Origin of the sequence: Rhizobium sp. CF142, from assembly GCF_000281145.1 — a bacterium.
Taxonomy (GTDB): domain Bacteria; phylum Pseudomonadota; class Alphaproteobacteria; order Rhizobiales; family Rhizobiaceae; genus Rhizobium.
Map to the genome: position 1 here is coordinate 1 of NZ_AJWE01000097.1, position 85,172 is coordinate 85,172.

Here is an 85,172-nt window from a genome sequence, read left to right on the forward strand (position 1 = left end):
GATGACGGCAGCCGCCATCGCCGCCGAAGCCGGCGTGGACGATTTTCTCGCCCAGGCAACACCGGAGAACAAGCTGCAGCTTATCCGCGAGGAACAGGCAAAAGGCAAGCTGGTTGCCATGTGCGGCGACGGCACGAACGATGCTCCCGCCCTCGCACAGGCTGACGTTGGTGTCGCCATGAACACCGGCACGGTCGCTGCCCGCGAAGCCGGCAACATGGTCGACCTCGACAGCGATCCGACGAAGCTCATCGAGATCGTCGAAATCGGCAAGCAGTTGCTGATGACGCGCGGTGCGCTGACAACCTTCTCGATCGCCAACGACATCGCCAAATACTTTGCCATCATCCCGGCGATGTTCCTGACCTTCTATCCGCAGCTCGGCGTGCTCAATGTCATGGGCCTCGCCACGCCGCAGAGCGCCATCCTGTCGGCGATCATCTTCAATGCGCTGATCATCATCGCGCTGATCCCGCTGTCACTGAAGGGTGTGCGCTATCGTCCGATCGGCGCCGGCGCGCTGCTCTCCCGCAACCTGCTGATCTACGGTCTCGGCGGCATCATCGTCCCCTTCATCGGCATCAAGGCGATCGACATCGTCATCACGGCCGTCGGCCTCGCCTAAGGAGTTACAACAATGTTTAGAGAATTTCGTCCGGCAATCGTCATGATCGTTGCCACCACAGCTATCACCGGCCTTCTCTATCCGCTTGCCATGACGGGTGCCGCTCAGGCCATCTTCCCCTTCCAGGCAAATGGCAGCCTTATTGAAAAGGATGGAAAGGTCATCGGCTCCACGCTGATCGGCCAGGCCTTTACCAGCGACAAATATTTCCACGGCCGCCCGTCCGCCGCGGGCGACGGCTACAATGCCGCTGCATCCTCTGGCTCCAACCTCGGCCCAACCAGCCAGAAGCTGATCGACCGCGTGAAAGGCGACTATGAGGCTGCCAAGGCGACCAACCCGAATGCCGAGGTTCCCGCCGACCTCGTCACCGCTTCGGGCAGCGGCCTCGATCCGCACATCTCGCCGGATGCCGCCTATTTCCAGGTGCCGCGTGTCGCCAAGGCCCGCGGTGTCGATGAAGCCAAGGTCAAGGCGCTGGTCGATGCAGCCGTCACGGGCCGCGAACTCGGCCTGCTCGGCGAACCGACCGTCAATGTTCTGGCGTTGAACCAGAGCCTTGATGCTTCTATGACTCAGTAAAGGTTGAGAGCCCCGGAGCGCGGCAAGCGGGCCGGGGCTTGCTCGTGAAGAAAGACCGAACCGCATGCCAGACGACAACCGCGACCAGGCCGGCAGGCCCTCTCCCGATGCGCTTCTCGAAAAAGCCCGGGCGGAGTCGCGCGGGCGCCTGAAAATCTTCCTGGGTGCTGCACCCGGCGTCGGCAAGACCTATGAAATGCTGGTCTCCGGCCACGCCAAGATGGCCGATGGCCTCGACGTGGTGATCGGCGTCGTCGAAACCCATGGCCGCAAAGAGACCGAGGCGCTGCTTGCCGGTTTCGAAATTGTTCCGCGTGTGGAGATTGCCTATCGCGGCCAGTCGCTCGAAGAGATGGATCTCGATGCCATTCTCGCCCGCAAGCCCGATCTCGTTCTCGTCGACGAGCTCGCCCATACCAATGCCGAGGGCAGCCGCCATCCGAAGCGCTATCTCGATGTCAAGGAACTGCTCGACCGCGGTATCGATGTCTATTCGACGCTGAACATCCAGCATGTGGAGAGCCTGAACGACGTCGTTTCGCAGATCACCCGCATCCGGGTGCGCGAAACCGTGCCGGACTCTGTGATCGACATGGCTGATGACATCGAGATCATCGACCTGACACCCGACGACCTCATCAAGCGTCTTCACGATGGCAAGGTCTATGTGGCAAAGACCGCCGAGCGCGCGCTGACCAATTATTTCACGCCTGGCAACCTGACGGCGCTGCGCGAACTCGCCCTGCGCAAGACCGCCCAGCGCGTTGACGACCAGTTGCTGACCCATATGCAGGCGCATGCGATTTCCGGCCCGTGGGCCGCTGGCGAACGCGTGCTGGTGTCGATCGACGAGCATCCCCGCTCTGCCTCGCTGGTGCGCTATGCCTCGCGCATGGCCTCCCGCCTGCGTGGCCCCTGGGCCGCCGTCTATATCGAGACCAATCGCTCCATCAATCTGTCGGAAACGCAGCGAGACACGATCGCAGCCACCTTGCGGCTTGCCGAACAGCTCGGCGGTGAAGCAATCACCATTCCCGGCCGCGAAGTGACGGAAGAGCTGGTGCGCCACGCCACCGCCAACAACGTCACCCACATCGTTATCGGCGCCCCGAAGAAGCCGACCTGGCGCGAGGGGTGGTGGAACCGTTCGACGACCGACGAGCTGATCCGGCGGGCCGGCGATATCAGCGTTCATGTCATTTCCGGGAACGAGAAAGACACGGCTTCGCAGCGCGGCGTCAAGGCGGCTCCGAGCGCGCCGACGCTGAATTTCAGGGCCTATATCCTCTCGACGGCCTATGTCGCCGTTGCGCTGGCCGTTGGGGTGGTGCTCGACCAGGTTCTCGACGTGCGTAATCTGGCGCTCGTCTTTCTGATGGCTGTGCTGACGTCAGCAGTCATCCATGGGCTCAGGCCGGCGCTCTATACCTGTATCGTCAGCGCCCTCTCCTTCAACTTCTTCTTCCTGCCCCCGCGCTATACGCTGACGATCAGCGATCCTGAAAGCGTGCTGGCGCTCTTTTTCTTCCTCGGCGTTGCCGTCATCGCCTCCAACCTGACGGCCACGGTGCAGCGACAGGCAGTCGCCGCCCGGCAGAGGGCGCGAACGACGGAAGATCTCTATCTCTTTTCCAAGAAGCTCGCCGGCACCGGCACGCTCGATGACGTTCTCTGGGCAACCGCCTTCCAGATCGCTTCGATGCTCAAAGTGCGCGTCGTTCTGCTTCTGCCGGAGGATAATTCCATCGCGGTCAAAGCCGGTTATCCGCCCGACGATACGCTCGACGACGCCGATATTGCCGCCGCCCGCTGGGCCTGGGAGCACAATCATGCCGCCGGTCGCGGTGCCGATACTCTGCCCGGTGCCAAGCGCCTCTATGTACCGCTGCGCACCGGCCGCACCGCCGTCGGCGTCATCGGTCTCGACAGCGACCGCCGCGACGGCCCGCTGCTGACACCCGAGCAGCAGCGTCTTCTGGACGCTCTTGCGGACCAGGCCGCGCTCGCCATCGAGCGTGTCCAGCTCGTCGCCGATGTCGATCGCGCCAAGCTTGCGGCAGAAGCCGATCGCCTGCGGTCTGCCTTGTTGACCTCGATCTCACACGATCTGAAGACGCCGCTTGCGGCGATCCTCGGCGCATCCGGCACGCTTCGCGACTATTTCGATTCCATGCCGGCGGAGGATCGCACCGAACTTCTCTCGACCGTGGTCGATGAATCCGAGCGCCTCAACCGCTTCATCGCCAACCTGCTTGACATGACGAAGATCGAATCCGGTGCCATGGAACCGAATTATGCGCTGCACTACGCTGGCGACATCGCCGGCACCGCCTTGCGAAGGGCCGCCAAGATCCTCGACCACCACAGGACAGAGATGACGATCGCCGCCGACCTGCCCATGGTCCGCGTCGATCCCGTTCTCTTCGAACAGGTCCTTTTCAATCTGCTCGACAATGCCGCCAAATACGCGCCCGAGGGCTCTGTCATCCGCATCGAGGGTTGGGCGGATGCCGATAATGTCGTCGTACAGGTCTCCGACGAAGGCCCGGGCATTCCTCCTGCGGACCTCACCCGTGTCTTCGACACCTTCTACCGTGTGCGCAAGGGCGATCAGGTGCGCGCCGGCACCGGCCTCGGCCTCTCCATATGCCGGGGCTTCATCGAGGCAATGGGCGGGACGATCACCGCCGGCAATCGGACGGACCGGTCCGGGGCCGTCTTCACCATCCGCCTTCCCAAACCGAATGACATTCCCAAACTGGATGAACTCAAATGACCGGTTCAGCCGTCAAAATCCTCGTCGTCGACGACGAGCCCCCGATCCGCAAGCTTTTACGTGTCGGCCTCACCGCGCAAGGCTATGAAGTGCACGAAGCGCCGAATGCCGGTGCGGCCCGTCAGTCCGTCAAGGACGATCAGCCCGATCTCATCGTGCTCGATCTCGGCCTTCCCGACATGCCGGGCCATGACCTTTTGCAGGAATGGCGCGAGGACGGGCTCACTATGCCTGTCGTCATCCTCTCGAGCCGCACCGACGAGGCCGGCATCGTCAAGGCGCTGGAGAGCGGTGCCGACGACTATGTAACGAAGCCCTTCGGCGTCAACGAACTCGGTGCCCGTATCCGCGTGGCGCTCCGCCACCGGCTGCAGCAGCAGGGCGAAAAGGCGATCTTTCAGACGGGCGGGCTGTCAATCGATCTCGTCAAGCGCATCGTCAAGGTCGACGGCAGGGAGATCAAGCTGTCGCCGAAGGAATACGACATCCTGCGCGTACTCGCTCAGCATGCCGGCAAGGTGCTGACACATCAATTTCTTCTGAAGCAGGTATGGGGGCCGGCGGCGGACGTGCAGTATCTGCGCGTCTATGTGCGCCAGCTGCGGCAAAAGGTCGAGCAGATTCCCGACCAGCCACACTATATCACCACCGAGACCGGCGTCGGCTACCGTCTCCGTGAGCCTGACTGATACCTGCCGAAAACAGCATCGAGAATGAAATGAACCTCTCTAATATCATCCGGCCGGAGTACACCTTCATCGGCCTGTCGGTGACGACCAAATGGCGCGCGCTGCAGACGATTTCCGAAAAGGCCGGCAAGGCCTTCGGCATTGACGGCCAGACCGTGCTGAAAGCGCTTGAATCCCGGGAGAAGCTCGGCTCCACCGGCATCGGCAACGGCATTGCCGTTCCCCATGCGGCCATCAACGGTATGACGAGCCCACGCGGCCTGCTGATCCGTTTCGCGCAGCCGCTGGATTTCGATGCGATCGACGATATCCCGACGGACATCGCCTTCGTACTGCTCTTCGGGGAAAACAATCGCGGGGAATATCTGAACGTGCTTGCCGCTATCGCCCGCAGGCTTCAATCGGAAGGCGTCCTGGCGGCCATGCGCAAGGCCAGGAGTGTCGATGAATTCTACTCGGATTTCATCGCGGATTCGCGCGTGTAAGGAAAAATTCGCTTCCGACCTTCTCCCCGCCGAAGCGGGGGGAAGGCAAATCGAGAACAAGGGGCCGCTTCGGCCCCTTTTTATTAGAAGTCGCGCTGGAGACGCAGGAAACCGAAGGTTTCGTCGTCGCCGTCTTCTTCGTCGTGATACTGAAGGCTGAGCTTGCTGCGCAGATTTTCAACGATCTGGTAGTCGACGGTCACGCCGGTCGTGTAGGCGCTGCCGCCGCTGAAGCCCTTGCCGTCAGCATCGAGATCGATCTTGTCGAAGTACTGGAAGGCCGGGGTAACGGCCCACTTGTCGGTGAGCTTGACCTTGTACTCAGCAGCGATCGTCCATTCGGACTCTTCGTAGTAGTAGTTGGCGCCGCTAGCCCAGATGCCAGCGAGGCCGAGGGTGCCGGGGCCGATGTCGGCATACAGGATTGCGCGGATGGCGCCTTCTTCGTTGTCGGTATCGTAGCTACCAAGCAGGTAGCCGCTGAATGCACCGCTCTTGAAGGAAACCTGGGTTGCAACGCCGAAGTTGTTCGGGCCTTCGCCCGGCTTCTCGGCATAGGCTTCTTCAAGTTCGTCGAGCGAGATACCGGCCGTGAAGTTGTCGGTCTCGTACTGATAGCGGATCGAGTTGTGGGTCGTCTCGTTGCTCGAGAGCGTGTCCGTCTCGCCGCTCAGATCGTCATCCCACCAGCTGTACTGCTTACCAACGCGGAAGCCGGCGATATCGATGTAACCTTCATCGAGCGTGGTGGTCTGGTTGGTGGCGTTGTCAGCGTTGGTACGCAGCGTGATCACGCCCGTGAGCGTGCCGAACTCGGTGTCGTTCTTGGTCTGGAAGGTGACCTGACCACGGGTAACGGCATCCCAGTCGGAGTCGTTGGTGTCCCGATTGCCGCCGGCGTTCTGGCCGACGTTAACCTGGAAACGGATATAACCGCTGATCTGAAGGCAGGTTTCGGTGCCCGGGATGTAGAAGTAGCCAGTCCCGTAGGCGTCGCAAACGCGAACATATTCTACGGGTTCCGGCTCGGCTGCGACGATAGCGTCGGCTGCATGTGCTCCGGAAACCGCTGCAAGGGCGGCAACAGAGCCAAGAAGGATAGTTTTAATAGACATCAGAAAGACCTTTTACGGTTTGAAAGAGGCAAGCGGTGCTTCAAGGACACCCCCACCATCGGTCGCCGAATCCCAACGACCGGAAGTCCATGTAGGCACTCGAAAACGTCAGCGCTGCAAAAGATGACTAAAAATCGACACACCAATGTCACTTTCGGGATCGAACTGTGGCAGAAAAATCACGACTGTGGCGTTGCGCCTTAATTGGCCGCGGCCAACTGACAGCACGTCCCATTCGCAATCACCCGCTGAAAATGGGATGGCTTTCTAAGGTTGGTCCCCGGAACCGGAACAATCTTCGTTTCATTATACGACCTAGTTGATAGAGTTTAGCGCATAACCACGGAGGGTTCCCATGCAGACTTTAAGGCTCACCCGGCTCATCGCGGCCGCGGTCATGGCAGGCAGCTTTGCGATCGGCAGCGTCGCGCCGGCCTTCGCCGACCAGACGCTTCTGAACGTGTCCTATGATCCGACACGCGAATTGTATAAGGATTTCAACGTTGCCTTTGCCGCCAAGTGGCAGAAGGACACCGGTGAAACCGTGACGATCCAGTCATCGCACGGCGGCTCCGGCGCCCAGGCCCGCTCCGTCATCGACGGCCTCGACGCCGATGTCGTCACCCTCGCGCTCGAAGGCGATATCGACGCCATCGCCAAGAAGACCGGCAAGATCCCGGCCGACTGGAAGACCAAGTTCCCCAATAATTCGACGCCTTATACCTCGACGATCGTCTTCCTCGTCCGCAAGGGCAACCCGAAGGGTATCAAGGATTGGGGCGACCTGGTCAAGGAAGGCGTCCAGGTCATCACGCCTAACCCGAAGACCTCCGGCGGTGCCCGCTGGAACTTCCTGGCTGCCTGGGCATGGGCCAAACAGGCCAATGGCGGCGACGACGGCAAGGCGCAGGAATACGTGACGAAACTGCTGCAGCACGTTCCGGTTCTCGATACCGGCGCACGCGGCGCCACGACCACCTTCGTCCAGCGCGGCCTCGGCGATGTCCTGCTCGCCTGGGAAAATGAAGCCTATCTCTCGCTCGAAGAACTCGGCCCCGATCAGTTCGAGATCGTGACCCCCACCTTCTCGATCCGCGCCGATCCGCCTGTCGCAATCGTCGATGGCAACGTCGACAAGAAGGGCACCCGCAAGGTCGCGGAAGCTTATCTGAACTACCTTTATTCGGATGAAGGCCAGAAGATCGCGGCAAAGCATTATTACCGCCCGATCAAGCCGGAAGCAGCCGATCCGGCTGATATTGCCCGCTTCCCGAAGCTGACGCTCGCCACGATCGACGACTTCGGCGGCTGGAAGGATGCACAGCCGAAATTCTTCGGCGACGGCGGCGTATTTGACCAGATCTACAAGCCTGCCCAATAATAGGTCTTATGAGCGCACATAACCCCACACGGTGGCGGTTCAAGCGGCCGAGCGTCATTCCGGGTTTCGGACTGGCGCTCGGCCTTACCTTGATCTGGCTTACCCTCATCGTCCTTATCCCGCTGTCCGGCCTTGCCTGGCGGTCGAGCGCACTCGGCTGGGAGAAGTTCTTCGGCATTGCATTCGACCAGCGAACACTGAGCGCGCTGCGCATCAGCTTCGGCTGCGCCTTCATCGCCGCCTGTCTGAATGTCGTCTTTGGCGTCATCCTTGCCTGGGTCCTGGTACGTTACCGGTTCCCCGGCAAACGCATTATCGACGCCATGGTGGACTTGCCCTTCGCCCTGCCGACGGCCGTCGCCGGCATCGCACTGACAACCCTCTACGCTCCGAACGGCTGGGTCGGGCAGTTCCTGACGCCACTCGGCATCAAGATCGCCTTCACGCCGGCCGGTATCGTCGTCGCCCTCATCTTCGTCGGCCTGCCCTTCATCGTGCGAACGGTCCAGCCGGTTATGGAAGAGATCGACAAGGAAGTGGAGGAGGCTGCCGCCACACTCGGCGCCAATCGCTTCCAGACAATCGCACGCGTGCTGCTGCCGGGCCTTGCACCCGCAGTACTAACGGGTTTCGCCCTTGCCTTCGCCCGCGCCGTCGGTGAATACGGCTCGGTCATCTTCATTGCCGGCAACCTGCCGTTCAAATCGGAAATCGCCCCGCTGCTGATCATCATCAAGCTCGAAGAATACAACTACGCGGCGGCAACCGGCATTGCGGCGATCATGCTGGTCATCTCCTTCACGATGTTGCTCGTCATCAATCTCATCCAGAGCTGGAGCAGACGGAGGTACGGTTATGGCGTCTAGTGCTATCCCAAACGCCGCATCGGCTGAACAGCACAAGCTCCATTCGGCGGTCACCGAAAGCAAGGCCGCCCGCATCGTGCTGGTCGTGGTCTCGCTGCTCTTCCTGCTATTAATCCTGCTTCTGCCGCTGGCGGCAGTCTTCGTCGAGGCCTTCCGCAAGGGGATCGGTTCATTTTTCACGGCCCTTCAAGATGCCGAAACCTTCTCGGCCATCCGCCTGACACTGATCGTCGCCGGCATCAGCGTGCCTTTGAACCTTACCTTCGGCTTAGCCGCCGCCTGGGCCATCGCCAAGTTCGAATTCAAGGGCAAGGCGTTCCTGACCACACTGATCGATCTGCCCTTCTCGGTTTCACCCGTTATCTCGGGCCTTGTCTTCGTGTTGCTCTTCGGCGCCAACACCTGGCTCGGCCAGTGGCTGAGCGCAAACGACGTCAAGATCCTGTTTGCGGCGCCGGGGCTGATCCTCGCCACCATGTTCGTCACTTTCCCCTTCGTTGCGCGCGAGCTCATTCCGCTCATGCAGGAACAGGGAACGCAGGATGAGGAGGCGGCCCTTTCGCTTGGCGCGAGCGGCTGGCAAGCCTTCTGGCACGTCACGCTGCCGAACATCAAATGGGGCTTGCTCTACGGCGTGCTGCTCTGCAATGCCCGCGCCATGGGTGAGTTCGGCGCCGTGTCGGTCGTATCGGGCCATATTCGCGGGCAGACCAACACGATGCCGTTGCAGGTGGAAATCCTCTACAACGAGTATAATTTCACCGGGGCCTTTGCGGTCGCTTCGCTTCTGGCCTTGCTTGCCCTCGTAACACTTGTTTTGAAGACGCTGCTGGAAATGCGCTATAGCGCCGAAATCGCCGCCAGCCGGCGGCACTGAAGGAATTAGAATGGAAGTACGCGTCCAAAACATACGCAAGGAATTCGACCGCTTTCCGGCGCTGCACGATGTCTCGCTCGATATCCGCTCAGGTGAATTGATCGCATTGCTCGGCCCCTCCGGCTCCGGCAAGACCACGCTTCTGCGCCTTATCGCCGGCCTTGAAAGCCCGACCGAGGGCCAGATCTTCTTCGGCGAAGAGGATGCGTCGAGGAAAACAGTCCAGCAGCGCAATATCGGCTTCGTGTTCCAGCACTATGCGCTTTTCCGCCATATGACAGTGCTCGACAACGTCTCCTTCGGCCTGAAGGTGCGCAATGCGTCGCGCCGTCCGCCGAAGGCGGAAATCCGCAAGCGAGCGCTGGAACTGCTCGACCTCGTACAGCTTTCGGGTCTTGAAAAGCGCTATCCGGCGCAGCTTTCCGGCGGCCAGCGCCAGCGCGTGGCCCTTGCCCGCGCCATGGCGGTCGAGCCGAACGTCCTGCTGCTCGACGAGCCCTTCGGCGCGCTCGATGCGCAAGTGCGCAAGGACCTACGCAAATGGCTACGCGAAATCCATGACCGCACCGGCCACACCACCGTCTTCGTCACCCACGATCAGGACGAGGCGATGGAGCTTGCCGACCGCGTCGTCGTCATGAGCCAGGGTGCAATCGAGCAGGTCGGCACGCCGGACCAGGTCTATGACAGCCCCAACTCGCCCTTCGTCTTCGGCTTCGTCGGCCAGTCGAACTGCCTGCAGGTGGAGGTCGCCGGCGGCGATATCCACTTCGAGGGCCGCTCGCTCGGCCTCAATGCCGAGAGCGAGGCCGATGGCGCTGCACAGCTCTATTTCCGCCCGCACGATGTCCGGCTCTGCGAATCCGCCGAGAACTGCATCGCCGGCCAACCGGTCGCCAGCCGGCGCGTCGCGGGCACCCGCCATATCGAACTCGACATCGGCAAGGACCGCCCGCATATCGAAATCGAGCTTCCGCCGAGCGAGGCCGACAGGCTCGACCGGTCGCGCGTCGCCTTCAAGCCAACACGCTGGAAGCTTTTCCGGAATTGACATCCCCCAACACCGGTTCCCGCCAGAATCGCATTTCGGCGGGAACCCTTTGTTATTTTTGTGATCTCCGGTTGTTTGTATTTTTGTCACATGCCGGGTAAAACGTTTTCGCTTAGATCGAAAAGGGCTGGACTAATTCCAATAGGAGGCACCTGGCGTTGAGGGCGGAGATTTCCTTTGGAAAATCCCTGGTCGGGATTTTATTCGTAGGACTGGCAGCCGCGAGCTGCACGACGACACCGAAACCGGCGACAGCGCCGGTTAAAGCCAAATCGAAACAGGTTCAACCGGCAAAAGTCACTTTCAATTACACCACAAAAGATCGCGACTGCCTGAAGCGGGCGATGTACTTCGAATCGCAGCATTCGGATGAGGATGGCTATCTGGCCGTCGGCAGTGTGGTTATGAACAGGCTGACCTCCGGCGCCTATGCTGACTCCATTTGTGGCATCGTCGCCCAGAAGAAGCAGTTTGCGCCTGGCGTCATGACGCGCGAGGTCAAGCCGCAGGCAGAGCCGGAGCTTGCGACCGCGGCTGACGCGATCCTGAAGGGCGAGCGCCATCCGGCCGTGAAGGACGCGATGTTCTTCCACACCGCAGGATTGAAATTTCCTTACAATAACATGCACTATGTGACGGTCGCGGGCGGCAACGCCTTCTACGAGAAGCGCGACGAAGATGGAACGCTCGAAACGCCGCCACCGCTGCCGTCATATGAAGTCGCGATGAACTATGTACCCGGCGAGAGTATGCTGCCGCCACAGTTCGAGGTGCTGATCCCGTCAGATGTTCCGGTACCGATCCCGTCCCCAGACCCCGCGCCGACGGCAAGTACCAACCCGTTGCCGATACCAGCAGCGACCGCGATCGAGCCTGAACCCGGCACGCCGATCGCCATCCCGACACCGCGCCCTGCCTATGACAGCGTGATGCTGCGGCCAGGCATTTCGGCAAACGGCGGCTGATTGCGGAAGAATGAAGAGCGCTAGGCGCGCTCTTCCCAGACCTTCGCAAGCTCCACGATCGTCCTGACAGCCTTTTCCATATCCTGGCGGCTGATCCATTCGAGCGGCGAGTGGAAGGCGTGACCGCCAGCGAAAATGTTGGGGCACGGCAGACCCATGAAGGAAAGACGCGAGCCGTCAGTGCCGCCGCGGATGCTGCCGCGCACCGGCGTCATGTCCGCCCGGCGTACCGCCTCGACAGCGTTCTCGACGATCTCAGGATGACGGTCGAGCACCACCTTCATATTGCGGTACTGTTCCTTCACGTCGAAACGATAGGTCGAGCCCGGATAGGCCTTCATCACATCCTTGACGATCGCTTCGAGCATGGTCTCCTTTTCGGTCAGACCCTCGTCGGTGAAATCGCGAATGATGAGGCTGATCGCAGCCTTTTCCATCGAGCCAGCCACCCCCGTCGGATGGATGAAGCCCTGCTTCCCCTCAGTCGTTTCCGGGGTAATCTCCTTCGGCAGCCGGTCGATAATCGCGCCGGCGATCTTGATGGCATTTTCCATCCGGTCCTTGGCAAAACCCGGATGGATTGCCACGCCGGCGATGACGATATCGACGCTATCGGCCGAGAAAGTCTCGTCCTCGATATGGCCGGCGGTTTCGCCATCCATCGTATAGGCAAATTCCGCGCCGAGCTTCTTCAGATCGACCTTGTTGACGCCACGGCCGACCTCTTCGTCCGGCGTAAACAGGATCTTGATCGTCCCATGCTTGATCCCGGGATTATTGACGAGGATCTGCGCGGCGGCCACGATTTCCGCCAGGCCCGCCTTGTCGTCGGCGCCGAGCAAGGTCGTTCCATCGGTCGTAACGATATCGTTGCCGATCTGGTTCTTCAGCTCAGGATGTTCTGAAACACGGATCACCCGGCTCGGATCACCGGGAAGCTGGATATCCCCGCCCGCATAGGCCTTCACCATCTGCGGTTTGACGTTCTTGCCGGTGAAGTCGGGCGCAGTATCCATATGCGAGCAGAAGCAGATGACCGGCACGCTCTTGTCGGTATTGGCCGGAATGGTCGCATAAACATAGCCGTACTCATCGAGATGCGCATCCGAAAGGCCGATCTCCTGGAGTTCCTCAACCAGAACCCGGCCGAGATCCTTCTGTTTTTCGGTGGTCGGCTGCGCGGATGAGGCGGGATCGGATTGGGTGTCGATGACGACATAGCGGAGAAAACGGTCGAGAACAGTGTCTGTCATAATATCCATTCCAGCATGATCATCATCTGATCATATAGCCATCGAAGACCCTGTGATGAAAGCTCTTTTCCGCTCCCTGCGGACTAAGCGCGGGCGAGTGTCTGCATCGATACCACATGCGATAGCAGCCGGTCGTTCCTGACCTCGTGGACCAGAAAGGAGGAAGCGTCAAGAACGGCAAGATCAGCCTGATCCCTGAGAAGAAGCGGATTGGGCGGGCAAAGCGAACCGCATGTCTGGAGGGCGATCAAGCCCACCCTGCTGGAAACTGGCCGGTGAACATGGCCGCAGAGAATTCCAAGTGGCGGACGTCCCCCCGCGTTCAAAAGCTCGAGAAGTGCATCGGCATTTCTGCACCCGACCTGATCGAGCACTTCTATGCCGATGCCGAACGGCGGCTGGTGCATGAAGAGGAGAAAGGGCGTCGCAACATCGGCGAGCCTGCTCTTCAGCCACGACAGATGCGGCCGGATATCGCCATGGCTTTGGCCGGCTACCGTTACATCGACGCCAACAAGGGTCGCGTCATTGAGAGCAGCCTGGAAATGCATCGACCCCGACGTGCCTGCCCACTTGCCAACTTCGGCAAGCTCGGCTCGCATCACCGATTGATCATCACCGTTACCCGGCAAGAGATAAGTGGGAAAATCCAGCGCCTGCAGGCTTTCCGCAATCTGGCGATAGCCCCGTTGCCATCCGTCGTCCACCAGATCACCGGTCAGGACAAGCGCATCCGGCCGGAAAGCCTTCAACCAATCGATTGCTCTTTCGAATGCGAGCAGCGACGGACTATCTGGACTGGCATGGATATCGGATATCTGCGCAACAAGCATATCGCCCCCCTCGCTCCCTGAGGAAGGCAGTATGCCGAAAGCGACAGTTGCATTCTATCGCCTTCCTTCCGTTCAATCGACGCGATTGCCCTCACCGTTGAACACATGCAGATGCTTGGCCGGAAAGGCGACATTGACCTTCGGTCCCGCACTCAGCGCCTCACGATCGAGCGTGAAGATCTTGAACGGCAGGCCATGCAGCGAAAGATGCAGGATGATGCCGAAGCCGGTCGGCTCGACGAGCTCGACATCGGCGGTAATCCCGGCCCCATTATTTGTCATGACGACATGTTCAGGCCGGATGCCAAGCGTCACCTTTTCACCGTTCGACAAGGGCAGCGACGTGTTGAGCGGCACAATCGTGCCGTCCTTCAGCTTCACGCCGCCTGCGTCATAACTCGCCTCGAGGAAGTTCATGCCGGGCGAGCCTATGAAGCCCGCAACGAAGAGGTTGGCGGGGCGATCGTAAAGCTCCAAGGGGCTGCCGACCTGCTGCACGACCCCGCCATGCATGGCGACGATCCGGTCCGCCAGCGTCATCGCCTCGATCTGGTCGTGGGTCACGTAGATCGAGGTTGCCTTGAGGTCGCCATGCAGTTTCTTGATTTCGGCGCGCATCTGCTCGCGCAGGCGCGCATCGAGGTTCGACAGCGGCTCGTCGAACAGGAAAGCCTTCGGCTGGCGCACGATGGCTCGGCCCATGGCGACACGCTGGCGCTGGCCGCCGGACAGCGCCTTCGGCCGCCGTTCGAGCAGTGGATCGAGGCCGAGCTTGGAGGCGGCACTTGCCACCGCGCTGGCGATCTTTTCCTTCGCCGTCTTCCTGAGCTTCAGGCTGTAGCTCATATTGCCGGCGACATTCATGTGCGGATAGAGCGCATAGGACTGGAACACCATGGCGATGTCGCGGTCTTTCGGATGCAGCTCGTTGACGCGATTGCCGGCAATGCGGATCTCGCCGGCGGTTACCTCTTCGAGGCCCGCAATCATGCGGAGCAAGGTCGACTTGCCGCAACCGGACGGGCCGACCAGTACGACGAATTCGCCGTCCTTGATCTCCAGGTCGACGCCCTGCAAGACAGGAAAATGACCGTAGGATTTCTGGATATTCTTGATGTCGATCGATGCCATATGACTAACCCTTGACCGCACCGGCCGTCAGGCCCTGCACGAGATAACGCTGGATGAGCAGGAAGAAGAGGCCGGCTGGAATGAGCGCCATGATGCCCGCCGCCATCATCTGCCCGAAATCCACGGAGAATTTCGAAACGAAGGTGAGAAGACCAACCGGGAAGGTCGCCGCATCATTGCCGTTGATCAGCATCAGCGCGAAGAGAAGCTCACTCCAGGCCGCCGTGAAGACGAAACCGAGGGTCGCCGCAATGCCTGGCAGCGTTAGCGGCAGGATGATCTGCCGGAAGGCCGTGAACTGGGTGGCGCCATCGATCATCGCCGCCTCCTCGAGATCCTTCGGAATGCCGTCGAAGAAGGACTGCATCAGGAAGGTCGCGAAGGGCACGTTGAACGCAGTGTAGACGATGACGAGGCCGGTCAGGCTGTTCGTAAGATGCAGCGGCGACAGGATCTTGAAGATTGGCGCCACCAGCATGACGAGCGGGAACATCTGGGTCAGCAGCATCAGCGCCACGATCCAGTATTTCGCCCGGAAGGTGAAGCGCGACAGCGCATAACCGGATAGCGAGGCACAGATCGTCACCGTGATAGCCGTCGAAGCCGAGACGATAAGGCTGTTCTTGAAGAAGGTCGGGAAGGCGCTGTGTTCCAGTACGAAGCTGTAATGCTCCCATGTGGTCCGAGACGGCCACATACGCACACCCTCCGTATAGAGCAGATCATTCGGCGTGACCGAGACCTTCAAGAGCCAGAAGAGCGGGAACAACGCAAAGATGACATAGGCGAGGATCGCCAGACGGTGTGCGACAATCGGAAGAATGGAATGTCTCATGGCTCAATCCTTGGCCAGCAGGCTCTGCCGCAGCAGGATGATCAGCATGGAATAGGCGAGAAGCAGCACCAGCAGCACCAGCGCGATTGCCGATGCATATCCGAAATCGAGCCGCTTGAAGGCCTGGGTGAAAATGTAGCTGGCGACGATCTGCGTCCTGTCCGCCGGGCCGCCGCCGGTCATGACGACGATAAGATCGGCGAAATTCGAAATCCAGACGGTACGCAGCATGACGGTAATGGCGATCGTCGGCGCCAGGAAAGGCAGGGTGATCGAGCGGAAGCGCTGGAACCAGCCGGCACCATCGATCGAGGCAGCCTCATAGAGATCGCGCGGGATCGCCTGCAGGGCAGCAAGCAGCGTGATCGCAAAGAAGGGAATCCCCCACCAGACATTGGCAATGATCGGCCCCCACATCGCATATTGCGGATCAGAAAGGATGTTGTTCGGCTCGCTCATCAGCCCGAGCGCAAAAAGCCAGTGTGGGATAGGCCCGATGACGGGGTTGAAAAGCCAGGCCCAATTGAGGCCGGCAAGGAATGACGGCACCGCCCAGGGGAGGAAGACGAGAGCCTGGATGACCCCCCTGCCCCAGAATGGCTTGTCGAGTAGGAGGGCGAGGATCAGACCGAAGATGAATTGCAGGATGACGGAAGCGCCAGTCCACCACAGCGTATTGCGGAGCGCGCCGTAAAAGGCCTTGTCCTGGGAAAGCTCGCGGAAATGCTCCAGCCCAATGAAGCCACCCGAGAAGGGATTGAGAAGCTGGATATCGCGGAAGGCATAGGAGACGCCGATAACCAGCGGCACCAGCATCACCGCAATGATCAGGATCAGCGAGGGCGCGCTATAGAGATAGGGACCAGAGGCGTCGGCCAGGCGGCGCAGCCATGGTCGGCGGTCGTGGCGCATCTCGAGCGTGTCGGCGGTGATGGTCATTTACCCGATACTTCCCCTTGCGGCGCTTCGGCGCGCCGTCTGTCGTTGCATGACCGGCGGCGGAAGATCTCCGCCGCCGTTTGCGATTTTGGCCTTACTTCTTTGTGAGGAACTTCTGCTGTGCCTTAGTGAGGTAATCGGCCCACTGGTCGGCGAGATCCTTGGCCGAGATGTCACCGAGCATCGCCTGCTGCGAGGTCTTGATCGCCATAGAGTCCTTGAAGAAGGCGAATTCTTCGAGGTAGGTCGGCATCACCGTCGGGACGGTGTCCTTGTCGGCGAGTTCCTCGAACCAACCCTTGAACTGGTCACCGGCGTAGAAGGGATCCTTCTCGGCTGCCGTGTAGGCCGGCAGGGCGCCGATCTTCTTGTTCCACTCGATGTTGCCTTCAGGCCCTTCGAGGGTGGCGATCAGCTTCCAGGAAAGATCCTTGTTCTGGCTCGTTGTGAACATCGACCAGCCGCCGTAGCCGATGGTCGGATAGGACTTGCCGGCCGGGCCCTTCGGCAGCGGCATGACGCCGAAGTCTTCCTTCTTCATGCGCTCGGCAATCGCAATCAGCGCATCCGGATCCTGGTCGAGGAAGGCGCAGGTGCCGGAATAGAAGCCGGCGACGACTTCGTTGAAGCCCCAGTTGACGCTGTCCTTCGGCGCATAGCCCTTCTTGTAAAGGTCGACCATCCACTCGATGCCCTTTGCCCAGCCTTCGCTGTTCATGGTCGAGGTGCCGTCTTCCTTGAAGTATTTGTTGTCGCCGGCCATGGAGGCGGCAAAGATCATCCAGCCGTTCAGGCCGCCGGGGCCGCCACGCATGCAGTAGCCGTATTTGCCCGAGAGCTTGGATACGGCTTCGGACGCCTTGGTGAAGTCCTCCATGGTCTTCGGCGGTTCCTTGACGCCAGCTTCTGCGAGCAGCTTCTTGTTATAGAACATGGCGCGCAGATAGAAGCCGTAGGGCAGCATATAGGCGGTGTTGTTGACGTCACGGCCGAGTTCCAGCGCACGTGGCGTCAGTTCCTTGGTATGCTCCCATTTCGCGAGATAGGGCTCCAGGCTTTCGAGCATGCCGTTGTTGGCATAGAGCGACAGCCAGGTATCGGGCATTTCCATCACGTCGGGCACATCGCCGGCCGAGACCATGGTCGCGAACTTCTGGAAGGCTTCGTTCCAGGGCAGCGAGATGATATCGACCTTCGTGCCGGGATTGGCGGCTTCGAACTTGCCGACAATCGACTTCAGCGTTTCGGTGCGCTCCGGGCTGGTGATGACTTCGACGAGCTTCAGCGTGGTGTCCGCAAAGGCCGTGCCAGCCATCATCGTGGTTGCAAAGAGCGTTGAAAGAATAAGCTTTTTCATTTTCGGTTCCCCTCCGTCGTTGTTTGTGAGGTTTCAGTTATGAGGCGGCGGCAATCGCCTCCTCGATATCCCTCCACAGAGCCTCGGTTCCTTCGAGGCCGATGTGGAGGCGCACAGATCGCGGGCTGATACCAAAGGTTTGTGCGGAATTCGGCTGTGCCTTCTGCTGCAGCACAACTTCGCCCGGTACGATCAGGCTTTCATGTCCACCCCAGCTTACGCCCAGTTTGAAAAGCTTGAGGTGATCTGCGAAGGCTCTGATGTCGATGCCTTCGCGGAATATGAACGAGAAGAGACCCGACGTGCCGTTGAGGCCGGTGGGCAGGCGGTTGGCGAGGCCCGGATGACAGACCTGCTCGACCACGTCGAGCGCCTGCAGGTGCTGCGCGATCGTCATGGCCGCCGCCTCATGCGCCCGCATGCGCAAAGGCAGAGTCCGAAGGCCCCGGATCAACAGCCAGGCATCGAAAGGCGACAGCTTGCCACCGAGATAGGGATAGGATTCGGCCTTGATGCGCGCGATCATCTCTTTCGAGCCGGCAACGACACCGGCAACGACATCGCTATGGCCGCCGAGATATTTGGAGGCCGAATGGATGACGAGGTCGACGCCGAGTGTTATCGGCCGCTGGAAGAACGGGCTCGCCCAGCTGTTGTCGATCATGGTGACGACGCCATGCTTTTTGGCGAGTGTGGCCAGCGCGCCGACATCATGGGCTTCCATCACCCAGCTCGTCGGGCTCTCCATATAGAAGACCTTGGCACCTGGCAGCGCCTTGGCGATGGCCTCTTCGTCACGGCCATCGACATAGGTCACCTCGACCTTCATGCGCTTGAGAATCGTGCCGAACAGGCGGAAGGCATCGGGATAGACATGCTTGACCGCAACGATGCGGTCGCCCGGCTCCACGAAGCTCAAGACGGCAGACGAGATCGCCGCCATGCCACTTGCAAAACCCAAAGCATCCTCGGCACCTTCGAGCTTTGCCAGCATCTCCTCGAACATGCGCACGGTCGGGTTCAGACCGCGCGTATAGATCGGCCGCACCTTTTCGCCGCGATAGGAGGCGATCATGTCGTCGTAATCGGAAAAAGTGAAAAGCGAGGTCTGGAAGATCGGCGGAACGACGGCTTCGGCGAAGTTGCCCTCGTCATGGGCGGTGATCAGTGAAGCAAGGTCGAACGGTTCGAGGCCGTCAGTCATCGGGACATTTCCTTGATGTCTTCCTCGACCACGTCGAGGATTTTCAGTGTCTCACGCCGCGCCGCCTCGGTGTCCTGGGCGGCGATGGCGTTGAAAAGGGTGCGGTGAAAAGGAAAGGACCGGCGGGCAAAGTCCTGCCGGTCGAAAGGGTGCGTCCAGAAACGCTCGAAGGTCTCACGCATCTGTTCGAGAAGCTGGCGGAACAGCGGATTGTGAGTGGCGTCGTAGACCGCCAAATGGAAAGCAAGGTCTTCGGGGCCTGAGGTGCCTTTGGAAAGATGTACCCGCTCCATCTCGTCGAGTTTTTCCTCGATGACGAAGAGATCTTTCGCCGTGCGCCGCCGCGCCGCCACCATGCCGGCCTCGCATTCGATGCCGCGGCGGACCTCCAGCGTCTGCAGCAGCACATCGCGCAGATGCGGCGTCTCGAACGATAGCGGCATATGAATCGTATCTCGGGAAACCGGTTTCAGCAGATAAGTTCCGCTGCCCTTGCGCGTCTCGATGACGCCGAGCGCCTGAAAATGCCGGATTGCCTCGCGAATGGTAGACCGGCCGACGGCAAGGGCTGCCATCAGCTCACGCTCCGTCGGCAGCCGGTCACCCGCTTGAAGGCGGGCATCCTCGACATAATGCGCCAGCGCTTCCGTCACCTGACGGGCGCGGTCCATCGCCGGAAGCGGCCGGATTACCGGCCTGTCGCCACCATTTGCCTTCATGGTTCCCCAAGTTCTTTTCTAAGGCAGCCGACCCAAAAATTGGTCTGACATCTTAGCATTTCTCAAAGATGGAGAGGCGTCAAGGCGGTATTTACGATTGTGGCGACGCTCGTTTGAATCTTTCCGGCTGGCGGCTGGCCATTGGTTTGCACCAATGTTCCCTTAGCTTGGTCCAACAAGCTATTTCATGATCTCAAGGCCGCATGACGGCCGCTCCTGCCCGCAAGAGAATCGTTTGCTGGCAACGGATGATAAGACTGCGATTGTCGTTTTCGACACGTGTCTCGGCGCCATCCCCCTCGGAGCTGTCGATCGGACGGCGCTGTCCGACCCATTTGCGCCGACTGCCTCCTTAGGCGAACCGGATCGCTGACCGTGCCCGGGCCTTCGCGGCCACCTCGTCGCGGTCGCGAGGAGGTTGAGAGGTCTCTAGCGAATTAAGCAGCTCCTTGGCGCATTTCGCGATCGACATCACCGCGTGTTCAAAAGCGGCCTCATTGCGTTTTGATGGCCTGGTGGTTCCGCTCAACTTGCGTACGAACTGAAGCGCCGCATCATGGATTTCCTCGTCCGTCGCTGGTGGATCGAAGTTGAATAGGGGCTTGATGTTTCGGCACATGTCTTGCTTTCCTTTTTCGTCACTCCGCCGTTTCAAAGGGCTACGTGGGATAAAAGCTAGTTCCGTGAGCCCTAATTGCAACGGACTGGGCGGCAACTCCCAACCACCGATCACATTGAGTAGACAGCGGCCTTAACTCGGCTCCCATGACAAGACGGTTCAAGCTCGCCTCGAACTCGGCCTCTACAAAGGCGGAGCCGCTACGCCTACCGATTACTTGCGAACTCAACCGATGATATTTCGACCGACCAATCCAGTTCCTGTGGTGTCAATTTATCCGGCAAAGTCTGCAGGCCTCGATATTGGTTTAGCGCCCAGCAGTCCTCATAGGTGCCGCCAGGCTCGATAATCTTATAGCTCGTGAGGTAGTCGGAATAATATTCAATGCTGAAGCCGTGACGTTTTGCGATCAGCCGGAAGCGGACGACATTCACCTGCTGCCCAGAGCCGTTGAAAAGCCGAACGAAAACTGGCCTAGCGGGATCTACGCATCCCTTAGTTCCACTGCTTGTGCCTTCTATTGAGGCACTCGATCCGTCGCGGTTCGTTTGCTGGAAGTAGATGAAGGTCGCAACACCGCCGCCCACGACCACGAGTGCGGTGAGGGTAACCAGCGTCGGCTTTGGAAACAGAAAGAAGAAGACGATAACGATCACCACCGCGACTATCAGTAAAATCATATGGCGGGTCTCGTTTCTTTACCTTTGTGCCGTCCAAAGGGACGACGTGATATGAGGCCGTTGTCATCGCCCGGCTCTTGGCCGCTTGGATTAATCGCGAACGCGATGTCTTGGTATCTCAACATGTAGGTGTTTGTTGGTTGATCTTCCAGCAGGTTGAGGGTGATCAAATGTCTGCCGGAGTGTGGGATTACTTAACCCCGGTGTGGAGAGACATGATTTTTCCTTTTTCATTGGGATGATAGATATAGGCAGCGCAGTAACAACCGACGAAGGCCACAGGCAGACCCCATGGTTTTAATGCGATGGATGACATATGGCTTCGCAACGACGTTTCTTCTTGCCAGCATTGCCGATGCCGTCGCGGCAGACGAGCCTGATCCCTTTGACCAGTTCAATGAACGCTGCCTCAACCGGGGAACGGATTTTCAACGGACGGTCGCCGTCGCAAAGGAACGGGATTGGCCAGCACTTGCAGAGGATATGACTACAAGCCTGGTGCCGATGGAAAATCCTGTCGCGTTGGAGGGCTGGAATCTGAGCGCTGGCGAAGACGTACCATTCAGGGCGCTGGTGGTGGCACGGGCGTCCGTAGGCGACAACACTGTCGAAAGCTGCACCATGGCGTTCGCAGAAATCGATGCTGCGGCCTTCGAACGACGCCTGGTCAGCGAGACGCATGCTAAAGCGTCCGGAGAAGGGAATGGACAGGGGCGCGCCAGAAAGTTCTTCAAAGCATCGTCCCCGGAGCGCCGGGAAGCGATTACGCTCGACCTGCCACTTTATCCGAACGGAAGCGACGAGGTCATCGTCAGCGTTGTTTCGGACCAACAGATCGAGAACTGATCCGCGTTCGATTGCAACAAACCAAGCCCGCCGAAATCCGTGAAGGCTTCCTACATCAAGCTGTTGAGGCCGCCGGATGACCGTCGATCGCGTTGCCGATGAGGCTGCCGGTATTGTCGAGAAGACTCATCACGTCCTCCGTGCGTGGAGATGAGGCGCCGCTTCATCGCGACGCCTATCCATGCGATATGTGACTTCAGGATTTCAGCTTGCTGTTGCAGATGCTGTAATAGCCGCCGCCCTTCTTGATCCAGGTCAGGCCGTTCAGGCTGTTGCTGGCCTTATCGGCATTGTACTGATCAAGGCAGGTATGCATCCGCCCTTTGCCGGGTGTTTCGCTTGCGTATTTTGCATCGACTTTGGTCGGGAATACCACGCCCTTCGGGGCCACGGCCTTGGTCGGTGCGGGCTCAGCAGCATTCTCGGTATTGGTGGTCGTCGGCTCGTCGGTCGCGGGGGGCTTTGCGGGTGTCGCTGCAGCGGGCTTTGCCGGTGTCGCTGCGGCGGTATCTGCTCCGCATTGCGCCTTGCGGAAGTCGTTCCACTTCATGCCATTGAGACTATTGGCTGCCTGCGCCGCTTTATATTTGGCACTGCAGTCCTGCATGGTCATTGCATCAGCGCTTGACGCGGCAATGAAGGCGCCGACGCCAATTGCTGCGGCGACCGCGAGAGAAGCAAGTCTGTACATGTTTTTCTCCTCCGATTTATCTGGCACATGGGGGTATGCGCCATACCGGATGCATTGAGCGTTCGGCACCCGGTCGAGCAAAAGTCGCGGAGCAATGAGGTCAATTTAGCGGCAGCGAACGGACTGCTACCCGATGCCGCAGCAGACACTAAAATAAGCTTGTTTTTCCGGTCTTTGGCCAGGGGCGAGAGATTGAGAAGCGGTCTGCGCAATCCTCTGATCGCGGAGAAACTGATCGAAGCCTCCAAGCGCCCGTAGGTACTACGGAGCGTGACGATCCTAGTCGTGGCATTGTGTCGAGACACTTAAAGCCTCGGGAGGACCAGCCTCAGATCGGTACTCCCGCTCCTGCGCGGCGGGCTGTAACCTTTCTCAAAGGTGATCAGACACCCCGCATGTTTCCCCAAAGCAGGACATGGAGCTGCGGGAGGACGCGCGCATTAAACCACCGGTCTGAGGCGACCCTGTCGACCAGCCACCGCATACGGTTGAGAATACCCTCGAGATCGATCAAGGCTTCATCTTCCACCGGCGGCGTGTGATTGCCTGGCTGCAGGAAGATCGGAAGCTCTTTGAACTCCTTCGCTACAGACCTTGCAAAGGCATAGTCAGCGTCATCAAAGATGACGATCTTCAGGGCGATCCCGGGACCGCTGCGTGCGGCCGCCACGCAATCCCTCAATTCGTCCAGCTTGAATTCCATACCGCTGGACGGTGGTTTGGGACTGAGGATCAAATGATCCAGCTCTGCAAACCAGTCCTGGGCAATCGATCCCTGCGTCTCCAAAGCGAATTGATAGCCATCGCGCTTTCCCCTGGTTATCAGCGGCCCGAGCGGCTGAATTGCCGGGTTTCCACCGGACAGGGAAATCGTCAGCGGACAGCCCTGAGAGAGCGTTTCCACTTTCGACCAGATATCGTCGACCGACATTGGCGTCCACTCGTCGCGGAAGGCGCTGTCGACGGCATGGAGTGTATCGCACCATTCGCAGCGATAGTCGCAGCCGCCCGTTCTGACGAACACGGTCGGAAGGCCGATGAGCGGCCCTTCCCCCTGAATTGTCGGCCCGAAGATTTCGCTGATGCGGATCTTTTGTTCCCTGCCTGTCATGGACGATATTCCGCCCATGTCTTCGGTGTCTCGCTCACCCTGACGGCAGATGTCTCCGGCAGGCGTTGCTTGCACCAGTCGTAAAAATGCCTGGCGAGCCATTCGGATGTCACCCGGTCGTGGCCCAGTACATCATTGAGGTGGCGGTGATCGAAGCTCTCGTCAATGTAGCGCTTGAGTGGCGAAAGCTCGTGATAATCACGGACAAAGCCATCCTCGTTCAATTCAGAGGCGGCAAGCTCAACCTCAACTATGTAATTGTGGCCATGGAGACGCGCGCACTGATGGTCGTCAGGAAGGTGAGACAGCTGATGCGAGGCGGAGAAATGGAATTCCTTGGTAATCCGGTACATTACTTGGCCTCTTCTGCTCTGAATGCACCGGTCGCAGCAATCCAGAAATCCGGATCGTCATAGACGGTCGGATCCTCGACACCGGCGAGATGGAAAGCTTCACGACGCTCGACGCATGTACCGCATCTCCCGCAGTGGAAACGGCCGCCTTTGTAGCAAGACCAGGTCTCTTCAAAAGGCGTCCGATGCTTCGCACCATCGGTGACAATGTCGGCCTTCGTGGCGTTCACATAGGGAGCAAACAGGCTGACATCGGCATATCCTTCAAGCGCATGTTGTTGCATGACCTCGAACGACGAAATGAAGCCCGGCCGACAGTCTGGGTAGATGAAGTGGTCTCCGCCATGGACTGCAATCGCCACGGCATCTGCGTGACGAGCAGCAGCAAGGCCGAACGCAATCGACAGCATGATGGCGTTGCGGTTCGGCACGACCGTTGCCTTCATCGTCTCTTCGGCATAGTGCCCGTCAGGAACCTTGACATCGTCCGTGAGGGCGGAGCCGGTCAGGTGCTTGCCCACGCTCGATATGTCTATGATATCGTGTGGCACGTCGAGCCTTTGTGCGCAGAGAGCCGCGAATTCCAGCTCTTTGACATGCCGTTGACCGTAGTTGAAGGAAATCAGGCCGATCAGTTGGTGGCCCGCTGCAATCTTGTATGCAAGCGAAATAGAGTCGAGTCCACCTGAGCAGACGACAAGTACTTTCATTTTAGGATCCCTTGTTTTGTTGAACCGGGTGGGCTGCGACCGGTTAGCGGTGCACGTACTAAACTTCCGATGCTGCGATGTCTAGTAACTTTGCCGGCAAGAGCTTTCGACGCCGATGCGTCCGCGCAGAGCACGCGGAGCTCCTCCCCTCGAAGACGGGCTGCAGCGCAGTGTCGGGCAGAGACGCTTGCGTGGTGTCAATCGCGAGGCCGCTGCGGCGCCAGCGATTGCGTCTGTGCATAGGCGAGCGGCGAACGGTTTCCGGGCAGGTTTTCATCAAGGATCAGCGTCTTGATGTCGTCAGAGCGGACATCGAGCGCGATCACGCGTTCGAGCTTGTCCAACGACCAGACGGAATAGCCAAGTGCGTTCGAGTAGCCGCAATCGCATCCGCAGTCATCCCCCGGTATTTCCTCGGCTTTGACCGGGAGATACATGATCCGCGGCTTAGGGAGCTTGTAGCAATGGCCCTCATAGGCATAGCCATAGATTACACCGATGCTCTCTATCTCGACCTTGCCGGGATCGATCAGAATGAAGCAGTTGCCCACTTTAAGGCTGATTTTATCCTTGCCTGCTTCAACGTCGCCATCCCGGATCGGTTTTACCTTGGCGGCTTCAGGCCGCCGTGGGGCATCCCCGGGTGGACAATATTCGTTTCGTCCATAGAGACGAACCTCGCTTGGATTGAATGGCAGATCGCCTGTTCCAATGAACGGATTTTCGGAGCAGCAGCTCATTTCCCCCTCCTGTTCTGGCTCACCTCGAGCCGATGATTTCACGCCATGCAAAATTTTCCTCCAGTTGCGCGGCAGCCCGTAGATCGGCAGCTGAGACGATTGCCAGCGCGGCATCCCGAAGACGCATCGTGTCCGGATCCAGCCTGTGAAGCGCAGCACCGATTGCCGCTCCCACTGAATCCCTCGCCTTGATCAAGGCGAGCTTGAAAAAGAGCGGTCTGTCCCGAAAAGCTTCCGCCGTCGTTTGCCGAAACCAGTCAAACTCGTCCTGTGTCAGATCGCGAAGATTGACAGAGAGCAGACGATGATCGGCGCAGCCGCTGGCGACCAGTTCCCGGTGATAGAGTTCGACGATCGTATCGAAGATCGCACCGAGAAAGGGCAGCGAGCGATCGTGCGCCTCGCTCGTGACTTCCGACATGCGCCGGAAGTTGGTCGCAAGGCGGATTTGCGTCTCTGGGCTTGTTTCGGCGAAGCGATTGAGTTCGTTGTAAAGCAGGAGATTTCCTTTCGTCCTGCGTAGCAGCCGGTCGATGGCGGAATCGAAATGCAGAAAAGAAATCAACGATATGCTGTCCGAGATGGCCTCGGAGAACGGAAAGAAATCCGCGTCACGGGAAAGGCTGTCAGGAAGCCCCATCTGCGAGAGTGTGACGAGATGGCCGATCTCATGAGCGATCGTGTCGAAATTCAACGCATAGGGCGATTCCTGGCCACCGGCCTCCGAGCAGCCGAGCTCGATGAAGCCAAAGCCCGCATGCGCGTTGTTCCACCGGACAAAGGGAACGATTTCGAGCCGCGGATAGAAATCGGAGAAGAACCAATGCATCGGTCGGGCAAGATAATTGCGCCAGACGTCCAGAACAAAATGAACGCATGCATAGGCATGAACGCCGAGATAATCGCGTGATCTCGGATCGAGGCTGTCAAAGTGACCGTCCGGACCGGATCGGACGGAGCGCCGTCGAGGCCCGCGATAAGGGGGCAAACCGCTGAAACCGTAGGGTTCCTTATCGAACAGCGGATCAGCGACATACATCAATATGTCGCTTGGACCATCACCAATCTCGTCAGGCAATATAGACAGCAAGACACGGTCCGGCTGCTCATAACCAAGGATAAAAGGCGGCTGGGGAAATATCCAGCATCGCGTTCCAAGAGCCTGCGCGGACTTTTCAAGTGATATGTCAGGATACAATTCCATAGCTCAACTCCTCGATGAGATGAGTTGTATGGCAATCAAATTATATTAGTAATTTCTAATTAACAATATGTCAATAGATCCAGCTTCTAGATCGCGCAGGAAAGTATTGGTTATCGTATAGGGCAACTTGACCGGTTTTGACTTCGACAGTTCAGGAGCCAGCCGCAGTGCCAATCGAGCATCGGTTTTCTTCTGCGCGATCAGATGGCTGCGCAGCAAGGCCGACTTCTCCGGCGGCCATTGCGCGGCGACCAGCACCTTTCTGAGGGAGCGCTCCCGAAAATTAAGCCGCTGGGCCGCCGCAATCCCGGAATCCATCTCGGCTTTCGAGATCAGGCCGCGACGAAAGAGCACCTTAAAACTACGCTGAAGATCGACCATGGCCTCCGTTAGAGGCGTGAAGCCGAGTTCGGCAGGCCCAAATTGGACCGCGACGGCATCTTCCGCCGTTAGCGGCCATCGCCTGTACCAGCGATAGATGAGGCCTGCACCGATCATTCCGAATGGGTATAGTTCGGCAGCCCGGAGCGCGCCCATGCTTGCAGCACCGATCATCACGATGCCCTGCGACAGCGCCCAGAGAATTTCCTTGTGGCGCACGGCGGGTCTGTCTTCGAAAAAACCGTCGATCAAGACCATCGCTTTCGGGCGAAATGCGTGCGCGGCAAGGATGATGTCTCCCTGCGAAACCGGCTGCAGGTATATGGCGTCGAGAATTCGTTGCGCTTCCGGCAGGCGCAAGGTCGGGCCGAGAAAGACAAGTATCGGGCCGTCGGTTTTCTGATCCATCCCGGATCCTCACCGCTCGACTGCAAAAGGGCGCATGCCTGCAAGGATCGTGCGTACGCAATGAATGTTCGGATCGCTCTGCGAGGCGATTGGAACAGCGAGAACCGGCCCCAGTCCAGCGGCAATGATCCGTTCGAGGATCTCGGCGAGGTCGGCAGACGCTGGCAAAACACCCGGAAAGTCGACCGATGGAACACTTTCCCCAAGGATGAGATCGCGCGCGTCGGCAAGCATTGTCTTGCTCGGTCTCGCATAATGTTTCCGCGTCTGATCGTCGCGCGCACCCGATATCGCGCCAGCGCGGGCCGCCAGTGCTTCAAGCAAGGCGCCGAACGCCGCCTGATGGAGATCAAGGCCGGCACAATAACCTTCCGTCGGGAGGGCTAACGTGGCTTCGCCTTCGCCAGCTTCAATCGTCTGGCACCAGACGACCGGGACCTGTGCTGGCGACGGCGCATACCAGAAGGCAGCCGATATTCCATGCTCGGCGAGGCGTGACAGAACATCCTGAACTGCTGCGCCTAGCGCGGAGACCGGTAGCCTCATCCGGTCCATGAACCCGTGGGTTTCGAAAGCCCGGGCAATCGCATCCCGCTCTACGCACTCCAGCAACCCATGCTGAAACGCGCCTGAATTTGACCGGTGGCATGCAAGGCCTGTCGTACTGCGCAGAAACACGCCGTCGAGGGGTGGTGGTGGATCGGTGTAGATCGTATGCACAAGTTCAAACGGGATGGGTGCGGCAGCGCCGGTTGCCATATCGACACCCATGATCCAGTCGATCTCGCGCTCACGCCAATTCACGCTGCCGGCAGAAAGGCAGAAACCCTCGAAGGACCCGGTCCTGATCCCCAGCCTTTCTGCGGTCGACGGGAAGACACGAGAAGCGGAGATTGCTTCGGCATAGAATCGCTCGAGCGATTCCATGATCGCTCCGATTGCGGCAGACGTTCTGCACATTCCGCGGCCGAGGGAGGTGACTTCCGACAACGCCGCCGGTCTTATGGCCTGGATGATTGGGAGCCCGATCCGGTCGAGGCCGGTCAGATCGGCGATGCGTGTGATCCGGGCGCGACGGCAGAGCGGCAACAGGGAGCGGAAATAGGCGTCTGCAACTTCGGGGTCCGATTCCGAAAACATAAGAGACATGCTTCCATTCTTGATCTCGGCAAAAAATGCCGAGAGCATTTCACTCACGTCTGCGGAGCAATCGTTAGAACTCGCCAGCAAGGCCAAGCTCCTTCACGGACCGTTGCGCCCGGTGCAGCAGGGCAATTGCGCCCTGTTCTTCCGCTATGGCAATCGCGGTCTTCAGATCCGAGAGGAGAGCCGGCGTCTCCGCCTTGGCGCTCGATAGCAGCAGTGCGCGGCGGCGGTGGAGTTCGGCGAGCCAGTAACCATGGCCCGTCGCCCTCGCTTCACGAATGGCGTCGGTGGCGACCTCAATGGCTGCTTCATACTTGCGTGCATGGCCGAGCATGGTCGCATGCATGTAGAGATAGATCGGCAGATCGGCGACGGTTCCCAGCTCCTTCAGAAGCGCCAGGCCCGCGCGAAACATCTCATGACCGCGAGACAGGTTTTCGACATGCGCTGTCGCCCATCCGCGAAAGAGCATTGCGACTGCCGACAGGGATTGCAGTTCATGCTTTTTCGCAAAATCACCCATCCTGCCGGAAATCTCGATCAGACGAGCATGGTCGTTGCGATAGAATGCCGACACTGCCTCGGTATCCAGCGAGTGCGCCTTGCTCGGCATATGGGCGATGCTGTCCACAAAGGCGACCATGTCGGCAAGCACCTTGCTGGAAGCCTCAGTCTGACCCGTCAGCCACAGGGATAGCGCCAGCTGCCCGAGGCCACAGACCTTCGCGTCGTGGCCGCCGAAGGCATTGCGGCTCGCTTTAGCCGCCTCATCATCATAAAGCGCAAGCCCCGCCCGTATCGCATTTTGGGCATCCTCCTGCCTTCCGACATTAAACTCGATCGCCCAGATCGAATGATTGACTTGTAGTTCGATCTCGCGATCGGCAATTCCTGACATCATCACCTGAACTTCACGGGCGCGACTGCGCATCTCCATGAAGTTCTGCCCGGTCAGCCACCAGCCCCAATAGACTGGAAACCACTTGGGCTGATCTTCTTTCGCCTGGCGGCGTGCGACCTCGACACCTTTTTCGTAAAGGATTCGTGCCGGCGCCGAGTTGGGACCGACCGTTGCCGTCAGGAGCGGTCCGAGTTCAGTCAAAACCGAGAGGTGCAGGCCATCGGCAGCCCCCCTGGGCATGGCCTCACACAGCGCCAAGGCGCGTTCAAAATGGTGGCGCGCCTCCACCATCGCCGAACGGCTGGCGTGTTCCTTTCCGGCAGTGATGAACAACGAAATCGCATGCTCCCGAAGGCCGGCAGACTCTGCGTGCTGAGCAAGTGCACCCGCATCCAGCCAGTTGGCAATCGGACGATTGCTGTTTGCGGCCGTGAACAGCCGACGATGGAGAAGCTGACGTTGCGTTTTGAGCAGGCCGTTATAGATCGTTTCTTGGATCAGAGCATGGCGAAAGCCATATGCGTCGCCGCCATCCGCCCGAACACGGGTCAAAAATCCGGTTTCGCAGAGCGTTTCGGCGGCATGCAGGAGAGATTTCCTGCTCGTGTCCGGCAGCAATGCGCGAAGCAGCGAAATGGTAAAACGATCACCTGCGACGGCCCCGGCGCGCGCCACGTCTCTGGCTGAACCCAGATGTTCGAGCCGAGAATCCAGGATTCCTTCGAAAGCCGAAACATGAGTGCGCGATGGATTTGGCGGCATGCGCATCACGTCTTCGGACGCTGTCTCAGACGCCCACTGGCATATTTCCTCGATGAACAACGGCACGCCGCCGGATATGCGTTCGGTCACTTCGAGCAGTTGCGGTAGCGCGTCCTGACGATCCCTCGGCCAGCGCGCGGCGATCGCCAGTCGCGTTTCGTCGTGATCGAGCGGACCGAGCAAAATATGTTCCGGCTCGCCCCCGTCGAACATGCCGGTGTGGGAACCCGGCCGGCAGGTGACGATCAACAGTATGGGAAGCGTCGGCACAAGCCTGGCCGCTTCGCGAAGCAGATGCTCAGAGGTCGGATCGATCCAGTGAATATCCTCGACCGCAATGACCAGCGGCGTTTGCTCGCAGATGACGCTCAATGCTTTTGACAGAGCCTGTCGTGCGCGTTGCTGTATCGCCTTGGGGGAACTGTCGGAGAGAGCTTCATTGCGCCCATCCGCACCGAGCAGATGGGAAAAAATGTCGATGACTTCGGGATCCTGGATGCCTTGACGCGCAAACTGGGCGGCAACCATATCTACCGTCAGCCGACCGCCACCGGCGGCGTCGGACTGGCGCTGGGGAAAACTGTTGAGCAGCGGGTGAAGTGTCGAGCGTACCCCTCCCGGCAGGCATTGGAACAGAAGCGACCTTGCGGGCTCTGTATGGATCATTTGTCGGACTTGCCGAAGCATCCGCGACTTGCCGATACCGGCCTCGCCGGTGATGACAAGGATCTTGCCCTTACAGCCTACGGCTGATTTCCACGCTTTCCCGATCCGCTCAAGCTCCCCGACGCGGCCAATGAACGTGCTGTCCAGCCTTCCGAAGGCGTGGAACCGATCGATCTCCCGTTTGTGGCCGATTGCTCTCCAGACATTTTCTGGTTCTGAAAAACCTTTCAATAAGCGGACGCCTTCCGATACGAAGGCGTGCGAGCGGCCGGCGAGGTTTCGGGTCTCGTCGGAAACCAATACGGTATTTGGTTGGGCAGCGGCCTCGAGCCGCGTCGCAAGAGCGAGTGCTGCACCCGTGACGGGCTCATGTATCCAGTTCTGCAGCTGCGCCTCCCTGATCAAGGCAACCGAGGTCGCGACGCCCACGCGCACTTGTATATCGTCACGAACGAGATCACGTGCGAGGCGCTGGCACGCTTCGACGATTCCAAGCCCGGCGCGGATCGCCGCCGATGCGGCATCCCTCGGTCCGAGCTCGATCGGGAAAAGCGCCACTCCACCGTCCCCGGCTTCGACCCGGATGACGCCGGAATGTGCATTGATCGATTGGCGCGCCGCCTGCAGGAAGGCAGCCATCAGATCCTGATAGTCTTCGATATCCATCAGATTGAAGAGATTCGTAGAGCCGACCAGATCATAGCAAAGCGCGGTCACGACCCGCCGCTCGCCGTGATTTTCAGAAGAGCGGCTATCGCCTGTCAAGATGCTTGCAGACCGCCCTTGCTTATCGATTGGCGCGTCGCGAGTCATACGCGGCTCCTGCCCTCAGATATCGATAATCACATCCTTCAAAGCGAACGATAACACACGTTATCCGCATTGTCGGCGGACAAATGTAAGATCTCCAGCGGCTCTGTTTAGATCGGATCGATAGTCTGCAATCGGATCGAACGGTTTAAAAAGAAAGCGGCGGCCGAGAGGCCACCGCTAACGAAGTCGAGTCAATTTAACACGCTGAAGAGCGAGTTTAAGCGACGTTTACCTGCCGCTTCGGCAATTTCCAGCCCGGGCGGGCAAAATGGCATGTATAGCCATTTGGAATGCGCTCGAGATAATCCTGATGTTCTGGTTCGGCTTCCCAGAAATCGCTGACGGGAACGACTTCCGTCACTACTTTGCCTGGCCAGAGGCCGGAAGCATCCACATCGGCGATCGTGTCCTCGGCCGTCTGCCGTTGGTTTTCATCCGCATAAAAGATTGCCGACCGATAGCTTGCGCCAATGTCGTTGCCCTGGCGATTGCGGGTCGACGGATCATGGATCTGGAAGAAGAATTCCAGAATATCGCGATAGCTCGTCTTTTGCGGATCGAAAATGATCTCTATCGCTTCGGCATGGTTGCCGTGGTGACGGTAGGTTGCATTGGGAACTTCACCGCCCGTGTAACCGACACGCGTTGAAACAACGCCGGGCAGCCGTCGAATAAGGTCCTGCATTCCCCAGAAGCAGCCGCCAGCAAGTACTGCACGTTCTGTTGTCATGAACATGTCCTTTCCAAATATACGCGAGATGGGCGGGAATCGTCAGGTGCGCTCCGCTGACGCCTATATGGGTATTCGGCTCAATAATCGCCAGTCCACTGCGGCGGCGTCGGGATCTTCCCTGAAACACGGTCAGGCTTCCGGCAGCTCGTCCAGCTCAAAGCATATTTGAGCCGGACGAGATTGACCAGCATGTGGTGCTGGCTGACGAAGCTGGACGTGGATCGAGCCGCCGAGAATAGCCCCGGCGGATTGATCCGGGACCTCCGCAGGATGGTCACAGGGCCTGCCCCTTGGTATGATGAGGAATGACGGCTCGCGCAGCTACCAAAGAGGATGCTGACTGGATTGCGAAACTCCTCGGGCAACGATGGGGTAGCACGACGATTGTCGCCCACGGCGAAGCCTTCGACCTGCTGACGCTTCCGGCGCTGGTGGCCGACCCTGAGCGTGGGCTGGCGACGTATCGGCTAGAGGGCAACGATGCAGAATTGATGTCGCTGGACGCGGTCTCTCCCGGCCAGGGGGTCGGTACCCTGTTGATCGAAGCCTTGGCCGATGTTTTGCGCGAGCAGGGTATTGGGTCCCTTTGGGTCATGACGACCAACGACAACCTCGCCGCACTGCGCTTCTACCAACAGCGAGGCTTCGAGCTGCGTCGGGTTCGACCTCGCGCAGTTCATGAAGCGCGAAAACTGAAGCCCACCATTCCCGATATCGGCGATCACGGAATTCCGATCCGGGATGAAATCGATTTGTGCCGTCCGCTTCTCTGAGCGGGACAGACCACGCTCCCAAAGTCTTGGGCTCTCTGCGTTCAGCGCTCTGCTATCGATCGGGCGATGCTGACGGCCTCGATGCCGATTTGACGCAACAGGCCCGTGGAGGCCCCGTTGAATCCGCAGAAATACAGGCCGTCATTTCCGGGCTGGAGCTCTCCTCTTTTCGGCCTTTCCGCGCCCTCAAACCTCTCGGCGAAATCAGGTAATATTGTCTCCAGCGAGGGCCGATAGCCTGTTGCCAAGATGATCGCATCGAAATCCGCCGATCGGCCATCGGCGAAATGCACTTGCTGACGATCCGAGCTTTCAATGCCCGGATATATCCTGATCTTGCCAGCTCTGATCTCAGCCAGGGTTCCGATATCGATCAGCGGTGTGCGGCTTTTCTCGGCGATACCGGTCAGAGGACCTTTGGCGGATTTTTGCAGCCCCAGTTTTCCCATGTCGCGATAGCGCAAGCGCAGGAATGGCGCATTGACTGCGTCAGCGAAGCCGTATGGAAAATGCTGTTGTGCGATGGCGATTGTCGCGGTCGGAATCCCGAACATTTCCAGCGGGACTATGTTTACCGGCCCACGCACCGACATACCTACCTCAAGACCCAACTGAGCGCATTCGAGCGCGATCTCGCCGGCCGAATTGCCAAAGCCGACGACGGAGCACCCGTCTCGCGCCGAGTACTCCCGCATTGCTGAACTCGGAGGAATGCAGGAGCTTTCCGGTGAAGCTTTCCTGGCCTTTCCAGACCGGCCTTATGGGAGTTTTGGAAAGCCCGGTCGCGATCACGACGGTTTCGGCCTCGAAGGCGTCTCCATCATTCGTCTCGATAATCCAGTCTTCGCCCTGCCTGATGCTGATGACGGATTTGCCAAACCGTATCCTGATATCGTTGGCGCGTGCATAGGCTTCGAGATAGTCGATCACCTGCAGCCGCGACGGATATCTTGGAAACTCCCTCGGCATGGGCATTCCGGGAAGCCCTGAATGGGCCTTGGCGGTATGCAGATGCAGCCGGTCATAGTGCCTTCGCCACGAGGCAGCCAGATTGCCCGCACGTTCGAGAACTACTGAGGAGCGGCCACTGCCCCCGAGCGCTGCCGCACAGGCGAGTCCGGCGGGGCCTGCGCCGACAATTACTGTGCCCGCAACGGTCATGAGCCCCTCCCTGCCCATCTAACGTGGCAGGAAGGGTACATCATAATCACAATGCAAGACAGCAGCTTAGACGATCACGCAGACAGCGTTTTCCTCACGCGGATATGCGCGCCCCATCTTATTTTGCAAACAGGTTTTTGAGTTGTGACGGCTGGCAACGGAGATATTGATTGGCCGCTTTCACCTGCCCGCCGAGCTCGGCGGCTGCGTGCCACGGCCATCGCGGATCGTAGAGGATGGCGCGAGCAAGCGCGATGAGGTCTGCATCGCCGGTCGCAACGATTGCCTCGGCCTGCGTCGGCTCGGTGATCAGGCCGACGGCGATGACCGGCATTTTTACCGCACTTTTGATTGCCCGGGCGAGCGGCACTTGGTAGCTCGGGCTGATCGGGATCGCCTGAGAGGGATGCAGGCCGCCGCTCGATACATGGATGGCATCGCAGCCTCTCGCTTCGAGCATCCTGGCAAATTCGACGCTCTCGGAAATCTCCAGACCGCCTTCGATCCAGTCGGTGGCGGAAACGCGCATCGTCACCGGCCGATTGGAGGGAAAGGCATCCCTCACCGCATCGAGAACCTCCAGCGGAAATCGAGCACGGTTTTCCAGCGAGCCACCATATTCGTCGGTTCGCTGGTTCGATAAAGGCGACAGGAACTGGTGCAGCAGATAGCCGTGAGCGCCATGGATCTGAACGGCATCAATACCGATCTTCGCTGCCCGCCGTGCAGCGGCAGCAAAAGCGTCGCGGACACGCTTCATGCCATCGCGGTCGAGTGCAGTCGGCGGCACATAGTTCGGGTTGAAGGCGACGGCAGAGGGTGCTTCGGTCTGCCATCCTTTCGGATCGGTCGGCGAAAACTGACCGCCGCCTTTCCAGGGAACCTCCGTCGAGGCCTTGCGGCCGGCATGCGCCAATTGCACGGCAATCGGCATATCCGACCATTTCCTGATGCTTTCGAGCGTGCGGGCCATCGCGGCCTCGGAAGCGTCGTCATAAAGGCCGACATCGGCAAAGGTGATGCGTCCTTCGGGAACGACAGCGGTCGCTTCGATGGTCAGAAGTGCCGCGCCGGAAAGCGCCAACTGTCCGAGATGGATCAGATGCCAGTCCGTCATGCAGCCGTCGACGGCCGAATACTGGCACATCGGCGCAATCACGATGCGGTTGGCGAGCTCGAGATTGTGCACGGCGAAGGGGGAAAACAGGACAGGTTGGGGCACGGCGTTCCTCGAAGCGGAATTCAGTTGTCTTGGTTTATAGCACTCTGTCGGATCTTAGCGACGGTTAGCAGAGCCTCGCGATGTCAGGAACTGTTCTTTGGTGTGGGTCCGCTTTGCAGGGAGGCTCCGCGAGGTAGCTTCGTCCGACTGTTGCGTCACAAGGAAGAAAGCCTTCAGCAGAACGTCAGTTCAGGCTCGTTGCGGCCGGGTGTATTACTTCACTGACGATATTCCGTCTGCGAACGGCCAATAGTCCGTGATCGCCCCACCTGCCAGAGTGTCAAGCGATATCTTCCGGCAGGCTCGAAACGGTAACCGAAGAGACGATGGCTATCGCAGCCTATGGAGAATGGCTTGAGCAAGAACCTCATCACTCCCCTCGTGCGCATACAAATCGAACTTGCACTTGCAAGTTCGAGAAGCGATTTCGACGCTCTTCGATCCCTGGAGCTCGAGGCGAAGCAAATGGCGCTAAGTGGAGCTGAAATCGACGCTGCAAAGCGCGGAGGCAGTTTCGACCTGTTTGTCGATATCGCCGTCAAATTCGCGCTAGCGATAGAAGCCGGTGACGAAGCGGTAGGAACCGTCACAATTCGCCAACTGAAGGCTTTCGGCGCTCCCGACATCGCCTCGGAACTGCGAGCCTTCGTCAAGAGACTGGAGCCGTCGACGGCGAGATCAAAAGCCGGACATTCAGCGGCTTGCCGCTATGGGGCCGATAGATTGCGATCGAAATAAAAGCGTTTAAATCTCTGTAGGGGACTTAAGCTTTTGAAGACAGTGTGAACCGCATGGATCGATGGCAGGCAATGAGGGTCTTCGTGAAGGTCGCGGAGGCTGAGAGCTTTGCAGACGCAGGACGGCAACTCCACATGAGCCCTCCCGCAGTCACTCGCATGGTGTCTGCCCTGGAAGATATCATCGGTACGCGCCTTCTGACGCGCACGACCCGGTCCGTCAAACTGACGGAGGCAGGCGCCCAGTATTTTGCAGACTGCCAGAGGCTTCTCGCCGATCTCTCGGAGGCGGAAGCTGCCGCGGCCGGCGCCTACGGCAGACCGACGGGCACCCTTACCGTCACTACCTCTGTCATGTTCGGTACAATGTTCGTCATGCCACTAATGACCGAATATCTGGATCTCTACCCTGATGTGATCGGTCGCAGCCTGTTCGTCGACCGCGTTGTTGGTATGGTCGAAGAAGGTATTGATGTCGCGATCCGCATCGGTCATCTGCCCGACTCCGGCCTCACCGCGACGCGCGTCGGCCAGGTGAGACGCGTCATCTGCGGATCGCCTGCCTATTTTGAAAAGCATGGCGTTCCGATGACGCCCGGCGATCTGTCGAGCCATCGCATTGTTGCCTCGACCAGTGCATGGACATCGCTCGAATGGCGCTTCGGCGCGCAGAAGAAGTCGACCGTCCACGTCAGTCCCCGTCTCTTCTGCAGTACTAACGAGGCTGCCATCTCGGCGGCGGCTTCCGGCTGGGGCCTGACGCGCGTTCTGTCCTACCAGATTGCGCCGCAGCTCGAGGCCGGCGAATTACGCACGATCCTGGCTGATTATGAGGAGGAGCCTTTGCCGATCCATGTCGTCCATCCGGAAGGCCGGTATGCTTCGGCAAAGGTGCGAAGCTTCATCGATTTTTCAGTGGAAAAGCTGAGGTCCAACAGGCACTTCAATTAGCAGCAAAAGACCCGCGTATTCATCGCTGAATACGCGGGCTCTAATGTAAGCGATTGTTACTTTGCGATCTTGCGATCGAGGAAATCGCGGATGAGCGGCGCCATCTCATCCAGCTTGTCTTCAAGGGCGAAATGACCTGTGTCGAGGAGGTGCATTTCAGCGTCCGGAAGATCACGCAGGTAAGGATGTGCGCCGTCCTCCGGGAAGATCTTGTCATTCTTGCCCCAGACGATCAGCGTCGGCGGCTTGCGTTCGCGGAAGAAGGCCTGGAACTGCGGGTAAAGCGGGACGTTCGTGCCGTAGTCGTGGAAGAGATCGAGCTGGATATCCTTGTTGCCCGGCCGGTCGAGCAGGGCCTGATCGTGAACCCAGTTGTCGGGGCTGATGCGGGTGAGGTCCTTGACGCCGTCCGTGTACTGGAACTTGGTGGTCTCGAGAACCACGAGATTGGAGAGCGCCTCGCGCTTCTCCTTCGAATCGTCAGCCCAGTAGGCCTTGATCGGATCCCAGAACTCGCGCAGGCCTTCTTCATAGGCATTGCCGTTCTGGACGATCAACCCGCTCACCCGTTCCGGGTGCTTGAGAGCCAGACGGTAGCCGACCGGCGCGCCGTAGTCCATGACATACATGGCGTACTTCTTGGCGCCGAGTTGGGTCATCAGCGCATCGACCATGTCTGCATAATGGCCGAAGGTGTAGGCGAACTTGGTGTGATCGGGTGCATCACTCTGACCGAAGCCCGGATAGTCGGGGGCGATGACGTGATAGCGATCTGCCAGCAGCGGAATGAGGTTACGGAACATGTGCGAGGATGTCGGGAAGCCGTGCAGAAGCAGGACGACCGGGCCGTCGGCCGGGCCAGCCTCACGATAGAACATGTCGACGCCATCGATCTTGGCCGAACGATAGTGCACGGTCACCGGCACCTGCTGGGTGATCTCAACCGGCTTGGCAGGAGCGGCGACGGCTTGGGAAAGGGGAACAAAGCTGACGGTTGCCAGCATCAGGGAAAGGATCAGTCTGTTCATCTCAGTTCTCCGTTTTGACAAATTCACCAACAGCCCTTGCTGGCCTGGCACCAACATAGCCATTCACCAGAATCCATTAATCGGCAGAATGTGGAAGGTATTATTCCATCTACAGGAAGAATTTGCGGTTCCATTACGAACAGGAATCGCGATCCAGCCAGCGTACCGGCACAGAACCACCTGTGCATATGCAAACCAGCTAACTGTTTCTTCACGCCAGGCAGATAGTTCAAGCTAAGATGATCTGTTCTGAGGACATGATGACCTTGGGTGACACGGAAGCAATGTTGCAAATGGCCCAGCTGATGGAAGCTGCGAGCGTCATGGTTGCGGTCTACGACCAGGATGACCGGTTGCGTTTTGCCAATCGCGCGTTTCGCGATGCCTGGTTTATCGCAGAGGACGAACAACCACTTTGGCCCGAGCTGATGCGGCGCAACTTTCACGCCCGCCGCGGAACGATCATTGCCGCGGCCGACTTCGAGAGCTGGCTCCTGTCGACGCTCGCCCGTCGAGGCAAAACCGGATTTCGCGCCTTTGAGACCGACCTTCACGACGGCCGATGGTTATGGATGACCGAGACCATGCAGGCCAATGGCTGGATGCTCTGTGTCGCAAGTGACGTGACATCGATCCGCTCCGATCAGAGGACGCTGCGGCAAGATCGCGACAGCGCGATCAAAGCCTCCCAGACCGACGACCTGACCGGTATCCCGAGCAGACGTTTCGTCATGTCGAAGCTTGAGGAGCTGGTGCGCAGCTATGGCAACCAGCAGGAGAAGGTCGGTTGCCTTGCGGTTCTCGACATCGACAATTTCAAATATATCAATGACCGTTTCGGCCATACTGCCGGCGATGCCGTTCTCAAGGATTTCGCAGCTACGCTGCAGAAAATGGTGCGTAAGACGGATATTCTCGGTCGCGTCGGCGGCGAAGAGTTTGTTCTGGTTCTTCCGAACACGGTTCCCGAAGAGGCGGCAGAGATCGTCAATCGCATGCTGGTTGCCGTCAGGCAGTCTCGCCCGCTGGCTGACCAGCTCAGCTTCCGCTACAGTTTTTCTGCGGGCATTGCCTGTGTCATGAGCGGAGACTATGCCAATGATATCTATCGAAGGGCCGATCTGGCGCTCTACGCGGCCAAGATGAGAGGCCGCGACCAGATCAGCATCGATCCCCATGCGCACCCGCTTGGGCGACAGACATCATAACCAGGCCCGCCAGTCGGGCCATAAGCCAGGGAGTTTCAATGGTCGAAAAGATTGCGCCCACCTCGCCCACGGCAGCCTCCTCGGCCACACACGTGAACCACAGCACCTCAATCGGTTCCGAACCCGACAATGCCTGGGTCGCCGAGCGACAGGCAAAGATCACCGCAGGCAGTGGGAAAAAAGACGATCACCACACCGCTGACAGCCATGAAGATCGTGTCGATGGGGATGATGATCGGGCAGCGGACCGGCATTTGGACCATCATTCCACCCATCCCCATACGGAGGCTTCCGATCCGGACGAAGAACGCCTGTCCGGCGAGAGTGACCGCATCGGCAGCGGCAACCTGGATGAGGATGTCCCGTTCGGCGACCATGTCGGATATCTGTAAGTGATTGTGATCGCACACTGACAAGCCCACCGCGCATGGCTTCGATCAGAAGCCGGCTCATCATTGATACCGGTTCATCTCTACTCATCGGCCTCAGACCTAGTCAGCAATAGCTGAGAAAACCTTTTCTCACTTGACAATTTCACTGGGAAAAGCTTTTCTCATCGCAAGTTCGATGGAGGAGCTGCTGGACACAACAGGGGGGAAAAGAGGCCGGATCACCATTCACGATGTCGCGGCTGCTGCTGGAATCAGCATCTCCACGGCATCGAAGGCGCTAAACGATACGGGCCGGATGGGACTGGAAACGCGCGAGCGGGTCAAGCGCATCGCGGCGGAGATCGGGTACAGGCCGAACGCTTTGGCGAGAGGCCTGCTCAGCAAACGCAGTTTCACGATCGGGCTTCTCACCAACGATACCTATGGCCGTTTTACCCTGCCGGTCATGGCAGGCATATCGGATGCTCTCGTCGACCATGGCGTTTCGGTCTTTCTGTGCGCGATTGAGGAGGACCCGGCGCTGGCTCAGATTCATGTCGAGGCGATGCTCGACAAACAGGTCGACGGCATCATCGCAACAGGAAAGCGTCTAGACAGACGGTTACCGGTCGATCTGTCGAATTTGAATGTGCCGGTGGTCTACGCATTTACGGAAGGGGCGCCGGGAAGTGTCACCTTCCGATCCGACGATGCGCAGGGTGCGCGGCTTGCTGTCGAGTGGCTGGCAAAGCTTGGGCGCAAGCGGATCGTGCATGTCACCGGACCGGAGAATTTCTTCTCGGTGCGCGAGCGTGCAGATGCCTATCGCAGGGTCGCGGGAGAAGAGCGGCCGGTCTTGTTTGGGGTCTGGTCGGAAAGCTGGGGCCACGAAGCCGTCGCAAGATTGTGGAGCGGCAACGGCGAAAGGCCCGACGGCATCTTCTGCGGCAATGATCAGATTGCGCGTGGCGTCATCGATGCGCTGCGCGAACGCGGCATCAGGGTGCCGCAGGATGTTTCGGTGGTGGGATTCGACAATTGGGAGATTGTCGCCGCCCAGACGCGACCGCCGCTGACGACGGTGGATATGGAATTGAAGGAACTGGGGCGGCAGGCCGGATTGACGGTTCTGGCGCTTGCGGAGGGACGCTCGGTGGAGCCCGGCATCAGGAAGTTGCCGTGCCGTCTCGTCGTGCGGCAATCATGCGGGGGTGACACCCTCGGAATATAGCAACGGCGCGAAGGAGACGCGCCAACTTGGGAGGAGAGCCATGATGAAGCGTCTATTGGTGGCAACCAGTATTGCCACCCTCTGCCTGGTCTCGACAGCCTCGGCTGCCGAAAAGGTTGAAATGTGGGTCCGCACAGGCATCGGCGATGCCTTCAAGAAGGTTGTCGAGGCCTATAATGCGAGCCACGAAAATCAGGTGGTCACGACCGAAGTGCCTTTCGGCGAACTGGTGCAGAAATATGCAACGGCAATCGCCGGCGGCCAGGCGCCCGACGCCCTGTCGATGGACCTGATCTATAACCCGGCCTTCGCCGCTGCGGGTCAGCTCGAGGACCTGACGGACTGGGCAAAGAGCCTGCCCTATTTCAATTCACTGTCGCCGTCGCATGTCAAACTCGGCACCTATCAGGACAAGATCTACGGCCTGCCGCTGTCGGTCGAAACCTCTGTCTTTGCCTGGAACAAGGATCTCTATAAGAAAGCCGGTCTCGACCCCGAAAAGGCGCCCGCGACCTGGGAAGAAATCGAGGCAAACGCCGAGAAGATTCGCAAGCTTGGCGATGATACGTACGGCTTCTACTTCTCGGGCGGCAGCTGCGGCGGCTGCATGATCTTCACCTTCACGCCGCTCGTCTGGGGTGCAGGTGCCGATATCCTCTCGGAGGACAGCAAGACCGCAACGCTAGACACGCCGCAAATGCGCAAGGCCGTCGGCTTCTATCGCGATATGGTCAAGAAGGATCTTGTTCCGGCAAGTGCTGCGAGCGACAACGGGACGAACTTCCTGACCTTCACAAACGGCAAGATCGGCCAGCAGAGCCTCGGCGCCTTCGCCATCGGTACGCTGGTCACCCAGTACCCGGATATCAACTTCGGCGTGACGCTGATCCCCAGTGTCGATGGCAAGACTTCGTCCTTTGCCGGCGGCGACAATTTCGTCATCACCAAGGGCACGAAAAAGATCGATGCGGTCAAGGAGTTCCTTGAATACATCTATTCAATGGATGGCCAGAAGGTCATGGCGAAATATGGCAGCCTGCCAACACGCGGCGACATTGCCGATCAGGTTCTTGCCGGGCTCGACCCCCGCATGCAGGTGGGCCTGAAGGCGATCTCCGTTGCCAAGACACCCTATACGCTGCAGTTCAATGATCTGATCAACAGCGCCAATGGACCCTGGGCAACCTTCACCAATGCCGCGATCTTCGGTGACGACGTCGATGGCGCATTCTCGAATGCCCAATCCGAGATGCAGTCCATCATCGACAGCGGCCAATAACTCTCCCGGCCGTGGCCGGGGGACGGTGGCAGTTCCCCGGCCGATTCACAGATTGAAGAAATCGAAAAATGCGGAGGTTTCGATGACCGGTTCCGGTCCGCAGCGCATCCGCGCTGTCCGAAAACGGCGAAAGTCGCAATGGCGCGGCTTTCTCTACATTGCGCCGGCCATGGCGCTCGTCATCGTCTTCTTCGTCATGCCCGTGCTGTTCACCGGCTGGATGAGCCTGCACAACTGGCCGCTGATGGGCGCCTCGCGCTGGATCGGCTTTGCCAATTATACCCGCATGTGGAACGACAGCCGCTTCATGGCAGCCCTGAATTTCACTGCCTATTACACCGTCATCGTGACCATCGCGATCTTTGCGATCGCCTTCCCGCTGGCGATTTTCGTGGAGAAGGAGCGCCGCTTCGTCAGTACCTACCGGACGATCATCTTCCTGCCCGTCGTAGTGGGGCTCGCAACGGCTTCGCTTCTCTGGGTCTGGCTTGCCAATGTCGATAGCGGCTTCTTCGGCCCTTCGCTTCGCGCGCTCGGCCTCGTCGAGCGGAGCCCGAACATCATGGCGAGCTTCGATACCGCCTTCGCAACCATCATCGTCATGGTCGTCTGGAAGATCGCGGGCTTTACGATGATCATCCTGCTGACCGGTCTGCAGGCCATTCCGTCGGAACTGACAGAGGCAGCCCGCATCGATGGCGCCGGACGCTGGCAGCGCTTTCGGCATCTAACCCTGCCGCTGATGCGAAAGACGATTGCGCTGGCGCTGATCGTCTCGGTCACCGGCTCGATCCTCGCCTTCGACCAGTTCTACATCATGACGTCGGGCGGGCCGCAGAACAAGATGATCTCGGTCGTCTACTACATCTTCAACCAGTCCTTCGTGTCCTTCAATCTGGGCTACGGATCAGCCCTTTCGATCGTGCTTCTGGCGATCCTCGTTGCGATCTCCATCGTCCAGCTCTGGCTGCTTCGTGTCGGGGAGGAACGCTGATGATCTCCTCCAGACAACGCCGCGCCCGCAAGCGTTTCAGATCGCAATCGGCCTATCATGCCGCCGGCATTGCCATTTCGATCTTTTTCCTGGCGCCCTTCATCATCACGCTGCTCGCCTCCTTCCGGCACGGTACGGAGTCGAGCCTACCGCCCTTGCCGCCATGGCCGACGACAGGCGTTAGCTTCGATGCCTATGCGCTGCTCGATACGTTCGGCGCCGGCATCTGGCAGCACATGATCAACTCGCTCTTCGTTTCGCTGGCAACGGTACTGCTGACGGTCGCCGTCAGCCTGCTCGCAGGCTACGGCTTCTCGCGCTACCGCTTCCCGCTGAAGAATGCGCTTTTCGTGCTGATCATCGCCACGCTGATGATCCCGTTCCAGTCGATCCTGACACCGCTCTTCATCATTCTGGCGAAGCTCGGTCTCAACAATTCGCTGCTGGGGCTCACCCTCGTCTATGTCACGCTGCAGCTTCCCTTCTCCGTCTTCATGATGCGCAATGCCTTCGACGCCGTGCCGAAGGAGATCGAGGAAGCAGCCCGCATTGACGGTGCGCGGGATCTGAGACTGCTCGTGCGCGTGCTTCTGCCGCTGGTGCTGCCGGGTATTGCGACGGTCGCGATCTTTGCCTTCCTCAATGCCTGGAACGAGTTCCTGGCCGCCCTCGTACTGCTCTCCAGCAACGAGAAATACACGCTTCCCGTCCTGATGACGGCGGTGCGCGCCGGTCGCCTCGGCGCCATCAACTGGGGCGCGGTTCAGGCCGGCGTCGTCGTCATGACGATCCCCTGCCTGATCGTTTTCCTGCTCCTGCAACGCTACTACATGCGCGGGCTGATGGCCGGCGCGGTGAAATGATGATCTTTCAACGAAATGGATGAAGCCATGAATAAGCTGAAGAGAGACCGCCAGTTCCGTCCCCTGCCCGTGCCGAGCGTCGAGTTGCAGGGCCTGTTTGGCGATCGCCAGGATGCGATCTGCGATTCCACCGCCGAAACGCTGCTAGACCGCTGCGTCGAGGCCGGCATGCTGCAGGCAATCGACGTGACCCAGCCAAGCCCTGGCGTGGTCATCCCCATCGGCCCCTGGGGCGGCACGACGCAGATGTTCTGGGACAGCGATCTCGGCAAGTCGATCGAGACCGTGGCCTATTCACTCTACCGGCGACCCAATCCAAAGCTCGAAGCCCGCGTCGATGAGATCATCGACATGTATGAAAAACTGCAGGACAAGGACGGCTATCTGAACGCCTGGTTCCAGCGCGTGCAGCCGGGCCGCCGCTGGACGAACCTGCGCGACCATCACGAACTCTATTGCGCCGGTCACCTGATCGAAGGCGCCGTCGCCTATTATCAGGCGACCGGCAAGAAGAAGCTGCTCGACATCATGAGCCGCTATGCCGATTACCTGATCACCGTCTTCGGCCACGGCCCGGGCCAGATCCCCGGCTATTGCGGTCACGAAGAGGTGGAACTGGCGCTGGTCAAGCTGGCACGCGTCACCGGCGAGAAGAAATATCTCGATCTCTCGAAGTTCTTCGTCGATGAGCGCGGCACCGAACCGCATTTCTTCACCGATGAGGCGACCCGCGACGGCCGCAGTGCGGCCGACTTCCACCAGAAGACCTATGAATATGGCCAGGCGCATCTGCCGGTGCGCGAGCAGAAAAAGGTCGTCGGCCATGCGGTACGCGCCATGTATCTCTATGCAGGCATGGCCGATATCGCCACGGAATATAACGACGACACACTGACGGCAGCACTCGAAACCCTCTGGGACGATCTGACGACCAAGCAGATGTATGTCACCGGCGGCATCGGCCCGGCCGCCTCCAACGAAGGCTTCACCGACTATTACGACCTGCCGAATGAAAGCGCTTATGCCGAGACCTGCGCCTCGGTCGGCCTCGTCTTCTGGGCAAACCGTATGCTCGGCCGCGGCCCGAACCGGCGCTATGCCGATATCATGGAGCAAGCGCTCTATAACGGCGCCATGGCCGGCCTTTCACTCGACGGCACCCGTTTCTTCTATGAGAACCCGTTGGAAAGTGCGGGCAAGCATCACCGCTGGATCTGGCACCATTGCCCCTGCTGCCCGCCCAATATTGCCCGCCTGCTGGCATCTGTCGGCTCTTACATGTATGCGATCGCCGAGGATGAAATTGCCGTCCATCTCTACGGGGAAAGCAAGGCACGCTTCGATCTCGCCGGCGCCAAGGTCGAGCTTTCGCAGCAGACCCGCTATCCTTGGGATGGCGCGATCCATTTCGACCTTACGCTCGATCGTCCCGCACATTTCGCACTGTCGCTGCGCATCCCGGAATGGGCTGAGGGTGTTGCGCTCTCCGTCAACGGCGAAAAGCTTGATCTGCAATCCACCACCGTTGAAGGTTATGCCCGGATCGAGCGCGACTGGAAGAGCGGTGATAAGGTCGATCTGTCGATCCCGCTGGCTGCCCGCAAGCTCTTTGCCAATCCGCTGGTCCGTCAGGATGCCGGCCGCACGGCGCTGATGCGCGGTCCACTCGTCTATTGCGTCGAAGAGACAGACAATGGCGAGGGGCTGAATGGCATTACGCTTTCCGCCGATGTCTCGCAGGCGAAAACATCAGAAATCGTCGGCCTTCGCGGCGCCGTCGCCCTCGACCTTCCCGTCAGCCGCGACACGGCAGATTGGGGCTCTGCGCTCTACCGCACCTCTCCGCCTGCCGCACAACAGGCGAGCGCACGTTTCGTGCCCTATCCTTTCTGGGATAATCGCGAACCGGGCGAGATGCTCGTCTGGGTCAGAGCCGGCGAGGCGCGCGGTGAATAATATGGCGGATACGGGCGTCGTGCTGACCGAAATTCGCAAGAGTTTCGGCAATCTGGAAGTCATCCATGGCATTGACCTGACCATTGCCGAGGGGTCCTTCGTCGTTTTCGTCGGACCCTCGGGATGCGGAAAATCGACGCTGCTGCGGATGATCGCCGGGCTCGAGGATGTCACGGACGGGGAAATCGAGATCAAGGGACGCAACGTCACCGATCTCGATCCCTCCGATCGCGGCATCGCCATGGTCTTCCAGTCTTACGCGCTCTATCCGCATATGAGCGTGCGCGACAACCTCGCCTTCGGCCTGAAAATGGCACGGACGCAAACCTCGGAGATCGAGGCCCGCGTCAAGGCGGCCTCGGCAATCCTGAAAATCGATCATCTCCTCGATCGCCGGCCGGGCCAGCTCTCCGGCGGCCAGCGGCAGCGTGTGGCGATCGGCCGCGCGATTGTCCGCAAGCCGGATGTCTTCCTTTTCGACGAACCGCTGTCGAACCTCGACGCGGAACTGCGCGTCTCCATGCGCATCGAAATCGCCAGACTCCATCGCGAGCTTGGCAATACGATGATCTATGTCACGCACGACCAGACCGAAGCGATGACACTCGCTGACAAGATCGTCGTGCTTCGTGATGGGCATATCGAACAGTCGGGAACACCGCGCGAGATCTATGAGCGGCCGAATAATGTCTTCGTCGCGGGCTTCATCGGCTCGCCGCGCATGAACCTGCTCGAGGCAAGCTGGGCAGGTGACGGCACCATCCTGGCGGCCGGAAATCGCATTCGTTCGCCGATCAGCGGCGCCGGTCTGGCGGCTGGCCAGAAGATTACCCTCGGCGCGCGGCCGGAGCATCTGAGCATCGTCTCGGGGCCGGAGGATGACGTGTTGCGGGCTAGGGTTGATTTCGACGAGTATCTCGGCGGCACGCAATTCCTTTATTGCCAGCTTGGCGACGGCCAGCCTTTGACCGTCGAATACAGAGGATCGGTTGACATTGAGACCGGCAGCCAGCTCGCCTTCACTTGCGATCCCGCCGATCTGCACATCTTTAACTCCGACGGCATGCGGCTCGACAAATAAACGCGGGCAGCTATAGGCTGCTTCTTGTTCGCTCGACCCGGTTCCTAAGGCTTGAATAGATTTCGAGGCGATGAGCACCGGTCGATCGGGACAAGTCTTTCGCTGGAGGACAGCACCCGCCTGTCGCGCTGCATTGATCGTTTTCCTGGATTTCGAGGCTACGTCCCTCAGCAAGAAAAGCGTTCCTATCGAAGTTGCCTGGGTGTTCGAGGACGGCCGCTCGCACTCGGCCCTGATCCGGCCCGCCGCCGACTGGGACGACTGGGCGGCCGATGCGGAAGCAATCCATGGGATTTCGCAGGAGTTGCTGGCATCGGAGGGCGTGCCGGTAGAGCAGATCGCCAGCGAAATGGTCGAGGTTTTGACCGGGCACGAGCTCTATGCGAGTGCCCCTTCGTGGGATGGGAAATGGCTGAGCGTTCTCCTGCGCTCCGCCGGCTTTCCTCGGCATGCCCTCCGGCTCGGCAAGTCACGTGACGCCTTTGTGGCCACGGCGCGTGAATTAACAGGAGCGACCATCACGGAGACAGAGCTATCGAAGCTCATCGACGGCATCATCGAGGAAAGCAAGGCGGCAATCCCGGCGCATCGCGCATTGGCGGACGCCGTGCTTGAGCTTACCCGATGGAAGCTTGTTCGTGAGGCAGCCAAGAAGCGCATGGCGACAGGCGGGTAGAGGTCAGCGCTTGTGAAAGCTCTCGGTCACCCAGCGTGCAAAATCCGCAGCCGGGCGCGCAAGGCGGTCGAAGCTGCGGGCAACCAGCCAGTAGGCGCCATTCGGAACCGTGAGGTCGAAGAGCTGGCGCAAGCGACCGGTCCGAATTTCCTCCTCAGCAAAGGCTTCATCCAGGAGTGCAACGCCCTGGCCGCGCAGCGCCGCGTGCAGCACGAGCCCGTCATCTGCATAGACCGGCCCCTTCGCCGTCTCGGGCACAGCGATGCCGGCCGCCTCAAACCACCGGCTCCAGGCGTCGCGGGTTTCCTCATGTAAAAGCCCGTAAGCAAAAATGTCATGCGGAGAGGAGATCGGTGGGCCACGCTCCAGAAGATCGGAGGCGATCACCGGCACCATGCGGACATCGATCAGGTGCCGGCTTTCTGTCCGTGGCCATGCGGTGACGGTGGCGCTGTGCCTGATCGCGATCTGCGCCTGGCCGGTACGGAATTCGATCGTCCGCGGATCAGCATCGAGCGATATCTCGACGTCAGGATGACGTTTGCGAAATTCCGGCAGCCGCGGCACCAGCCAGCAAGCGGCGAAGGAAGGTTCGACGCTGACTTTCAGATCCACAGACACTGAAGCTCTGCGGATATCCTCCAGGCACTCATCGATCCGGTCGAAGGAAGGGGTGAGCACGGCAAGCAGCTTCCGGCCGCTTCCGGTCAGGATGACACTTCGATGGCGCCGCTCGAAGAGCGGCTCGCCCAATAGCTGTTCCAGCTCGCGGATCTGCCGGCTGACGGCGGCCTGCGAGATGAACAGTTCCTCGGCCGCAAGCGTGAAGCTCTCGAGCCGTCCCGCGACCTCGAAGCTTCTCAATGCCGTCAGCGGCAGCCGACCACGTTTCATCCCATAACCTCAAGTCATCCGAAGTCAACGATAAGCTCGTTTGAAGACCGGGCGCAAGGAGAGGAGAACAATAGGAAAAGGAGAGAAGCCATGTGGAAGCAAATCGTCTCCATCCTGATGGATGCCATTCGCCTTGTCACCTTCACATCGGACGACAAAGATAACCGGCGGCACCGGGACTGCTGAACGCTCACGCAGCTTATCGGGATTTTCGCGCATTCATAATCCTGCGCCGGGGTCTATATAGACCTCTCCTTACTTGAGAAGCAGGAGCATCACGATGCAGAAGCGTAAACTCGGCAGCCAGGGACTTGAAGTATCGGCCATCGGCCTCGGATGCATGGGCATGAGCCAGTCCTACGGGCCGGCCGATGAGACGGAATCCATCGCAACCCTTCACCGCGCCATCGAGCTCGGCTGCACTTTCCTCGATACGGCCGAGGTTTACGGCCCCTATAAGAATGAGGAACTGCTCGGTCGAGCTCTCAAGGGCCGGCGTGACGAGGTGACGCTGGCCACGAAATTCGGCTTCCGCCTGAAAGACGGCAAGCAGGTTGGCACCGAACGCGACAGCCGGCCGGAAACCATTCGCAGCGCCGTCGAAGGCTCGCTCAAGCGTCTTGCCACCGACCACATCGACCTCATCTACCAGCACCGTGTCGATCCGGCTGTCCCTATGGAAGACGTCGCCGGCACGGTCGCTAAGCTCGTCGAGGAAGGCAAGGTTCGCTACTTCGGCCTCTCCGAAGCCGGTGTCGCCAATATCCGCCGCGCGCATGCCGTCTTTCCGGTGTCAGCCGTGCAGAGCGAATATTCGCTGTGGGAGCGCAATCTGGAGGCCGACGTGATCCCAGCTTTGAGGGAGCTCGGCATCGGCCTCGTGCCCTTCAGCCCACTCGGCCGCGGCTTCCTGACCGGGGAGGTCAAGCGCGCCGAAGACTATCCGGAAGGCGATTTCCGTCGCGGCGATCCGCGCTATCAGGGCGAGAACTACGACGCCAATGTCCGCGCAGCCGAGGCCGTCCGCTCGGTTGCATTCTCGCTCGGCGTCAAGCCTGGTCAGGTGGCCCTCGCCTGGATCCTGCATAAGGGCAGCGACTTCGTGCCGATCCCCGGTACCAAGCGCCGCAGCTACCTGGAAGACAATATCGCCGCGGCTTCCATCGCGCTCAATGCCGAGCAGATGAAGGCGCTCGATGAAGCGCTTGCCCCCGGCAAGGTTTCGGGCAAGCGCTACAACGACACGATCATGTCGACGATCGATCGCTGAGGGTGCTCACGCGTCGATATCGGTCGACAGCGTGATGTCCTTCTGCGCTTCCAGCTCGGCAAGTCGCTCGTTCAGGGCCTTGCGGATCGACTGATAGGTCGTGCTGCCGAGCGCGAGCCGCTTTGGCGCCGGTTGTTTTTCGGCCGCCGCGATCATCGCGTCGGTCATCCTCACGGGGTCGCCCAGGATCTTGAACAAACCGTCGGCAATTGCCCTGCGCACCTGGCCGGCCGGCGTCTCCTCATAGACATCCATCTGCGGCGGCCTGACGAGGCCGGCGCCGAAATCCGTGCCCGCCGGTCCCGGTTCGACAATGGTGATGTCGATGCCGAAGGGGGCGACTTCCTGTGCTACCGCCTCGATGAAACCTTCAATCCCCCACTTGGTGGCGTGATAGAGGCTGAAATTCGGATAGGCGATCTGCCCGCCTTCCGAAGCGACCTGCAGGATGCGACCACCGCCCTGCTGACGCAGATGCGGCAAGGCCGCGCGGATTACCTGGATGGAGCCGATCAGGTTGGTATCGATCTGATGGCGGATCTGTGCATCGCTCACCTCTTCTGAGGCGCCGAACAGGCCATAACCGGCATTGCTGACAACGACATCGATGCGCCCCATCCGCTCGAAGGCGGCGTCGACGACTGCATGAACGGCCCGGTCATCGGTGACGTCGAGGGGCGTGACCCAGAGCCGCTCACCATATTGCGCTTCAAGGTCAGCCAGGGCTTCGCGCCTGCGCAAGGTTGCGGCGACGCGATCGCCGCGCGCCAGCAGCTTCTCGGTCATGATCCGGCCGAAACCGGAGGATGTGCCTGTGATGAACCATGTCTTTGTCATCGTCTCTACCTTTCTGATGCCGTTGGATCGCGGCTTGATGACAGCAAAGATAGAGAGGTTTATTGATGGGATAATCCGTTCAAATCTGCATGAGCTGTTGAAAAATACCCATGAGTTATCGGCCGACACTTGATGACCTCAATGCCTTCTCGGCAATCGTTACCCATCGCAGCTTTCGCAAGGCGGCCGGCGAACTCGGCCTGTCGCCTTCAACGCTCAGCCATATGATGCGCAACATGGAGGCGCGCATGGGCGTGCGCCTGCTGCATCGCACGACACGCAGCGTCGCGGCCACCGAAGCCGGCGAAATGCTTCTCGACAGGCTGAAACCGGTCTTGCGTGATCTCGATCTGGCGCTCGATGCCGTCGGGGAATTCGGCGGACAGCCGAGCGGTACGCTGCGCATCAACGCGAGCGAAATTGCCGCCCGCGTGCTGTTGAACGCCGCCATTCCTCTCTTTCTCGAACGCTATCCGGAGATATCGCTCGATATCGTCACCGAAAACCGGCTGGTCGATATTGTCGGCGAGGGCTTCGATGCCGGCATCCGCCTGCGGGAATCCGTGCCGCTTGATATGATAGCGGTCGAATTCGGCGGCGAGGCACGTTTCCTCGCGGTTGCCTCATCAGCCTACTTGAAAGACCACAAGCGACCGAAGACGCCTGAAGACCTCAAGCGCCACCGCTGCATCCGCCTGCGTATGCCGAGCGGCAAACTCTACCGCTGGGAATTTGAGAAACACGGCCAGGAAGTGACTACCGAGGTATCGGGTGCGCTCACGCTCGATCATGTAGAACTGATGGCGGAAGCGGCGGTCAAAGGGCTCGGCATTGCCTATGTGCCGGAAAGGGTCGCGCGGCCCTATCTTGCCAGCGGTGAGCTTATCTCTGTGCTTGACGACTGGTGCCCGTCGATCCCCGGACTCTGCCTCTATTATCCCGGTCACAGGCATGTGCCGCAAAGCCTCAGAGCCTTCATATCCGTTCTGACGGAAGTCGAGCGGCAAGGTGCTTAGCCTCCCCGCGCATCACCCTTGCCCATTCTGTCTCGCCTGTTCCGCAGCGCGGAAGCGCGCCGGCGTTATGCCGCGTCTTGCCTTGAAAGCCTTGCCGAAGGCGGCTTCCGATTCATAACCGACCTCTGCAGCAATATCTGCAACCGCTCGGCGCGTCCTGAGCAGCAAGTCACTCGCCAACATCATCCTGATATCGGCCAGGAACACGCCGACTGTCATTCCGGCGCGCTCGCGAAATTGCCGGGCATAGGTAGCCCGCGACATGGCCGAATGACGGGCAAGATCATCGATCGTCCAGCCAAAGGCCGGTGAGGACATCATTGCCACGACGGATTTGCCGAGCCTGGCATCCCCAAGCAATTGCAGCAGCCCCGAGGATGCGACGGTCGAGACCTTGCCTGCCCTCACCGCCATGATGAAAAGCGAGAGACAGGTTGCCGTGATAATCGCCAATGCTCCCGGCCTCTCTTCAACTGTCTCCCTGTAGAGCATGGCGACCAGCGTCTTCAGCAACTCCTCCGACTCCTCGGCGAGCGATACGTGAAAGACGTCAGGCAGGCTATCGAGCAGCAAGGCAGCCGATCCCGGCGCGCAATCGAAATGACCACAGAGCAGATCGACATCGGCCTCGCCTTCGCCGTTTTCGCGCAAAGGCAGCATGCCACCCGCGGCAATGCGCAGAGGCGGTGCTTCGCCGCGTGGCCGCAAACCAACGATCGAATGCGCATCCCCGCGCGGCAGCAGCAGGAAATCGCCAGAGCGCAAGGTGATCTCACGACCGGAGCCGAGGCGAATGAGACAATCGCCGCCGAGGATCAGATGAAACGGCAACGTACCTGCTGCAACGGGCTCGTGGTCGATATGAAACGCGCCCTGCAGCCGGCAGCGAATGTCGAGCGTCGGCTGCAGGCGGGCAAGTTCGATAAGGCGGCTTAAAACATCCATGAGACGATCGCGCTAGAAAATGACTTTTCTGAGCATTCAAACTATCACCCTTGAAGGTCATAGTCACTTCCAACAGCCGAGGCAATCACGCCGTCGCTGATATGAGAAGGAATGATTTTCATGTTGGACTGGAAGGAATATCGCGGCGAACTCCTGGACCGGATCGGCGAAATCGCCAAGATCGTGCCAGAGACGATCAAAGGCTATCAAACCCTTTCGACCGCCGGACAGAAGACCAACCATCTCGACGCCAAGCAGCGCGAGCTAATCGCCCTTGCCGTCGCCGTCACCGTCCGTTGCGATGGCTGTATTGCCGTACATACGACCGAGGCCCAGAAGGTCGGCGCCACCAAGGAGGAAATTGCTGAGGCCCTCGGTGTCGCGATCTCCGTTAATGCCGGTGCTGCTCTTGTCTATTCGGCCCGCGTGATGGACGCTGCCGACGCCATTGCAAAGTAAAACGTTCAAAGTGAACCACTTGCCGCATCGGCAGGATAAATGACCCTGCCGGACCAATTCGGAGAAACGAACATGTCGCTCCCCCGCATACCCGCTGCATTCTTTGGCATTGTTCTTGGCGTTGTCGGGCTCGGCAACAGCTGGCGCGCGGCCGCTGCCATCTGGCCGGTTCCGGCCAGCGTGGGCGAAGCCATCAGCCTTCTTGGCTTTGCCATCTGGCTCGTCCTCATCCTCCTCTACGTCGCGAAATGGTTTGTCGCGCCGAAGGAGGTGACAGCGGAACTTGAACATCCCATCCAGTGCTGCTTCGTCGGTCTGATCGGCGTCGCGACCATGCTGGCGGGACTTACGATCCTTCCTTATTCGCGCATCGGAACTGAAGTTTTGGCTCTGGCAGGGTTCGCCATCACCCTGTTCTTCCTGCTGTGGCGAACCGGTCTGCTCTGGCGTGGTGGGCGTGATCCGGTCACCAACACGCCGGTTCTTTATCTGCCGACTGTTGCCGGTTCTTTCGTCACCGCCATCGCGGCAGGCACGCTTGGTTATGCCGACTGGGGCCAGCTCGCCTTCGGCGCCGGTTTCTTTTCCTGGCTGGCAATCGAATCCGTCTTGTTGCACCGGCTGCTGATGGCGCCGGAGCTAGCCGCACCGCTGCGCCCGACTCTGGGCATCCAGCTTGCCCCGCCCGCCGTCGGCAGCGCCGCCTATCTGAGTGTTACGACCGGCGCGCCCGATATGTTGGTGCATGCCATGTTCGGCTACGCCATCCTGCAGGTCCTGATCATCGGCCGCCAGCTGCCCTGGATCATGCAACAACCCTTCGCCGGCTCCTATTGGGCTTTCACCTTCGGCCTTACTGCGCTTTCGACAGCAGCACTGCGCATGACGGCGCGCGGCGACGCCGGCGCGATCAGCGAGCTTGCGCCGGTTATCTTCGTGCTGGTCAACATCGCGCTTGCGATCATTGCAGTCGGAACGCTCTGGCTGCTGGTGAGAGGCAAGCTTCTTCCTGCTCCCGTCCGTGCCTGAGAGCCTGCACGGGGCTAAACCCTTGCCACTTCCTGCTGCAGATCGACCACCGCCTTGATCGGCAGGTGGTCGGACGCCATGCGGGCTAGTGGAGTGTCATGCACCTCCACGGCGGAGATGATGCCTTTCCGGTTGGCAATGATGCGGTCGAGCGCCAGAACCGGCAAGCCGGCAGGAAAGCTCGGAACGGCGGGCGGCAGCGGACCGAAGGCCATCTGGAAAGTATTGAGAGACGAGCGGTCGCCGAGCCGCCATTCGTTGAGATCGCCAAGCAGGATGGTCGGCATTTCGTGACGGTCGCTGATGAGATCGACCAGCGTCTTTGCCTGCTGCGCCCGCGAATGCCGCAGCAGACCGAAGTGCGCGGCGATGATGCGCAGCGTGCCGCCAGCTTCGAGCTCTATTTCCGCAACCAGCGCGCCGCGCGGCTCTAGCCCTGGCAGCTTCACCTGATGCACATCATGCACCAGACCTTTGCGGACGAGCACGACATTACCATGCCAGCCATGCGCTTTCACCGCCCCTGAGATCGGAACTGGAACGAGCCCGGTCTCGCGCTCCAGCCGGGCGAGATCGAGAATGCCCGTACGCTCGCCGAAACGCGTATCGGCCTCCTGCAGCGCGATGACGTCGGCATCGATCTCATGAATGACACGGCTCGTGCGTTCCGGATCAAAGCGTCGGTCAGTGCCGACGCATTTATGGACATTGTAGGAGGCGATAAGAGTGCCGTCATTGCGCGGTTTTGGCCCCGCACGCCAGGTCTCAACGCGCTTCCTCCTATTCTTGATGGAAGCGATGATACTGGCGGGCAGACTGTCTTTCTTCTTGACTTGCATCGGAAGGAACGCCGGCTCCATTGCTCGAAAAGCTCTTTTTCAGGATTATAGGCAGCGCAGCAAAACTTGCCATGCCGCAATCATGAAAACTCTGTCAAAGATATGGTGAACCCAGCCACAGCACCTTTTCGAGGAGCCGCACCAGGAAGGGCCGCGACCACAGGCCCTCGAGCGTAACCGGCGTGGCGGACTTGATGGCATCATCGATGCGCTCATCGATTTCGGCGGCAAAGCCGGCATTCAGCACTTCGAGATCGACTTCGAAATTCAGCCGCAGCGAGCGCGGATCGAGATTGGAGGAACCGACATAGGCCCAGGTCCCGTCGATAGAAAGAAGCTTGGAATGGCTGAAGCTGCCGGTCGAACGCCAGATGCGGCAGTAGTTCTTGACGATCTGGTCGAACTGCGCCGTCATCGCCCGGTCGACCAGAACGAGATTGTTGGCGGCAGGCACAACGATATCAACCTCCACGCCACGCCGGGCCGCCGTCGTCAGCGCGCTGATCAGCTCCCGATCCGGTAGAAAGTAAGGCGACATGATCCGGATCGACTGGCGCGCGACAGAAAAGGCACCTATCAGCATCTTGTGGTTCGTTTCCACGCTCCGGTCCGGTCCGGAAGCGACGACGCGCAAGAAGACCGGATCGCCGCGCTTGCGCTCCAGTCGGTCGCTGCGCCAGGGCTCACTGTTCAGGACTTCGCCTGTCGTGAAACGCCAGTCCTCGGCCGCGACGTCGAAGAGATCGGCAACCGCCGGGCCGCTGACGCTGAAATGCGTGTCATGGGCAAAACTCCCGCCGACCGCTTCCTCACTGAAGCCTTCGCGGATATTCATGCCACCCGTCAGTGCGATCTTTCCATCCGCGATCAGGATCTTGCGGTGTGTGCGCAGATTTGCATAGGGCAGCCTCAGGCCCATGATGACGTTGCCATTGAAGACATCGACGGTCACGCCGCCGTCCTTCAGGTATCCGAGAATGCTCGGCACCGAATAGCGCGCACCAACCGCATCGATCAGCACGCGCACTTCCACGCCGCGCTTGACGGCTGCAATCAGCGCATCGGCGATACGCAGCCCGATCCTGTCACGGTCGAAGATATAGGTTTCCAGCAGGATACTGCGCTCGGCGCCATCGATTGCGGTCTTCATCGCCGCATAGGCTTCGTCGCCGTTTTCCAGCATGTCGATCGTATTGCCCGTCGTCAGCGGATAGCGCGTGACGCGATCGCCGAGCGTCTGCAGGGCAGCAAAACGCCGGCCGAACTGGCTGATGACGGCATCGGTCTCCGCGTCAAACTTTTCGAGTTCGTCCAGATCGGCGGCAGGCAGCAACGCGTCGCGGCGAAGGCTCAGCGACTTGCGGCGGATGCGGTTGATGCCGGCGATCATGTAAAGCAGAGCGCCGATGATCGGTGAGAGGAGGATGACGCCCACCCAGCCGGTCGCGGCCCGGACCTCTTCCTTGGTCATGGTGGCGTGGATCGCCGCCGCTGCCCCCATGGCAATGGAGATGACGAAGAGGATATGCGGCCAGTAGGTCGACAGCAGTTGGAACATCGCCACAGGATATAGCCGCGAATCGTCTGCGTTCAATCAGTGCGTGGCTCGCTCTCAACGCGAAATTTTCAGATGCTTAATTTGCCGGCTCAATATCGATGATAAAGACGACCGAATGCGGCGGCAGCGCACCATTCTCGGCGGGCTTTGCTTCCTTGCCGTAGCGCTCGTAGATCACCGTCCCGGCGACCGACGGCAAGAATAGCGCCTGCCCCGACAAATTGGCGCGTAGCGCCAGCGTCAAATTCGCAAACTTCCACCAAACCGCGACCGCCCCTTCGGGCGCCTCCAGCGCGCCGCTTTCGATGGCCCAGCTCTGCCGCAGCAGCGGCACGATATAGGTCTTGCGCAGCTTCAGGAGCTCGGCGACGAAAGCCAGGCTTTTCCGGCCCTCTTCGTTCTCCAACCATTGCCAGCCGAGTTTCGAACTCTCGAAAGTCGAAAGGGCATTGGGATCGGGCAGATCGGCCGCGGTCCTGCCAGCCTTCAATCCGCCGAAACCCTCGGCTTCCGCCATACGACCCTCGCGGACTATTTTGGCGAGCTCGCCCGTGTAATCGGTGAAGAAATAGAAGGGTTGCCTCTCCCCATACTCCTCCCCCATGAAGAGAAAGGGAATGTGCGGTGAGAGCAGGAGTATCGCTGTCAACGCATCCAGCATATCGGGATCGGAAAGGCTCACCAGCCGCTCGCCGAAGGCGCGGTTGCCGATCTGGTCGTGGTTCTGCAGGAAATCGACAAAGGCGGTCGGCGGCAGGTAGCGACGCTCGCCGACAGGTAGTCCCGGCGGCTCCGTTCGATCCGGATAGATGAAGCCATGCTGAAGCGCCAGGCGAAGCTTATGCCAGAGCTGACCGGCGAAAGGCTTGTAGTGGCCGATGGTTTCGCCGGTCGCGATGATGTGCGCCACATGATGGAAATCATCGTTCCATTCGGCCTTATAGGCCTTGGGAGCGCCGTTCTCGTCACGGACCAGCAGCTCCACGAGATTGCGCTGGTCTTCGACGACGAGATGAACCTGCCTGTCGGCGAAGGTGGCTTTCACTTCTTCGGCCATGGCCGAAAGCACATGCTTTTCAGAGGCATCATGGATTTGCTCCACGGCATCGAGCCTGAGCCCATCCAGCCGGAACTCACCGATCCAGTAGAGCGCATTCTCGATGAAGAAGCGCCGCACCGGTTCCCGCCCGAAATCAATCGCCGCCCCCCAGGGCGTTTCCCGGTCTTTGCGGAAGAAGCCGGGCGCATAGCAGTGGAGATAATTACCCTCGGGTCCGAAATGATTGTAGACGACGTCGAGCAGCACCATGATGCCGAGGCCATGCGCCGTATCGATAAGGGCCTTGAAATCGGCCGGCGTGCCGTAAGCGGAATGCGGCGCATAATGCAGCACGCCGTCGTAACCCCAGCCGCGCTTGCCGGCAAATTGCGCAACCGGCATCACTTCGATAGCCGTGATACCGGTTTCCGCGAGATGCTTCAGCTTCTCCACCGCAGCCCGGAACGTACCCTCGGGCGTAAAGGCACCGATATGGATTTCGCTGATGACGGCCTCTTCCCAGGGACGGCCGCACCAGCGCGAATTCTGCCATTGGTAGCTGGGATCGACGATCAGAGACGGCCCATGCACGTCACCTGTCTGCGCCCGCGACGCCGGGTCCGGCACGGCTTTTCCATCAGGGAGGACGAACATGTACTCATCGCCGGCGGATGCTTCCGCCGCAGTGGCTTCGAACCAGCCGCCACCGACGTCCTGCATCGGGATATCCTGGCCGCAGTGCCGCAGCGAGATCGCATTCTCACCTTGCGTCCAGAGGCGAAAACGCGCGCCGCCGCCCGCGAGCAGCGCGGCACCCCAGCGTCCCGTGCCTTCCACGATCGTGCCTGTCTGTGAAATCTGGTTCATCCCTCACCCCGTGTGATTTCCAATCAGCATCAAATTCCTGAGGCTGCGGGTTGTTCCGAACGGGCAGGCACTTTATTCCCTCCTTGGCTCGAAGGTGAAACTGACACCTGAGCGCGGTCACATCCTCATGCCAGAGAACCGTCCGCCGGTTCTCGTGACCATCCACCCTTCCTTCCTCCTGCGGATTCGCGAGGAGGAGGATGTCGCGCGCCGGCGTGCGAATTTCATCGAGGAACTGCACCGTGCTGTCCAATATCAAGGCAACTAGAACGAGTTATTGCCTATAAATACTGCAACGCAAAAATATTCCCGATTTACTTGGCAAATCCACTTGAAACCGGCTCCATAGTCTGGAACCTTTTCAACGGTATCGCGTTCGAACGACGGCATGTTGTGACTGGAGATCAGCGATGGCAGAAACTCGGGAAGAGTGGATAAAGAAACGTGCATATGCCCTCTGGGAAGAAGAGGGGCACCCGACGGGACGGGATTCCGTCCATTGGGAACAAGCAAGGGCGGAGCATGACGCGCTCAAGGGGGCTTCAAAATCTCCAAACGGCAAGGAAGTAAAACCTCGGGCGAAACGGGTGGCGTCAGCCAAGACGGCGGCAGCAGCTGAGGTCACGAATGGCGGCGAAGTCAAGAAACCTGCCAAACAGGCGGCGACAAACACAAAGACCAACGGCATCGTCAAACCGGCCCCGAAGCGGGCAGCCGTACGCAAGTCGGCTTCCTGAAGAGAAATATTCAAATTGCAATGAAAAAGGGCGCCTTCACGGCGCCCCTTAGCTTTTTTTGTCATAAGTTGAATTAGTTGCGCGCTAAGAAGTTCATGAAGCGCCAGCTTCTATGCGGGGGTGACCACAAGCCGAATGAAACGTCCGTCTGGACAGCTTTGCAAAAAAGCTGCGTCCACCCCTCGAAACGGGGAGCAAGAGTATCCTCCGGCTGTTTATGGGCAAACAGGGGAAGTCGCCATGAACTGCCGTTTTGCCCATGCCCTTGTCATCCCAGTTCCCGCGGCCTCCGGCCGGGGTTTTCCTGCACCGGTGTGAGGGATGGAGATGTCGCTTCTTATGATCGCCGCTTTGCTCTATGTCGGTTTCGCGCTGGGGCTCATACTTCTGGTTGATAATATAGTCGGCGTATTTTTTCGCGATCCGCGCAAACCGATCCAGCTTCGTTCCTTTGCTTTGAGCCGCGCTTTCATCGCCTCGCAGAAGCTGGATCAGGAATAACAAATATAAACAGCCTTTTGCGAGTAATCGGACACTTTGCCCGGTTAACGATATTTGCAGCTCGCCCTTTCCCTCCTGCCCCACGCCTCTATTTTGTCGACGTGGACCGGCAGACCCGGCGCGCGTGATGCCACAGTAAGATTGAAAGCGATTTTTGATGGCACGGGTTGGGGGCCGCTGGCCGGAAGGCGATAGCGAAATCGGGAATTTGCTGCGCCGGAATGGTTTGGATGCTGCCGGCATCGGGTCAGTCGAAGCATGGCCGAGTTCACTCCGGCATATCGCGGAAATGGTTGTCAATTCACGCCAGCCGAAATTCGTCGCCTGGGGCCCCGAACTCGCCTTCATCTACAACGACGCCTATGTCGCGATCTTTCCCGAACGGCATCCTGCCGCCCTCGGAAAACCGTTTCAGCAGGTCTGGTCCGATATCTGGCCGCAGTTCGAGCCGATCGTGGAGGCCACGCTTAAAGGTCGGTCACAGCTCTACAAGGAACTGCACGTCCCCATGCGGCGCGAGGGACAGACGGAAGACACTTGGTTCACCTTTTCCTACACGCCGCTGCGGGACGACGACGGCAAGGTCGCCGGTATTCTCTGCGCGACGATGGAAGTGACGGACCAAGTGCTTGCCAAGCGCCGGGAGCGCATCGCGTTGGATGAGGCTCGGGAAAAATCCGCAACACTCGCCGTCGTTAACAGGGCCGGCTCGGCGATTACCGCCGAACTCAATGTCGATCGCCTGACACAGATTGCTGTCGATGCTGGCGTAGCGTTGACGGGCGCCGAATTCGGCGCCTTCTTCTACAATGTCGACGACGGCGAAGGCGGCAGTTACATGCTTTACGCGCTGTCGGGTGTCGACCGGAAACATTTCGACAGGTTTCCGATGCCGCACAACACCAAGGTTTTTGCACCGACTTTCAGCGGCGAAGGCGTCGTGCGCTCCGACGATATCCTGCTTGATCCGCGCTACGGGCAGAATGCGCCGCATTTCGGCATGCCGAATGGCCACCTTCCTGTGCGCAGCTATCTCGCCGTGCCGGTCAAGTCACGCGACGGCAGCGTCATTGGCGGGCTGTTCTTCGGTCACAGCCAGCCCGCCCGCTTTTCGGATGCGGCAGAGGCAAGCCTCGTCAGCCTGGCTGGCCAGTCTGCCGTCGCAATCGACAACGCCCGGCTTATCCGCGCTGCTGAGCTTGAGATCGTCCAGCGCCGCGAGGCCGAGGACCAGCTCCGCAAACTGAACGAAACGCTTGAGGTCCGTGTCGCCGCCGAAATCCTCGAACGCCAGCAGGCGGAAGCAGCCCTGCAGCAGGCGCAGAAGATGGAATCGATCGGCAAGCTCACCGGCGGCGTCGCGCACGATTTCAACAACCTGCTGCAGGTCATTTCGGGCAATCTCCAGCTTCTCGGCAAGGATGTGACGAATAACGGCCGAGCCAAAGAGCGCATCTCCAACGCGCTATCCGCCGTCGAGCGCGGATCGCGGCTCGCCAGCCAGCTTCTCGCCTTCGGCCGCAGACAGCCTCTGGAGCCGAAGGTGATCAATATCGGCCGCCTCGTCTCTGCCATGGATGACTTGCTGCGCCGCGCGCTCGGTGAGGAAATCGAGGTTGAGACCATGGTCTCCGGCGGCCTCTGGAACAGCTTTGCCGACCCGATCCAAATCGAGAACGCACTGCTGAACCTTGCGATCAATTCCCGCGATGCAATGGATGGCGCAGGCAAACTGACGATCGAAGTGGGAAATGCCTTTCTCGACGACTCCTACAGCCGCACACATCCGGAGGTCGCAGCCGGCCAATATGTGGTGCTCGCGGTGACCGACACTGGCACAGGCATGCCACCTGAGATCATCGAGCAGGCTTTCGAACCGTTTTTCTCCACCAAACCGGAAGGCAAGGGCACCGGTCTCGGCCTTTCCATGGTCTACGGTTTCGCCAAGCAGTCCGGTGGCCATGTGAAGATCTACAGCGAGATCGGCGAAGGCACGACGGTGAAGCTTTATCTTCCTCGCTCCTTCCAAAGCGAAGACAGGATCGCCGCTGGCGACAATGTTCCCGCAATCGGCGGCACCGAGACGATTCTGGTCGCCGAGGATGACGAAGGCGTGCGCACAACCGTCGTCGAGATGCTGACCGATCTCGGCTATTACGTGCTGAAGGCCAAAGATGCGCAGAGTGCGTTGACCGTGATCGAGAGCGGCGCGCATATCGACCTGCTTTTTACCGACGTCGTCATGCCTGGTCCGCTGAAGAGCCCGGAACTCGCGCGCATGGCCCGCGAGCGCCTGCCCAACGTCGCCGTGCTTTATACGTCAGGCTATACCGAAAACTCGATCGTCCATGGCGGCCGGCTCGATCCCGGCCTGGAGCTCCTCTCCAAGCCCTATACACGGGAGGCCTTGGCGCAGAAAGTCCGCCACGTCCTCGCCAACCATGCGCAACGCCGCCAGACCAACCCGGTGCCGCTGCCGGCCAGCGGGGAACCGCGCGACATCGTCCAGGCCAGGTTGAAGCTTCTGCTGGTCGAGGACGATGCCTTCATCCGCATGGATACTGCCGAAATCCTGCGGGATCTCGGCTATGACGTGATCGAAGCCGACAGCGGAGAACAGGGCATCGAACTCCTGCGCAGCCCAGATACGAATACAGATATTATCGTTGCCGATGTCGGCTTGCCGGGCATGTCCGGCCCGGCCTTCGCAGCGCTGGCGCGCGAAGCTCTCCCTTCGGTCGGCCTCGTCTTTGCAACCGGCAACAGCAATCTGCCGGATGCGAACCGCTTTTCCGGTTCCGTGCTGCTGCCAAAGCCGTTTACCACCGCAGCACTCGACCGCGCTGTGAAGACCGCTGCCCGCCAGCGCCCAATTGCCTAGACCGGGACGGCCTCGGAACCTTTTAGATGACCAGCGGTTGAGCCTCTTTCGAACCAAAGGAGGCAGCCATGCCGAGAGGTGACAAATCCGCTTATACCGACAAGCAAAAGAGAAAAGCCGAGCATATAGAGGAAGGCTATGAGGACCGCGGCGTATCCCAAGGGGAGGCAGAACGCCGTGCATGGGCAACCGTCAACAAGGAAAGCGGCGGCGGCAACAAATCCGGCTCCGGGCGCGGCAAGAAGGATACGAACGAATCCTCCGAGAAGGGCGGACGGATCGGCGGCCACGCCTCCGCATCTCGCTCGAAGGAAGAGCGTTCCGCTTCCGCCAAGAAGGCGGCCGCCACCCGCAAGCGCAACGAACACCACGCCCATCACTGAGGGCACATCAGACACCAGCAACGCGGCAGGTGACCTCGCGCCGCATGCCGCTGCTAAGGGACACTCGCAATGGCGAAGAGCAAGAAGAAATGGTCACAGGGTGCCACCGAAAACAGTGACGCCATGGACCGCAAGGAAGGTGTCTTCACATCCAACGATCCGAAGAAGATCGCCGCTTCCCTGATACACTCGGCCGAAGACAGCGACCGGCGCAAATCGAGCCCCTTCCGGTCGGCCATGTCGGTGTTGAATTTCTACATCAACCGCGCCGGAGACCAGTTGACGAAGAAGCAGAAGGGCACACTTGAAAAGACGAAGGACGAACTTCGCAAGGGTTTCGGCCGCCAAACAGAGCGTTAAAGACATTACGAGGGCAAATGACCTACGAGCTTTATTATTGGGACGGCATCCAGGGCCGTGGAGAATTTGTGCGACTGGCACTCGAGGAAGCCAGTGCCGACTATATCGACATTACCCGCCAATCTGGCCGCGGGCGCGGCACCGGCGCGATGCTAAGCATCATGCAGAGCGATAGCGAAGCGCGCATTCCCTTCGCCCCACCCTTCCTCAAGGAGGGCGACCTCATCATTCCGCATGTCGCCAACATTCTTCTGTACCTCGGCCCCAAACTCGGCCTGGCACCTGATGACGAAGGGATGCGCTATGTCGTGAACGGGTTGCAGCTCACGATCACCGATTTCGTCGCCGAGGTGCATGACACGCATCACCCGATCGCCACCTCGCTCTATTACGAAGACCAGAAGGACGAGGCGAAGGCCCGTTCGGCCGATTTCATCAAGGAGCGCATCCCGAAATTCCTCGGCTATTTCGAACGCGTACTGCGGCAGAATCCGGATGGCCCCAAATATGTAGCCGGCGATGCGCTGACCTATGTGGACCTGTCGCTCTTCCAGATCGTCGAGGGTCTCGTTTATGCCTTTCCAAAGGCGATGAGCAGATACCGCAGCAAATATCCTCTACTTGCCGCCCTCCATGATAGCGTCGAGCATCGCCCCAACATCGCCCGCTATCTGAAATCCGACCGCCGCCTGCCTTTCAGCACGGAAGGCATTTTCCGCCACTATCCGGAACTCGACATGGATGCGCCCTGATCAGGCATTGCTTTCAATTTTTCGGGAACGATGTCTTCGCCGTCGGTTTTGTCTTCGATCCAGAATTTGAAATGTCGAAAGGTCGAGGAAGGCCGCCACGAGAACGTGCCCCATACTCTCCTGTTTGAATGCGTAACCCGCGGCTCCCCCGCGGGTTTTTTATTCACTCGACAATGGTGTGGCGCGTCAGGAAATCCAGCATGCGGTTCTCATCCACTCGAAGCCCCCGCAGGGGTTCGCTGCTGCCCTCCTCCAGCGTCTCATTCTTGGCTGAAAGTGCAATGATTGCCGGGTGGATGTAGCTGGAGCGAGAGATCGCAGGCGTATTATGCAGGACGTCGGCCGCAGCTTCCGACATCTCCTTGACGGTCGGCCGTCTTCCTTCTGATATGGCGTTGCGCGCGGCGCCGAAAGCGGCAAGCGAACCTGCCCATGTGCGGAAAGTCTTCGCGGAAATGGCAATGCCCGAGATGTCAGCGAGATAGGCATTCAGCCGGCCGGAATCGATCGGTCTCAGCGCACCCGTCTCGTCTTTCCAGACGAAGAGCTGCCTGCCCGGCAAATCGGCGATCTCTTCTAATATCTTCTGCAGGCGTGGATGTTTGAGACTGCGCTGCACGCGCTTGCCGCCCTTGGCGCGGAATTTCAATTCGATGCGACCGTCAACGATCTTCAGATGACGCTTCAGCAGTGTTGTTGCACCGTAGGTATCGTTCTCCTTTACATAGGCCTGGTTGCCGACGCGCAGATGCGCTTCGTCGAGCAATATTGTCAGCGCGGCAAGCACACCGTTGATGTCCTCCGCGCCGGTATCGAGATGGCGCAACACCGTTCGCCGGATTTTCGGCAGTGCATTGCCAAACTCGATGAGTTGATGGAATTTGCCGGTGCTGCGGAAGGCCTGCCAATCCTTGTGATAGCGGTATTGTTTGCGGCCACGCACATCGAAGCCGGTGGCCTGCAGATGACCGTTCTCGTCGATGCAGATCCACACATTGTCATAGGCCGGCGGCAGGCCTAGCGCGTGGATGCGCGCTCGCTGCATCTCGTCGGCCAGCGTTTTCCCGTCTGGCAGCGTATAGCTGAAGCCCTTGCCCTTTCGTCGTCTGCGGATACCGGGTTCCGTATCGCTGACATAAATCAGACCAAGCTCGGTGATGACGTCGGCATTCATTGCTTGCTATTGATCCGTCACCTGCTCCGCCGACCGAAATGGAACCACCTGCGGCGTTCGGCCTTGCTTGCATCCTTTGGCGGCCGGGTCTGCCCCTTCGGTGCAAAGACTGCAATGCTTTGGGCATAAACCATGACGGGACCTTCCTGCTCATGGAGCTTGAAAGCATCCTCCTCGGCGCCGGTATCGAGCACACGCGCCCAGTGCTTCAGGCCGTTGACCTCGGGCAAATGCACCTCGCAATCGCCGCCGGCGTTGAAGGCCAGATAGAGATCATCCATCTCCTCGGCATCGGGGGAATGCGCACTCTTCGAGAGATAGACGCCGAGCACTTGCAGCCCATCATCATTCCAGGCGCCGTCATCCATGAAACTGGCGTCCGGCTTGTACCAGGCGATTTCGACACGGCCGTCCTCGGTACTGTCGCCTGTCAGAAAGCGCTCCTGCCTCAGCACCGGGTGCGCCCTGCGGAACGCGACGACCTTGCGGCAGAAATCAAGGAACGGATCATCGAGGCCGTCCCATTTCGTCCAGCCAATCTCATTGTCCTGACAATAGGCGTTGTTGTTGCCGCCCTGACTGTTGCCGACCTCATCGCCGGCAAGGATCATCGGCACGCCCTGAGAGAGCATCAAAGTCGCCATCATGTTGCGGCGCCGGCGTACTCGCAGCCTGTTGATGTCCTCGTTATCGGTCATGCCCTCGGCACCCATATTGTCCGAATGATTGTCTGAATGACCGTCCCTGTTGTCCTCGCCATTTGCCTCATTGTGCTTGTCGTCGAAGGAAACCGTGTCCATCAGCGTGAAGCCGTCATGCGCCGACAGCAGATTAATTGATGATGTCGCTCCGCGATCCGAGTGATTGAACTGCACCGCCGAGCCGGTGATGCGCTGCGAGATCTCCGACACCATTCCGCCGTCTCCCTTCCAGAAGCGGCGTACATCGTCACGGAACTTATCGTTCCACTCGCGGAAAGGATGCGGGAAGCCGCCAACCTGATAGCCGCCGGCTCCGACATCCCAGGGCTCGGCGATCAGCTTGACCCCGGCCAGGATCGGATCCTGGCGGATCGCGCCGAAGAACAGGCCCTGCCGGTCGAATTCCAGATCCTGGCGGCCGAGCGTGCTGGCAAGATCGAAGCGGAAACCATCGATATGCATCGCGCCAACCCAGTAGCGCAGACTGTCCAGCACCATGCGCATGACCATCGGATGAGCGACGTTCAGCGTATTGCCGGTGCCCGTCGTATCGAAAGTATGGCGCGGATCGTCGGGCGAGAGGATGTAGTAACTCGCATTGTCGAGGCCGCGGAAAGACATCGTTGGCCCCTTCTCGCTGCCCTCGGCCGTATGGTTATAGACGACGTCCATGATGACTTCGATACCGGCGGCATGGAACTTCCTGACCATGGTCTTGATCTCAGTGATCTTGTCACCCGAGAGATAGCGCGCCTGCGGTGCGAAGAAACCGAGTGTCTGGTAACCCCAGTAATTCGTCAGCTTCTTCTCTTCGAGATAGCGGTCGTTCGGGAAGAACTGGATTGGCAGCAGTTCGATCGCGGAAATGCCGAGCTTCCAGAGATGATCGATGATCGGATCGCTGCACATGCCGAGGAAGGTGCCACGCAATCTTTCAGGCACTTTCGGATGCAGCATCGTCAGTCCCCGAACGTGCGCCTCATAGATGATCGTCTCCGGCCATGGCCGCCGGATCGCTTGTTCACCAGCCCAGTCGAAATCCGGATCCTGAACGACACCCTTGACCATGTAAGGCGCGCTATCGCGTTCGTCGAAGGAAAGATCGTCCTTGCCGATCGTATAACCATAAAGCGCGTCGTCCCATTTGAGATCGCCGAGCACTTGCTTGGCATAGGGATCGAGCAACAGCTTGTTGGCATTGAAGCGATGGCCGTTCTTCGGATCGTAGGGACCGTGCGCGCGGTAGCCATAGACCGTGCCCGGACCGACACCGGCGATATAGCCCGACCAGATATCACCCTCGCGCTTCGGCAGCGGCAACCGGGCAACCTCTTTCTTACCGTCGGGAGAGAACAGGCAGAGCTCTACCTGTTCTGCGTGTGCGGAGAAAACCGCAAAATGCGTGCCTGAACCGATATATTCCGCCCCCAGCTCCGGTTTCAGGAAGTCGAGTTCGGAAAAGGAAAAGCTCATGACGCCTCCGCTTGATGAATGGCCAAGCGGGAAACGTCATAGCAGTGCGAAAGTTCCCTCAGTTTGCGCCGTTTTGGTCCAGATCAGGGCATCAGCTGGCCGCCATTGACCTCGATGATTTGACCGGTGATGTAACCTGACAAGGTCGGCGAGGCGAGAAAGAGATAAGCGCCGACGCAATCCTCCGACGTGCCGACGAAGCCCATCGGAATGGATTTGCGCTGCAGTTCCATCTGCTCATCATTCGTATACCGCTCGTGGAAGGGCGTTGCGATGACGCCCGGCGCGACTGCATTGACCCGGATCCTGTCGGCGACAAATTCCTTGGCGTGTCCGTGGGTTATCGTCGAAACGAAACCCTTCGAAGCCGCATAAAGAATTGCGCCATTGCCGCCGCCGTTGCGCGCCGCAATCGAGGTCGTGTTGATGATGAAACCGCCCTGCTTCTTCAACCAGGGATGGGCCGCGCGTGTTGCCGCCAGCACCGAACGGGCATTGAGGTTCATGACCTTCTCATAATGCTCATCGGTATATTCCGAAGTCGGCTTGCGGCCGAGCATGCCGCCGGCATTGTTGATCAGGCCGTCGAGATGGCCGAAGGTCTTGGCCGTCTCTTCGACGACCCGCTCCGTCTCGCCTTCCCGCGAGACGTCGCCATGCACCAGATGCACCGTACCCCCGGCTGCCCTGATTTCATCGGCAAGCTTTTCGGCCGGTTCACGGCTGGCATTGTAGTGCACGCCGACCTTGACGCCCTGGGCGGCCAGAGCGCGGGCGACGGCCGCGCCGATGCCTGTCGAGGCGCCAGTGATCAGCACGGCCTTGCCCGCGAGGTCTGGAATCTTGATGGATGCAAGCGATTGAGCAAGATCTGCCATGCGACGATAGCCTCCCGAAAAACCAAGGACATAGGTGATGAAACGATATGTGCCAGTCTTAGCAGGCGAGATCGCAGAAGGGCAATGCACGAAAGAGCGAGATGGGCGTGCCGGCGGCAACGGGTGCTGCCGTTGACAAATGACTGGCAGGCCATAGTCTCGGCCTTCGGTCCGCGGTGAGGGTTACCGCTCTTTGAGGGGAAGACATGCTCAAGCGCATGAAATGGCTGCTTTTTCTGGGCCCTGCCCTCGGTCTTTCTGCCTACGGGCCTGCAGATGCCCAGACACTCGACACGATCAAGCAGAGCAAGATCATCCGTCTCGGCTATATCGCCGACGAGAAGCCCTTCTCCTTCAAGAAGGTGGATGGCAGCCCTGCCGGCTATGCGATCGATCTCTGCCGCCGCATCGCCGATGAGGTCGGCCTCGAGGTTTCCGGCCTGAAGAAGAATTATATCGAGACGACGCTGTCTGATGGGTTCGGCGCGGTGAAGGACGGCAAGATCGATCTGCTCTGCGGTGCGACCACGATCAATCTTGCCCGGCGAGAAAGCGTCGACTTCTCCCAGCCTATCTTCCTGACGGGTGCCAGCGCGCTGTTGCGCAAGGATTCCCCCGATTACCTGCAAATCCTCTTTCTCGACAAGCGCCCCGTCAGCGCCGTCGACCTGAAGTCGCCGGCCCAGAGCTCGATCGGTGCGCGCGCCGGCACGACGACCGGTGCAACGTTGCGCGATGCCATCGGTCCCGACGTGCCGCAGACCCACATCATCGATTTTCCGACGCATGAGGACGGATTGAAGGCGCTCGAGGATCACAAGATCGATGCCTACTTCGCCGACCGGTCCCTCCTCATCGGCCTTGCCGATCGGGCGGGAAACCCTTCCGAACTGGAGCTCGGCAGCCGCCTTTTCACCCACGAGCCTTATGGCATCGCGATGCGGCGCGACGATTCCGCCTTCAGGCTTCTCGTCGACCGCACGTTGACGGGCTTCTACACCTCGAACGACTTCCCAAAGCTGCTCAAGGCCTATTTCGGAGCGGAGGCACCGGCCCTGCGCAGCCAAATCATGATGCAGTCGATCCCCGAATAGGCCGCTCTCAGACCCGTTCGAGCGCCACAGCAATGCCCTGGCCGACGCCGATGCACATGGTCGATAGCGAATAACGACCGCCGGTTTCGGCAAGTTCCAGCGCTGCGGTGCCGGTGATGCGGGCACCCGACATGCCGAGCGGATGGCCGAGCGCAATCGCACCGCCATTGCGGTTTACGCGCTGATCGTCATCGGCAATGCCGAGCTCGCGCAGAACGGCAAGTCCCTGGCTGGCAAAGGCTTCGTTAAGCTCGATCACATCGAACTGTTCCTGCTTCATGCCGAGGCGTGCCATCAGCTTGCGGGAAGCCGGGACAGGTCCAATGCCCATGACGCGCGGCGGGACGGCCCCGGCCGCACCTCCGAGAATACGGGCGATCGGCGTCAGGCTATATTTCCTGGCCGCCGCTTCCGAAGCGATGATGAGGGCAGCCGCTCCGTCATTGACGCCCGAAGCATTACCGGCTGTCACCGTACCGCCCTGACGGAAGGGCGTCGGCAGCTTGGCGAGCGCTTCCATGCTGGTTACGCGCGGATGTTCGTCCTTCTCGACGATGATCGGATCGCCCTTGCGCTGCGGGATGGTCACCGAGGTGATTTCCTTGGCCAGCCTGCCGCTTGCCTGGGAGGCCGCAGCGTTCGCCTGCGAGCGTACGGCAAAGGCGTCCTGGTCCTCGCGGCTAACCTTGTAATCCTCGGCAACGTTCTCGCCGGTTTCCGGCATGGAATCGACGCCATACTGCTTCTTCATCAGAGGATTGATGAAGCGCCAGCCGATCGTCGTGTCGTGGATTTCCGCAGCGCGCGAAAAAGCGGTATCGGCCTTCGGTATCACGAAGGGGGCTCGCGACATGCTTTCCACGCCGCCCGCAATCATCAGCTCGGCTTCGCCTGATCGGATGGCGCGCGCCGCGGTAATGACGGCATCCATGCCCGAGCCGCAGAGCCGGTTGATCGTCGTTCCCGGCACCGAGACCGGGAGGCCAGCGAGAAGCAGCGACATGCGGGCGACATTGCGGTTGTCCTCGCCCGCCTGATTGGCGCAGCCGAAGACGACGTCATCGACCACTTCCCAGTCGACGGAAGCGTTCTTCGCCATCAGCGCCTTCAGCGGAATGGTGCCGAGATCGTCGGCGCGAACGGAGGAGAGCGAGCCGCCGTAGCGGCCAATGGGCGTGCGGATATAATCGCAGATAAAGGCCTCGGTCATGGACTTGTCCTCAGAGTTCGGGAACGACGAGATCGGCAACCGGCCCCTCGATATGGAGCGGTGCGCCGGTCATGGCCTGCAGTTCCTCGGCCGACATCGCGGCAAGCTTCTCGCGCAGCACGAAACGTCCGTCCTTGATGTCGATGACGGCATGGCTCGTGTAGACGCGGGTAATACAGCCCACACCCGTCAGCGGGAAAGCGCATTTGTCGACCAGTTTCGGCTCGCCGTTCTTGGTGACATGCTCGGTGATGACGCAGACTTGCTTGGCACCATGGACCAGATCCATGGCGCCACCGACGGCCGGCACACCCTTGGCGCCGACGCGCCAATTGGCGAGATCGCCGTTTTGAGCGACCTGGTAGGCGCCGAGAATTGCGACATCGAGATGGCCGCCGCGTACCATGGCAAAGCTGTCGGCGTGATGGAAGAAGGCTGCACCCGGCTTCAGCGTCACTGCCTTCTTGCCGGCATTGATAAGGTCCCAATCCTCTTCGCCAGATGGTGGTGCCTCACCGAAGTTGAGAATGCCGTTTTCGGTGTGGAAGATCGCCTGCCGGCCTGGCGGCTGATAGCGCGCGACCATTTCCGGAAAGCCGATGCCGAGGTTCACATAGGCGCCATCGGCAATGTCCTGGGCGGCGCGCCAGGCGATCTGGGCGTTGGATAGCTTGATGTCTTCTCTGGTGTCGACGGTCATACGTAGGCCACCCCGGCTCGAATGAGCTCTTCTTCCTGCTGCGGATTGGCGATCTCGACGACGCGATCGACGAAGATGCCGGGTGTGACGACCTGTTCGGGATCGATGCCGCCAGCCGGCATGATCGTCGAGACCTGCGCAATCGTCTTGGCAGCCGCCATGCACATCAGCGGGTTAAAGTTGCGGCCGGCCTTGTTGTAGGTGAGGTTGCCGTAGGTATCGCCAACATGCGCCTTGACGATCGCAAAATCGGCCTTCAGCCAGCGTTCCTGCACATAGTGGCGGCCATCGAACTCGGCGATGACCTTGCCTTCTGCAAGATCGGTCCCATAGCCGGTCGGCGTATAGAAAGCAGGAATGCCGGCTCCGCCGGCACGGATCCGCTCGGCGAGCGTTCCCTGCGGCACGAGCTCCAGCTCGATCTCGCCGGCCAGATATTTATCCGTGAAAGCGCGCGGGTCGGATGAGCGCGGGAAGGAGCAGATCATCTTCCTGACCATGCCGGCATCGATCATTGCCGCGATGCCGATGCGGCCATTGCCGGCATTGTTGTTGATGACCGTGAGATTTTTCGGCCCTCTGTCGATCAAGGCGTGAATGAGCTCGATCGGCGCACCCGAGCCACCGAAGCCACCGATCATCACGGTAGCGCCGTCGCCGATTTCAGAGACGGCGTCCGCCGCGCGCCCGATTGTCTTGTCCATGCTGGATCTCTCCTTGCCGGATGAGGCTCCTTCGTGCCCCCAATGAGAAAGGCATAAAGCGAGAGCCATCTGGACGGCAAGAATTTTGTGCGTTATTTTATTTTTGTTCGTATATCGCACAAAAATAAACTGGGCTGCGCGGCGAACGCGGCCGAGCAGCGCAATGGCCTTATGTCGTGATGCCTGAGAGCGAGGTAGTGAAAAAGGCTTTCTAAAGATGCGCGATGCTCACTCGGCACTGCCGATTGTCGCCGTCAGCTCAGTTCGCATCTGTGCTTCGACCTTTTGACGCAATGTCATGAGCTGCGTGCAAAGATCATCAAGGTCATCATTCTTCTCATCGGGAAAGGCTGACGCTTGCGACATTGCTCGTCTTCTTGTGCCATGCGGTCACTTTGGCTCGAAAACACGAATGCCCGATGACACTCCAGCGAACATTGAGATACGTCAACGCGCATTCCTTTGAGGTGAGGGCCAAGCGAAGAGTTTGCGGAGCCGGGCAGCCGGCTCCCAGCGTTCAGGCTCCCTCAGCCACTTCCGAATAAATCGGCTCCTGCTTGCAATATTCGGCTCGGCACGTCCGAGGTGAGGAACCGCGTTTATATGTCCGCACGCGCGCACCAAACGTATGCCCCTCGCGCGGCATAAAAAAAGGAATCGCAACACAGGGTGGTATTCGCGTATGATCCCGTTTAGCGTACGCTAAAAGGAAAACCGATGGCTGCGGGGCGCGGATGTCGACGGTAATTGCCATTCTCGGCGGCGTCGGGTTGTTCCTGCTCGGCATGACCGTCATGACCGACGGATTGAAGGCTCTGGCCGGCTCGGCGCTGCGCTCGGTCCTCGGCAAAGCGGCGGCCACGCCTTTCACAGGCGCTTTCTGGGGTGCGCTAATCACGCTGCTCGTGCAGTCTTCGAGCGCTGTGACTATGACGACGATCGGCCTTGTCAATGCCGGGCTTCTGACCTTCCCGCAGGGGCTTGGCCTCGTGTTCGGAGCCAATGTCGGCACGACGGGCACAGGCTGGCTGGTGGCGTTGCTCGGCGTGCGCGTCTCGCTGTCCGCCTACGCCCTGCCCCTGATCTTTGCCGGCGCGCTAGCCAAGCTGCTTGGCGGCGGGCGAAGCGCGGCAGCGGGCAGCGCGCTCGCAGGCTTCGCGTTGGTGCTCTACGGGCTCACGACCCTTCAGCAGGGCATGGGAGGCCTCGCTGAAAGCCTGCATCCATCCGATTTGCCCGCAGTGCTCGGTGTGCCGGGAGTTGGCTGGATCTCAGGCTCGGTCGGCCTCCTGACCCTGATCGCCGTCGGCCTGGCGATGACCGCGGTCATGCAGTCATCGACGGCTGCCATCGCCGTCACGATTGCGGCTTTCTATGCCGGGGCGATCAGCCTCGAGCAGGGTGCGGCCCTGATCATCGGCCAGAACATCGGAACAGCGACGAGTTCCGCGTTGGCGGCCATCGGCGCCAGTTCGACGGCCAAGCGCCTCGCCCTTGCCTATGTGCTGTTCAAGGTCGTAGCCGCACTCATCGCAATCCTCGCTTTTCCGTTTACCACAGCGGCGATGAGAGCGTTTGCCGCGTCAGTCGACGGGACGACGCTCCTGGCCGCCTACCACACGGCCTATAATGTCGTCGGAGTCGCGGTGCTCCTTCCGGCGACGCGATGGTTCACCCGCATCGTGGAGCGCATTCTGCCCTCCAGAGAGACACCGCTCGAACGTGCGCTCGATCCAAGCGCGCTCGTCAATCCGGTGATCGCGGTCGAAACAACCCGGCGCGTCGTGGCGGAGATCCTCAAGACGTCGGCGGCTTCAGTCGCCGCTGCCCTCTCGGACGAGGGTGGTCGTACGATGCAGGATAGCGCGGCAGCGGCCGCAGCACTCGCGCGGGCACAGGATTTTCTCTCCGAGCTGAAAGAACCGCCCGAGACGGAAGAGGAGCGGCAGCGCATGACGAGCACGTTGCACGCGCTTGAACATGCCTCGAGGCTCGTGGAAATCCTTGAGGAAGGCGGCATTCCCGAACGGATGGCCGGTGTATCCGATGACTTTCGCGTCGCTGAGCTTTGCATGCAGGCGATGCGGGCGACGCAGATGGTTGGTGAATCGATTACCGCAGAATCTGCGCTTACGGCGCGGGCGGAGCCGATTGGCTGGACCGTTTCGGCTGAGGTCGACGCCTCGTTCGCACACATCGAGCGCGCGGCGAAGGACCTCGGCGCCTTGCAGCGCGATCACCGCGCCGAGACCCTCGCCGCCGTCGCACCCGGAAAATTGACTGCCACCGAAGCCTTTGCCCGCGTCGACGCTGTCCGGCGGCTCGACCGGATCGCGCATCATGCCTGGCGCTCGGCGACGCATCTCCTGGGCCGACATGAACACACGGGAGAGGCGATCGACCCGCGAGCGTGACAATCGAGACCGGTGGTCCGACCAGACACACCGCAATGGGAGGGGAAGACGATGGTTCAGTTGACGATAGTGACAGGCGCGAGCGCAATAGCCTGGCACGCGATGCCGGTTGCGGATATCGAACAGCGGCTCAATGTCGATCCCGAGTAGAGCCTCGCTGCCGCGGAAGCGGAAGGGCGGCTTGGCACCTATGGACAGAACCGGCTACCGCGGGCAAGAAGAAGGACCCGCTGGTGGGGTTCTTCGCCCATTTCAACAACGTTCTCATCTATGTCCTGCTCGTGGCCGGCTTCATCAAATTGATGCTCAGCCTGTGGCTCAACGCCTCGATCGCAAAGCTCGTTATTCGATCCATCCCCTCATTGAGACCCCCGCACCATATCAGCAGGGAGAGACACCGATAAGCATCAAGTAAGCTGCTCCACAAGCGCCGAGCTCAATTTAGATCGAGCCCGTCGCGCCGTCAGACTTAACGTCCTCTGGCTTCCCGCGATGTGGGCAGTGTCGTGCTTTCCCAATGCCACTCGACATTTCCGGGTACAAATCCGAGCTTGAGGTTCCTGCGACCAATAATTCGACGGCTTCCGGTGTTCGGCGCGAGATGGTCGATATCTGTCAGGAACGCGTCAAAACTGTCACGCCAGCGTGGATCGATGTGGTGGTCGGACGCAAGCATGCGTCGATACTGTTCCCGCAGGAACTTGTGCTTATGAGTTTTTGGCATGGTGCTCGGGTGGGAATGCTGAGGTGTGGGAGCAATAGTGAGCGGGCCGTATAATTTGAGTTTACGTTCATTGTAAAGTGCCTCTTGTCGGCAAAGCAGATTAACCGTCACTTTCATCCGGCTCGTCGCGACTGGCGGAACCCGGACGCGAAGCGACATAGGCAGCGCAGGCGAGGATCAGCGCACCGACAATGATCGCGAGCGGAACAGACGGCTTGGAAGTAGCGAGGAATATCGCGTATCCCGCCGACATCCCGATCAAGGCTAAGCTCTTGGACTTGCCGGAAATCGCGCCATTCTCGCGCCAGTCACGCAGTGAGCCGCCAAATCGACTGTTCATCAGAGAAGCCTCCAGGCGCGGAGATGACCGGCTGAAGAACCATGCGGCCAGGATCAGGAAAATCGTCGTCGGCATGAGCGGCAGAATGGCGCCGATAATTCCAAGGCCAACCATCAACAGACCAAGGCAAAGGTAGACAGCCCGTCGGAACGAACTGCGCGATGGACCTGGCGTAGAACTCAATTCACACACTCCTGTCGCGTCGTCAGGCCCCGAGATAATCGAGGCCCCACTCGCCATCCATTCACGGAAGCATCAATTTTGACATCGACGGTCGCCCAGCCGACGCGTAAGTTCGCCGAACCACACGACCACCTTGCGCAACACATTCCAAACATCTGAGCGGAACCTCTACCATGACGACCCACGATTTCGTCGCGACTGCCTTTTACAACGTTATTGGCACCTTGCCTCCTGCCTTGAAAATCATGAGTGGCGATACGGTCGTAACCCGCACGCTCGATGCATGGGGCTACGACGAGGATGAGGTCCAGCGGGCACACGGTCCAAATCCTATGAATGGGCCGATCTTCATCGAAGGTGCCGAACCCGGAGATGCCCTCAAGGTCGAAATTCTGGACATGAAGCCAACGCGGGACATGGGCTTCACTCGCAGTGTGCTGGCGGCAAATGTCATCGATCCCGAGGCGGCTCGCGATCTTCCGAGGTCCGAAAAGACGCTGTGGGACATCGACCGGCAAGCGATGACGGTGAAGCTGAAGGAGCAGGTTGCCGGCATCGAAACCCTGATGCTGCCGCTATCGCCGATGATCGGATGTTTCGGCGTGGCGCCGAGCCACGGCCAGGCGATCTCAACGGCGACCAGCGGCGCATACGGCGGAAACATGGACTATCGCCTGCTCGGTCCAGGCGCGACGATCTGGTTTCCGGTCTTTGCGCCCGGCGCATTGTTCTTTCTCGGCGATTGCCATGCGGTCCAGGGTGACGGCGAAATCGTCGGTACCGGCGTCGAAACGACATTCGAGGTCACGGTCCGCCTGACCGTCGAAAAGGCAAGGCCGATGTCCTGGCCGAGGGCCGAAATTGCCGATGATATCATCACCATCGGCAATGCAAGGCCGCTGGATCAGGCTCTGCAGCATGCCACGACCGAAATGCTGAACGTACTCGTAGCGGACTACGGCCTGACGAAGGTGGCGGCCAGCCATTTGCTCGGCCAGGTGGTCCGCTACGATATCGGCAACGTCTTCGACCCTGCCTATACGATCGCCTGCCGGGTTGCGAAGAAATGGCTTCCGGCGCGCTGAGCAATTGCCGGCCGCACAAGGGCCGCGATCGACCTCACCCATCATCGATCCGGCAACCGAACTTCTGAGCCGCTACCAAGGAGCCAGACAAGTCCATGCGCGAAAGCGATTTCGTCAGCGGCTTCGCCCGCGGCCTCAAGGTGATCGAAGCTTTCGGCGAAATGCATCGTCGGCTATCCATCACCGATGCGGCGAAGCTTACCGGCCTCGACCGCGCCACGGTGCGCCGCTCGCTGCTGACGCTCGCCGAACTCGGCTACGCCGATTATGACGGCAAGTTTTTCACGCTGACACCGAAGATCCTGCGGCTCGGGCATGCCTATCTGGAGGCGACACCGCTGCCGGTGCTCATTCAGCCGCATCTCGATGCGCTCTCCGAGAAGGCGGGCCAGAGTGCGTCCGCTTCGGTGCTCGACGGCAGCGAGATCGTCTATATCGCCCGCGCCTCGCAGCGCCGCGTCATGTCGATCAATCTCACGCCCGGCAGCCGTCTTCCCGCCTATTGCGCCTCGATGGGCCGCGTACTGCTTGCCGCCCTCCCTGAAGCCGAGGCGCGGGCGGTTCTTTCCCGAAGCGAGTTGAAGGCGAACACGCCGAACACGAAGACCGATCCTGGGGAACTGATGGCGGAGTTCCGCAAGGTTCGCGCACAGGGCTATGCTCTCATCGACCAGGAGCTTGAGATCGGCCTCTGCTCCATCGCCGTACCGGTCGAAAACGACCGCGGCCAGACGGTAGCGGCCATCAATATCGGCGCACCGGCCGCCCATGTGCCGGCGGCCGAGATGGTCGCGCGCTACCTGCCGCTACTCAAGCAAACGCAAACCACACTGCGCACCGTGCTGCGCTAAAGCATGTCGTTATCGCAAAAGTGCGCAGCAGTTTTGCGATAACGACATACGTCGAACAAAACCGAAGGCTTGGCAAGCGCATCTGAAAGATTGCGACACCCTTTAGCTAGAGGGTGTGGGCGCAACGTCCTGGAGACGCTGGCCTTCGGGTGGTTCTGTCTTGCCGGCCGATCGGCAGAATTGCTTACGACGCTTACGATGGCACACATGAACTTTGTAAGCGCATTTCCGTAGCGGTTTCAATGATTTGTTGCTTCGCTTACGGACTTACGAAGATAATGGTGAACTCAGTTGGCGGGACAGACCGGTATTCCAAAGGGGGCTATTGGCTATCCCCATGAGAGTTGGAGACATGCCGTAATTTTGTAAGTTTGTAAGTGCGATCGCTAAGATCGCCGATTTTGTTCGGTAAGCGCACTTACAAAATTTGCCCACGCATGGCAGCGCTTACAAAATTCGGGCATCAGGCTGCTAGAAGTGCCGAGCCATCCAGCCGGCAGTGATCAACGCGCCATTCCAGATGAGGCAGCCGATGAACGTGGCGATAGCAAAACGGATGGCATCGATCGAGACCACCGCAGAGGCAAGGCCTGAATAGACCCGTGCGGCCGGCACCAACTGCACCAGCGCCATGCGCGTCATGCTTTCCGCATACCAGCCCGAGGCTTTGCGCGCTGCCGTGAAGCGCCCCAACCATGCCGATAACGGCCGAAGGCCCGGATAGGACCCGGAGAGGCGCGCCAGACAATACCAGCAAAGTGACCCTGCCATCGAACCGAAGGCGGAAATGACGACGAGCGGGACCACGGCCGAAAATTCCGAGCCTGCCGTCAGCCCAAAGAACAGGTAGATGCCGACTGACGGGACGACCGGAACCAATTTCTCCAGCATCGCGACGACCATCACGCCGCAGAGGCCTGTGGCAAGGATACAGGTCACGAAGTTCGGCAAAGCCATGAGCCGTCACTCCGGCCGGCGCGAAATGCGAAAGACGCTGGCGGGCGGAATATTCAGGCGGACCCGGCCGAGCCTCTCCGCCCGCAGGCCCAATTCCGCAAGCACATCTGGTGGTACGGAACAGGATTGGCCGTAGGTGAACTGGTAGAAGGCGCCGCCGCGTTCCAGCAGGCTGAACCCGCCGCCGACGATGGCGGTGATGACCTCGATGGGCATGTTGCGAAAAGGCAGACCGCTGACGATTGCCGCCTGCGGCCCGAGCTCGGCCTTGCAGGCAGAAAGCTCGCACGCGTCTCGCTGGAGGATCGTCACGTCAGGAAAGCGCTGCTGCAGCGGAGCGATGAAGCGGGTTTCGAGCTCCACCAGTGTCAGGTCTCGCGCCGGTAGGCCGCGTTTGAGAAGCGCCTCGGTGAAAACCCCTGTGCCGGGGCCAAGCTCCAGTACCTTGCCCGCCGAAGGCTCGATCTCGCTGGTCATCAACCGCGCCAGCCGCCCTCCTGAGGGCACGATCGCGCCGATTTTCCTGGGTTCGGCGAGAAGCGCACTAAAGAAGGCGGCCAGCGGCGGCTGTTGCATGCGGGTCTCCAGCATCGATTGTCGGCTTACGGTATTCCCCTTTCAAATGATGCGAACATGACGTGCACCCGCGCCATCGGAAAGATTCACGCGGTCTGGACCGTCGGCTCGAAGCTCATGTTGAAGCTTGCCCCACCGCTTTCCGCATTCGACACCCATACGCGCCCGTGGTGCAGCTTCACGATCTCGCGCACGAGATGGAGGCCAAGCCCGATGCCCTGGCTGCGACCGTTCGCACGCTGGAAGGGCTCGAAGATCCGCTCCCGGTCCTCAGGCGCGATACCAGGGCCTTCATCGCTGACGGAAATTTGTGCGGGGCGTTCGACGGCGATGGTAATCGTACCGCTCCTGCCGCCATGCTGGATGGCGTTCTGCACCAGATTGCCAATCGCCCGTTCCAGCGCCGTCTCATCGCCGAGGATGCGCTCCGGCATCGAACGCAACTCGAAATTCGCCTGATAGCCGGCGGCGATGATCAGCGGTGCAAGCTCGGCGGCCTGCCGCCGCGCTATGGTCGCAAGGTCGATGGAGCAATCTGGCACCGGCTCCTGATTAAGCCGCTGCAAGTCGAGCAACTGCTGGGCCAGCGTCGAAAGGCGCGCGACATCTTCCAGCAGCCGGTTGGTCGCCTCAGTCGGCGGCATGGTTTCCAGCCGGTTCTGCAGGATGGCAATCGGCGTGCGCAACTCATGGGCGGCGGCCAGCATGAAGCGCCGCTGCTTGTTGTGGTCGTCGTCGAGCCGTTGCAGCGTCTCGTTCATGGCGATCACCAGCGGCGCAACTTCTTCCGGCACATTTTCGAGCGGCAGGCGGTAGCCGCGTGTCGTCCCGTCGATGCCTTGTGCTGCCTGCGCCACCTCGCTCAATCCGCGGTGGATACCCCGCGCCACGAAGGGTGTGACCGCCAGTGTTATCAGGCCCGTCAGCAAAATCACCGGCAGCACGATACCGGAGGCGATTGCCATGAAGACGACCAGAAGTTTGCCGGCCGAAAGGCTGCCCTGTCGGCCGACGATGACGAGCAGATCGCCGTGATCCGTCTTTATTTTCTGCAGGCGCGCGGCAATCGTCGCGGGATTGTCCTCGTCCCCATTGAAACGGGCTTCGGCGATATCGGTACCCGACGCGGCGATGGCGAGATATTGCGCCGGCACATTGCCTTCGCTGACCATGCGTCCCTGCTGATCGCGTACCAGAAACCAGAAGTCGGCCGCCTTATCGCGCTGATAGCCCAGATCGTCGGTGTTGGTGATACGCATCGAACCGTCGGCGTTCCAGGCAATCGACTCCGTGACTGCATCGATTGCATGTTCATCGGGTGCGAAGATGCCACTCATGCCCGAAATCCAGAAGACGAAGGCAAAGGCGATCGCGATCAGCACCAGGGTCGCTGCCTGCAGCGCCACCAGCCGGCGAATCAGCCTCCATTTCAGCGAATAGAACTTCATCTTCTTCATGGCCGGGCCTGCCGGATCAGGTAACCGACGCCACGGATCGTATGGATCTCGACCCCCGCGCACGCCGCATCGAGCTTGCGGCGCACGCGCGAAACATGCGCGTCGAGGGCATTGGACTGGATCTCGTCATCCATACCGTAGACCGCTTCCTCGAGGCTGGAGCGCTCCACCGTGCGGCCGGCGCGGCGCATCAGCGCTTCCAGCACCAGCAATTCGCGGCGAGGCAGTTCGAGCGCCATCTCGCCGACACGCGCCTCGCGGTTGCGCAGGTCGAAATGCAGCCGGCCGAGGCACAGGCTTTCGATCTCGATATTGCCCGGACGGCGCAAAATGGCCCTCAGGCGCGCCATCAGCTCCTCGACGGCAAAGGGTTTGGCGAGATAGTCGTCGGCGCCGAGATCAAGGCCTTCGATCCGGTCCTTCAGATCGCCGCGCGCCGTCAGCATGATAACCGGGACAGCCGGCTGGATACGGCGCGCGTCGGCGATCAGCTCCAGCCCGTCGCCGTCAGGCAGACTGCGGTCAAGCAGCAGGGCATCGTAGCTGTTCAGCCGCACGGCCTCCTCAGCCGCCTCGATAGTGGAAACGTGGTCCGTGATGATATTGTTGTTGCGGAGCGCCGCCACTAGCACGGCGGCCATTTCCGGTTCATCTTCCGCCAGCAAGACGCGCATTCAACCGTCCAACTTCAAAAGCCGCTCTCTGCACAGGCAAGATTGCGTCAGCATGACGCGAAAGGCCAGAGCGGTGTGGCGTCAATCTCCGAAAGGCAGACTGATTGCCTCGGTTCGTGCTTCAAGCGCGCGGATGACGGCCGCCATATCCTCGCGCCCGAAGCCCAGGTTTTCGGTTTCGGCATAGAGCGCATGGCAGGCATCGAGCAGCGGCGAGGCGATGCCCGCCTGCCGCGCCGCTTCAGCCACAAGCCTGTTGTTCTTCAACACGTCAGAGATCGCCGCCTGCACTGAGAAATCCCGCTCCACGAGTTTGCCGCTCTTGATGCGTGATATGCCACTCGCCATCTGGCCGGCATCGACGACGGCCCTGAAAATCCCCATGTCCAGCCCCTGCCTGCCGGCAAAATGGGCCGCTTCCGCCAAACCCGTGACCGACGTGATGAGAAAGATGTTGACGGCGAGCTTCATCAACAGCGCATTCGGCACTGCACCGCAGACGACCATCTCCCGGCACATGGGCGTCAGCAGCGGACGAACCTCCTCGACTACGTCAGCCTCTCCGGCAAGCATAGCCACAAGCTGGCCCTCCTCTGCCGGTCGGCGCGAGCCCGAAACGGGCGCTTCGACATACCGGCCGCCTGCTGCGTGGATATCCGCTTCAAGCGCTTTCGAATAGGCCGGAGCCGTCGTTCCCATATGGATGACGACATGCCCGGCGACACGTGCGGCAAAGTCAGGCGTGCCCCGCTGGAGAACAGTGTCAATCACTGCCTCTGTCGCAAGCATCAGGATCACAGTGCGGGCCTTGCCGAAAACCGCATCGACATCGGCAGCCACCTCGGCGCCGGCCGCCCGCAACCTCTCCACACTTTCCGGCGAACGATTCCAGACGATGAGGTCCGTGCCTGCCCGCGCAAGATTGAGTGCCATCGGCATGCCCATCACGCCGAGACCGATGAAGCCTGTTTTCATTGCTGCCGCCTCCTTGGATAGCCAGGGGCGACAAGTCTACGAACAAAGGTGGCGACTGTCTTGAAGGTTAGTGCGCAGGTGCGGGCTGGCCGGAAATTTCCAGCGCCGCCTCGCGGATCGTCTGTGTGAGGATCGACAGCGGCAGCGAAGGAATGGAATCCGTACGCACCGTCAGTCCGACCGGCCCCTTCGTCTCGCTGGTATCGATCGGCAGGGCGGCAAGCACACCATCGGCAATGTCGCGTGCGACTACACCATTGGAAATGATCCAGATCGCGTCGCTGTCGCGTACGAAAGCGCGGCCAAAGGCATCGGAAACCGTTTCGATCTGGCTTGGCAGACTGGCGACGCCATTGGCGATCAGAAAGTTCTCAACCACCGGCCGGATAATCGAACCGCGGGTCGGCATCAGAAGCGTATAACGGCCGAGCTCGGCGAAGAGCGATTTGCCGGGAGCAAGCAGCGGATGGCCGGCGCGCACGGCAAAGACGACCTGTTCGGAATAGAGATGCTCGAAGGAAAAGCCGGCCATCCTTTCCGCACCTGCCAAACGCCCGACGACGAGGTCGAGATCGCCTATGCGAAGCTGCTCCAGAAGCACGGCATTGTCGCCGGTGACGATCTTCACCCGGCTCCAGGTATTTTCCTTTAAAAACAGATCCATCGCCCGTGGCATGATGCGCGTCGAGACCGTCGGCAGCGCGCCGATACGGATCGGCGGAGCATCGCCGAACTGCTCCTGCGAGACGGAATCAAGCCCCTGCCGCAGCGCCGTCAGCGCAGCACCCGCATGGCGCAGGAAGACCTCGCCGTAGCGCGTGATCCGGATGCCGCGGCCATCGCGCTCGAAGACGCCGACGCCGAGCGCCTGTTCCAGCTCACGGATCGTCTTCGTTACCGCCGGCTGGCTGACATGCAAAAGCTCGGCCGCCTTCATCACGCTTTTCTGCCGCGCCACCTCGACAAAGGCCTGCAGATGGCGAAACTTGATGCGGCTATCGATCATTGCTTTCATAACCCATGAGTTATTGGAAAGCGGGAAAATATCATTTTACTTAACCGGATCAACTCACCAAATTGGGTGTGGAGGAGATTTAAAGTGCAGTTTGCCAGTATCAACGATGTAACGATCCACTACCAGCTCATCGGGGCTCCGGCTGACAGGCCGGTTATCGTCTTTGCCAATTCGCTCGGCACGGATTTCCGGATCTGGCGGGATGTGATCGTCCGTCTTGCCGGCGACTTCGCCATCATTCTCTATGACATGCGCGGCCACGGCCTCTCCGATGTCGGCCAGGTGCCCTACGCCATGGAGGATCATGCCACCGATCTTGCCGGCCTGCTCGACCTTCTCTCGGTCAAGGATGCGGTCATCTGTGGTCTCTCGGTCGGCGGCCTTGTCGCCCAATCGCTCTACCAGCGCCGCCCGGATCTGGTGAAAGCGCTGATCCTCTGCGACACCGCCCACAAGATTGGCACGGCCGAAAGCTGGAACAATCGGATCGCCGCCGTCGAGAAGAACGGCATCGCCAGCATTGTCGACATAGTGATGGAGCGCTGGTTCACACCTGCCTTCCGTCGACCGGAAACCATCGCCTATGCCGGCTATTGCAACATGCTGATCCGCCAGCCGGTGGAAGGTTATATCGCCACATGCGCGGCGATCCGCGACGCCGATTTCAGCGAAGCCGCGCGCAAGATCAAAGTGCCGACCATCTGCGTGGTCGGTGATCAGGACGGCTCGACGCCGCCGGATCTGGTGCTTTCAACGGCAAAGCTGATCCCTAACGCGCGCTATGAAATCATCAAGGACTGCGCCCATATTCCGCCTGTCGAGCAGCCGGAAGCGCTGACGGCGATCATCCGCGCCTTCCTCTCTTCCATTGGAGAAAAGAGCCCATGAGCGACACCGCGTCCGAACGCTATCACCAGGGCATGGTAACCCGCCGCTCCGTTCTCGGCGATGCGCATGTCGATCGCGCCCAGGCGGCCTCGACCGAATTCGACAGGCCGTTCCAGGAGCTGATCACCGAGGCTGCCTGGGGCCACGTCTGGTCCCGGCCGGAGCTGACGAAACGCGAGCGCTCGATGATCACCATCGCACTGCTTGCCGCGCTCGGTCAGGATGACGAGGTGGCGATGCATGTGCGCGCCACCGCCAATACCGGCGCCTCCCGGGAGGATATTCGCGAGGCGCTGCTGCATGTGGCAATCTATGCCGGCGTGCCGGCCGCCAATCATGCGATCAAGATCGCAAAGCAGGTTTTCGAGCAGATGGACGCCGGCAAGGCGGCCTGAGGGGGAGAGAATGTCCGACTTACCGAACCGCAAGCCAGAAACCGGGGCCTTCTTCGCCCGTGACCGCGCCTGGCATCCGCCGGCCTATGCGCCGGGCTACAAGACCTCGCTCCTGCGCTCGCCCCAGCGCGCGCTGCTATCGCTCGACGGAACGATCTCGGAAATCACCGGCCCGGTCTTCGGCCATTCGATAATCGGCGAGATGGATAACGACCTGATCCATAATTTCGCGCGGCCCGGCGAGAGCGCCATCGGCGAACGCATCATCGTCCACGGTCGGGTGCTCGACGAGCGCGGCCGGCCGCAGGCTGGCGTTCTCGTGGAATTCTGGCAGGCCAATGCCGGCGGCCGCTACCGCC

At 59.9% G+C, this 85,172-nt stretch carries 85 protein-coding genes and 3 pseudogenes; 41 read left to right on the plus strand and 47 right to left on the minus strand.

What is annotated here, in order from left to right; translation table 11 throughout:
- The 5 genes from PMI11_RS20680 to PMI11_RS20700 form a co-directional block, all read left to right on the plus strand.
- Positions 1-625 (plus strand): HAD-IC family P-type ATPase (locus PMI11_RS20680; RefSeq protein WP_007820885.1); only part of this gene is annotated, 625 nt, incomplete at its 5' end.
- 12 nt (positions 626-637) lie between these two features.
- Positions 638-1,207 (plus strand): potassium-transporting ATPase subunit KdpC, encoded by a 570-nt coding sequence (gene kdpC, locus PMI11_RS20685; RefSeq protein WP_007820886.1) that lies wholly within the window; start codon positions 638-640, stop codon positions 1,205-1,207.
- Between the two features lie 64 nt (positions 1,208-1,271).
- Positions 1,272-3,983 carry a sensor histidine kinase gene (locus PMI11_RS20690; protein WP_007820887.1) on the plus strand — a complete coding sequence of 904 codons (2,712 nt, stop codon included), beginning with the start codon at positions 1,272-1,274 and terminating at the stop codon, positions 3,981-3,983.
- Complete coding sequence (locus PMI11_RS20695; RefSeq protein ID WP_007820889.1) at positions 3,980-4,672, plus strand: response regulator transcription factor; 693 nt, start codon at positions 3,980-3,982, stop codon at positions 4,670-4,672. The genes PMI11_RS20690 and PMI11_RS20695 overlap by 4 nt, the downstream gene beginning before the upstream one ends.
- Before the next feature lie 29 nt (positions 4,673-4,701).
- Positions 4,702-5,157, plus strand: coding sequence for a PTS sugar transporter subunit IIA (locus PMI11_RS20700; RefSeq protein ID WP_007820891.1), 456 nt, complete (start codon positions 4,702-4,704; stop codon positions 5,155-5,157).
- An 83-nt stretch (positions 5,158-5,240) separates the two neighbouring features.
- Here PMI11_RS20700 and PMI11_RS20705 read toward each other — a convergent pair whose 3' ends face one another.
- Entirely contained in the window at positions 5,241-6,272 is a 1,032-nt protein-coding gene (locus tag PMI11_RS20705; RefSeq protein WP_007820893.1) for a porin, read from the minus strand.
- 355 nt (positions 6,273-6,627) lie between these two features.
- Between PMI11_RS20705 and PMI11_RS20710 the strand changes: the two genes are divergently transcribed.
- The 5 genes from PMI11_RS20710 to PMI11_RS20730 all read left to right on the plus strand — a co-directional run bounded on the left by PMI11_RS20710 (position 6,628) and on the right by PMI11_RS20730 (position 11,412).
- The gene (locus PMI11_RS20710; RefSeq protein WP_007820896.1) at positions 6,628-7,653 is read left to right on the plus strand and encodes a sulfate ABC transporter substrate-binding protein; all 1,026 of its coding nucleotides are present in this window, start codon (positions 6,628-6,630) and stop codon (positions 7,651-7,653) included.
- 8 nt (positions 7,654-7,661) lie between these two features.
- Positions 7,662-8,519 (plus strand): sulfate ABC transporter permease subunit CysT, encoded by an 858-nt coding sequence (cysT, locus tag PMI11_RS20715; protein WP_007820897.1) that lies wholly within the window; start codon positions 7,662-7,664, stop codon positions 8,517-8,519.
- A 4-nt stretch (positions 8,520-8,523) separates the two neighbouring features.
- Positions 8,524-9,396, plus strand: a complete 873-nt coding sequence (cysW, locus tag PMI11_RS20720) for a sulfate ABC transporter permease subunit CysW (protein WP_202803158.1) — start codon at positions 8,524-8,526, stop codon at positions 9,394-9,396.
- 10 nt (positions 9,397-9,406) lie between these two features.
- On the plus strand, positions 9,407-10,447 hold the full coding sequence (locus tag PMI11_RS20725) for a sulfate/molybdate ABC transporter ATP-binding protein (protein ID WP_007820899.1): 1,041 nt from the start codon (positions 9,407-9,409) through the stop codon (positions 10,445-10,447).
- A 158-nt stretch (positions 10,448-10,605) separates the two neighbouring features.
- Positions 10,606-11,412: a cell wall hydrolase gene (locus PMI11_RS20730; RefSeq protein WP_007820900.1), complete on the plus strand. Its 807-nt coding sequence runs from the start codon at positions 10,606-10,608 to the stop codon at positions 11,410-11,412.
- 20 nt (positions 11,413-11,432) lie between these two features.
- Here the strand turns inward: PMI11_RS20730 and pepT are convergent, their stop codons facing one another.
- The 10 genes from pepT to PMI11_RS20780 form a co-directional block, all read right to left on the minus strand.
- Entirely contained in the window at positions 11,433-12,665 is a 1,233-nt protein-coding gene (gene pepT, locus PMI11_RS20735) for a peptidase T (protein ID WP_007820901.1), read from the minus strand.
- An 83-nt stretch (positions 12,666-12,748) separates the two neighbouring features.
- The gene (locus tag PMI11_RS20740) at positions 12,749-13,498 is read right to left on the minus strand and encodes a metallophosphoesterase (protein WP_007820902.1); all 750 of its coding nucleotides are present in this window, start codon (positions 13,496-13,498) and stop codon (positions 12,749-12,751) included.
- A gap of 72 nt (positions 13,499-13,570) precedes the next feature.
- Positions 13,571-14,629, minus strand: a complete 1,059-nt coding sequence (gene ugpC, locus PMI11_RS20745; RefSeq protein ID WP_007820903.1) for an ABC transporter ATP-binding protein — start codon at positions 14,627-14,629, stop codon at positions 13,571-13,573.
- A gap of 4 nt (positions 14,630-14,633) precedes the next feature.
- Entirely contained in the window at positions 14,634-15,464 is an 831-nt protein-coding gene (locus PMI11_RS20750; RefSeq protein ID WP_007820905.1) for a carbohydrate ABC transporter permease, read from the minus strand.
- A 3-nt stretch (positions 15,465-15,467) separates the two neighbouring features.
- Positions 15,468-16,403 carry a carbohydrate ABC transporter permease gene (locus PMI11_RS20755; RefSeq protein WP_007820907.1) on the minus strand — a complete coding sequence of 312 codons (936 nt, stop codon included), beginning with the start codon at positions 16,401-16,403 and terminating at the stop codon, positions 15,468-15,470.
- A 94-nt stretch (positions 16,404-16,497) separates the two neighbouring features.
- Positions 16,498-17,760: an ABC transporter substrate-binding protein gene (locus PMI11_RS20760; protein WP_007820909.1), complete on the minus strand. Its 1,263-nt coding sequence runs from the start codon at positions 17,758-17,760 to the stop codon at positions 16,498-16,500.
- A 37-nt stretch (positions 17,761-17,797) separates the two neighbouring features.
- Positions 17,798-18,964: a PLP-dependent transferase gene (locus PMI11_RS20765; protein ID WP_007820911.1), complete on the minus strand. Its 1,167-nt coding sequence runs from the start codon at positions 18,962-18,964 to the stop codon at positions 17,798-17,800.
- Positions 18,961-19,683 carry a FadR/GntR family transcriptional regulator gene (locus PMI11_RS20770; protein ID WP_007820915.1) on the minus strand — a complete coding sequence of 241 codons (723 nt, stop codon included), beginning with the start codon at positions 19,681-19,683 and terminating at the stop codon, positions 18,961-18,963. The genes PMI11_RS20765 and PMI11_RS20770 overlap by 4 nt, the downstream gene beginning before the upstream one ends.
- Positions 19,684-20,035: 352 nt before the next feature.
- Positions 20,036-20,302, minus strand: a complete 267-nt coding sequence (locus tag PMI11_RS20775; RefSeq protein WP_007820917.1) for a DUF2277 domain-containing protein — start codon at positions 20,300-20,302, stop codon at positions 20,036-20,038.
- Positions 20,303-20,508: 206 nt separating this feature from the next.
- Positions 20,509-20,982, minus strand: coding sequence for a hypothetical protein (locus tag PMI11_RS20780; RefSeq protein WP_007820918.1), 474 nt, complete (start codon positions 20,980-20,982; stop codon positions 20,509-20,511).
- Positions 20,983-21,291: 309 nt separating this feature from the next.
- Between PMI11_RS20780 and PMI11_RS20785 the strand changes: the two genes are divergently transcribed.
- Complete coding sequence (locus PMI11_RS20785; protein WP_193385621.1) at positions 21,292-21,828, plus strand: hypothetical protein; 537 nt, start codon at positions 21,292-21,294, stop codon at positions 21,826-21,828.
- Between the two features lie 196 nt (positions 21,829-22,024).
- Here the strand turns inward: PMI11_RS20785 and PMI11_RS20790 are convergent, their stop codons facing one another.
- From PMI11_RS20790 to msrA, 10 genes are all read right to left on the minus strand, one after another.
- Complete coding sequence (locus PMI11_RS20790) at positions 22,025-22,519, minus strand: hypothetical protein (RefSeq protein ID WP_007820920.1); 495 nt, start codon at positions 22,517-22,519, stop codon at positions 22,025-22,027.
- 382 nt (positions 22,520-22,901) lie between these two features.
- Positions 22,902-23,648, minus strand: a complete 747-nt coding sequence (gene queE, locus PMI11_RS20795) for a 7-carboxy-7-deazaguanine synthase QueE (RefSeq protein ID WP_037071816.1) — start codon at positions 23,646-23,648, stop codon at positions 22,902-22,904.
- Positions 23,627-23,983 carry a 6-carboxytetrahydropterin synthase QueD gene (queD, locus tag PMI11_RS20800; protein WP_007820922.1) on the minus strand — a complete coding sequence of 119 codons (357 nt, stop codon included), beginning with the start codon at positions 23,981-23,983 and terminating at the stop codon, positions 23,627-23,629. The genes queE and queD overlap by 22 nt, the downstream gene beginning before the upstream one ends.
- A complete protein-coding gene (queC, locus tag PMI11_RS20805) occupies positions 23,983-24,693 on the minus strand; it encodes a 7-cyano-7-deazaguanine synthase QueC (RefSeq protein ID WP_007820923.1) in 711 nt (236 codons plus the stop codon). Before queC ends, queD begins: the two co-directional genes overlap by 1 nt.
- Positions 24,694-24,890: 197 nt before the next feature.
- Positions 24,891-25,484: a hypothetical protein gene (locus tag PMI11_RS38135; protein WP_244430636.1), complete on the minus strand. Its 594-nt coding sequence runs from the start codon at positions 25,482-25,484 to the stop codon at positions 24,891-24,893.
- Entirely contained in the window at positions 25,453-26,637 is a 1,185-nt protein-coding gene (locus PMI11_RS20815; RefSeq protein WP_007820926.1) for a hypothetical protein, read from the minus strand. The genes PMI11_RS38135 and PMI11_RS20815 overlap by 32 nt, the downstream gene beginning before the upstream one ends.
- 45 nt (positions 26,638-26,682) lie before the next feature.
- Positions 26,683-27,426 carry a TfuA-like protein gene (locus PMI11_RS20820; RefSeq protein ID WP_007820932.1) on the minus strand — a complete coding sequence of 248 codons (744 nt, stop codon included), beginning with the start codon at positions 27,424-27,426 and terminating at the stop codon, positions 26,683-26,685.
- 9 nt (positions 27,427-27,435) lie between these two features.
- Positions 27,436-28,575, minus strand: a complete 1,140-nt coding sequence (locus tag PMI11_RS20825) for a YcaO-like family protein (protein ID WP_244430639.1) — start codon at positions 28,573-28,575, stop codon at positions 27,436-27,438.
- 64 nt (positions 28,576-28,639) lie between these two features.
- Positions 28,640-31,714 (minus strand): ATP-binding protein, encoded by a 3,075-nt coding sequence (locus tag PMI11_RS20830; RefSeq protein WP_007820934.1) that lies wholly within the window; start codon positions 31,712-31,714, stop codon positions 28,640-28,642.
- Between the two features lie 217 nt (positions 31,715-31,931).
- Positions 31,932-32,444, minus strand: coding sequence for a peptide-methionine (S)-S-oxide reductase MsrA (gene msrA, locus PMI11_RS20835; protein ID WP_007820935.1), 513 nt, complete (start codon positions 32,442-32,444; stop codon positions 31,932-31,934).
- Between the two features lie 308 nt (positions 32,445-32,752).
- On the opposite strand from msrA, the gene PMI11_RS20840 reads away from it, so the two are divergent.
- The gene (locus PMI11_RS20840; RefSeq protein ID WP_007820941.1) at positions 32,753-33,220 is read left to right on the plus strand and encodes a GNAT family N-acetyltransferase; all 468 of its coding nucleotides are present in this window, start codon (positions 32,753-32,755) and stop codon (positions 33,218-33,220) included.
- A 41-nt stretch (positions 33,221-33,261) separates the two neighbouring features.
- On the opposite strand, the gene PMI11_RS38140 is transcribed toward PMI11_RS20840, so the two are convergent.
- The 3 genes from PMI11_RS38140 to PMI11_RS20850 all read right to left on the minus strand — a co-directional run bounded on the left by PMI11_RS38140 (position 33,262) and on the right by PMI11_RS20850 (position 35,603).
- Positions 33,262-33,813 (minus strand): hypothetical protein, encoded by a 552-nt coding sequence (locus PMI11_RS38140; protein ID WP_007820943.1) that lies wholly within the window; start codon positions 33,811-33,813, stop codon positions 33,262-33,264.
- A gap of 7 nt (positions 33,814-33,820) precedes the next feature.
- Positions 33,821-34,381, minus strand: a complete 561-nt coding sequence (locus tag PMI11_RS38145) for an NAD(P)-binding domain-containing protein (protein ID WP_007820950.1) — start codon at positions 34,379-34,381, stop codon at positions 33,821-33,823.
- Between the two features lie 118 nt (positions 34,382-34,499).
- Entirely contained in the window at positions 34,500-35,603 is a 1,104-nt protein-coding gene (locus tag PMI11_RS20850; RefSeq protein WP_007820952.1) for an NADH:flavin oxidoreductase/NADH oxidase, read from the minus strand.
- 354 nt (positions 35,604-35,957) lie between these two features.
- On the opposite strand from PMI11_RS20850, the gene PMI11_RS20855 reads away from it, so the two are divergent.
- Both PMI11_RS20855 and PMI11_RS20860 read left to right on the plus strand, forming a co-directional pair.
- Positions 35,958-36,341 carry a hypothetical protein gene (locus PMI11_RS20855; protein ID WP_193385622.1) on the plus strand — a complete coding sequence of 128 codons (384 nt, stop codon included), beginning with the start codon at positions 35,958-35,960 and terminating at the stop codon, positions 36,339-36,341.
- Positions 36,342-36,394: 53 nt separating this feature from the next.
- Positions 36,395-37,291 (plus strand): LysR family transcriptional regulator, encoded by an 897-nt coding sequence (locus PMI11_RS20860; protein ID WP_037071821.1) that lies wholly within the window; start codon positions 36,395-36,397, stop codon positions 37,289-37,291.
- Between the two features lie 56 nt (positions 37,292-37,347).
- Here PMI11_RS20860 and PMI11_RS20865 read toward each other — a convergent pair whose 3' ends face one another.
- Positions 37,348-38,319: an alpha/beta fold hydrolase gene (locus PMI11_RS20865; protein ID WP_007820955.1), complete on the minus strand. Its 972-nt coding sequence runs from the start codon at positions 38,317-38,319 to the stop codon at positions 37,348-37,350.
- 293 nt (positions 38,320-38,612) lie between these two features.
- Between PMI11_RS20865 and PMI11_RS20870 the strand changes: the two genes are divergently transcribed.
- From PMI11_RS20870 to PMI11_RS20910, 9 genes are all read left to right on the plus strand, one after another.
- The gene (locus PMI11_RS20870; RefSeq protein WP_037071832.1) at positions 38,613-39,527 is read left to right on the plus strand and encodes a GGDEF domain-containing protein; all 915 of its coding nucleotides are present in this window, start codon (positions 38,613-38,615) and stop codon (positions 39,525-39,527) included.
- 38 nt (positions 39,528-39,565) lie between these two features.
- Positions 39,566-39,919: a hypothetical protein gene (locus PMI11_RS20875; protein WP_007820959.1), complete on the plus strand. Its 354-nt coding sequence runs from the start codon at positions 39,566-39,568 to the stop codon at positions 39,917-39,919.
- Positions 39,920-40,094: 175 nt separating this feature from the next.
- Positions 40,095-41,129 (plus strand): LacI family DNA-binding transcriptional regulator, encoded by a 1,035-nt coding sequence (locus PMI11_RS20880; RefSeq protein ID WP_007820967.1) that lies wholly within the window; start codon positions 40,095-40,097, stop codon positions 41,127-41,129.
- Between the two features lie 40 nt (positions 41,130-41,169).
- Positions 41,170-42,408, plus strand: a complete 1,239-nt coding sequence (locus PMI11_RS20885) for an ABC transporter substrate-binding protein (protein WP_007820969.1) — start codon at positions 41,170-41,172, stop codon at positions 42,406-42,408.
- Positions 42,409-42,490: 82 nt separating this feature from the next.
- Positions 42,491-43,402: a carbohydrate ABC transporter permease gene (locus PMI11_RS20890; RefSeq protein WP_007820977.1), complete on the plus strand. Its 912-nt coding sequence runs from the start codon at positions 42,491-42,493 to the stop codon at positions 43,400-43,402.
- Positions 43,402-44,265 carry a carbohydrate ABC transporter permease gene (locus tag PMI11_RS20895; protein WP_007820979.1) on the plus strand — a complete coding sequence of 288 codons (864 nt, stop codon included), beginning with the start codon at positions 43,402-43,404 and terminating at the stop codon, positions 44,263-44,265. Before PMI11_RS20890 ends, PMI11_RS20895 begins: the two co-directional genes overlap by 1 nt.
- Positions 44,266-44,292: 27 nt before the next feature.
- Positions 44,293-46,221, plus strand: a complete 1,929-nt coding sequence (locus tag PMI11_RS20900) for a glycoside hydrolase family 127 protein (protein ID WP_007820981.1) — start codon at positions 44,293-44,295, stop codon at positions 46,219-46,221.
- A 1-nt stretch (position 46,222) separates the two neighbouring features.
- Positions 46,223-47,302 carry an ABC transporter ATP-binding protein gene (gene ugpC / locus PMI11_RS20905; RefSeq protein WP_037071824.1) on the plus strand — a complete coding sequence of 360 codons (1,080 nt, stop codon included), beginning with the start codon at positions 46,223-46,225 and terminating at the stop codon, positions 47,300-47,302.
- A 133-nt stretch (positions 47,303-47,435) separates the two neighbouring features.
- Positions 47,436-47,978 (plus strand): 3'-5' exonuclease, encoded by a 543-nt coding sequence (locus tag PMI11_RS20910; protein WP_037071826.1) that lies wholly within the window; start codon positions 47,436-47,438, stop codon positions 47,976-47,978.
- A gap of 3 nt (positions 47,979-47,981) precedes the next feature.
- Here PMI11_RS20910 and PMI11_RS20915 read toward each other — a convergent pair whose 3' ends face one another.
- Together PMI11_RS20915 and PMI11_RS37390 are read right to left on the minus strand one after the other, a co-directional pair.
- A complete protein-coding gene (locus PMI11_RS20915) occupies positions 47,982-48,872 on the minus strand; it encodes a LysR substrate-binding domain-containing protein (RefSeq protein WP_007820990.1) in 891 nt (296 codons plus the stop codon).
- Positions 48,873-48,896: 24 nt separating this feature from the next.
- Positions 48,897-49,091, minus strand: coding sequence for a hypothetical protein (locus PMI11_RS37390; RefSeq protein WP_157179665.1), 195 nt, complete (start codon positions 49,089-49,091; stop codon positions 48,897-48,899).
- Positions 49,092-49,146: 55 nt separating this feature from the next.
- Between PMI11_RS37390 and PMI11_RS20920 the strand changes: the two genes are divergently transcribed.
- A complete protein-coding gene (locus tag PMI11_RS20920) occupies positions 49,147-50,142 on the plus strand; it encodes an aldo/keto reductase (RefSeq protein WP_037071834.1) in 996 nt (331 codons plus the stop codon).
- Positions 50,143-50,148: 6 nt separating this feature from the next.
- On the opposite strand, the gene PMI11_RS20925 is transcribed toward PMI11_RS20920, so the two are convergent.
- Complete coding sequence (locus PMI11_RS20925) at positions 50,149-50,979, minus strand: SDR family oxidoreductase (protein WP_007820995.1); 831 nt, start codon at positions 50,977-50,979, stop codon at positions 50,149-50,151.
- A gap of 110 nt (positions 50,980-51,089) precedes the next feature.
- Between PMI11_RS20925 and PMI11_RS20930 the strand changes: the two genes are divergently transcribed.
- Entirely contained in the window at positions 51,090-51,995 is a 906-nt protein-coding gene (locus PMI11_RS20930; RefSeq protein ID WP_007820997.1) for a LysR family transcriptional regulator, read from the plus strand.
- 12 nt (positions 51,996-52,007) lie between these two features.
- On the opposite strand, the gene PMI11_RS20935 is transcribed toward PMI11_RS20930, so the two are convergent.
- Entirely contained in the window at positions 52,008-52,940 is a 933-nt protein-coding gene (locus PMI11_RS20935; protein ID WP_007820999.1) for an AraC family transcriptional regulator, read from the minus strand.
- A 120-nt stretch (positions 52,941-53,060) separates the two neighbouring features.
- Here PMI11_RS20935 and PMI11_RS20940 point away from each other — a divergent pair, with 120 nt between their 5' ends.
- The gene (locus PMI11_RS20940; protein ID WP_007821001.1) at positions 53,061-53,399 is read left to right on the plus strand and encodes a carboxymuconolactone decarboxylase family protein; all 339 of its coding nucleotides are present in this window, start codon (positions 53,061-53,063) and stop codon (positions 53,397-53,399) included.
- Between the two features lie 39 nt (positions 53,400-53,438).
- Positions 53,439-54,428, plus strand: a complete 990-nt coding sequence (gene tehA / locus PMI11_RS20945; protein ID WP_051034620.1) for a dicarboxylate transporter/tellurite-resistance protein TehA — start codon at positions 53,439-53,441, stop codon at positions 54,426-54,428.
- A 14-nt stretch (positions 54,429-54,442) separates the two neighbouring features.
- Here the strand turns inward: tehA and PMI11_RS20950 are convergent, their stop codons facing one another.
- From PMI11_RS20950 to treZ, 3 genes are all read right to left on the minus strand, one after another.
- Positions 54,443-55,267 carry an endonuclease/exonuclease/phosphatase family protein gene (locus PMI11_RS20950; RefSeq protein WP_037071835.1) on the minus strand — a complete coding sequence of 275 codons (825 nt, stop codon included), beginning with the start codon at positions 55,265-55,267 and terminating at the stop codon, positions 54,443-54,445.
- A gap of 94 nt (positions 55,268-55,361) precedes the next feature.
- Positions 55,362-56,825 carry a phospholipase D-like domain-containing protein gene (locus PMI11_RS20955; protein WP_007821004.1) on the minus strand — a complete coding sequence of 488 codons (1,464 nt, stop codon included), beginning with the start codon at positions 56,823-56,825 and terminating at the stop codon, positions 55,362-55,364.
- 76 nt (positions 56,826-56,901) lie between these two features.
- Positions 56,902-58,731 (minus strand): malto-oligosyltrehalose trehalohydrolase, encoded by a 1,830-nt coding sequence (treZ, locus tag PMI11_RS20960; RefSeq protein WP_007821005.1) that lies wholly within the window; start codon positions 58,729-58,731, stop codon positions 56,902-56,904.
- Positions 58,732-58,798: 67 nt separating this feature from the next.
- On the opposite strand from treZ, the pseudogene PMI11_RS38150 reads away from it, so the two are divergent.
- The 7 genes and pseudogenes from PMI11_RS38150 to PMI11_RS20990 form a co-directional block, all read left to right on the plus strand.
- Positions 58,799-58,999: pseudogene (locus PMI11_RS38150) on the plus strand (uracil-DNA glycosylase); the annotation flags it as partial.
- Positions 59,000-59,141: 142 nt separating this feature from the next.
- The gene (locus PMI11_RS20970; protein WP_007821008.1) at positions 59,142-59,468 is read left to right on the plus strand and encodes a DUF2934 domain-containing protein; all 327 of its coding nucleotides are present in this window, start codon (positions 59,142-59,144) and stop codon (positions 59,466-59,468) included.
- Positions 59,469-59,795: 327 nt separating this feature from the next.
- On the plus strand, positions 59,796-59,969 hold the full coding sequence (locus PMI11_RS37730) for a hypothetical protein (protein WP_007821010.1): 174 nt from the start codon (positions 59,796-59,798) through the stop codon (positions 59,967-59,969).
- A 157-nt stretch (positions 59,970-60,126) separates the two neighbouring features.
- Complete coding sequence (locus PMI11_RS20975) at positions 60,127-62,850, plus strand: hybrid sensor histidine kinase/response regulator (protein WP_007821011.1); 2,724 nt, start codon at positions 60,127-60,129, stop codon at positions 62,848-62,850.
- A gap of 68 nt (positions 62,851-62,918) precedes the next feature.
- Entirely contained in the window at positions 62,919-63,233 is a 315-nt protein-coding gene (locus PMI11_RS20980; protein WP_007821013.1) for a hypothetical protein, read from the plus strand.
- A gap of 69 nt (positions 63,234-63,302) precedes the next feature.
- Positions 63,303-63,593 carry a DUF3175 domain-containing protein gene (locus tag PMI11_RS20985; protein ID WP_007821017.1) on the plus strand — a complete coding sequence of 97 codons (291 nt, stop codon included), beginning with the start codon at positions 63,303-63,305 and terminating at the stop codon, positions 63,591-63,593.
- Between the two features lie 17 nt (positions 63,594-63,610).
- A complete protein-coding gene (locus PMI11_RS20990) occupies positions 63,611-64,345 on the plus strand; it encodes a glutathione S-transferase (RefSeq protein WP_007821019.1) in 735 nt (244 codons plus the stop codon).
- A 163-nt stretch (positions 64,346-64,508) separates the two neighbouring features.
- Here PMI11_RS20990 and PMI11_RS20995 read toward each other — a convergent pair whose 3' ends face one another.
- From PMI11_RS20995 to PMI11_RS21005, 3 genes are all read right to left on the minus strand, one after another.
- The gene (locus tag PMI11_RS20995; protein WP_007821020.1) at positions 64,509-65,519 is read right to left on the minus strand and encodes a DNA topoisomerase IB; all 1,011 of its coding nucleotides are present in this window, start codon (positions 65,517-65,519) and stop codon (positions 64,509-64,511) included.
- Positions 65,520-65,536: 17 nt separating this feature from the next.
- A complete protein-coding gene (gene glgX / locus PMI11_RS21000; RefSeq protein ID WP_007821021.1) occupies positions 65,537-67,693 on the minus strand; it encodes a glycogen debranching protein GlgX in 2,157 nt (718 codons plus the stop codon).
- Positions 67,694-67,776: 83 nt separating this feature from the next.
- Positions 67,777-68,571 carry an SDR family NAD(P)-dependent oxidoreductase gene (locus PMI11_RS21005; protein ID WP_007821022.1) on the minus strand — a complete coding sequence of 265 codons (795 nt, stop codon included), beginning with the start codon at positions 68,569-68,571 and terminating at the stop codon, positions 67,777-67,779.
- Positions 68,572-68,777: 206 nt separating this feature from the next.
- Between PMI11_RS21005 and PMI11_RS21010 the strand changes: the two genes are divergently transcribed.
- Positions 68,778-69,665, plus strand: a complete 888-nt coding sequence (locus tag PMI11_RS21010) for an amino acid ABC transporter substrate-binding protein (RefSeq protein WP_007821023.1) — start codon at positions 68,778-68,780, stop codon at positions 69,663-69,665.
- Positions 69,666-69,672: 7 nt separating this feature from the next.
- Here the strand turns inward: PMI11_RS21010 and pcaF are convergent, their stop codons facing one another.
- From pcaF to PMI11_RS37395, 4 genes are all read right to left on the minus strand, one after another.
- Positions 69,673-70,875 (minus strand): 3-oxoadipyl-CoA thiolase, encoded by a 1,203-nt coding sequence (gene pcaF, locus PMI11_RS21015; RefSeq protein WP_007821024.1) that lies wholly within the window; start codon positions 70,873-70,875, stop codon positions 69,673-69,675.
- A 10-nt stretch (positions 70,876-70,885) separates the two neighbouring features.
- A complete protein-coding gene (locus tag PMI11_RS21020; protein ID WP_007821025.1) occupies positions 70,886-71,575 on the minus strand; it encodes a CoA transferase subunit B in 690 nt (229 codons plus the stop codon).
- Positions 71,572-72,279, minus strand: a complete 708-nt coding sequence (locus PMI11_RS21025; RefSeq protein WP_007821026.1) for a 3-oxoacid CoA-transferase subunit A — start codon at positions 72,277-72,279, stop codon at positions 71,572-71,574. Before PMI11_RS21025 ends, PMI11_RS21020 begins: the two co-directional genes overlap by 4 nt.
- A gap of 228 nt (positions 72,280-72,507) precedes the next feature.
- Positions 72,508-72,645, minus strand: a complete 138-nt coding sequence (locus tag PMI11_RS37395; RefSeq protein WP_157179666.1) for a hypothetical protein — start codon at positions 72,643-72,645, stop codon at positions 72,508-72,510.
- Positions 72,646-73,013: 368 nt separating this feature from the next.
- Between PMI11_RS37395 and PMI11_RS21030 the strand changes: the two genes are divergently transcribed.
- Positions 73,014-74,693 carry a Na/Pi cotransporter family protein gene (locus PMI11_RS21030; protein WP_007821027.1) on the plus strand — a complete coding sequence of 560 codons (1,680 nt, stop codon included), beginning with the start codon at positions 73,014-73,016 and terminating at the stop codon, positions 74,691-74,693.
- Between the two features lie 824 nt (positions 74,694-75,517).
- Here PMI11_RS21030 and PMI11_RS21040 read toward each other — a convergent pair.
- Positions 75,518-75,997, minus strand: coding sequence for a YbaN family protein (locus PMI11_RS21040; RefSeq protein ID WP_085990559.1), 480 nt, complete (start codon positions 75,995-75,997; stop codon positions 75,518-75,520).
- A 116-nt stretch (positions 75,998-76,113) separates the two neighbouring features.
- Between PMI11_RS21040 and PMI11_RS21045 the strand changes: the two genes are divergently transcribed.
- Both PMI11_RS21045 and PMI11_RS21050 read left to right on the plus strand, forming a co-directional pair.
- A complete protein-coding gene (locus PMI11_RS21045) occupies positions 76,114-77,025 on the plus strand; it encodes an acetamidase/formamidase family protein (RefSeq protein ID WP_007821033.1) in 912 nt (303 codons plus the stop codon).
- Positions 77,026-77,120: 95 nt separating this feature from the next.
- Positions 77,121-77,876 carry an IclR family transcriptional regulator gene (locus PMI11_RS21050; protein WP_007821035.1) on the plus strand — a complete coding sequence of 252 codons (756 nt, stop codon included), beginning with the start codon at positions 77,121-77,123 and terminating at the stop codon, positions 77,874-77,876.
- A 471-nt stretch (positions 77,877-78,347) separates the two neighbouring features.
- Here PMI11_RS21050 and PMI11_RS21055 read toward each other — a convergent pair whose 3' ends face one another.
- From PMI11_RS21055 to pcaQ, 7 genes and pseudogenes are all read right to left on the minus strand, one after another.
- Entirely contained in the window at positions 78,348-78,833 is a 486-nt protein-coding gene (locus PMI11_RS21055; RefSeq protein WP_007821036.1) for a DedA family protein, read from the minus strand.
- Between the two features lie 6 nt (positions 78,834-78,839).
- The gene (locus PMI11_RS21060; protein WP_007821037.1) at positions 78,840-79,409 is read right to left on the minus strand and encodes a class I SAM-dependent methyltransferase; all 570 of its coding nucleotides are present in this window, start codon (positions 79,407-79,409) and stop codon (positions 78,840-78,842) included.
- A gap of 86 nt (positions 79,410-79,495) precedes the next feature.
- Entirely contained in the window at positions 79,496-80,866 is a 1,371-nt protein-coding gene (locus tag PMI11_RS21065) for a sensor histidine kinase (protein ID WP_007821038.1), read from the minus strand.
- Entirely contained in the window at positions 80,863-81,540 is a 678-nt protein-coding gene (locus PMI11_RS21070) for a response regulator transcription factor (RefSeq protein ID WP_007821040.1), read from the minus strand. The genes PMI11_RS21065 and PMI11_RS21070 overlap by 4 nt, the downstream gene beginning before the upstream one ends.
- A gap of 81 nt (positions 81,541-81,621) precedes the next feature.
- A complete protein-coding gene (locus PMI11_RS38515; RefSeq protein ID WP_348257846.1) occupies positions 81,622-82,059 on the minus strand; it encodes an NAD-binding protein in 438 nt (145 codons plus the stop codon).
- Positions 82,048-82,521: pseudogene (locus PMI11_RS38520) on the minus strand (NAD(P)-binding domain-containing protein); the annotation flags it as partial. The pseudogene PMI11_RS38520 and the gene PMI11_RS38515, both read right to left, overlap by 12 nt.
- 61 nt (positions 82,522-82,582) lie before the next feature.
- Positions 82,583-83,521, minus strand: a complete 939-nt coding sequence (pcaQ, locus tag PMI11_RS21080; protein ID WP_007821043.1) for a pca operon transcription factor PcaQ — start codon at positions 83,519-83,521, stop codon at positions 82,583-82,585.
- A 93-nt stretch (positions 83,522-83,614) separates the two neighbouring features.
- Between pcaQ and pcaD the strand changes: the two genes are divergently transcribed.
- The 3 genes and pseudogenes from pcaD to PMI11_RS21095 form a co-directional block, all read left to right on the plus strand.
- Positions 83,615-84,418 (plus strand): 3-oxoadipate enol-lactonase, encoded by an 804-nt coding sequence (gene pcaD / locus PMI11_RS21085; protein ID WP_007821044.1) that lies wholly within the window; start codon positions 83,615-83,617, stop codon positions 84,416-84,418.
- Positions 84,415-84,813: a 4-carboxymuconolactone decarboxylase gene (gene pcaC / locus PMI11_RS21090; protein WP_007821046.1), complete on the plus strand. Its 399-nt coding sequence runs from the start codon at positions 84,415-84,417 to the stop codon at positions 84,811-84,813. Before pcaD ends, pcaC begins: the two co-directional genes overlap by 4 nt.
- Positions 84,814-84,823: 10 nt before the next feature.
- Positions 84,824-85,172: pseudogene (locus PMI11_RS21095) on the plus strand (protocatechuate 3,4-dioxygenase subunit beta); the annotation flags it as partial.

Bases quoted from the DNA above. Each gene is read 5' to 3' on its own strand.
- treZ (WP_007821005.1), bottom strand. From the start codon at position 58,731: ATGAACCAGATTTCACAGACAGGCACGATCGTGGAAGGCACGGGACGC.
- PMI11_RS20990 (WP_007821019.1), top strand. From the start codon at position 63,611: ATGACCTACGAGCTTTATTATTGGGACGGCATCCAGGGCCGTGGAGAA.
- PMI11_RS20985 (WP_007821017.1), top strand. From the start codon at position 63,303: ATGGCGAAGAGCAAGAAGAAATGGTCACAGGGTGCCACCGAAAACAGT.
- pcaQ (WP_007821043.1), bottom strand. From the start codon at position 83,521: ATGATCGATAGCCGCATCAAGTTTCGCCATCTGCAGGCCTTTGTCGAG.
- ugpC (WP_037071824.1), top strand. From the start codon at position 46,223: ATGGCGGATACGGGCGTCGTGCTGACCGAAATTCGCAAGAGTTTCGGC.
- PMI11_RS20770 (WP_007820915.1), bottom strand. From the start codon at position 19,683: ATGAAGGCAAATGGTGGCGACAGGCCGGTAATCCGGCCGCTTCCGGCG.
- PMI11_RS20775 (WP_007820917.1), bottom strand. From the start codon at position 20,302: ATGTGCCGAAACATCAAGCCCCTATTCAACTTCGATCCACCAGCGACG.
- PMI11_RS20840 (WP_007820941.1), top strand. From the start codon at position 32,753: ATGACGGCTCGCGCAGCTACCAAAGAGGATGCTGACTGGATTGCGAAA.
- PMI11_RS38145 (WP_007820950.1), bottom strand. From the start codon at position 34,381: ATGACCGTTGCGGGCACAGTAATTGTCGGCGCAGGCCCCGCCGGACTC.
- cysT (WP_007820897.1), top strand. From the start codon at position 7,662: ATGAGCGCACATAACCCCACACGGTGGCGGTTCAAGCGGCCGAGCGTC.
- PMI11_RS20865 (WP_007820955.1), bottom strand. From the start codon at position 38,319: ATGAACAGACTGATCCTTTCCCTGATGCTGGCAACCGTCAGCTTTGTT.
- PMI11_RS20880 (WP_007820967.1), top strand. From the start codon at position 40,095: ATGGAGGAGCTGCTGGACACAACAGGGGGGAAAAGAGGCCGGATCACC.
- PMI11_RS37730 (WP_007821010.1), top strand. From the start codon at position 59,796: ATGTCGCTTCTTATGATCGCCGCTTTGCTCTATGTCGGTTTCGCGCTG.
- PMI11_RS20895 (WP_007820979.1), top strand. From the start codon at position 43,402: ATGATCTCCTCCAGACAACGCCGCGCCCGCAAGCGTTTCAGATCGCAA.
- PMI11_RS20830 (WP_007820934.1), bottom strand. From the start codon at position 31,714: ATGACTCGCGACGCGCCAATCGATAAGCAAGGGCGGTCTGCAAGCATC.
- PMI11_RS21055 (WP_007821036.1), bottom strand. From the start codon at position 78,833: ATGGCTTTGCCGAACTTCGTGACCTGTATCCTTGCCACAGGCCTCTGC.
- PMI11_RS20900 (WP_007820981.1), top strand. From the start codon at position 44,293: ATGAATAAGCTGAAGAGAGACCGCCAGTTCCGTCCCCTGCCCGTGCCG.
- PMI11_RS20930 (WP_007820997.1), top strand. From the start codon at position 51,090: ATGAGTTATCGGCCGACACTTGATGACCTCAATGCCTTCTCGGCAATC.
- PMI11_RS20975 (WP_007821011.1), top strand. From the start codon at position 60,127: ATGGCACGGGTTGGGGGCCGCTGGCCGGAAGGCGATAGCGAAATCGGG.
- PMI11_RS20790 (WP_007820920.1), bottom strand. From the start codon at position 22,519: ATGTACAGACTTGCTTCTCTCGCGGTCGCCGCAGCAATTGGCGTCGGC.
- PMI11_RS20915 (WP_007820990.1), bottom strand. From the start codon at position 48,872: ATGAAACGTGGTCGGCTGCCGCTGACGGCATTGAGAAGCTTCGAGGTC.
- PMI11_RS20980 (WP_007821013.1), top strand. From the start codon at position 62,919: ATGCCGAGAGGTGACAAATCCGCTTATACCGACAAGCAAAAGAGAAAA.
- PMI11_RS37395 (WP_157179666.1), bottom strand. From the start codon at position 72,645: ATGTCGCAAGCGTCAGCCTTTCCCGATGAGAAGAATGATGACCTTGAT.
- PMI11_RS21020 (WP_007821025.1), bottom strand. From the start codon at position 71,575: ATGACCGTCGACACCAGAGAAGACATCAAGCTATCCAACGCCCAGATC.
- PMI11_RS20750 (WP_007820905.1), bottom strand. From the start codon at position 15,464: ATGAGACATTCCATTCTTCCGATTGTCGCACACCGTCTGGCGATCCTC.
- glgX (WP_007821021.1), bottom strand. From the start codon at position 67,693: ATGAGCTTTTCCTTTTCCGAACTCGACTTCCTGAAACCGGAGCTGGGG.
- PMI11_RS20755 (WP_007820907.1), bottom strand. From the start codon at position 16,403: ATGACCATCACCGCCGACACGCTCGAGATGCGCCACGACCGCCGACCA.
- PMI11_RS20695 (WP_007820889.1), top strand. From the start codon at position 3,980: ATGACCGGTTCAGCCGTCAAAATCCTCGTCGTCGACGACGAGCCCCCG.
- PMI11_RS20940 (WP_007821001.1), top strand. From the start codon at position 53,061: ATGTTGGACTGGAAGGAATATCGCGGCGAACTCCTGGACCGGATCGGC.
- PMI11_RS20760 (WP_007820909.1), bottom strand. From the start codon at position 17,760: ATGAAAAAGCTTATTCTTTCAACGCTCTTTGCAACCACGATGATGGCT.
- PMI11_RS20780 (WP_007820918.1), bottom strand. From the start codon at position 20,982: ATGATTTTACTGATAGTCGCGGTGGTGATCGTTATCGTCTTCTTCTTT.
- PMI11_RS20870 (WP_037071832.1), top strand. From the start codon at position 38,613: ATGGCCCAGCTGATGGAAGCTGCGAGCGTCATGGTTGCGGTCTACGAC.
- PMI11_RS20950 (WP_037071835.1), bottom strand. From the start codon at position 55,267: ATGCAAGTCAAGAAGAAAGACAGTCTGCCCGCCAGTATCATCGCTTCC.
- PMI11_RS20700 (WP_007820891.1), top strand. From the start codon at position 4,702: ATGAACCTCTCTAATATCATCCGGCCGGAGTACACCTTCATCGGCCTG.
- PMI11_RS20925 (WP_007820995.1), bottom strand. From the start codon at position 50,979: ATGACAAAGACATGGTTCATCACAGGCACATCCTCCGGTTTCGGCCGG.
- PMI11_RS20690 (WP_007820887.1), top strand. From the start codon at position 1,272: ATGCCAGACGACAACCGCGACCAGGCCGGCAGGCCCTCTCCCGATGCG.
- PMI11_RS20820 (WP_007820932.1), bottom strand. From the start codon at position 27,426: ATGGATCAGAAAACCGACGGCCCGATACTTGTCTTTCTCGGCCCGACC.
- msrA (WP_007820935.1), bottom strand. From the start codon at position 32,444: ATGACAACAGAACGTGCAGTACTTGCTGGCGGCTGCTTCTGGGGAATG.
- PMI11_RS21010 (WP_007821023.1), top strand. From the start codon at position 68,778: ATGCTCAAGCGCATGAAATGGCTGCTTTTTCTGGGCCCTGCCCTCGGT.
- PMI11_RS20765 (WP_007820911.1), bottom strand. From the start codon at position 18,964: ATGACTGACGGCCTCGAACCGTTCGACCTTGCTTCACTGATCACCGCC.
- PMI11_RS20970 (WP_007821008.1), top strand. From the start codon at position 59,142: ATGGCAGAAACTCGGGAAGAGTGGATAAAGAAACGTGCATATGCCCTC.
- PMI11_RS37390 (WP_157179665.1), bottom strand. From the start codon at position 49,091: ATGCGCGAAAATCCCGATAAGCTGCGTGAGCGTTCAGCAGTCCCGGTG.
- queE (WP_037071816.1), bottom strand. From the start codon at position 23,648: ATGGGCGGAATATCGTCCATGACAGGCAGGGAACAAAAGATCCGCATC.
- queD (WP_007820922.1), bottom strand. From the start codon at position 23,983: ATGTACCGGATTACCAAGGAATTCCATTTCTCCGCCTCGCATCAGCTG.
- PMI11_RS21070 (WP_007821040.1), bottom strand. From the start codon at position 81,540: ATGCGCGTCTTGCTGGCGGAAGATGAACCGGAAATGGCCGCCGTGCTA.
- PMI11_RS20710 (WP_007820896.1), top strand. From the start codon at position 6,628: ATGCAGACTTTAAGGCTCACCCGGCTCATCGCGGCCGCGGTCATGGCA.
- PMI11_RS20785 (WP_193385621.1), top strand. From the start codon at position 21,292: ATGACATATGGCTTCGCAACGACGTTTCTTCTTGCCAGCATTGCCGAT.
- PMI11_RS20705 (WP_007820893.1), bottom strand. From the start codon at position 6,272: ATGTCTATTAAAACTATCCTTCTTGGCTCTGTTGCCGCCCTTGCAGCG.
- PMI11_RS20890 (WP_007820977.1), top strand. From the start codon at position 42,491: ATGACCGGTTCCGGTCCGCAGCGCATCCGCGCTGTCCGAAAACGGCGA.
- PMI11_RS20935 (WP_007820999.1), bottom strand. From the start codon at position 52,940: ATGGATGTTTTAAGCCGCCTTATCGAACTTGCCCGCCTGCAGCCGACG.
- PMI11_RS20875 (WP_007820959.1), top strand. From the start codon at position 39,566: ATGGTCGAAAAGATTGCGCCCACCTCGCCCACGGCAGCCTCCTCGGCC.
- pepT (WP_007820901.1), bottom strand. From the start codon at position 12,665: ATGACAGACACTGTTCTCGACCGTTTTCTCCGCTATGTCGTCATCGAC.
- PMI11_RS20740 (WP_007820902.1), bottom strand. From the start codon at position 13,498: ATGCTTGTTGCGCAGATATCCGATATCCATGCCAGTCCAGATAGTCCG.
- PMI11_RS20725 (WP_007820899.1), top strand. From the start codon at position 9,407: ATGGAAGTACGCGTCCAAAACATACGCAAGGAATTCGACCGCTTTCCG.
- PMI11_RS21050 (WP_007821035.1), top strand. From the start codon at position 77,121: ATGCGCGAAAGCGATTTCGTCAGCGGCTTCGCCCGCGGCCTCAAGGTG.
- PMI11_RS20885 (WP_007820969.1), top strand. From the start codon at position 41,170: ATGATGAAGCGTCTATTGGTGGCAACCAGTATTGCCACCCTCTGCCTG.
- kdpC (WP_007820886.1), top strand. From the start codon at position 638: ATGTTTAGAGAATTTCGTCCGGCAATCGTCATGATCGTTGCCACCACA.
- ugpC (WP_007820903.1), bottom strand. From the start codon at position 14,629: ATGGCATCGATCGACATCAAGAATATCCAGAAATCCTACGGTCATTTT.
- PMI11_RS20815 (WP_007820926.1), bottom strand. From the start codon at position 26,637: ATGGAATTGTATCCTGACATATCACTTGAAAAGTCCGCGCAGGCTCTT.
- PMI11_RS21065 (WP_007821038.1), bottom strand. From the start codon at position 80,866: ATGAAGAAGATGAAGTTCTATTCGCTGAAATGGAGGCTGATTCGCCGG.
- tehA (WP_051034620.1), top strand. From the start codon at position 53,439: ATGACCCTGCCGGACCAATTCGGAGAAACGAACATGTCGCTCCCCCGC.
- queC (WP_007820923.1), bottom strand. From the start codon at position 24,693: ATGAAAGTACTTGTCGTCTGCTCAGGTGGACTCGACTCTATTTCGCTT.
- PMI11_RS21005 (WP_007821022.1), bottom strand. From the start codon at position 68,571: ATGGCAGATCTTGCTCAATCGCTTGCATCCATCAAGATTCCAGACCTC.
- PMI11_RS38515 (WP_348257846.1), bottom strand. From the start codon at position 82,059: ATGTGCCGGGAGATGGTCGTCTGCGGTGCAGTGCCGAATGCGCTGTTG.
- PMI11_RS20825 (WP_244430639.1), bottom strand. From the start codon at position 28,575: ATGTCTCTTATGTTTTCGGAATCGGACCCCGAAGTTGCAGACGCCTAT.
- PMI11_RS21045 (WP_007821033.1), top strand. From the start codon at position 76,114: ATGACGACCCACGATTTCGTCGCGACTGCCTTTTACAACGTTATTGGC.
- PMI11_RS20860 (WP_037071821.1), top strand. From the start codon at position 36,395: ATGGATCGATGGCAGGCAATGAGGGTCTTCGTGAAGGTCGCGGAGGCT.
- PMI11_RS38140 (WP_007820943.1), bottom strand. From the start codon at position 33,813: ATGTCGGTGCGTGGGCCGGTAAACATAGTCCCGCTGGAAATGTTCGGG.
- pcaC (WP_007821046.1), top strand. From the start codon at position 84,415: ATGAGCGACACCGCGTCCGAACGCTATCACCAGGGCATGGTAACCCGC.
- pcaF (WP_007821024.1), bottom strand. From the start codon at position 70,875: ATGACCGAGGCCTTTATCTGCGATTATATCCGCACGCCCATTGGCCGC.
- PMI11_RS20955 (WP_007821004.1), bottom strand. From the start codon at position 56,825: ATGTTCCAACTGCTGTCGACCTACTGGCCGCATATCCTCTTCGTCATC.
- PMI11_RS21040 (WP_085990559.1), bottom strand. From the start codon at position 75,997: ATGGCGAGTGGGGCCTCGATTATCTCGGGGCCTGACGACGCGACAGGA.
- PMI11_RS21025 (WP_007821026.1), bottom strand. From the start codon at position 72,279: ATGGACAAGACAATCGGGCGCGCGGCGGACGCCGTCTCTGAAATCGGC.
- PMI11_RS20995 (WP_007821020.1), bottom strand. From the start codon at position 65,519: ATGAATGCCGACGTCATCACCGAGCTTGGTCTGATTTATGTCAGCGAT.
- PMI11_RS21060 (WP_007821037.1), bottom strand. From the start codon at position 79,409: ATGCAACAGCCGCCGCTGGCCGCCTTCTTTAGTGCGCTTCTCGCCGAA.
- PMI11_RS21030 (WP_007821027.1), top strand. From the start codon at position 73,014: ATGTCGACGGTAATTGCCATTCTCGGCGGCGTCGGGTTGTTCCTGCTC.